Consider the following 114,359-nt stretch of genomic DNA (forward strand, 5'->3'; position numbering starts at 1 on the left):
CGACGCGGACCACGTCGTCACGGAACTCGCTCGGGTACGGCTTGGGCACAGCAACATCCTTCCAGGCCTACCCCTCGGGCAAGCCAGATCAGATGTCACCTACTCGTGCAGCAGTCCCATCGAAACGATCAGGGCGATGATGCCGAGGTTCTTCGCCTTGCCCGGCAAGAACAGTGAAACGAGCGCGAGGATGAAGCCGATCGGCAGCAGGATCCATCCGAGGATCAGTGCGCCGGGGATGCAGGCGAAGATGAAGCCGATACCAGCAACAATCAGCGCGATCAGGCCGAGGATGTTGCGAGGCTTCTTCTCGGCCGGCGGCTGCGGACCTTGCGGGGCTGGTGCGCCCGGCGCGGTGTACACCGGCGGTTGAGTGTGCTGTGGCGCGGGTGCCGCAAGCCCGGGCGCGGGTGCTGCGTATGCGGGCTGCTGAACGGGCTGCTGCGACGGGGCAGGCGGAACCGGCTGACCGGACTCCGGAGCCGCCCCCAGGGGCTCTTGTGTCATAGCCGGATTATGGCAGTGAGGGTCAGACAATCCTTCGCGATGCGGCGAGCGGTTACCAAGTTGTGGCTCAAGGTCTGCTTGCAGCGGCCGCCCGACAGTAGCGACCCTCGTCCGCGCTCGCCGCGTCAGCGGACGCTTCGTCAGCACCGCGCCGACGGCGACGCCCTGACTCCAGCGGGTTCTTCTGGATAGGGTCACAGCATGACAGCGCAGCCCGTTGCAGAGACGGACCCGACGGTGAAGCGACCCCGACGGATCGGTCGTGGCACCGTCCTCTTGCTCGGCGTCATCCTGATTCCCATGGTGCTGAATGTCGTGTTCAACAGCTACGGCGCGCTCACAGTCGACGGCGCGCTTCGCATGGCGTTCGCAACCGTTGCCGGCCAGACCCTCGCCATCCTTAGCGCGGTCACAGCTCTTGTCCTCACTGTGAAGCGCAGATACGCCTGGCCGGCCATCGTGGCGTTCACGATCATCACCGCAGTGGTCGCTGCCTGGGCATTTGGCAACATTGCGGCGGCCGGCGACTCCTTGCTCATCCGCCTCGACGTAATCGCCGAGGTAAATGAGCTCAACACCTGACGTCATCACCCTCCAGGGGGCCCGCATCAGGACGGGCTCCCGGACGACGGTGATCCGCGATTCAGCCAAAGCGGCTCGCTTCCGGCAGACCTCGCGGGCATGAGTCACGGATCGAGGTGGCGACGATCGCAATACTCTGGGGCCATGATCCTCGCCGCCTTCCGCCGTCGGCTCCGTGAAGGTGCGACCTTCGACGACTTCATCACTGCGTGGGGGGCCGACAAAGGGTTCGGCGTGCCTGCCCGAGTGTTCAACGCCGTCTCCCTCGACGATCCTCGCGAGGTGCTGTCAGTGGGCTTCGTCGACGTCGCCGCAGGGGATCTCGGGTCTGCCATCGTCGAGGTCAGCGATCAAGAGGCGGTGCGGCATTCACGGATCGACGAGGTCATTGAAAGCACGATCTTGCATTCGTATTACGACCTACGCGCTGAGCACGACTTCTCGTCCGACCCGCGTAGCGTCGAGATCGGCTCACTCACGAGCATGCTGACCGTCCTCGGGATGCCACCGACCAGCGACAACGCCTGACGGGTCCGCACCCGGTCAGGGGCCCGATCAGGCCCGGTCAAGGGCCCCAGCCGCGGGAGGATCGACGCCAACTCGTTGGTACAGGAACCCAAAGGCGGTCCGGCGAGGGAGTGAGATGTGGCGAGGCCGCGAGTCGACGCTGGAGTGAGCATCCAGATGAGGCTTCCGCTCTTGCAGCTCTCATCGACCGCACGTTGCAAGCCCAGGCATCGGAATGGAATGCACGCCAACGCCCCTCATTCGTTCGATGCGCGCAAGGGGATCCAAACGAACCTGAGGACTTCCCGCGATGGACCCTTCGTGGAGCTGAGGTTTGGGGCTTTCGTCGCGAGGTGTGATGCGGGAAGGATGGGGGCGTGGCAACCGACGAGCTGGACACGAACTTGCTGACCGAGTCGTGTCTGTACGGGTTCCCTCTCGTGTTCAACCTGGAGCAGGTGATCAGGATGACCACGACAGGGATCGGATCTACTCCGCCGGCGGCGTTCAATTCGTTCAGTCATGGACGTGCTCTTGCAGGACCGGCGGACACGTTCGTGTCGATCAACAACGACACGGTGTACTCGATGGCCACGGTCGATCTGAGCGTAGGTCCGGTGGCGCTTCATGTGCCCGAGACCGGTGGGCGATACTACGTTCTGCAGTTTGTCGACGCGTGGACGAACAACTTCGCGTACGTCGGACACCGCGCGACGGGCACCGGCGAGGGCGACTTCCTGCTCGTCGCTCCCGGTTGGGAGGGGGAGGCCGCCGATGGAGTCACGGTGATCCGGTTCCCGACGACGATCGCCGCGATCGTGGGCCGGTGGGCGGTGGGCTCGGCCGACGAGCTGCCGGCGGTGCACGCGCTGCAGGATGCGACGACCCTGACGCAGATGGATGCGGAGGCGATCCCGGCTGGACTAGACGCGCCGGATCCGACGGTTCCGGAAGCGCTCGGCTTCCTGGAGAAGCTGCGGGTGTGGTCGCAGCAGTTCCCCCCGGCTCCGCGCGATCGCGCCCTGCAGGAGTCCCTCGCTCCGCTCGGTATCGGCGAGAGCGGATCGTCTCCGTTCGTCGACCTGCCCGAGGAGACTGTCGCCTCGCTGGCGGCGGGTCTTGCCACCGGCAGGTCGACGCTGGAGAACGTGTTGAAGTCGGGGTTGAGCACTCAGGTCAACGGTTGGACGCTGGGCTATCACGTGTTCGACTACAACCTCGACTACTTCGAGGTCGGCACCGTCGACGATGACGAGTTCAAGATCTCCGATCCGAAGGCCCGTATCGCAGCGCGCGCGGGTGCCGCGCTCGGTGGGCTGTGGGGCAACCATGCCTACGAAGCGGCCTACGTCATGACGTACGTCGACGACCGCGGCGAGCAGCTCACCGGGGAGCACACGTACACGCTGCGATTCGATCCGCTTCCGCCGGTGAACGCGTTCTGGTCGGTGACGATGTACTCCCTCCCCGACTTCTTCCTCGTCGACAACCCGATCGACCGCTACTCCATCGGAGACCGCACCCCCGGGATCGTGCTCGCCGATGATGGGTCGCTGACCGTCACGATCAGCCATGAACGGCCACGATCCGACGTGGAGGCGGCCAACTGGCTCCCTGCGCCTGCGGGAGAGTTCCGACCGGTGTTGCGCATGTACGAGCCGGGCAACGCCGTGCTCGACGGCACCTACACCGTCCCCCCGATCATCCGTGCGCCCCAAACATGACCCGGAATCCCCTCGCGGGCGACGCCGTCCCGAAGGGAGCGTCGCTGGACTACGTCCCCGGCGCTTGAGTTCCGAACCGCACCCCCATGGGCACGCCTGGGGTCCGCGTGCGTGCACTGCCCGGATGGGGATCCCTCGAGCCGATAGGGATTGGGTCAGAACGGGGCTGCGTGGCCGGATCAGCCCGCTAGTCCCGGGTGGCATGCGGGCTCGTACACGCGGCCTCCGAAGAGCTGTTCCCATTCCTGCGCGTCGAGTGCCCGCCCGGCAAGCTCACATGCCCGTCGCTCCCAGGCGGTGGGCTCGGCCGTGATGACGCGGGTGACCCGGTGACTGTCTTCTTGGACGACGGTGCGCACGTCCTGCGCGACCTGATCGCTGTGCCGAACGGAGCTCGTCATACCGAGGTCCGTCCACCAGTCGTGAAGGTTCCAGGTGAGGATCGCGCCGTCAACCGCGGAGGTGACGAGCTCTCCGGTGGGGGCGAAGTCGACGGTTGTGACCGTGTCGTCATGCTCCCGCAGCGTTTGGGTCACCTCACCCGATTCGACTTCGGCGACGACGACGTCGGTGCCGGTGGCGATTGCGAGCTGATGGCCGTCAGGACTGAAGGTGGCGTCCGTTGCGACCAGCGACAACGGAACCGTAGCGGACGCCTCCAGCGCAGACAGGTCGACGATGCGTACCGACAGTAGGCCGTCGCGCACCGCGATCCGGTGACCGTCGGGACTGACGGCGAGCAGCCCCCGTCCGTCCACGCGACCGATTTCCGCTCCTGACGCCGTGTCGAGCACCACTGTGGGGCCGAATCCCCCCACATACAGCCGTGAGCCGTCGGGTGAGAATCCGAGTCTCGGCTGCCCGACCAAGCTGCCAGGATCGGCCATGGGGTCGACGACGCTCACATCCACGATCATGGGGCTGCCAGGGCTGGCGGCGGCGACTTTCCAGACAGCGACGGCGGCCGCTGAACGGACGTCGGTCCTCGGCGCGACCGCGGCCAGCAGTGATCCGTCGGCCGAGTACTCGATGTCGGTGGGCGCTGTCGCCAACCCGTCGTAGGTGACCACGCCGGAGCGGCTGCCGTCGAGCGAGATCGTTCCGATCCGCGTCCCCTCACAGTTGACCCCGGCGCAGCGCCCTGTGCCCTCGCTGAAAGCGACATCTCCCGACGCGGGATCCAGAGCGGAGGCCAGCATGGTGCCGCCGAATGGGCTGTACTCGCCCAGTTGTGATCGGTCTTGGAGATCGAACAGCCGCAGGTCCGCGTCCACATCGATCACGGAAGCGCGCACCCCATCTGCCCCGAGCGACATGCTGATCGGGGCGGGTTCATCTGTTCTGAAGATGCTGACCACACGTGGTGCGCGGGAGAGCACTCTCACGAGGTTGACGCGGGTTTCGGGGCTGTCCCAGAGCTGTATGGCCTCCACGGCGGTCAGCAATGCTCGATCCAGTTCCGGTTCGTTCAGCGCCAGAGCAGCGACTCTGCGCGCCTCGGCAACCGTCCCGCGTTTCGCTGCGTTATCCGCCTGCCACCCGGCTATGAGTCCAGCTCCGATGACCGCGATTGCCAGACCGGCGGCGCCTGCCGATAACCAGGAGAGCCGTCGCACCATGCGCCGCTCCTTGCGCAGTTGACGCTGGGCGGCCCGTAGCGTCGCGTCCTCGTTCGCTACGCCGTGGTCGAGGAAGTCCCGCTCAACCGCGCTCAGCGCGGGGTCGGCGGACTCACGCCATCGCCGCGCTATCGACAGTCGGGGGCCACGGTACAGCTCGCTCTCGGGCCGACCCATTCCGTCCCACGCCGTAGCGGCGGAGGCGAGGTGCCGCATGATGCGCTGGCCCTCGAAATCGTCTTGCAGCCATTCCTTCAACCTGGGCCACTCGCGAGCGAGCGCCTCGTGCGACACTTGCACCGATTCCTCGTCGGCGGTGAGCAGGCGGGCATTCACAAGTCGATCGACGATCATCGCGTGGCCGTCGTCGGGTGCGACCAGACCCCGCTCGACGCGGCGAGAGATCAGTGCGCCGTCCGGGGATGCCTCCACCAGGCGCAGCAGGATGTGGCGCAGCATCCGCTCCTCATCGGCGGAGAGTGAGGCGAACACGTCTTCCGCGGTCTTCGCGATTGCTCCCCCGATCGATCCGGACAGCTGATACCCCTCGACGGTCATGACCCGCCCCTCACGGCGGGACCAGACCTGCCGCAACACGTGAGACAGCAGGGGGAGCGCGCGGCCGTCGGCATCGCGAACGAGGATCTCGACCAGGCCTGGCTCGAGGATGAGGCCGGCTTGATCCGCAGGCTTCTCGATGACGGCTCTCGCGCCCGCTGGACCGAGCGGGGTGAGCATGAGCAGGTGCGACTGGACGAGTTCAGCGAATCCGGCATGATCGGCCAGGTCGCCCAGGCGATCCGCGCGGATCGCGACGACGACCATCCCCCGGAACACCATCGTGGAGAGTGTTTCGAAGAACTCACGGATCTCGGCAGGATCCTCCGCGGCGAAAACCTCCTCGCACTGATCAACGATGAGCAGCGAGTCCCCGGCCGTGAGCGGCACGTCGTGAATGGACTCGATCGGATGCTGACCCGGCGTGACGATCGCGACCTCCCGTCCGCGAGCAATAACGTCGGCACCGATCCCTGCCCGCACGAAGGATGACTTGCCGACACCGGATGACCCGGAGACCAGGAGCACGCCGTCCTCCTCCAGCACGCGTAGGGCTCGAGCCAGCTCCTGTTCACGGCCGAAGTAGCGGTCGGCGTCGGCAAGGCCTGCCGGGGGCAGCCCGAAATACGGGCACTCCGGACTCGCCACCCGGAACACCCGCTCGGAGAGCAGCGAGGCATCCTGCCGGAGGATCGCCTGCTCGAGCTCGGCGAGTTCCGTTCCCGGGTCGAGCCCGAGCTCCGCGTTGAGCAGACCTCGCGCCCGTCGGACGGTCGAGAGCGCATCCGCCTGACGACCCTGGCGGTACTGCGCGAGGGCGAGCACCACCCAGCGTCGCTCGCGCAGCGGTGCTTCGGCCACCCGCGCTCGTGCCATGGCCGCGACCTCCTGCACATCCCCCGCCTGCAGCCGTGCCTCAAGCAGCTGTTCCTCCACGGCGTCACGCATCTCCTGCAGTCGATCTGCTGCGATCCGAGCCGGCGGCCAATCAACGAGCTCCGGCAAAGGATCACCCCGCCACATCGCCAGTGCTTCGGTGAAGGTGTGTGCGGCACGGTCTGGGTCGCCGAGCTCGAGCTGCTGTGCGCCACGGGCCACCAGCTTCTCGAACTGCTCCGCATCGACTTCGAGATGACCCGGAAGGAGGCGATATCCCACGGCGGTGGTTTCCACCACTGCCGGCGCGATGGCCCGCCGCAGCCGCATCACACAGCCGGGAATGACCTTCGACCACGACGCCGGCAGGTGATCCCCCCACAGCGCCGTCGCGAGAGACTCGACAGAGACCGATGCGCCGAGGCGGACCGTGAGTGCAGCCAGCACCGCTCGATCACGCGGAGCCAGTCGGATCCTGCCCTCGTCGAGCACCAGCGCACCCAGGACGCGCACCTCCATGACCCCACTGTCCGCCCGCCGCCGACATCCGTCAAGGTGGGTGATACCAGGCTGTTATCGCTTGCTCGCGCGCCGGTATCGTGCTGATATCGACGAGTCCTCTACTGGTCGGTGCAGCACCCGCTGCACAGACTGAAGGGAACTCCCATGTGGACTTCACAGGTTCAAACCAGCGCCGCTCGAAGGCGCCGCCGGCAGGCGATCGGCGCCGCCCTCTCGTTGCTTGCCTCCGTGGCTCTCGTGGCCTGCACGGCAAGCGATACAGCCCCCACGGCAGCGCCCGGAGACACGGAGGAAGTTGCTCCGCTCCCCGACTCCGGTGACATGCAAAGCCTGGAGGCGGGCACATACCTGGTGACCGGCTTCAACGTCCCATTCGAGATCACGGTCCCCGACGGCTGGGAATCCTTCGGGTGGGGTGTTCTCAAGGAGGTGGACGATACGTGGCAGGTGTTCGTGAACTTCCTACCTCCCACGTCAGTACCCACAGAAGCGTGCAAGTGGCAGGGCACCTTCGTCGAGACCCCCTCCGTGCAGAATTACGTGGACGCCATGGCAGCCCAGACGTCGACCCAAACGACCGCACCAGTCGAGATCACCATGGGCGACTACTCTGGCCTGGAGTTCGAGTACACCGTCGAGGACGACGTCGATTTCACAGAGTGCGACGAGGACCGTCTCTGCCTCTTCGCCGACTCGGGTGCCAGCACCTGCACCCGCACATACGGCGACGCAGCCCATCGCGAAACAGAACGAGTTCTCGACCTCAACGGTGAGCTCGCAATGATCGCCGTAGGTCAGTTCAAGGAGGTCGACCCGACGCTCACCGCCGAGGCACGCGCCGTATTCGACTCGATCGCATTCGATACACCGGCCCGTTGAACCACCGCGGTCTCTGCTCGCGAATTCTGCGGCACCTCGACCGGTTGAGGTTGATCGAGCACGACATACCCGATGCGCGCTGACGCCCCCTCACCGTTCGCCGCACGCTAGGGGATCCCCAAACGGGCAGTGCCCGTGAGTGGGGCTTCCGCGTTCACCCCTCGAAGGTTGCCCAGCCGATCACGCGTCCTCTGCAACCTGCAAGCCGCGCTGCCGGATTGTGTCGTAGCCAGCAGCGTGGAGGATCCCGAGCTCTCGGGGATCACGGCCAGCTACGCGGTTGAGAGTGAACTCCTCGGGGAACTTTTCAAGCAGCAGTCGCTCGTGCTCGAAAGGGACGCCGGTGCGAGCAGCGTAGATGCGAGTAGTGTCCAGAGCCCGAAAGCTGTCGATCGACAGGATGGAGGTGGTCACCGTCCCGAAGATTAGGCGGTCCAGCGGCTTGCTGTTCGTCCAATGCTGGCGGATGCGTTTCATCACCCCGACCTGCGGGCTGGTCGTGCCGACGTACACCTGTTTGTAGTCGTCGAGCACCATCACGTAGACGCCCGGAACCGCGTCCCACTTAGTCAGATCGGTCACCTCCCGCACGCCAGCGATACCTCGTACCGCGGCCTGCAGCGCGTCCTCGAATTCGGCCATGTCGAGGCGCGCGGAGTATGCCATGTTCAGGTCGAAGTTCTCCAGCGCCAGCGCCCGCCTCCGAGCGCACCAATCGTCGGAATAGGTGCGGTGATCCTCGTCGGCGAAGTCGTCCATCCGGGCGTCCCACATTCTCGGGGAGAACTCCCGCGGGACCCAGAGCGAGTTGCGAGTGCTCACCAGCGTGTAGGTGTCCCGTGACAGCCGTAGCCCATGTACGGATCCCTGCTGCACGCGGACACCGAAATGCGTCTCCGCCACTAGTCGCGCGACATGACCCTCACAGGCATTCCGGTCATGGCCGGAGTGCGCGGACCAGTCGCAGTACTCGACCGTGATCGTCCCCATCCGGCCAGCGTACGCACCGGAGTTCGCTGGCATGGTGATGTCGTCGCCCGTCGCGGATCACCGAATCCCTCAACGCGCACGCGCTCTGCAGAGTCGGGGGCAGTGGTCGGGCGCGGTCCCCAGGACCTCGAGGCAACGCACATGGTGAGCTTCAATGAACGCCGATGTCGGGGGCGACTCGTAGCGTTAGCCCTGGGAGCCATTAATTCGCGCGTGGGCACAGCCCGCCACACGCAAGGGGAGCATCGTTGAAAAGCCCGAGTGATACGCGGTCGGTCTTCGTAGTACATGGACGCAATGAGTTGCTGCGCAAGGCCATGTTTGACTTTCTTCGTAGCATCAACTTGTCCCCAATGGAGTGGACGACTGCGGTCGAGCTGACCGGGGAAGGTTCGCCGTACATCGGGCAGGTGCTCGACGCCGCATTCGAGCATGCGACCGCCGTCGTGGTGCTTATGACACCAGACGAGATCGCCTATCTGCAGCCGCGCTATGCGAACGGCGAGGGTGATATCGAGACTCAGCCCGCGGCGCAGGCTCGGCCAAACGTGCTCTTTGAAGCAGGAATGGCCCTCGGTCGTGATGCGAAACGGACTGTGCTGGTCGAGGTAGGCGAGGTGCGGCCTTTCAGCGATGTTGCCGGTCGTCACGCCATCCGGCTGACCAACTCTTCGACGAGCCGCCAGGCGCTCGCAACCAGACTCAGGACCGCAGGCTGTGATGTCGATCTGACAGGGACGGACTGGCACACTACGGGCGACTTCACACCTCCGCCACCACCCGGCGACGGACTTGCGCTCGGTCGACGCTTACCGAGCGCGAGCGCGATCCGTAAGCCAATCGACTTCGACCTCAAGTACTTCAACAAGGGCGGCAGCCGTATCGACAAGCTCCAGGTGATCAACCGCGGTACGGAGACCGCGTACGACGTCACGCTCACCGTGCCGGAAAAGGCGGGTATTGACCTGCGCTCGACCGGACTCCCCGTTATTCCCAAGATTCCCGGCGGCGGACGTTCGGTGACCATTGACGTGATGACCTCGCGCATGGTCTTCGGCGGTGCGGGGATGGATGACGCTTTCGACGTCACGATCACTGCGCGCAGCGATAGCGGCGAGCAACATCGCCAGGACGTGTTTCTCGACATGAACGGATGACGACCGTGGACGAAGAGATTCGAGTATCCGTGAGCCTTCCTCTCGACGGCGACGGCTTCCTTCGCCGCGAGTGCCCCACGTGTGAGCGAGAGTTCAAGTGGTTCAACCATGACGAAGGCGATCCGAACGCCGAGCCGGCGACCCAGTACTACTGCCCGCGGTGCGGCGAGCCCTCCGGTCTTGACTCTTGGTGGACGCCGGCTCAGCTTGAGTACGGCTACGGCAGCGCTGGTGGGGCGATCGAACAGGTCGTCCAGGACACGATGGCCGAGATGTTCAAGGGCATAAAGGGGTTCACCTACAAGCCCAATCCATCGTTCAGCCTGGACATTGAAACGCCTGATCCGCTCATCGAACCGGACGACATGGTGATTGTCGAGCCGCCGTGCCACCCCAATGAGCCGCTCAAGGTGCCTGACGAAGCTACCGAACGGGTCTTCTGCCTTGTTTGCGGTACTGAGTTCGCCGCGTAACGCAGCGGAATTCTTACCCGTCAGGATCCCCATTCGGGCAACGCACGTAAGCGGGACGACACGACGGTCTTCGGGACGTTCGATCGGCATCCTCTTGCGGCCCGGTAGCGGGCATCGGGAAAGGACGTCCAGGAGTGAGCAGGTGGTCGTGTGACATCGGGGGCCGAAAGCGACCTCTCGTCCATTCGCTGGCGGTGCCCTGACGCCGGCCGCTCATCGCGCTGCGGTTCACTCCGTCGCTATCCAGGGGACTGAGCACCCTGAGGGTCCCATTAGGACCGAATCGCACCAGGGCGGCTGCGCAGTCTTGGGTAGTCGCGCCATCACTTTAAGGCCGGGATTCGGGGGAACGGCCCTGTCCACCGGCGGGTTGTGCGAGCAGCCGCAACTTGAGAAGGAGTCGGCGCGTGCATGCGCGAGCCGCTCCAGCTGGTCGAGTTGCCGATGATCCCAACGCTGGCCCCAGACTCAAGGCCCCGAAGCTGGTCGGCCTCGTCGTGCATCTCGATCAGGATCGACAAGTCAGGATTGAAGTGCTTCACCTACCAATTGTGCAAATGCTCCAGCGGGCGTGCCGCGAAGCCGAGCTTGATACCCAGCTTGCCTGCGGCGGCGCCCGCGGGGCGATCGGGACAGTGCCTCCATGGCGAAGGTCGCTGTCGTCTCGAGCGCGCTGCTAGCAGCCCCGACCCAGGACGGCGCGCCGCCGAGCGCCATGGTGACGTACTCCCGCAGGTATGGCCCCTTGCGCCCGCGCCAGTCCTCTCGATCCTCGCGGAACTTCGCCGCACCGGTTCGAACTGCTCGCGAAGCTCTGCCACCTGGGGCCAGTAGTCGTCCGCTGAGGTCGATCTCTTCACGGCTACGGCGCTCGCCTTCAATCGCAGGATTCGAGCTGGGAGGCGCGAAGCTCGTCGGCAAATCGTTAAGGGCGTTTCCGTCGTGGCTTACCGGGGAACCGTTCACGCCACAATCGGCGGGCGGAAATGGTGTAGGCAATCGCGAGCCCTGCAACGCTCAGTAGCGCGAGAAGCAGCAGCCCGGCGGTTAGGAACTGATCGAACCAGTTGATTGCCGGGTGGAGCCAGGGCCATAACTGCGCCCATTCGTCAGCCCCGAATCGGATTGCCATCAGTATCGCTGTCGCGCCCGCGGCGAGCACCCAGATCGATGGGCTTCGGAGGCTCCGTGCGAAACGCGATGCGCGCCTTCCGGCGACGATGAGCCAGTACCCGATGACGACCAACACCGCCCCGTACGCGAGGAGGCCGAGGTAGGCGTTCTGACCCGGAACGCTATAGAACGGGTTGCCGCTTGCGCCCGCGTTCGCCGACACCAGGACTAGGACTGCCGCGGTGGCGTACAGGGTGAAGCCGATCAGACGGCCGCGATCCGGGCGAGCGAGGTAATGCCCCGCGAGCGCGACCAAAGCCAGGACGTACGTCACGACAGGGATCTGGAGAAGGTTCCGGTCCGGCAGCAGGGTAGCTAGCAGGACCGAGATGACGCTCACGCCGATCAAGATCGCGGCGGTCCACGCCGCGATCGCTGATAGTCGGATCCTCGAAGCTGACGGGGGCGGCGGGTGTAGCGCGCGCATTCCAGCGATCCATCGACTTCGTCGTCGCCACCCCGGCCTGGTTCTGGTACCGGAATGCGTGGCGCCAGCGACGCTGCGTGCTGCGAGCGCTCCTCCCGCTGCTTGGTTCGTGGCGCGGGCCCGGTCGAACATCAGCTCAATGAGGAGAGATGCCGCGACACCGAGGAACGCACCGGAAAGGAGAAGGCTCAAGTTCGAAACAGTGCGCCCGACGGGGTCCGTCCAAGTTGCGTATCCGGGCCTGAGCCCGTCAACGCTTGTTGCCTGCCAAACCACCGAGGTCGCCCAAGGTTCAGCCGATGAATAGTGCCGGTGATTCACCGTCGGGAGTGTGTACGTTGAAAGGCCGCGTGGCTCAGAGTCCGAGAGCGACTCCGTTGCTGTGGCGTTCAATTCGACTGTGAAGGTCGACCGGCCATCCAGTGCCTCGAGTTGAACATCCTGCGCGCCTGGGGCGGACCGGGGTCCTTGGCTGACGATCTCAGGTGTGCGTGCGACTCGGACTCCCGCTGACGAGTCCACCCAGCGAGCGACCGGCGTGCCGCGGAACTGGGCAGGTACAGGACGCCCGACGCCCTCAAGCTGGAACCCGCCGTCGCGGAAGGGGAGCCTGACAAACTGCGTGATGCCGTCGGGTCGTTCCACGCCCTCATAGCCCTCAGAGCAAGGCGAGATGGTCTCGAAGCTACCGGTCTCATACATCGGACCGCGTTCGGCGTCGGGGTAGTGGAGGCCCGAAAGTCGCGCGTCGCATGTCAGAAACACATAGACGTTGAAGGAATCCGTGGAGGGCACGTCCGACGAATTCGACTCCGCGTCCGACGAGATCGCCACCGTCACTTCGCCTGTGGCGCCCACAGACCAACGCAGATTCACTTGGACGCCGGGCTTGTCGGCCAGCACCTCGACTCTGTCATTGAAGCCGTCGGCGAGCCCCCCCGATGGCGATGCCGCTTGCACACCCAGACTGATGCCGAGCGCTGCAAGAACAATCGCGGCCACGACGACCGACCCGGCGAACCTGGACCGCTGAGTCACACGTTGGACCACTAGCCACCTCCATCGGTTCTTGCAAGAAAAGCAGTCCAACGGTGTGCGATTGATCGGAACCAACGCCAACCTGGCGGGACCACGTGATGAAACTGTGCAGGCACGATGCGGGTGGTGCCATCATCCTCCAACGTGATGGCGGGCAACACCCTGATCAGTGAGAGTATTCAATGCGGCTCTCGGGGGGGTGAAGCTCAGATTGCAGCCGTTGCTTCGATCGGGGTCGGTAGGGCCACTGCGACACCTGAGGAGGGCGGACTCGACGAGGACTCTGAGCGCTACCGACATGTCAATAGCCCGGTCGAGCCGGTTGACGGCGCATACCAGGCGATCAGGGTCACAACTGCTTCAGACGGTGGTCCCCTGGACGGCGACTGGCGCTGGCATGCGAGTCGCACGGACACCGCAGATCTCGATGGGTGCCAAGGTGCTCGGTGGTCCGCCTCCGTTCGACGAGGATCTGATCGCCCCCTCCGGCCCCGGGTCCCTTGTGTACGCGGCACCTAGTTTGGAACAGGAGAATCCACTTCGTTCTCTGGCCCCCCCGACTCAGGAAGCAGCGAGCTCGTAGCCGGGTGTTCGATCACCGCCAACACCCCCGGACGCAACCCAGCTGTGTATTGGCGGTCGGAGTCGAACGACCCCGACCTCTCAACCGGGAAGCGCGATGGACCGACGCCACTGGAACTGCGATCGCTCATGCTCAGCTGCTCGTCGCCGGCGTGCTGTGGGGGGTCGCCGCGTCGGTTATCGTCGAGTTCGCGCTGGATGCGCTTCGCGAGCGGAGCCGACGAGATTTCTAAGACCGCCACGCTATGGAAACCCGAGCCTCGGGTGTCGTCCTGGCTTGCCGGGCTAATCTGCGCGTGGACCGTGTTAGAAAGAGCATCACCTCGCTGCACGAAGTTCGTCGTCTGGCTCTGGCCCCGCACACTGGTCGGCGCTGTGGCGGGCTGCGCCGTATCCGCGCTCCGGCTTGGGCGCGTGAGAGGTGGTCGTCTTGACAGGCTCAGCGGGCCCGGAGGAGACTCGCGCCGGAGGGTGAGTCCACACGAGGATGCTCCTCGTGGGCAACTCTGCCACGATTCGGTGGGGCGCGATGAGCACGGCAGTTCTCGAGATCGCCAAGCACGACGGTTCGGTCGAACAGGTCCGAATCGACGCCGGATCGACGTTGGTGATCGGTCGCGGGGCGGATGCTGACATCAGGGTCGATGACCCGCACGTCTCATCTACGCACGCCGTCGTGACCAGCCGCGGCGGGCAGGTGACGATCGACGACCGCAAGTCGGCGAACGGTACGTCGGTGAACGGACGCCGGATCGATGGAGGCTGCGTGCTGCATGACGGTGACATCCTCGAGTTCGGCTCCACGCGGGCCGTCATCCGATTCGGAGCGACCGCGGGAGACGACGGGGTTCCGACGCCGGCTGCTGCCTCCCCGGGCGGGCAGGACCACCTCCCGTTCGAGCAGCCGATCGGGCATCCGCCCGCGATGGTCGCTGCGCCGCCCGACCAGCCGCTCCTCTCGCCCAACGCGACGCCGAGGTACGTCGAGCGCGTCGACGCCGAACTCGAGCGCGAGAAGCCGGCCGACGAGCGCTCGGCAGGCCCCGACGCGCGCGCCTCAGGTCGAGGGGGAGACGTCGAGGGGGTCGTCACCCGCGTGCGGATTCCCGAAGCGAACGGCAACGCGGTCTTCTCCATGGAGCTGCGCACGCCCGCCGGCGACTCGGTCGACGTGCGCCGCGTCTTCGCGTTCCCGTTCGGCGTCCCCTACGTGGCGGAGGGACACCAAGTCGTGGTCCGGGGGCGGCGGAGGCCCGCCGGGCAGGTCGTCCCGACCTGGATCGAGAACCGGACAACCGGGGTCGTCTGGCGGTCCCACCGGCTCCTCTGGTCGCTCGTGCTCTCGGTGGTGATCGCGGTCATCCTCTACATGGTGCTCCTCGGCCAGCGGGCGAACGCGTTCCCAGCAGCCACGCTCGGCGAGACCGGATGCTCGACGTCGGTCTCGGCGCCCGCGAACCGGCTGGACGGGCGGCTCGGCCCGTGAACCAGCTCAACCTGTCCAAGCGGGTCGCTGGGCGGATCGCCTACCTGCAGGGGGCGGCGAGGAGCGAACGGCTCGTCGACGACGCGGCTGGCGAACTCTTCGTCCCCGGGACCCGGTACGAATTCGAGGTGGGTGGCATCGGCCGCGACGACAAAGAGCCGGCTCCGCCGCCGACTGACCCGGCGACGTGGCGCATCCCGTTTGAAGGATTCCTCGCCGGCGCCTACGCGTACCGCATCCCGGTGGCCTTCCGCGTCGGCACCGACGACGTGGGCGGCGGCATCCGGGTGCACCTGGGAACGTGGTCCAGCTCGCCGGGCGCCGACGAGCGGTGCCGCCGCCGGCTCGAGGTGTTCATGTCGATGCTGCGCGGACTCTACCCCCGCGTCGACCTGGGGCCAGCGCGGGCCGTATCCGCGGAGGCCGATGCGTCCTCGGGCGCTCGGGGCCTGCAGCTCGTGACCGGGTTCCCCACCCCGCGTGCGCCGATCGGCGGCGACAACACGTTCCCGATCGATCGCCTGGTGCGCGCGATGGGACCGGCGCGGTGGAGCGCCACGATCCTCGCCGCGCCGGAGCCCGAGTCGGTTCCCCGATCCGTCCGCGAGGCGCTCACGGCCGAGATCGACCTGGCGCTCGGCGAGCAGCGGGCCGCCGGCATCGAATCGCCCATTGTCGAGCAGTGGAAGGAGCTCGCGAAGCCCTTCTTCGACGATCTCGTCGAGGCCGCCTCCAACGGCGCGTGGCGAACCGCGGTCTTCCTCCGCGCCGACCCGGGCCTGCTGCCGGTGCTCGCCGCCGTCTGGCGGAGCGTGCACACCGGCGGCCGCCCGATCGCGGACGGCATCCGCGCGATGCCGGTGGACTCACCGCGGCTCGCGCAGGAGGTCACCCGGTCGTGGACCTTCCCGCTGGGTCGCCCGCGGGCCGAAGGCGGCCCCTACGCCTACCCGTACGAGTATCAGAGCCTGCTGAGCTCGCGCGCGCTCTCCGCGTACGTCCACCTGCCGACCCGGGAGGTCCCAGGATTCCATGTGGACGTGGTGCCCCGCTTCGACGCGGTCCCGGTCGCGTCCGACGGCGCCGGGTCCATCCCCCTCGGACGGGTCATCGCCGGCCCTGCGGGACGGACCGGACCGCGCGATGCCGCCGTGGACACGCTCGGCGATCCGGTCACCGTCAGCACCGAGGCGCTGAACCGGCACCTCTTCATCGCCGGAGTCACGGGCTCCGGGAAGACGACGACGAGCGTCAACCTGCTCCGCCGGCTCGACGAGCAGCGAGTCCCGTTCCTGGTCATCGAGCCGGTCAAGCGCGAGTACCGGCAGCTGGCCGTCGAACTCGAGGGGGATGCCTCGTCGGCGACGCTCGCGCGCGCGGTGACCATCCTCACCGTCGGCGGGGAGGACGGCGTACCGCTGAGCATCAACCCGTTCGAGGTCGGCCCGGGCACGACAGTGGGCGAGCACATCGACCTACTGCGCAGCGTGTTCGCGGCCAGCTTCGGGGACATGTGGACCCCGCTGCCGCAGGTGCTCGAACTCTGCATGCTGAAGGTGTACCGCGACCGCGGATGGGACCTCCCCACCGGCCGCAACGCGCGCCTCGGACCCAAGGACGACCCCGCCCTCGCCTTCCCGACGCTGGCCGACCTCACCGGAGCGATCGACCCGATCATCGACGAGTTCGGGTTCGACCCCGAGGCGCGCGGCCGGGTGCACGGCTCCCTCCGGAGCCGGATCGACGGGCTCCGCGCGGGCAGCAAGCGCGCCATCTTCGAGACACGCTCGCCCTTCCCCGTGGATCGCCTCCTGTCCGGGCCGGCGGTCGTCGAGCTGGAACGATTGGCGGATGCCTCGGACAAGGCGTTTCTTATCGGTCTGCTGCTCATCCGGATGACCGAGGCGTTCCGTGCGTCGATGCGGGCCGGCTCGGCCGCGGTGAGGCCCGGGACGCTCCGCCACGTACTGGTCATCGAGGAGGCGCACCGGCTGCTCGCCAAGGCGACGGACACGACAGGGCAGGGTGAAGCCCGGAGGAAGGCCGTCGAATCGTTCTCAGACCTCCTCGCCGAGGTGCGCGCCTACGGGCAGGGCATCGTCGTGATCGACCAGGTTCCCACGAAGCTCGCACCCGACGTCCTGAAGAACACCGGGACGAAGATCGCGCATCGAACGGTCGATCGGGAGGATCGGGAGGCGCTCGCGGGGGCGATGGCGATGACCGACGCGCAGACGCTCGCACTTGCCACGCTCGGCCGGGGCGAGGCCGCCGTGTTCGGCGACGGCGACGACGCGCCGGTCCTCGCACGGATCGATCCGCCACGGTCCGGCACCCCGGTGGCCACGCCGGCAGAGCCCACGGCCAGGGCCTTCGAGCCCACGCACTGGGCGTGCGCCCGAACCGACGGGGGCGCGGGCCAGCGCGAGTGCACCGCCGCGTCCGACCTCAGCGAATCCGCGGAGCTGCGCCGCGGCGTCTCGCGTATCGCCACGGCCGCGACCCGTGCGCCGGATCTCGCGGCGCTGGACGGCGAAGAACTGCGGCAGCGACTGCAGCGCGAGGTGCCCGCGGGGCTCGACGGGCACGTGCTCGTCGGATGTCTGGCGGCGCGCACCGCCGAGCGGCTCGCGGAGGACTGGGGCACCCGCCGAGGGTGGACCTTCGGGGACACGAGAGCCTTCGCCGAGACGCTGCTGCCCGTCATTCTCACCGCGCTCCAACCCGGACATGCCGAGCAGGACGGATGGCTCGCCCGATACCAGACCATGACCGCCACGCTAATGCGGCGGATCGTCGACCCGTACCCGCACTGCAGCCGGATCTGCACAGGTGACCTGGCCGGGCTGTGCCTGTTCCGGTCCGCGTCGGAGGCGGCCATCGAGCACGAGGAACTGCAGAGCGCCTGGCTGGAGGCTCGCAACCGCGACGCCGGGGAGAGCGCCGGATACCGCCACACGTGGAGCGTGGCCAAGTACACGCTCGCCGGCGAGGTCGTCGGACGCGGTCCGGCCGACGACACCGTGCGCGCGGCGGCTCGATGCGTCGCGCAGATCGCGCTCGAATCGGAACGGCCCGCCTGGCCGCCCTGGCTCCGGAGCGAGTTCATGGACCAGCTGATCCTGACCGGCGACGCGCCGGCGACGCCCGACCCGATCGCGCCGGCGTCCGCCGTGGCCGAGGGGCCGGCAACGGCGGAGGAGGCGGCACCGTGAGCTCACCCGGAATGGGCGGCGTGAATCCGCCCCCACCCCCGCCGCCCCCACCCCCGCCACCTCCACCACCTCCACCACCACCTCCACCACCACCGCCACCGCCCCCTCCCGCGGGCGCGGCATCGAAGCCTGGTCAGCCGGGTGCCTTCGGCCCGGGCCCGGCTGCCGCGAAGGAGGCGTCGTCGCGTCGCCCCGATGCTTCGAAGGAGGAAACCCTCGAGCGACAGCGCATCAGCACGAGGGGCCGCGAGGAACGGCTGCCGGTCGTCGGCTTCCCATTCGGTCTGGCCTCGATCGCGCCGGACCAAGGCGAGCAGCTCATCGCCAACCTCGAAGCGATCTACGGCCAGAATCTCTACGATCCGAAGGCGATCATCAGCGTCGAGGCCCACGCGAGCCGCCCTGGCTCGCAGGAGCGCAATCAACAGCTCACCGAACGCCGTGCCGATGCAGTCGTGCAGCTTCTGCGTCAGGCCGGCGTCCAGGGACGAGTCGAGGTCCAAGCGTCAGGGGAGGAAGCGGCACGCACGGGCGAGACGCGGATGGCGCTCGATCGGACCACCCAGCAGCCAAGCGACCGAGAGCCTCGCGACGATTTCGACAACGCCGAGTATCGGGTGGCCACCGTGAGGGTCGACTTCGACCCTCAGGAGACCGACGTGGTCTTCGAGGAATCAGATGATCTGACCGGGAATCTCCGCGATGGTGCACGCCTGACGGATGAGCTTCTTCGGCCCGAAGCCGAGCGCATTCGGGAGAAATACCCACTGGAAACGAATCCCTTCGGCGAGGACCCGTCATCGGATCCCAAAGTTTTCCTCCGACAGGTCGGCAAGGTGGTAAAGCGGGCGGTTCGAGCAGCGAGAAACCCCGCGAAGCTCTTGGCCGCACAGAGCGTGGGTCTCGGATACGAGGCTCTCGTCCGTACCCGGCAACGGCAAGAAGTCCGCGACCGACGCCAACCGCTTCATCAAGCGCAGGCTGACGGGCTCGCTGCCGGCCTCGCTCCAGGCAGCGCACCTCCACCCCCCGCTGATCCCGCCGCGCGACAGATCTACGAGCGGGTGCGCGATCAGGCGGCGCAACTCAGCGAAGCCGAGAAGCACAAGGTGGCGATGTACCTCAACGAGCACTATCGCCTCGGCGATATCAGCCGGAAATTCGACGCCCCATCCTATGAAGCCATCGAAGACGACGAACTCGACGGTGGCTCGCTCGCAGGCAAGGCGGCCTCCTTCATCGAGGCCAACCGACGGTGGACTCGCGAGTGAGCCTCGGGAGCGGCAGGCCGTAGATGTCGGACTCGGGTGGTGGCGGCGACGGCGGAGGATCCGGCGGCGACGGAGGCGGATTCGGCGACGGAGGCGGATTCGGCGACGGCTCGTTCGGAGCGGAGGTGGACGTTGCCCCTCCTCCGCCGCCCGGGATCGCGCACGGTGCACCGGGCGCAACCGGACCACCGCCGCCCATGCCGCCGCTGCCCCCTAGTCCGGGCGCCGGGGGCGGGCTCCAGGAGCCGAAGACCTCAGAGGCTCCGCCACTCCTGTTGCTGCGACCCTGGGCGCCCGGTGCGCCCGGCGGCACACCACCCGCGGCTCCGTCGCCCCCGTCGGGCTCTCAGACGAACGCCCCGGAGCGGGGCGCGGACCTCCAGCAGGGCGAGCAGGATCGCGGCAGTTGGTTCGTGATTCTCTTCCTCGACAATGTCATGCCCGAATACATGGTCGATTTCGATGCGCCCCAGAAGAAGCGGCGGAAGCCGTGGCGCTTCGGTTGAGACGAAGGGCCCCCTGAGTCGGTCTGCAAGGCTCGTCCCGTGTTCGACGACTTTCAGACCGCGACGATCGAGACCGGTGACGCGAGCATCTTCGTCCGGTGCGCGGGTGCCTGTCCGAGAATCGGGACTCGATCTCGAGCGCTCGACCGGCGGCTGGCTGACCCAGCGAAGCCGCTCATCGGACTTGATCGTGCATGCTTGTTCAACGCTATTGGAATCGAAAGGGTCGAGGCGAGCCGAGACGTTCGCACACGCTGGGGTGGGTCGAATGCACGACCGGCAAGAAACGACTGGTCAGGACGAGTTGAGTCGAGGTTTCGTTCCCTCGCGCGAGGCGTGGGGGCTGACTGAGCGGCATCCATCGGATTAGGAGTCAGCCACTGCTCGGACGTTTCGTTGGAGTCTCTCTCGCTGCCCGCATGCCGGTCCTCCAGCGGGCAGACCTCGCCGGGGTCGGACCCTCGTTGCCTCATATGCGCGTGTTGCACGAATAGCCCGCACGGTGAAGGTGCTCGCGTGGGTGCCTTTAACGCGCGACCTCAAAGGCGGCGCCGGCCGCGCTCGATCGGCGAGGAACGCCGAAGGCGACGGAGGCCGCGGGAGCGGCATCCGTCGCCTTCGAATCAGTGACGGGTCAGTGGTCGCGGCCGGAATCGTCGTGCGGGTAATCCTGGTGGGAGTGGTCCGGGTCTGCGTCGGTGACACCGGGCACCTCGGCGTCCGCCTCAGCGGCAGCAGACTCATCAGACACCGGTGAGGACTCGTCGGCTGCGGTGGTCGTCGGCGACTCGACGAACCCGTCGCCCGAATCGACCCAAGGAGACTCTTCCGAGGTCGGCTGGGGCTCGTCGACTGGTTCGCCCGAGGCGGCCTCCTCGCTCGCCTGGTCCGCCTCGTAGCTTTCCGCGCCGTCGTCCGCCGTGTCGAGGTCGGGTTCAGCCGTCCTCGAGCTCTCGTCGTGCGACGCACCCTCGGGCGCGGGAGCACTCGACGGCACGGAATCGATGATCGTCGGCGGCGCGGCAGCGGGCTCGGCGGGTGCCGACTCCCCCGGCTCGCCTGACTCCGGCACCTGCACCTCGTCGATCTCCGGCGCCGAGCCGGTCTCGTGCTGAGGGCTCACAGAAGCGACCTCGCCACCCTCGGAAGCACGGGCCTCGGCACCGTCGGTCTGCTCATACTGGGCGCCGTTGGCCGCCTCGGGCTCGTCGACCAGCGGCTCGGGCGCGTCCGGGGCGCCAGCCTCGGCGTCGTTCGACCCCTCCGGCTCGTCGATCTGCGGCTCATCCGCCGACGACGCACTCGACTCCGTCGCTGGCGCCTCGGCCGCCTCCGCGGAGCGCTCCGGGTCCACCTCGTCCGCACCAGCGACGTCAGCCACCGGCTCCGCCCCACCCACGACCTCGTCAGTCTGCTCCTCCGCCGCAGCAGCAGCCTCGGCCGGCGCCGGCGTGGAGTCCGACACCTCGATGTCGGGGCCTTCCTCGATCTCGGGCACGGCGATGCCGGCGGTGTCGGCAGCGACCACGCCGCCGGCCCCACGCTGACGCCGCTGGCGGCGCGTCTCGAACGCCATTGCACCCGCCGCACCCGTCGCACCGGCAACCGCGGCACCGGACGCACCGGCATCGCCGGCGACCCCGTCCCCGCCAACGCCACCCGACGCGCCATCACCAGAACCAGAACCAGAACCAGAGCCGTCACCAGAACCAGCACCAGCACCACCGGCAGCGCCGACCCCGGCGCCCACGAGCACGCCCGCTGTCGCGGCATCCGTCCCGCCTTCAGGTCCCTCGCCCACGGGCGCCGGGCCATCGCCGCCACCATCGCCGTCAAGGCCACGGCGGCGCGCAACGCGACGCTCGCGTGCACCCTCGACGAGGTTGTACAGCGTGGGCAGCACGAGCAGCGTCAGCACGGTCGACGACACGAGACCGCCGATCACGACGATCGCGAGGGGCTGCGAGATGAACCCGCCCTGGCCGGTGATGCCGAGTCCCATCGGGATGAGGGCGAAGATCGTCGCGAGCGCCGTCATGAGGATCGGGCGAAGACGGCGCGAGCCTCCGGCGATCGTCGCGTCGTGCGCCGAGAGACCCTTCTCGCGGTACTGGTTGATGAGGTCCACGAGCACGATCGCGTTCGTCACCACGATGCCGATGAGCATCAGCACGCCGATGAGCGACGCGACGCCCAGGGGCACGCCCGTGATGATCTGCAGCAGGATCGCGCCGGTCGCCGCGAACGGCACCGAGATGAGCAGCAGCAGCGGCTGACGCAGCGACTTGAACGTCGCCACCATCACGATGTAGACGATGAGGATCGCGGCGAGCAGGGCGAGGCCGAGCTGTGAGAACGCGTCCTGCTGCTGGGTCACGACTCCGCCGAGCGAGGCATCGGCCGACGACGGCAGGTCGGCGTCTTCGAGCGCGGTGGTCACCGAGGCCGAAGCGGTCGCGAGGTCGTCGGTCGACGGGGTCACCGTCACCGTCGAGGTGCGCTGACCGCCCTGCGTCGTGATCGAGGTGGGGCCTTCGCTCTCTTCGACGGTCGCGACGTCCGACAGCGGGATCGGACCGGTCGCGCTCGGCACGGGCAGCTGGCGCAGCTCGTCGAGCGAGGCCGGAGTCTCCGATGCGGCGAGGTACACCGTGAGCGCGGTGTCGTCGATCTCGACCGAGCCGATCGACTGCGGCTGCATCGTGTTCGACACCAGCGCGCCGACGGCGACCTCCGAGAGGCCGAGCTGCGCCGCCTTGTCGCGGTCGACCGTCACGGCGATGTACGGCAGCGAGGCCGAGAGGTTGCTCGTGACCTGGCCGACGCCGTCGGTGTCTTCGACGGCCGCGATGACGGCATCCGTCGCCGTCTGCAGCGTCTCGGAATCGGGCGCCGTGACGTCGATCTCGATGTCGCTGGAGCCGAAGCCGCCGCCCGCGGCGGAGATCGTGATCTCGCCGGCGTCGTCGAGGTCGGCGACCGCGCTCTGCACCTCTTCCCGGAGGGCAACCTGGTCGGCGCCAGGATCGGTCGTGATCGAGTAGGTGATCCCGCTGCCGCCGCCCGAGAAGGCGTCGCGCAGGGCGGAGCCGCTCGATCCGATCGACACCTGCACGGTCTCGATGCCGTCGATGTCGAGGAGCACCGCCTCGACCTGCTCGGCGGCCGCGCTCTCGGCCTCGAGCGACGGCGCGGGGCCGATGTCCTGCGTCATCGTGAAGGTGTTCTGACCGGAGTCGCCGAGGAAGTTCGTCTTCATGAACGGCGCCGCGGCGATCGTGCCGGCGAGCACCAGCACCGCGAGGCCGAGCGTCACCCACGAGTGCTTGAGCGTCCAGCGGAGGATCGGCAGGTACGACTTCTGCAGACGGCTCGGCGGCGCCGCGGGGTCTTCGGGGTCGATCGCGACGCCGTCCTCGGTCAGGATCGGCTTGCCGGGCTTGAGGAACCAGTAGGCGAGCACCGGCACGATCGTGAGCGCGACGAACAGCGACGCGGTCATCGCGATCGTCACGGTCATCGCGAAGGGCCGGAACAGCTCGCCGGTGACATCGCCCACGAAGGCGATCGGGAGGAAGACCGCGACGGTCGTGATCGTCGAGGCCGTGATCGCCGAAGCGACCTCGCGCACGCCCCGGAGGATCGCGACCTTCTTGTCGGCGTCGCCGACATAGTGCCGTTTGATGTTCTCGATGACGACGATCGAGTCGTCGACGACGCGTCCGATCGCGATCGTGAGCGCACCGAGGGTCAGGATGTTCAGCGAGTACCCGAACGCCTGGATGCCGATGAAGGTGATCAGCACGCTCGTCGGGATCGAGATCGCCGCGACGAGCGTCGAGCGCACCGACAGCAGGAAGACGAAGATCACCAGCACCGCGAAGACGAGGCCGAGCAGGCCCTCCTTCGCGAGGGTGTCGATCGACTCCTGGATGTACGGCGCCTGGTCGAAGACGACCGTGAACTCCGCGCCGTCGAGCGAGTCCTCGAGGTCGGGCAGGATCGCCAGCACGCCGCGCGAGACGTCGACGGTGTTGGCGGCAGGCAGCTTGGTGACGGCGATCGTGAGGGCCGGCTCGCCGTTCACGCGCGACACGGTCGTGACCGGGTCGGCCTCCTCGGCGACGGTCGCGACATCGGCGATCGTCTTCGCCCCCGCGACGAACTGGTCGGCGGTCGAGGGCACCAGCGGCAGCGCCCCGATCTCGTCGACGGACGTGATCTTCGCGCCGGTCTGCACCGTGAGCGTCTCGTCGCCCTCTGTGACCTCGCCGCCGGGGAACAGCACGCCGTTCTGCTCCAGCGCATCGCGGATCGCCTGCTGCGTATAGCCGGCCTCGGTCAGCGCGGTCTGGTCGGGCGTGATGGTGACGCGCTGGCCCACGCCGCCGACGATCTCGGCCGCGTTGACGCCCGGCACATCCTCCAGGTCGGGGATGACGGATGCCTCGAGCTGCGACTGGATCGTCGCCTCGTCGTCGTAGCCGGTCACGGCCAGCTGGATGACGGGGAAGTCGTCGATGCTGGCCGAGATGACGTTCGGCTCGACGCCCTCGGGAAGCTGCGCCTTGATGCGGTTGATCGCCTGCGTCATCTTCTGCTCGGCGGTCGCGAGGTCGGTGCCGTAGGTGAAGGCCGCCTGCACGATGGAGGCATTGGTGGTGCTCGTCGCGGTCGACGACTCCAGCCCGGGAACGCCCTGGATGGCGGTCTCGATCGGCACCGAGACGTCGTTGCTCACGACCTCGGGCGAGGCGCCGGGGTAGGTCGAGACGACGATCAGGGCGGGGAACTCGATCGACGGGATGAGCTCCTGCTTGAGGTTCGTCAGCGCGAGTCCGCCGAAGATGGCGGCGACGATCGTGATGAGCGCGATGAGCGCGCGGTTCTTCAGACTCAGAACGGCGAGGTTCGACACACGGAGGCCTTCGCTGGTGAGGGATGGTGCAGGCGGCGATCTCGATACTCGAGGCGACGTCATCGGCCCCGCACTGCATCCGGCGGGCGACGATCGGCCTGCCGGATACGGAGATGTATCGATTTCAGTATTTCATGCTGTTCTCATATGAGTTTCCTGGGACCGGGTTCCGCTCAGCGGGCGATCCATGCACCGAGAAGGATGCCGAGCCCCGCGGCGAGCGCCGCCACCACGAGCGTGCCGAAGAGGTTGAGTGCGGCATCCCGCCACCGCCCGCGCTGTGCCAGCAGCACCGTCTCGACCGACACCGTGCTGAAGGTCGTGTAGCCGCCGAGCAGGCCGAGTCCCAGCACGAGCGACAGCTCCGGGGCGAGGGCGGTGCCGAGACCCGTGATCACCCCGAGCGCGAACGACCCCGAGACGTTCACCACGAAGATGCCGAGCGGGAAGCGCACGCCGTCCGCGGGGGTGAGCAGGCGGTCGAGCACGTACCGGAGCCCCGCACCGACCCCTCCCGCGAGCGCGGCGACCAGCAGCAGCGGGCTCACTCGGCGTCCTCCGGGAGCTCGATCTCGCCGGGCCGGTCGGCGAGGCGGCGTCCGACGAAGAGCCCCACGATCGCCCCCACCACACCGAGGACGACGGATGCCGCGGCCAGCCCCGCCGCCAGCCACGGCGTCGTGACCCACCCGGCCGTCGCGACGGCGAACGCGCTGTACGTCGTGAAGCCGCCGAGCACCCCCGTGCCGAGGAAGGCGCGCAGGAGCGGGCGGCGGTCGTCGAGCCATCCCACCACGACCCCCAGCAGGAGCGAGCCGACGACGTTGATTCCGAACGTGACCCAGGGCACCGCGTTGGGATCCGTGACGGGCGCGCTGATGAGGCCGCGCCCCAGAACGCCGAGTGCACCGCCCGCCACCACGACCCCGAGCACGCGCGGATCGACGGGCTGGGCCATGGGATCAAGCTACCCCGAGCCCCGGCGCCCGGACGTTGAGCGAGCGAAGCGAGACGAAACGCCCCGACCCCGCGCACACCGCACCCCGACCCCCGGCCCCCCGGACGTTGAGCGAGCGAAGCGAGACGAAACGCCCTGACCCCGCGCACCACCGGGTGCGGCTACTCCTCGAGCTCGACGTCCTCCGGAAACTCGGGCTCGCCCCCGCGCCGCGCGGGGCGCAGCAGCAGCGCGCGGATCGCCGACTCCCCCGTCTTCGACAGATCGAGGAGGTGGCCGTCGCGGTAGCGCGCGAACACCCGCGGGTCGATGTACGAGCCGCGAGCGACCGACGGCGTGTTCCCCAGCGCCTCGGCGGTCGCGCGCACGGCGAGCACCTCGGCGCGCTTGAGGTCGGTCTTGGTGTCGACGGTGCCGATGCGGGCGAGGGCCTCGGCGGCGAGGATCGTGCCGCGGAGCGTCCGGAAGTCCTTGGCCGTGAAGCGGCCGCCGGTGAGCGCGCGCACGTACGCGTTCACCTCGGCCGGCATGAGCGGCACGCGTCGTCCGCCGCGGTTCCACGCCAGCAGCGGCGAGCGCGGCCGCCCCGGCACGAGCAGCTCGATCGCCGCGGCGAGCTCCTCGTCGTCGATCTCGAGGAACTGCTGCTTGCCGCTCTTGCCCGGAAAGGTCAGCGTGACGACGGATGCCTCGACCGAGGCATCCCGTCTGTGCAATGTCGTGAGACCGCGGCTGCCGTTGGCCGCCAGGTAGCGCTCGGAGCCGATGCGCGGGGCGGCGTTGTCGAGCAGACGGAACGCGACCGCCAGCACCCGCTCGCGGTCGAGTTCGTCGCGCCGGATCGAGGTCGTCACGCGGGCTCGGGCACGCGGCAGCGCCTCGGCCAGCGCGAGCGCGCGGGCGAACTTGCCGCGGTCGCGGCCGGCCGTCCAGGCCGGGTGGTAGATGTACTGCCGCCTGCCGGCGTCGTCGGTGCCGACCGCCTGGATGTGGCCGTCCGGGCGCACGGTGATCCACACGTCCTGCCAGGCGGGTGGGATCACCAGCGCCTGGATGCGGGCGAGGTGGCGCGGGCCGGGCTTGCGGCCACGGGCGTCCATATACCGGAAGCCCGTTCCCGCACGCGCCCGGCGGAAGCCGGGGTCGACGAGGGGCCGCACGCGGACGAGCTTCGGCATCAGCTCACGCTACCCGGGACGGCGGGCCCGGTACCCGGGCGACGCGGCACCCCACAGACACCGAGCCCGGCTCACGGCCCGAGCCCGGCTCCCGGCCGGAGACCGGCTCTCGGCCGGGAACCGGGGTCCGCATCAGTGGTTGCGGATCATCGAGATGAGCTCGGACTTCTTCTTGCCCGAGTAGCCCTTCAGGCCCAGCTCCTTCGCGCGCTTGCGCAGCTCGGGAACCGTGCGGTCGTCGTAGTCCTTCGCGTTGCCGCCGCGCTTGCCCATGGTCTTGCGGCCCTGGTTGGCGGCCGCGTTGGAGATGCGCGCGGCCTTCTCCTTCGAGGCGCCGTCCTTGCGCAGCTCCTCGTACATGTCGCGGTCCTTGAGGTTCGATCCGCGTCCTTTCGGCATGGCTTCCTCCTTCCTTCACCGCATCCGCTCGAGCGGGTGCGGACGTCACAGGCCCTTGCCTCCGGTCACCGGCAGGATGGCGCCCGACGTGTACGAAGACTCGCCGCTCGCGAGATAGACGTACGCGCCGGCGAGCTCGGCCGGCTGCCCCGCTCGCCCGAGCGGCGTGTCCTGTCCGAAGGTCTCGAGTCGCTCGGCGTCCCAGCCGGTCGCGGGAATCAGCGGTGTCCAGATCGGCCCGGGCGCGACGCCGTTCACGCGGATGCCCTTCTCACCGAGCTCCTGGGCGAGCGCCTTGACGAACACGACCTGCGCGGCCTTGGTCATCGCGTAGTCGATGAGCCCCGGCGACGGGTTGAACGCCTGGATCGACGTCGTCACGATGATCGAGGCGCCCGGCTTCAGGTGAGGGATGGCGGCGCGGGCGGTGAAGATCTGCGCGAACAGGTTGGTGCGGAACACGCGCTCCATCTCGGAGGTCTCGAGCTTGTCGAGCCCCTCGCGGTCCTTCTGATACGCCGCGTTGAGCACCAGGATGTCGAGGCCGCCGAACTCGCCGACGGCGCGCTCGACGATCTCGGCGCAGAAGCCCTCCTCGCGCAGGTCGCCTACCAGCGGCAGCGCTCGCGCGCCCGCCTCGGTGATCCACCGCGCGGTGTCGTCGGCATCCTCCTGCTCCTCGGGCATGTGGGTGAGCGCGACGTCGGCGCCCTCGCGTGCGAAGGCGATCGCCACCGCGCGCCCGATTCCGGAGTCGCCTCCGGTGATGAGGGCGCGTCGGCCCTGCAGGCGCTGCGCGCCGCGATACGACTCTTCGCCGTGGTCCGGCTCGGGACGCGTCTCGTCGGTCAGCCCCGGCTGCTCCTGCTCCTGCGCGGGAAAGCCGTCGTCGTGGTGTGCGGTCGTCGGATCGGTGTGCGCGGGCGTGCTCATACCCGCGACGGTACGGGTGGGCCGGGCGCCGCTCAGGGGGCTTGACTTCCAGATCGGGGGCCCGTACGCCGCCCCGCGCTCCGCGGGATTCCGCGGTATTCCGCGCGTGGACGGGTTAGCACTGGCGCCGAGTCGCCGTCAACCCCCTACGGACCGCCCGCCGCTGGTGCCACTGTGTAACCGTGCCCACGAGGCATCCGATGCATTCCGTGCACCGAGAGACGCAGAAGGAGAACCTCCCATGAACCTCGCCCTGATCATCATCATCGTCGTCGCGATCATTCTCGCGATCGTCGGCGGCCTCAACTCGGCGCTGAACTGGCTCCTTTGGGTTGCCATCATCGTCGGCGTGATCGCGCTGATCGTCTGGTTGTTCCGAGTGATCAGCGGGAACCGTACGCGCTGACCTGCACCACCCCGGATCGAAGACAGCGGATGCCGCGGCCAGAGCTGGCCGCGGCATCCGTCTGTCTTCACGGGGTCGGCGTCGCCTACAGGTTGGCCTCCGCGTAGACGCGGAGCGCGTCGCGCACGAACTCGGCGCCCTGCGTGCCGCCCTGGCTCGTCGCGTAGTTCGCTCCGAAGCGCGGGTCGGCGACGTACATCTCACCGAGTCCGAGGACGTAGCCCTTGACGTCGCCTCCTCCGTTCGCTGCGCCCGCCGAAGCGGCGGGCGTCCCGGGGATGCCGGTGAGCCAGTCCACGTGGCGCTTCGCGAGCGCCTGCGCCTCGTCGCTGTCGGGGGCGATGCCCGCCTCCGCCGCCGCGATCCAGTCGCGACCGAGGTCGGAGACCCGCTGCTGCCACGCCGCCTTCTCGTCGGCGCTCATCGAGCGCCACCAGCGGTCGCTGTCGGCGTAGGCCTTCCTGCCCCAGCGCTCCTCGACCTCCTCCTTGTACTGGGTGTGGTCGAAGCCGTCGAACATGTTCTCTGCCATCAGTCGTTCACCTCCTCTCACGGCGTTGATGGTGGTCTCCACCGACGCGATCTGTCGCGCCAGGCGGTCCTGCTCCTGCCGGAGCCACGACAGGTGCGCCTCGAGGGCGGCCACCTCGCCCGTCTCGCGCTGCATCACCTCGGCGATCTGCGGCAGGCCGAGGCCGAGCTCGCGCAGCAGCAGGATGCGCTGCAGCCGTACGAGCGCGGCCTGGTCGTAGTAGCGGTAGCCGTTGTGGCCGACGCTCGACGGCGCGAGCAGCCCGATGTCGTCGTAGTGACGCAGCGTGCGGCTGGTGGTGCCGGCGAGCTTGGCGATCTGCTGGATCGACCACTCCTCATCTGTCGCCATGACGACCTCCTCTCTCTCGTTCGTCGTCGATGACCACGCTAAATGTTGACGTTGCGTCAAGGTCAAGCCCGCGGCATCCGTCCCTTCCGGAAAACCCGACCTCGTATTGACACATTCGCGATATATCGTGTTACTCTGCCTGTACGCGATATATCGCGAGATGGATCACCCCGTAAACAGAACCGCAGGAGAAGCAGTCATGACCCTGGAGAAGTGGATCATCCACCCGGGCGAGACACGCGTCATCGACATCGAGACCGTGCGAACGCTCAAGATCGGCCTGGTCGGCGGTCAGGTCGACGTCATCGCCCACGACGAGCCCGGCATCCGCATCGAGGTGCACGAGGTCACCGTCAAGGACCTCCGCATCGAGGTCTCCGACGACCACGTCGAGATCGACCACCCGCAGCTGCGCTGGGACAACTTCCTCGAGGTGTTCCGCAACTTCGGCGCCGGCGGCCCCAAGGCCGAGATCAGCGTCGCGGTCCCCCGCGAGATCGCCCTCACCCTCGGCGTGGTCAGCGCGAGCGGACTCGTCTCGGGCCTCCGCGGCGACGCCTCGCTGAACACCGTGTCGGGCGACATCATCGTCGACGGCATCACCGGCGACCTCTCGGTCAACGCGGTGTCGGGCGACGTGCAGGTGCGCGAGCTCGTCGGCGGGCTCAACGCGAACAGCGTCTCGGGCGACGTCGCGGCCACCGGCTCGCTTCGCAAGGCCACGATCGACACCGTGTCGGGCGCCCTCCTCGTGGACTCGACCGGCGACATCCTCTCGGTCGGGCTCAACACGGTCAGCGGCAACTCGACGATCCGCCTCGACGAGGGCTACCCGGCCAACTACGTCATCCGCAGCGTCAGCGGCCGCGTCCAGATCGACGGCGTCGTGCGCTCGGGCACCGGCACGGGACCCACCACGAACTACTCGGGATCGGTCGGCGAGCTCAGCGGCAGCTTCGCCGACGTGCGCGCCCACAGCGTCTCGGGCGACATCACGGTGCTGCGTCGCGCGGCCGGATCGGTGACGGATGCCGCACACCCGGCAGCCGTGGATCAGCCGGCGCCCGCGCAGGCCGCGGTGGACCAGCCGGCCCCCGCCCAGGCCTCCGCCGAGCAGCCGGCATCCACCCAGGCCGGCGCCGACCAGGCGCCCGGTGCGGAGTGGTCCGGCCGCGACGAGCCCGCTGCCGGTGAGTCCTCGACCGGCTTCGACCGAGGGGAGCTGTGATGATGGCCCCGGTCTTCTCCCACGGCGACCTGCGCCTGTATCTGCTGAACCTGCTCGATGAGGGGCCGCGCCACGGCTACGACATCATGCAGGCCCTGTCGGACCGCACCGGGGGCACCTACACCCCCAGCGCCGGCACCATCTATCCGCGTCTGGCGAAGCTCGAAGAGGAGGGTCTCGTGACCAAGACCGTGGACGGCCGCAAGACCGTCTACTCGATCACCGAGACCGGTCACGCCGAGGTGCAGTCCCGCGCCGGCGAGCTCGAGGGCATCGAGGCGGGACTCGCCGACTCGGTCCGGCTCATCGCCGACGAGGTGCGCGGAAGCGTCCGCGAGGCGATGAAGAGCCTGCGCGCCGACCTCGCGGCCGCCTCCCGCGAAGAGCGCGAGGCCACGCCCCAGAGCACGCACGAGAGCGACGCACGAGTGCTCGCCCGCGAGCAGCTGCAGCGTGCCGACGCCGCCGTCAACGAGTTCCGCGCCCGCGTGCGCGCCGACCTGCGCACCCACGTCGCGCGCGGCGGCGACCTCGGCGCCTCGCTCGTGGACCAGCTGGCGTCCGAGCTCGACCGCGTCGCCCGCGACGTGACACGCGCGCTGCGCGGCTGAGCCGCGGCATCCGCTCCGCATCCCCCGGAAGGCGAAGGGTGGATCCCCGCAGAAGCGGGGGTCCACCCTTTCGTCGTTCCCGGCGCCGTCCCGTCGTCGGCTGGGGTCAGCAGCCGAGTCAGCAGCCGAGTCGGCGTCGGGCGAAAGCCACCGCCACCGGCCCGCCGTCGACGCCGGCCACCCGCACGACCGGTCTCTCACCCTCGGCCTGCACCACGACATCGCCGGACAGCCACGCGCCGGCGCCCGCGTCGATGCGCGGCGGATCAGGCCGGCCAGATCTCCTCGTCGTCGGGCACGGGCTCGCCGAGCGGCACCACCAGGATGGGGCGGTGCTGGCGGTGGGCCAGGCGGGCGCCGACCGAGCCGGTGAAGAACTCGCGCACCGATTCGCCGAAGCCGCGCTTGCGCGTGCCGACGACCAGCAGGCGCGCGTCCACCTGGTCCGCGAAGTGCTTGATCGCCATCGCCGGGTCACCCACGAGCTGGCGCACGGTCCAGTCGACACCGGAGTCGGCGAGGACGGATGCCGCGGCATCCTGCACGCTCGTCAGCTCGCCCTCGCCCGCCGCGATGTTCAGGTCGATGGGGGCGGAGTGCACGTAGCCGTCGGGGTCTTCGTACGTGACGAACCGCGTGACATCGACATGCACGACCACGAGCGGCGCCTGGAAGAGCTTCGCATAGCGGGCGGCCTCTTTGAGGACCCGGGGCGACTGGTCGGGGATGACACCCACGATCACGCCACCGTGAAGGCTCTTGTCGCTCGTCGCGTCGCCTTCCACCTCGGATGCCTCGTCGGTCATATGTCCGCACTCCTCCCGCACCGGTGGGCTCGGAACCGCCGGGTTATGAGGGCTCCGTGTTATCCTGAATGCTACTCTTACCGGTCCGAAGCCGGATTCGTGAATGCCCGGGTTTGCGCGCCAGAGAGCCGCAGAAAGCCCGCGATCCTAAATGAGGGGGTCTCGCATGGGGCGTGGCCGTCAGAAGGCGAAGCACACCAAGATCGCCCGAGAGCTGAAGTACGACACGTACAGCGTGAACTACTCGGCGCTCGAGCGCGAGCTCGGTCACCACAGTGAAGACGAGTACGTCGACAAGTGGGCCGACCAGTACAACGACGAAGACGAGGACGAGACGTCGCCGCTCTCGTCGTCGCAGGCGTCGCAGGCGTAAGCACTCCCGCACCGGCCGTCGTGTCGACGGCCTGAGCTGCAGGCCGTGCTCAGGCGCGTTCGGCGTTCGCCGAGCGTGCCGCGCGACGTGCCCGCCACCAGGTCCAGAACCGGTCGAGCATGCGCTTGAGCCAGTCCGCGACGCGGCGCGCCCAGCGGAACTCCGTTCCGAGCACGGCAAGGCCAAGGAACACGACGAGCCAGCCGGGTCCGGGCAACGGCACGAGCAGCAGTCCGCCGACCGCGAGCACGCCGCCGACCGTGCCCACGCACGCGCGGTAGACGCGGTTGAGACGCGGGTGCGCGTCGATCCACGCGCGCGCCCGGCCAAGCAGTCGGCGGATCGGGCGATCGGGGCGCTCCGCCTCGGCGATCTCTGCGCGCACGGTGGTCTCGAGGGTCTCGGGCGTCGTCATGCCGGGCACGCTAACACGATATATCGCGAACAGGCTGTGAAGAGCGGATGCCTCACCACGCGCCGTGGCGACGCTCCCAGTCGTCCTCGACGGTGTGCGGCCGCGCGGCGACCACACCCGCGGGGATCGCTGCCGCGACGACGCACGCGAGCACGATGAGCGGACCGGTCCACGAGTCGGTGGCGTCGTGCAGCAGGCCGATGCCGAGCGGGAACAGCGCGGCGATGGCGTATCCGCCGCTCTGCGCGAAGCCGCTCAGAGCGACGGACCCCTCGTGCGTGCGCGTGCGCAGCCCGAGGAGCACGAGGATCATCGGGAAGAGCAGCGGCGCGAGCCCCAACAGCACGACCCACAGCCACGGAGCGGCGGTCGGCACGAAGAGGAACCCGGCGATGCCCGCGAACCCGCAGGCGACCGCGACGCCGAACAGCAGGCGCGTGGCGTTCCAGCGCGTCACCAGCAGCGGCACCACGAGGGACGCCGGCAACCCCATGAAGCCGAAGAGCGAGAGCAGGGCGCCGGCTGTGGCGGGCGACACCCCCGCGATGTCGACGAGGAGCTTGGGCAGCCACGCGAACGACGTATAGGCGATCGTGCTCGACACCGCGAACGCCACCAGGAGCGCCCACGCGAGCGGGATCCGCCACATGCGGCCGAATGCGCGCGGGCTCGGTGCCTCGAACTCTTCGTCGTCCTCCTTCGCCGCTTCTGCGGCGCGATGGCGCATCGCCAGCCCGATCCACGGGATCGTCGCCACCAGGGCGAAGACGGCCCACAGCCCCAGCGAGAAGTGCCAGTCCGCGGCATCCGCCACCGGCACGGCGATGAGCGGAGGCAGGAACGTCGAGACGGCCATCGTGGTCGAGAACACCGTCGTCATGAGCCCGATGCGGTCGGGGAAGTACCGCTTCACCAGCGGCGGCAGCAGGATGTTCCCGGTGCCGACCGCGGCGAAAACGAGCGCGGTGCCGGCCAGCAGCAGCGCGGAGTTCGGCGCCAGGCTGCGGGCGACGAGTCCGACCGCGACGACCGCCATCGCCGCCACGGCCAGACGCTCGAGGCCGAACCTGCGCTCGAGCGCGGGGGTCAGCAGTCCGAACACCGCGAAGCACACCGGCGGCGCGGTGCCGATGAGGCCGATGACCGCGGCCGGCAGCTCGAAGTCCGCGGAGATGTGGTCGAACAGCGGCGACAGCGAGGCCACGGCCGAGCGCAGCGAGAACGCGAACAGCACGATGCCGACGAGCGCGAGGGTCCTCCCCTGCCAGAGCGGACGGGCAGGAGACGACTTCACCTATCCACCCTACGGGCGCCGGCGGATGCCCCGGCCCGCGATGTCACTGCGTGGGACTCGGGCCCGAAGCGTGGGCACGACGGGCGGGAGCTCAGGACTCCTGCGAGCCCTCGACCCAGGCGAGGTACTCGTCGGTGACGGTGCCGGTGATGTAGCGGCCGTCGAAGCAGCTCATGTCGAGATCCTCGACGTCGGAGCCCTCGAGGATCGCGGCCTTGAGGTCTTCGACCTCCTGATACACGACGAAGTCGGCGCCGAGCTCCTCGGCGATCTGCGGGATCGTCCGGCCGTGCGCGACGAGCTCCTGCCGCGAGGGCATGTTGATGCCGTACACGTGCGGGTAGCGCACGGGCGGCGCGGCCGAGGCGAACGTGACGCTCCTGGCCCCGGCATCCCTCGCCATCTGGATGATCTCCTTCGACGTCGTGCCGCGCACGATGGAGTCGTCGATCAGGAGCACGTTCTTGCCCTTGAACTCGCTCGACATGGCGTTGAGCTTCTGGCGCACGCTCTTCTTGCGCACCGCCTGGCCCGGCATGATGAACGTCCGGCCGACGTAGCGGTTCTTGTAGAAGCCCTCGCGGTACTCCACGCCCAGCTTGCGCGCCACCTGCATGGCGGCGGGGCGCGACGAGTCGGGGATCGGCATGACCACGTCGATGGCCTCGCGCGGCGTGTACTTCGCGATGGTGTCGGCCAGGCGATCGCCCATGCGCAGGCGCGCCTCGTACACCGAGATGCCGTTCATCACCGAGTCGGGACGCGCGAGGTACACGTACTCGAACGAGCACGGCACGAGCTGCGGGTCGATCGCGCACTGGCGCGTGTGCAGCTTGCCCTCGAGGTCGACGAACACGGCCTCGCCGGGCTCCACGTCGCGCACGACCTCGAACTCGCCGTTCTCGAGCACGAGGGACTCGCTCGTGACGACCCACTCGTAGTGGCCGTCCTCGTGCTTGCGCGTGCCGAGGATGAGCGGACGGATGCCGAACGGGTCGCGGAACGCCAGCAGACCGTAGCCGGCGATCAGGGCGATCGCGGCGTACGACCCCTCGACGCGCTCGTGCACGCGCGTGACCGCCTGGAACACCTGCTCGGGGTCGAGCTCGAGCCCTGAGATGGAGGACTGCAGCTCGTTGGCGAGCACGTTGACCAGCAGCTCCGTGTCGGAGCTGGTGTTGAGGTGGCGGCGGTCCTTGTGGAAGAGCTCTTCGGTGAGCTCGCGCGTGTTGGTGAGGTTGCCGTTGTGCACGAGAACGATGCCGTAGGGCGCGTTCACGTAGAACGGCTGGGCCTCTTCCTCGTTCGACGCGGTGCCCTTGGTCGCGTAGCGGACGTGGCCGAGCCCGATCTCGCCGAGGAGCGCCCGCATGTCGCGGGTGCGAAACGACTCGCGCACCTGGCCGCGGGTCTTGTGCTGGTGCACGACCCCGTTGCGCTCCGCGGTGGCGATGCCGGTGGAATCCTGACCCCGATGCTGGAGGAGGAGAAGGGAGTCGTAGATCTCCTGGTTGACGGACTCGCGGCCCACCATCCCGACGATTCCGCACATGGGTGTTGCTAGCTCTCTCGGTCGTTCTGCGGCTCAGCGAGCCGCGTGGTCTGCGAATGCCCCGACGAGGCGCACCGCGCCCCCGTCGACGCCCTTGGCGCCCTGCTCCCAGTGGTCGCCGTCGGGGCGGTCGCCGGCGCGAACGACACCGACCTGCCACGTGGCGATGCCCTCGCGGGAGAGAGCGGATGCCGCGGCCTCGGCCTTCTCGGGCGACACGACGGCGAGGAACCCGACGCCGAGGTTCCAGGTGCCCTCGGTCGCCTCGAGCTCGAGACCGCCGAGGTCGGCGAGTACGCGGAAGACCGGGGAGGGCGACCACGTCGAGCGGTCGACCTCGACCCACGTGCCCTGCGGGAGCACGCGCGCGAGGTTGGCGGCGATGCCGCCGCCCGTGACGTGGCTGAGGGAGTGCACCGCGTCGCCGGTCTCGGTGATGAGGCGCAGCAGCGGCAGCGTGTAGAGGCGCGTGGGCTCGAGGAGGGCCTCGCCCCACGTCGTGCCGAAGTCGGCGGCGTTGTCGCCGTAGTGGATGCCCGAGCCCGCGACGATGTGGCGGACCAACGAGTAGCCGTTCGAGTGAAGTCCCGAGCTCGCGAGCGCCAGGACGACGTCGCCCTCCCGCACGCGCTCGGCGCCCAGCACCCGCGAGGCCTCGACGACGCCGGTCGCGGCGCCCGCGACGTCGTAGTCGTTGACGCCCAGCAACCCCGGGTGCTCGGCCGTCTCGCCGCCGACGAGGGCGGTGCCGGTCGCCGCGCAACCGTCGGCGATGCCGCGGACGATGTCGGCGATGCGCTCGGGGAAGACCTTGCCGCACGCGATGTAGTCGGTCATGAACAGCGGCTTCGCGCCGACCACGACGATGTCGTCGACGACCATGCCGACGAGGTCCTGCCCGATGGTGTCGTGCTTGTCGATGGCCTGCGCGATGGCGACCTTGGTGCCGACGCCGTCGGTGCTGGTGGCCAGCAGCGGCTTGTCGTACGCCTTGAAGGTCGTGGCGTCGAAGAGCCCGGCGAAGCCGCCGACGCCCCCGAGCACCTCGGGGCCGTGCGTGCGGCGCACCGCGGACTTCATGAGCTCGACGGCGAGGTCGCCGGCGGCGGTGTCGACGCCCGCAGCCTGGTAGGGATTCACAGGCTGTTCGGGGCGGGAGGGGGCATCGCGTTCGGATGAGGCCACGGCTACCAGCCTACCGGCGGCGCGCCTGAGCGGATGCCGGGGGCCGGGCTCCGTTACGCCGCGGAAACGCGGCCTGCGAGGCGCAGCCGATCGGGGCCGTCGCGTTGCGCTTCCGCGGGCCGTGCGTCGGAACCCGGATCTAGAATGGGCCGCATGGGCGGCGCCGGTGCTCCGGAGTGGCTGATCCGCGAAGACGCCGGTCAGCCGGTCCTTCTCGCCCTCTATCTTCGGCAGGTGCTCGGCATCCGCTCGCCGGAAGAGCTGCCGCATCTGCGAGGCATCCCGCCGCGCGTCAACGACCGGTCTGAGACGGCGCAGGCGATGCTCGAGCGCCAGTGGCGCGAGTTCTGGGCGATGACCGTCGAGCCGCAGGCGCACCCCTCCCCCGTGCCGCTGGATCTGGTGGACGGTTTCGACACCGTGCTCGCCCTGCCCGTCGAGGGCTGCGACGAGCTCCGCGCCGCCTTCGTCCCGCACGCCGCCGACGCCCTCGCCTACGCCCGCGAGGCGCACGCCCGCTACCGCAAGGAGGTCTCGCACAGCACCGGAACCGCGTATCGCGCCTATGCGGGCGCGATCGCGGAGCACGAGCGGCAGGTGGGTCGTCGCGCGCACTCGTTCGAGCTCAACGTGCAGGTGCTGCCGCTGAATCAGCGCGGGGTGTGGTGGATCGGCTCCCTCACGATCGCCGTCACCGATGGACTGCGCGGGGATGTGGCGGCATTCGACGCCGCCATCCACCCGATCATCGCCGAACTGGCGTAGGGCGCGGGGCGTACGCCAGGGGTCGCGGGTCAGCGAGCCGGGCCGGCTCCGTCCGCGCCGCGCTCGGGGTCGACCTGCACGGACTCGTGGTCGACCGCGACCTCGCGCGTGTGGCGGCGCGAGCGACGGTCGAGGACCAGCGCGACGATGCCGCCCAGCGCGAGCCCGATGGGCGCGCAGATGAGAGTGAGGAAGCCGAACACCTGACCCTGCGAGTACACGACGCCGGTGTTGGGGCTGATCTCCGCGGTGCCGTTGAAGGCGAAGGTGAGGATCATCGCGACCAGCACGCCGAGCGCCGCGCCGAGGATGAGGAACACCGAGATCTTCGGCGCGCGTCGGACGCGCACGGTCTCGATGTGGTCCTGGCTGTGCTCGGGCATGTCTCCATTATCCCTTCGGTCGACGGCGCTCCGGGCCGTCGGGCTCCTCGGCGTCCAGGCCCTCGGCGTCCCGCACCCACTGCGGCACCTCGTCGGTCATCGGCGAGACGAGGTCGTCGGTGAGGGTCGTCGCGTGCTCGGCGATCGCGGGACGCTCCCGGCGTGCGCCGCGGCGGTCCAGGACGATCACGATCAGGCCGGCGACGAGCAGGCCGAATCCGACGCAGATGACGGCGAACACCCCGAAGACCCGCAGGTAGCCCGACGCTCCCGTCGACAGCGGACCGCCCGGCTGCTCGTTGAACGCGGCGGTCACGGTGAGGATCAGCGCAGCCGCGAGCCCCAGGCCGATGCCGGCGCCCATGATGTGGCCGATGCGCGGGGCGCGCCGCACTCCCACGGATTCCCATTCCTCGTGGATGACGTGTTCGTCGTGATCGTCGTCGCCGGCCGTGCCGGCGCGCGCGCGGGCCATGAGGCCATTGTCCCACCGCGGTCGGCGGACGGGTCGGTCAGGGGCGCAGCGGCAGCAGATCCGAGATGTCGGCGCGTGTGCCCGAGGCGACGATGCGACCGGCGGTCGCGGCATCCGTCCAGTGCTCGGCACCGGTGGCGATCGCGATCCAGGTCGCGGGATCGGTCTCGACGACGTTCGGCGGCGTGCCGCGCGTGTGCCGCGGGCCCTCGACCACCTGGACGGCACCGAACGGCGGCACGCGCACCTCGACGGAGTTGCCGGGTGCCTTCTCGGCGAGCAGCTGGAGCAGGTAGCGCACGGCCGTCGCGTTGTCGGTGCGGGCGGGCGGGACGGATGCCGCCACCGCCCGCGCGACCGCGTCCAGGGCCGCGCGGCCGTCGTCGGTCGAGATCTTGCGAGCCACGCTCCGAGGCTACGCGTGAAAACTCCGGGCGGGATCAGCCCGCCGGGTCGCGTGTGAGCGCTCCGGCGAGGACGATCCCGCCCGGGATCTTCACGCGCGGCCCGCCCAAGCCTGTTCGGAGCGCTGTCGAAGACTCAGGAGACGCGCGGCCCGGAGACCTTGCGGGCGCCTGCCCTCGGCATGTCTCCGGAATCCTCGACGCCCGAAACGCCGCGGAGGCCCGCCGGTAGGCTGGAACGCGTGAAGATCCTGGTCCTCGGCTCGGGCGCGCGAGAGCACGCCATCATCCTCGCCCTGCGGTCGGAGGAGGTCGAGCACGAGATCTTCGCGGCTCCGGGCAACGCCGGCATCGGCCAGGATGCGCAGCTCGTGGCACTCGACCAGAACGACCCCGTGGCGGTCAGCCAGTTCGCGATCGACAACGACATCGCCCTCGTCATCATCGGCCCCGAGGCCCCGCTGGTCGCGGGCGTCGCCGATGCGGTGCGCAAGCGTGGCATCCCCGCGTTCGGGCCCGGCCAGGAGGCCGCGCAGCTCGAGGGCTCCAAGACGTTCGCCAAGCGGATCATGGACGCCGCGGGCGTTCCGACCGGCCGCGCGAAGCGCGCGCACACGCGCGCCGAGGTCGAGGCGGCGTTCGACGAGCTCGGTGCGCCGCACGTCGTCAAGGCCGACGGACTGGCTGCGGGCAAGGGCGTCATCGTCACGTCCGACCGCGCCGCGGCCCTCGCCCACGCCGACGAGTACCTGCCGTCGGGCGCCGTGCTCGTCGAGGAGTTCCTCTCGGGTCCCGAGGTCTCGCTCTTCTTCCTCAGCGACGGCGACCACGTGCTGCCCCTGAGCCCCGCGCAGGACTACAAGCGCCTGCTCGACGGCGACGAGGGCCCCAACACCGGCGGCATGGGGGCCTACTCGCCGCTGCCGTGGCTGGACGGCCGCTTCGGCAGCGAGCGCGAGTTCGTCGAGCTCGTGACGCGCGACATCGCCGAGCCGGTCATCCGGCAGCTCGACGCCGAGGGCACGCCCTTCATCGGCCTCCTCTACGCCGGGCTCATCCTCACCGACGACGGCGTGAAGGTGATCGAGTTCAACGCCCGCTTCGGCGATCCCGAGACCCAGGTGGTGCTCCCCCGGCTCGTCGACCCGCTGTCGGAGCTGCTGCTGGCCGCGGCATCCGGTCATCTCGAAGACCACGCCGTGCCCGCGTTCGCCAACGACGTGGCCGTGACCGTGGTGCTCGCGAGCGAGGGTTATCCGGCGTCGCCCGTGACGGGCCGCGCCCTGACGGACCTGCGCGAGGCCGAGGCGGTCGAGGGCGTGCACCTCGCCCACGCGGCGACGGCCGAGACCGACGGCGGCCTCGTGGCCACCGGCGGCCGCGTGCTCAACGTGGTCGGCGTCGCCACCACCTTCGCCGAGGCGCGCGACCGTGCCTATCGCGCGCTCGGCGCGATCGGCTTCGAGGGCGGTCAGCACCGCACCGACATCGCCGCCCGGGTCGCCGAAGGGCTCTGAGTCGTGCGGCGCCGAACGGTCCCCTTCCTCGCGATGGCGGCTCTCGCGGCGGCGGCGATCACGGGCTGCGCGGGCGTGGACGTCGACGCGCCGGGCCAGGAGCTGATGGACCAGGCGCACCGCGTCGCGAACGAGGCGCTCGTGGCCGCCGCGACGACCGCGCTCGAGGCGCTCCAGGCGACCGGCGCCGTCACCGAGGACGCGGTGCGCGACGCGCTCGAGGCCGCCGGTGCGGCCGACGTCGAGACGCGCGTCGTCGGCGACGGCCTGCTGTTCGGCGCCGGGGTCTCGGGCGGGTGCGTCTACGGCTCGATCGACACGTCGGGCGGCGTGACGATCGACCTCGGCGGCGTGAACGCCGACGGCGGGTGCCTGCGCGAGGAGTGATTCAAAGGAATATGTGAAGGTGGGGATCCGGTGACAGCGGGCGCGACGCGACGGACGGGAGTCGTCGGCGGCGGCATCGTGGGCGTTGCCCTGGCCCGTGCCCTGAGCGCGCGGGGCGATGAGGTCACGGTGCTCGAGAAGGAGAGCCGGCTGTCGCAGCACCAGACCGGGCACAACTCCGGCGTCGTGCACGCAGGCCTGTACTACAAGCCGGGGTCGCTGAAGGCGACGCTGTGCGCGGCCGGGCGGGTGTCGATCCGGGAGTTCTGCGAAGAGAAAGGGCTGCCGTACCGGGAGGTCGGCAAGCTCGTGGTCGCGGTGGACGAGTCCGAACTCGACGCGCTGGCCGAGATCGAGCGGCGCTCGCTCGAGAACGGCGTGCCCGATCTGACCCGCATCGACGACGTCGAGCGGCTGCGCGAGATCGAGCCGCACGTCGCGGGTGTCGCGGCGGTGCACTCGCCGCGCACCGCGGTGGTGGACTACGCCAGCATCACCGAGGCGATGGCGCAGGACGTCCGCGCCGCGGGCGGCGAGGTGCGCCTCGGCCACGAGGTCACCGCGATGACGCTCGAGAACGGCCGGGTGCGAGTCGTCACGCCGGTGTCGGAGGACGTGTTCGACCGGGTCATCGTGTGCGCGGGGCTGCAGTCCGACGTGGTCGCGCGATTCGTCGGCGCCGATCCGTCGCCGAAGATCCTGCCGTTCCGCGGCGAGTACTGGGAGCTCTCACCGTCGCGGACCGACCTGGTCAAGGGCATGATCTACCCGGTGCCCGACCCCCGGTTCCCGTTCCTGGGCGTGCACTTCACGCGCGGCGTCTACGACAACGTGCACGTCGGCCCGAACGCGGTGCCGGCGCTCGCGCGCGAGGGGTACAACTGGCTGCAGTGGTCGGTGAAGGACACGTTCGAGTCCCTCCGCTGGCCGGGCGCGTGGCCGCTCGCAAAGCAGCACTGGAAGATGGGCGTCGACGAGATCTCCGGGTCGCTGATCAAGCCGCTGTACTTCCAGAAGGCGCGCCGGTTCATCCCCGAGCTGCGCTCGTCCGATCTCACCCACAAGCACGGCGCCGGCGTCCGCGCGCAGGCCTGGGGCCGCGCCGGCGAGCTCCTCGACGACTTCGCCGTCGACCAGGTCGGTCCCGTCACGCTGCTGCGCAACGCGCCGTCGCCCGCCGCGACCAGCTCGATCGCGATCGCCGAGTACGTCATCGACCACTACCTCCACGCGCCGCGCACGACTGCGCCGGCCGCCAGGAAACCGGACAGAACGGATGCGGCATCCCCGTCCGCGCCGATCGCGAAGGCGCCGAAGGCGGCGAAGCACGCAGGCTGAGGCATCCGTCATGCCCATCGCCGCCCGGCACGCCGGCGAACGCTGAGGAGTCCAGAACGCGACGTTCGACTCACCCGATCGGACGAGGCGGTTCGGACCGCGCGGCCGATGCGGCGAGGCATCCGTCCTCGCGAGCATGGCGGCATGACAACCCCGACCCGCCCGCCGAAGACTCGGCGGCGCCCCGAATGGCTCGTGCCCGCCGGCCTCATCGCTCTGAGCCTCGTGCCGATCGTGGCGGGCTCGGCCCGCCTCACCCAGCTCACGACGGGGGCCGCCGTCACCGCCGAGAACGCGCGCTTCTTCGACTCGCCGGTGCCCGTCGTGACGCACATCGTCGGTTCGAGCGTCTTCCTCGTCCTCGGCGCGCTGCAGTTCGCGCCGTCCTTGCGGCGCAGGCGCTGGCACCGCCTCGCCGGACGCATCGTAGCACCGGCCGGACTGCTCTCAGCGCTCTCGGCCCTCTGGATGACGGCGTTCTACGACATCCCCACGGCCGTCTCGGGCCCCGGGCTGGCCGCGGTGCGCCTGGTGCTCGGCACCACGATGGCCGCCGCCATCGTCGTCGCTTTCATCGCCATCCGGCGGGGAGACGTGCGCACCCACGGCGCCTGGATGACGCGCGCCTACGCGATCGGCCTGGCCGCGGGCACGCAGGTCTTCGTCTTCCTCCCGTACACGCTCCTGGCAGGCACCCCCTCGCCGGTCGTGTACACGCTGCTCATGACCGCGGGCTGGGCGGTCAACCTGGTCGTCGCCGAGGTCGTCATCCGGCGGCGTGCCCGCGCCCCGCGCCGGCGCACCGGAACCACGGTGACGGCAGCCGGCGCCCGCCTATCATGAGGGCATGACGAGCCCGGTCCGCGCGCTCTGGGACGCGCCCGCGGCGGTTCCGTCGCCGCCCCTGCGGGTGTGGCGCGACTGGGTGCTCGTCGCCGCGATCCCGGCGCTGGCGGTGGTCGAGGCATCCGTCCGTCCCGACGTGCCGTGGCGCTGGCTGTGGGCGGTCGTGCTCACCGTACTCGCGCCCACGCTGCTGTGGCGCCGCACACGACCGTTCACGATGCTCGCGATCGCGTTCGCCATCGGCACCGGCGTGGGCCTCGCGACCGCGGGTGACCCGCAGCTGTACACGACGGCGTACTTCCTGATCCTGCTCTACGCGGTGTTCCGGTGGGGCTCGGGGCGGGCGCTGATCGCGGGCGGTGCCCTCGTCGTGATCGGGATGCTGCTGACCTTCGTCGCCTCGCCGCCCGAGGTCGCCGACATCGTGGGCGGCGTCGCCGTGGCGGTGACCGTCGCGACGCTGGGCCTCGCCGTGCGCTGGCGGCGGCGCGCCCGCAGCCGCGAGCTCGAGCAGGTGCGCCTGCTCGAGCGCGAGCAGCTCGCCCGCGACCTGCACGACACCGTCGCGCACCACGTCTCGGCGATCGCGATCCAGGCGCAGGCCGGCACCGCCGTCGCCGCGACGGATCCCGGCGCGACCGCGCAGGTGCTGCAGGCGATCGAGGCCGAGGCGTCGCGGACGCTGCGCGAGATGCGCGCGATGGTGGGCGTGCTGCGCGCTCCCGACGACGCGCTCGCCCCCACGCCGGGGCTCGCCGACATCGTGGCGCTCGGGACGACGGATGCCGGCGGCCCGACAGTGGCGGTGCGGCTCGAGGGCGACGTCGACAGCGTTCCGGCGGCGGTCGCCGCCGCGGTGTTCCGGATCGCGCAGGAGGCCGTGACCAACGCCCGCCGTCATGCCCGCGCGGCGACGCGGATCGACGTGCACGTCGCCGTCGACCCCGGCGGCGTGCGTCTCGAGGTCCGCGACGACGGCGGCGGCACCGCCACCGCCCCTGCCGGCTACGGGATCACCGGCATGGGCGAGCGGGCGGCGCTGCTCGGCGGAACGTGCGAGGCGGGTCCGGCGCCCGACGGCAGCGGCTGGGCGGTCGTCGCGGCCATCCCGCGGGCAGGATGGACGGCATGACCGTGCGCGTGGTGGTCGCCGACGACCAGGACCTGGTGCGCACCGGGCTGCGCATGATCCTCGACGCCCAGCCCGACATCGACGTGATCGGCGAGGCCGCCGACGGCGCGGAGGCCGTCGCGCTGGCACGCAGCCTGCGCCCCGACGTGTGCCTGCTCGACATCCGCATGCCCGTGATGGACGGGCTCGCGGCGACCCGCGCCCTCGCCGGCGCAGACGTCGTCGATCCGATCGCCGTCGTGGTGATCACGACCGTCGACCTCGACGAGTACGTGTACGAGGCGCTGCGGTCGGGCGCGCGCGGGTTCCTGCTGAAGGATGCCGGTGCCGTGCTGCTCGCGGAGGCGGTGCGCGCGGCCGCACGGGGAGATGCGCTCATCGACCCGAACGTCACGGTGCGGCTGATCGAGGCCTTCGCCGGCGCGACGCCGGAACCGCCCGTGCCGCCGTCGAGCCCGCTCACCGAGCGCGAGGAGGCGGTACTCGCCGGCGTTGCACGCGGGCTCGGCAACAGCGAGATCGGCGACGAGCTGCACGTCTCGCTGAGCACGGTGAAGACGCATCTTGCGAGCATCATGGCCAAGCTCGGCGCCCGTAACCGCGTGGAGCTCGCGATCTGGGCTCACGAGCGCGGCCGCGGTCGGCGCTGAGCGGCGAACGGGCGGCTTCGCAACCGAGCCGAGCGTCGAACCGCGGTATCGCTCGCCGCGCAGGTCGATGTGTCGAGATGGCACTCTCCCGGCGCGCGCGGAGCGGGATCCCGCGCCCACACAGAAAGGACGCCGGCGCCGCATGCTGGGGGACATGCGGGGCCGGCGTCCCGGCGACACCTGGAGTCCCGAGGACTCTGCGGGCGTCCGAAGACCCGAGCTGGGGGACTCAGGTCTGACGACGGATGAAGCGCATCAGCCAGGCGATCACGGCGATGACGATGATCACGAGGCCGATCCACAGCAGGAACTTCGCCGCCTCGATGAAGACACCGAGGAGCAGCAAGACGATTCCGACGATGAGCAGGATCACTGCAAGTCCGGTCATGCAACCATGGTCGGCGGCATCCGGAACTGCAGCCAACCTCTTGACAACCCCCGTGCACGGGAGTAGCGGCGCGCGTCGGTGCGCCGACGCCGTGGGGCGTCGGTGCGCCGAGGCCGTGAGGTCAGTCGCCTGCCGCCACGGCCTCGTTCGCGGCCTGCCACTCCTCGGTCGAGGTGGCCGTCGGGCGGCGGAGGAACAGCACCGCGACGACCCCGATGAGCAGCACCGCTGCCGACAGCAGCACCGACTGGGCCATCGCCGTCGCGAACGGCTCGGCCACGGCCTCCGGCAGCGCGCCGGAGCCGAAGCTGCCGCCGGGTGCCTCGGCAGCGCCCGGGATGTTCGCCTCGATGCGGCTCTGCATGAACACGGCGATCGCGGCCGAGCCCAGCACCGAGCCGATCGTGCGGGTCGTGTTGTAGATGCCGGCGCCGGCCCCGGCCTGCCGCGGCGCGAGGTTGCGGGTCGCGGTGGTCGCCAGCGGGCCCCACATGCCGGCGTTGCCGACCCCCAGGATGAACGCCGGGATGAGGAACGCCCAGACGGGGGTGTCGAGGTTCATCAGCACCGAGTAGAGCACCAGCGCGCCCGCGACCAGGAGCAGGCCCGGCACCAGCAGCACCCGCGGGTCGGTGCGGTCGAGCCATCTGCCGGCCAGCGGCGACAGCACGCCGGCGGCGACCGCGGTGGGGATCAGCAGCAGCGCCGACTCGGTGGGAGTGAGGCCGCGGGCCAGCTGCAGGAAGAACATCAGCGGCAGCGACATGCTCGTCACGGTGAAGCCGACGGTCGCGATGCCGATGTTCGCGACCGAGAAGTTGCGGTCGCGGAAGAGCTCCAGCGGCACCAGCGGCTCGCTCGTGGTCTTCGCCTGCTGCCAGATGAACAGCGCCATGACGATGACCCCGGCGAGGATGAGGCCCCACACCGTGATCGGCCCCCAGATGACGCCCCAGTCGTAGGTCTCGCCCTCCTGCAGGCCGAACACGATGAGGAAGAGGGCGGCGGCGCTGAGGAACACGCCGACGAGATCGAACTTGTGCGGGTGGGTCTCGAGCTTGGGCACGAGGATCCACGCCAGCACGAAGCCCACGATGCCGACCGGGATGTTGACGAAGAAGATCCACTCCCAGCCCAGGCCGTCCACGAGCAGGCCGCCGGCGAGCGGGCCGACGAGCATGGCGACGCCGGATGTCGCACCCCACAGCCCCATCGCCGCGCCCCGCTGGTTCGGCGGGAAGGTGCGCGTGATGATCGCCATCGTCTGCGGTGTCATGAGTGCCGCGCCGAGACCCTGCACGGCACGGAACGCGATCAGGGCGCCCAGCGTCGGCGACAGGCCGCAGCCGAGGGAGGCGAGCGTGAAGATCGCGAGACCCCCGAGATACATGTACTTCGGCCCGAACCGGTCGCCCAGGCGCCCGGTGATCAGGAGCGGCACCGCGTACGCCAGCAGGTAGGCCGACGTCACCCACACCACGTTGTCGAGGTTGTTGGTGTCGGGGTCGAGCGCCGCCTTGATGGCCGGGTTGGCCACCGACACGATCGTTGTGTCGACGAGGATCATGAAGAACCCGATGACCAGCGCCCACAGCGCTGGCCACGGGCTGCGCGGCTTGTGCCCCTCGGCGTAGACGCCGGTGGGCGGGTGCGCGGACGCCGTGCGCGGGGAGGCTGCTGTGTTCCCGTTCGCCGGGCCGGCGCCCCCGGTCGCTGAGCTCGTGCCCCCGGTCGCCGAGCGCGTGCCCCCGGTCGCTGAGCTTGTCGAAGCGTCGTTCACTGTCGCGCTGCCTCTCTCTGGGCGATGTAACGGTCCGAGGGCTCCGGGTCGGAGCCCCACGGGAAGTCGGGGTCGTCGATGCGGACGATCAGACGGTCGAGCCACTCGAGCTCGGCGCGGTCGAGCGCCTCGGCGCGGTCGATCTCGAGCAGGTACTGCAGCGGCACGCCCTTGGCCCGTGCGCCGGCGTGACCCTCGGCGACGACCCGGTGCGCCTCGGCGAGCGCGACCCGGCGCTCGCGCAGCAGCGCGGTGGCCTCTGCACGCTCCAGGTTGTGCGCCTCGGCGAGCGCGACGCGGAACTCGGCCGGCCGGTCCACCCGGGGCAGCTCGCGACGCACCCATTCGAGGACCGCCGCTGCTCCGGCATCCGTCCGCATGTACGTGGTGCGCTCGGGACGGTTGCCCTCGCGGTCGACGCCGAGCTCGGCGAGCAGCCCCACCCGTTCGAGCCGGGCGACCGTGTGGTACACCGTGCCGTTCGTGATCGCGACGAGCCGGTCGTCGCGGCGGAAGCGCATGAGCCGGATCATCTCGTACGGGTGCATGTCGCCCTCGCCGAGCAGCGCGAGCACCATCAGGCCGAGCGGCGTGAGGCGATCGACGGCGTCCTTCATGAGCACTCCAGGTTGATTAGTCCACGTGGACTATACGCCTTCTTCGGGCGACCCGCACGCGAGGCACCACCCTGGCGCGGTGTCGGCGGCCGGCCGTACGGTGAGGTCATGGCAGACAAGGGCGCGGCCCGTCGGCAGAAGTTCCCGGAGTCGTACGCGATCTTCGACCCGATCGCGGCCGAGTGGACGACGCGCCCCGACGTCTCGATCGGCGCGATGTTCGGCTCAGAAGGCCTGAACGTCCGCGGCAAGGTGTTCGCCTGCGTGACGTTCGACGGTGAGCTGATGGTGAAGCTGCCCGAGAGCCGCGTCGGCGAGCTGGCCGAGGCGGGCGAGGCGCAGCCGGTCGTCATGCGCGGCAAGCCGATGCGCGAATGGGCGACGGTGGGAACGGATGCCGCAGCCCGCTGGCCCGCGATCATCGCCGAGGCCTACGCGCACGTCGACGCGATCACCCCCTGAACGCCCGCCTGCGCACCTCACCCGAAACGCGTTCGCACCAGCCGGGATAATGGACGGGTGACGGCTACCCCCACCCCCACGACCGAGCTCCCCGGCTGGCGCCACGTCTACTCCGGCAAGGTGCGCGACCTGTATGTCCCCGAGGCGACGCCGGAGGGTGCGACTCCGGAGCGGATGCTCGTCGTGGCGAGCGACCGCGTCAGCGCGTTCGACCACGTGCTGTCGCCGGGCATCCCGGGCAAGGGCGAGCTGCTCACGACCCTCAGCCTCTGGTGGTTCGACCGGCTCGCCGGCGCGGACGGCGGCCGCGGCATCCCGAACCATCTCGCGGCCTCGCACACGCTCACGCGCGGGGCCGACGGCGTGGCCAATACCGCCGACGACCTGCAGCGCCTGATCCCCGACGAGGTCATCGGTCGCGCGATGGTCGTGAAGAGTCTCGACATGCTGCCGATCGAGTGCGTCGTGCGCGGATACCTGACCGGCTCCGGGTGGGCCGAGTACCGCGAGAGCGGCACCGTGTGCGGCATCGCGCTGCCCGAGGGGCTGTCCAACGGCGACCGCCTGCCCGAGCCGATCTACACCCCCGCCTACAAGGCGCCGATGGGCGAGCACGACGAGAACATCTCGTACGAGCGCACCGTGGAGCTGGTCGGCGCCGAGCGCGCGGCCGGGCTGCGCGATCTCTCGCTCGAGATCTACGCGCGCGCCGCGGCGACCGCCGAGGCGCACGGCGTGATCCTCGCCGACACCAAGTTCGAGTTCGGTCTCGACGAGAACGGCGTGCTCACGCTCGCCGACGAGGTGCTCACGAGCGACTCGTCACGATACTGGGATGCCGCAGCCTGGGCCTCGGGCACCACTCCCGAAGAGCGCATGGCGAGCTTCGACAAGCAGATCGTCCGCAACTGGCTCGCGGCCAACTGGCCGGCACCGCGCGAGGGCGAGCCCCCCGCACTGCCCGCCGAGGTCATCGAGCGCACCGCCGATCGCTACCGCGAGCTGCTCGAGCGCCTCACCTCCGCCTGACACCGCGCCGCGGCATCCGCTCCCCCGCCGAAACCGGGGCGTTCTCACCGAAACTGAGCAGATCGCCCTCGGTCTCGACGCGAGTCCCCTGGCTCGCGGCGAGCGCCGGGCGTGCCGGGGCCAGCCGGTCAGGCGTTCTTCATCGCCTTCAGTCGGGCGAGCAGGACGGGTCCGGTGCTGTCGAGCATCCGGCCGCCGATCAGGATGCCCGCGACGAGCACCGCGACGCCGAGCACGATGCCGACCGCGAGGGCGACCCAGCTGAGGGCGGAGTTCTGGGTGAAGTAGGCGATGAACCCGACGATCACGGCGGGAGCCGACAGCGCGAGCGCCACCAGCCAGATGCCGAAGAACGCGAGGCCCTGGAGGAACGTCGTGCCGGGCACGCGCTTGAAGGGGTTGTCGCCCGAGCCCGCCACCGGCACCACGAGCTGAGCCGACGTCACCGCGCAGACGCCGTAGCAGGTGAAGAGTATCCCGAGCGCCATGCCGAGCACGCCGGGGAACTGCGTCCAGTCCCCCGCGAAGGCGAACGGCAGGATCGCCGCCAGCACGACCAGCGGCACCGCGAGGGCCGCTGCGGCCAGGATCCGGCCCAGCCGGTCGGCGCGGCCCCGCGCGCCGGTGGCGAGCTCGGTACCGAAGGCCGTGCCGTCGTACGAGATGTCGGCGTAGACGACGATGCCGATGATGAAGGCGATGATCGGGGCGGAGAACGCCAGCGCCACGAGCGGGTCGCCCTCTCGGGCGTAGAACCAGAGGAGCACCGGCACGAGGGGCACCGCGATGAGCTGGCGGAGGTACCGGGGATCGCGCGTCCAGTAGGTCACGGCGCGGGCGAAGATCGCGCCGGTGGCTCCGGTCGGCACAGGACCGAACCAGCCGAGCGCTCCGGGTCGCACCGCGGCGGCCGAGGTGTGCCGCGGACGGACCAGCGAGCGGGCGAGCGCCGCACGCCACAGCAGCCACAGCGCCGCGAGCGTGACGAGCGCGATCAGCAGCTTCGCCGCGGCCGCGCCGAGGTCGCCGGTCGCCGCGTCGGCGGGCACCGCCCACGCCGCGCCGAGCGGGGTCCAGCCCAGGAGCGGCACCACTTCGGCGAGCGTCGCGGCGTTGACCGCGACGCCGGAGGCGAGGCCGACGATGATCGGCCCGGCGAGGATGAGCGGGATGAAGATGAGGATGCCGGCCACCTCGCGGAAGCGTCGCCCGCTGCCCACACCGGAGGCGACCGTCGACACCGCCCGCGAGGCGACGACCGCGGTGAGCACCGCCACCGGTGTGCTCACCAGCCAGGCCCCGACCGCGGCCGGCCAGTGCGCCCACGTCGCGACGGTGGCGAGCGCGGCCGCCGAGGTGATCATTCCGGGGATGCCGCACATCGCGACGACGGTGAGCGCGACCATCATCCGCGTCGTGGACATCGGGAAGACCACGAGCCGCTCCGGATCGAGCGTCGTGTCGACGCCGAACGCCACGAGCGGGATGAGCGCCCACCCCAGCGTCACGAGCGACCCCGCGCCGACGATGACCGTGCCCGCGAGACCGACGTCGCCGAACCCGAGCAGCACGAGCGCCGCCACGATGCCCACGAGGACCAGGACTCCGTACAGCGCGCCGAAGATGAATCCGACGAGCTGCCACGGACTGCGCGCGAGCTGATTGCCGAGGACGCGGAACCGCAGCCTCAGGAGCGTCGCAACCATTCGGGGCCTTCCGTGTGGCGGCGGCCGCCGACGAGCTCAACGAAGCGGTCCTGCAGCGATCGGCCCGCGCGCACGTCGTCGACGGTGCCCGCGACGAGGAGGCGCCCCGCCGCGACGATCGCGACGTGGTCGCACATGCGCTGGACGAGATCCATCGAGTGGCTGGAGACGATAACAGTGCCGCCGCCGGCGACGTAGCCGGCAAGGATGTCCTCGATGTTGGCGGCCGAGACGGGGTCCACCGACTCGAACGGCTCGTCCAGCACGAGCAGCCGCGGCGCGTGCACCAAGGCGCACGCGAGTGCGATCTTCTTGGTCATGCCCGCCGAGTAGTCGACGACCATCGTGCCCGCGGCATCCGTCATGTCCATGAGGGAGAGGAGGTCCGCCGTGCGCTGGGCGATCTCATCGTGCGGCAGGCCGTACAGCAGCCCGTTGTAGGTGACGAGCTGCTCGCCGGTGAGCCGGTCGAACAGCTTCACGCCGTCGGCGAGGTTGCCGACCATCGCCTTCGCCCGCACGGGCTCGCGCCACATGTCGACGCCGTGCACGAGCGCCTGGCCGGCGCCGGGCGCGAGCAGCCCCGTCGCCATCGACAGCGTCGTGGTCTTGCCGGCGCCGTTGGGTCCGACGAGCCCGTAGAACGACCAGACCGGCACGCGCAGGCTGAGGTCGACCACGGCCGCCTTCTGGCCGAAGCGCTTGTGGAGGCCTCGGAGGTCGAGCGCTGCGACGTCGTCCACGCCGTCGGCCGCGGACGGATCGGGCGCGGCGGACGGCGCGGACCGATCGGGCGCGGCCGAGGGCGCGCCGGCGGGCGGCGCGGAGGGCGCTGGCGCTGGCGCGGCGGAGGGCATCGGTGGGATCGCTGGGTCGTTCACATCTCTCCGTCGGATCGGCGCAAAAGCCCAGGGTGCAAGCCGGGCTCCGCCCAGCCTCCCGGATGCGGCGCGGCCCGGGCAACTCGCGCGCGCCGGGTCGCGGCATCCGTCTCCCGTCCTCGCCCGCTCGCGAGACCGAGGATTCGCGCCGAGACCGCGGGCGGCGTCCCCGGTCTCGTCGCGAATGCCGGGGCTCGCCGCGCCAGTAGGGTGATGCTCGCACCATCTCCCGAGCGCAAGGAGCGCGCATGCCCCTGTGGACCCTGCACGGCAACGGCCGGACCGTCGAACCCGGCAAGGTGGTGAAGCCCGATGAGCGCCTCAACTGGCCGGCCACCATCGCGATCGGCGCGCAGCACGTCATCGCCATGTTCGGCGCGACGTTCCTCGTGCCGGTGCTCACCGGCTTCCCGGTCTCGACGACGCTCCTGTTCTCGGGTGTGGGAACGCTGCTGTTCCTGCTGATCACCAAGAACCGCCTCCCCAGCTACCTCGGCTCGTCGTTCGCGTTCATCGCGCCGGTCACGGCGGCGACGGCGTCGCAGGGCGTCGGCTCGGCGCTCGCCGGCATCGTCGCGGTCGGCGTGCTGCTGGCCGCCGTCGGCTTCCTCGTGCAGTTCGCGGGCCTCGGCTGGATCGAGAAGCTCATGCCGCCCGTCGTCGCGGGCGCGATCGTGGCCCTCATCGGCTTCAACCTCGCGCCTGTCGCGTGGCAGAGCTACCAGCAGGCGCCGGTCACGGCCACCATCACGCTCGTCGCGGTGATCCTCTTCAGCGTGCTGTTCCGCGGCTTCCTCGGCCGGATCTCGATCTTCCTCGGCGTGATCGTCGGCTACATCGTGGCCCTGCTGTTCGGCGAGGTCGACTTCACCGCCGTGAACGAGCTCGTGGCCGAAGGCCAGTGGATCGGCCTGCCGACCTTCCAGTTCCCGACCTTCGGCGACCCGGGCACGTGGAGCGTCATCGCGATGTTCCTGCCGGTCGTGCTCGTGCTCATCGCCGAGAACGTCGGGCACGTGCGCGGCGTCGCGACCATGACCGAGGCATCCGTCAACCAGTACACCGGCCGCGCGCTCATCGCCGACGGCGCAGCCACCGTGCTCGCCGGAACCTTCGGCGGCTCGGGCACCACGACGTACGGCGAGAACATCGGCGTGATGGCGGCCACCCGCGTGTACTCGACGGCGGCCTACTGGGTCGCGGGCCTCTTCGCGATCCTGCTCTCGCTCTCGCCCGTGGTCGGCGCGGTGTTCAACTCGATCCCCGCCGGGGTGCTGGGCGGCGTGACGACGGCGCTGTACGGGCTCATCGGCATCATCGGCATCAAGATCTGGGTCGACAACCGCGTGGACTTCTCGCGCCCGGTGAACCAGTACACCGCCGCGGTCGCGCTCGTCATCGCCATCGCGGGCTTCACCATGGTGTGGGGCGACTTCCAGCTCGGTGCCATCGTGATCGGCGCCGCCGCGGCCCTGCTGATCTACCACCTGGGCAACGCCATCGCGCGCTGGCGCAAGACCGGCGCCGACGACGGCGGCCCGATCCCCGCCGTCGGGCAGCTCGGGGGCGACCCGCAGGACGCCGGCCCCCGCTGACTCACGCCCCGCCGCCCCCTCGTCCGCGCATTGCGAGCGGATGATGGGGCGGCGAGGGAAGAGATGCGGATGCCGCGGCGTTGTGTATTCGTATGCATGAAGCAGTTGCGGCCTCGGATCGCCTGTCCGCCGACACCTCGATGGGTCCGGTGACGCTGCTCGTCGGCGACCTCGACGGCATGACGGCGTTCTACCGCGACGTGATCACGCTGCAGGTGCTGTCGGCCGAGGGCGCTCAGGCCGTGCTCGGCCGTGCCGGGCGGCCCGTCGTCGTGCTGAAGCACGAGCCGGCGCTGCGGCACGCGACGCCGGGGGCCGCCGGGCTGTTCCACACCGCGATCCTCTTCGAGACGCAGGAGGCCCTCGCTGCTGCGCTCTACAGCGTCGCGCAGCGCGCACCGCAGACGTTCACCGGGTCGGCCGACCATCTGGTCAGCCAGGCCTTCTACCTCACCGATCCCGAGGGCAACGGCGTCGAGCTCTACTGGGATCGCGCGCGCACCGAGTGGTCGTGGACCCACGGCAGCGTGGAGATGGCGACGCTCTATCTCGACCCGAACGCCTTCCTCCGCGAGCATCTGACCGAGCGGGCCGCGAGCGGCGCGACCGGGAAGGACGCGGCATCCGTCGGCCACGTGCACCTCTCGGTGGGCGATGTCGCGAGCGCCCGCGCGTTCTACGTCGACGCGCTCGGATTCGACCAGACCGCGGCGCTGGGCGACCAGGCGCTGTTCGTCAGCGCCGGCGGGTACCACCATCACATGGCGATGAACGTGTGGAACTCGCGCGGCGCCGGCCCGCGGATGCCCGCTCTGGGCCTCGGCCGTGTGGACCTGTCGCTGCCCGATGCCGACGCGCTCGGCGAGCTGTCGGAGCGGCTGCGCCACCACGGCCTCGAGGTCCGCGACGACGGCCGCACGGTGTCGTTCGACGACCCGTGGCGCAACCTGCTGCACGCCACGGCTCCCGGCCGCGGCTGACGGGTCATGCCGCGGCCCCCGGCCGCTCGGCGTCTTATCGGCCGCGAGCCCGAGCGCTGCAGTTTCCTGCGACCGCGGTGTCTAGCGGCGTAGCGGTCGCAGGAAAGTGCAGCGCTCGCGAGGCGGGAGCGCGGACGGCCCACGCAGGTGCACCGGCGAGATGACCGAGCGCTCCGGCTCAGACGGACTCGCGGACGATGAGCTCCGTCTCGAGGATCGTGACGTGCCGCGGATGCCGCCCCGCGAGGAGGTCGAGCAGCACCGTCGCCATGCGCTCCCCCTGTGCGAAGGAGGGCTGGCGCACCGTCGTCAGCTGCGGGAACACCGAGGTGGCCACGGGCGAGTCGTCGAAGCCGATGACCGCGACGTCCTCGGGGACGCGCAACCCCTCGGCGGCCAGCACGGTCAGCGCACCGCGCGCCATCAGGTCGCTGGCGACGAAGACGGCGTCGGGCCTCGCGCCGGAGGCGAGCACCCGGCGCATCGCCTCGGCTCCGCCGTCGGCGGTGAAGTTGCCGTCCTCCACCGCGATCTCGTCCAGCTCCCATGCGGAGAGTGCGTCGCGGTAGCCCTGCAGCCGGTCGACGCCGGCGGGCATGTCGCGCGGACCCGTGATCGAGGCGATGCGACGACGCCCGCTCTCGATGAGGTAGACCGTCGCGTCGTACGCTCCGCGGACGTTGTCGACGTCGACGTAGTAGTCGCGGTCGCGCTCGCGCACCGGGCGGCCGCCGTAGACCACCGGCACCACGCTCGCGATGCGGTCGATGAAGGTGTCGCTCGTGTGGTGCGAGACCACGATCGCGCCGTCGACGGCTCCGCTGCGCACGTAGCTCGTGGTCTTGTCGCCCGGGTCGTCGCTGGCGATGAAGAGGTTGAGCACGTAGTCCGAACGGCTCAGCCGCGAATTGATGCCCGACACGATCGCCGCGAAGAACGGGTCGCCGAAGAACCGCGTGGTGTCCTCGGGGACGATGAGGGCGATCGCGTGCGTCTTCTGGCTCGCGAGCGACCGGGCGGCGCGGTTGGGCACGTAGTTGAGCTCGGCGATCGCCCGCTTCACGGACTCCAGCGCCTCCGGGCTCACGGCCGTCGAGCCGTTCACGACCCGCGAGACCGTCGACCGCGAGACACCGGCCGCGGCGGCGACCTCCTCGATCGTCACGGTCTGAGCCGCGCCAGGCTTCCGCTGGCTCTGGCGCACCTCGTCGGTGCTCATCCTGTCCTCCTCCCCCGGGCGCTGCGACCGGGGCGCTACGACCCTACGACGACGCCTCGCGCAGACTCGAGGTCGAGCGCGCGAGCCTCGATGATGCGGCGGTATTCGAGGGCACTGTCCTTCGGTGTGCGCTCCTGCGTGTCGTAGTCGACGCGCACGATGCCGAACCGCTTCTCGTACCCCCACGCCCACTCGAAGTTGTCGAGGAGCGACCAGTAGAAGTATCCCCGCACATCGACGCCGGCCTCGGCCGCGTCGAGGATCGCGCCGAGGTGACCGCGCAGGAACTCGACACGGTCGGCGTCGTGGACGCGCTTCTCGCCGGCCTCGACCACGAGCTCGTCGTCATAGGCGGCGCCGTTCTCGGTGACGAAAAGCGCGGTGCCCGCGGGCTGCGCGTATTCGTCCCACACGCGGCGCAGCAGGGTGGTCAGACCCTCCGGCTGCACCTCCCACTGCATCGGCGTGCGCGGGAGTCCGCGCTCGTGCCAGAAGATACCCTCGTGCGACGGGTACGGCGACTGGGCGCGACGGTCGGTCGGGGCGTCGCCGCCGATGGGCGGGTTCGCCGGCTCGTGACCGCCCACGTATTCGCCGTGGTAGTAGTTCACGCCCAGTGTGTCGATGGGCGTCGCGATCGCCTGGAGGTCACCCGGACGCACGGCGGTCTCCCACGCGGCGACGGCTGCGGCATCCACCTTCCGGATGTCCTCGACGATGTCGGCCGGGTACTGCGCGCGGAAGATCGGGTCGAGGAACCAGCGGTTGAACTGGCCGTCGATCCGTCGTGCCGCGTCGGCGTCGGCGGGGTCGTCCTCGTCTACCGGCTCGGCGACGGTGAGGTTGAGCGTGATGCCGAGCTCGAGCGACGCGTCGCGCGCGCGCAGCTCGCGGACCGCCTGGCCGTGGCCGAGCATCAGGTGGTGCGCGGCGAGCATGCCCTCCTCGACGCTGTAGTGCCCCGGCGCGTGGATTCCCGCCGTGTAGCTGAGGAACGACGAGCACCACGGCTCGTTGAGCGTCGTCCACACGTTCACGCGGTCGCCGAGTGCGTCGTGCATCGTCAGCGCGTACTCGGTGAACAGGTCGGCCGTGTCGCGGTTCGCCCAGCCGCCCTTCTCCTGCAGCGCCTGCGGCAGATCCCAGTGGTACAGCGTCAGCCACGGGAGGATGCCGGCACCGAGCAGCTCGTCGACCAGCCGCTTGTAGAAGTCGACGCCCTGCGCGTTTACCGCGCCGCCGTCGGGCCGCACGCGCGACCACGACGTCGAGAAGCGGTACGTCTGCAGGCCCAGGTCCTTCATCAGCGCCACGTCGTCGCGGTAGCGGTGATAGTGGTCGCACGCCACATCGCCGTTGTCGGCGTTGATGACGGCGCCCGGCACCCGGCTGAACGCGTCCCAGATGGAGTCGCGGCGGCCGTCCTCGTGGGCGGCGCCCTCGATCTGGAAGGCGGCGGTGGCTGCACCGAACAGGAAGCCCTGGGGGAAGGCGCGCGGGATCGGGGTCGTCATGAGGGGAGGGTCCTCTCTAAGCGTGTGAATTCAGGATGTCTCAGCCGTGGCGGGGTACGGAACCCTAGCCCTTGACGGCGCCCGCCATGATTCCGCTGACCAGCTGCCGGCCGGTGAAGGCGAAGACGATCAGGAGCGGGATCGTGGCCAGGAGCACGCCGGCGAGCACGACGGAGTAGTCGACGAAGTAGTTCGACTGCAGGAGCGAGAGCGCCACCGGGAGCGTCGGGCTCTGGCGGTCGAGCACGATGAACGGCCAGAAGAACTGGTTCCACGCGCCGACGAAGGTGAAGAGGAAGAGCATCGCCGCGGCGGGACGCGCTGCGGGCACGCCGACGGTCCAGAACGTGCGGAGCATGTTGGCGCCGTCCACGCGCGCCGCCTCGATCAGCTCGTCCGGCACGGTCTGCGACAGGTACTGCGTCATCCAGAACACCCCGAACGCGCTGGTGAGCGCGGGGATGATGATGGCGCCGATCTGCCCGGTCCAGCCGAGGTCGGAGAACAGCAGATAGAGGGGCACGACGCCGAGCTGCATCGGCACCGCCATGGTCGCGACGACGAAGGCCAGCAGCCACTTGCCGCCCGGGAAGCGGAGCTTCGCGAACGCCCAGCCGGCGAGGGTCGAGAACAGGACGACGGATGCCGCGATCACTGTGGAGCTGAAGATCGAATTCCACAGCGCCAGCCAGAAGTTGACCGCCGGCTCGTTGATGACCTTGAGCGCGTTGTCGATGAAGTTGCCGCCGGGCAGCCACGACATGTCCGGGTCGTTGATCGTCGTCTCGTCGCCCGAGCCGATCAGGAACGACCAGTAGTAGGGGAAGATCGCCGAGACGACGACGACTCCGAGGCCCACGTAGACCCAGAACCCGGCGCGCACACCGCGGATCTTGGTGGTGCGGCCGCTGCGACGGCGGCCGGATTCGGGCAGGTTCTCCTCGACGACGGCGAGGGGCGGGGTGCTGATGGCGCTCACTGCTGGGCTCCCTTCCGGCCGCGGCGTCGTCGCTGGATGACTCCGCGACCGCCTTCGTCGCGCACGAGGCGACGCGTGATGGCGAGGTTGATGAGGCCGATCGCCAGGATGATGATGAACAGGATCCACGCGAGTGCGGCTGCCCGGCCGAAGTTGAACTCGCCCCAGCCGATGTTGTAGAGGTACAGCGTGATCGTCAGCCACTGGTTGGCGGCGCCGCCGCGGCCGAAGGTGTCGAACATCCGCGGCTCGTCGAAGATCTGCAGACCCCCGATGGTCGAGGTGATGATCACGAAGATCAGCGTCGGCTTCAGCGACGGGAGCGTGATGCTCCAGAACTGCCGGAAGGCGCCGGCGCCGTCGACGGTGGCCGCCTCGTAGTACTCGCGCGGGACGGCCTGCATCGCGGCGAGCAGGATCAGCGCGTTATAGCCGGTCCAGCGGAAGTTGACCATCGTCGCGATCGCGATGTGGCTCCAGAACGGGTCCTTGTGCCAGGCGATGGGGTCGAGGCCGATGCTCGTGAGGATGTTGTTCACGAGGCCGTGGTTGTCGCCGAACATGTTGCTGAAGATGAGCGCGACGGCCACCGGGGCCATGACGTACGGGAGCAGGACGCTCATCCGCCAGAACGTCTTGGCTCGGATGTTGCGGTCGAGCATGGCGGCGATGAACATCGCGAGGATGAGCTGCGGCACCGAGGAGAGCAGGAAGATGCTGAAGGTGTTGCGCAGGGCCGTCCAGAAGTCCGCCTGCGACAGGATCCAGATGTACTGGTCGAAGCCGACGAAGGTGCCGGAGTTGCGGATCAGGTCCCATTCCTGGAACGAGATCACCGCGGTGTAGACGATCGGGAAGAGTCCCGTGATCGCGAACAGGATGAAGAACGGCGAGATGTAGAGGTAGGGCGAGACCTTCAGGTCCCACCGGCTGAGCCTGTGGGAGAAGGACAGCACGCGCGGCTGGCGTTCGGCCTGCGGCCGGTCGGCCGGCCCGGATGCCGTGGGGCGGGTTTCGGTCGAGGTCACCGGTCGCTCCGATTCGGGTGTCGAGGTGTGGTGGGGTGAGCGGAGCGCGCACGGGCCGGGGGGAGACCCGCGCGCGCTCCGCTGCTCAGTGAGACCACGTCCCGGCGAGAGGACGTGACCGTCAGTGTCGGCCTAGAAGGCCTCGACCTCGGCGACGAACGTGTTCCACGACGTCTCCGCGTCCTCGACACCGTCGAAGACTCGGGTGATGGCGTCCTGGAGCGCGGTGTTGTACTTGAAGTAGTCCGCGCTCTTGAACGGGGTGACCTCGATCGCCTCGGACCGCTCGGCGAAGATCTGACCCGTCGGGGCGTTGTTGAAGAACTCGTTGGTCGCATCGACGATGGACGGCGCGCTCTGCGCGTCGACCGCGCTGGGGAAGGCGCCGACGTTGACGAACGTCTTCTCCTGCTGCTCGGGAGCGGTCAGCCAGTCGGCCAGCTTGAGCGCCTCATCGACGTTCTTGCCGTTGGCCGGGACGGTCAGGTACGAGCCGCCCCAGTTGCCGCCGCCGTTGGGGAACGCGTTGGCGATCTCCCAGCCGGTGACCTCGGGCGCGTTGCCCGAGATGATGCCGAGCATCCACGGCGGGCACAGCATCGCGGCGAACTCACCGTTGGCCATCGACGCGTTCCAGTCGTCGGACCACTGGCCCGAGTAGGCCGAGTTCGGGATGCCGCGCTCGACGACGAGGTTGTACGCAGCCTCGATCTCGGGGTTGGTCGTGGCGACGACGGTGCCGTCCGGCTCGTCGTACGGGAACTCGATCTGGTTGACGATGCCCTGGAACGTCGAGTTCGCGGAGTCGATCATCGGCTTGCCGGTGGCGGTGCGGTACTGGTCGGCCAGGTCGAAGAAGGTGTCCCAGTCGCCGTCGATCGCCGCGGCGACGTCTTCCGGCGTCGACGGGAGGCCGGCGGCCGAGAACAGGTCGGCGCGGTAGCAGACGGCCTGCGGGCCGATGTCGGTGCCGAAGCCGACGAGGCGGCCGTCAGCGTCGGTCGCAGCCTCTTCCTTCCACTCGACCCAGCGGCCCTTGGCACTGTCGGGCACCTCGGCGAGAAGGTCGGAGTACTGCATGGCCTCGGCGAACCAGTCGACCTCGACCGCTTCGATGTCGGCGAGGCCCTCCTTGCCGAGCTTCGAGAAGAAGTTCGCGCGGGCGTCGTCGGTGATCGCGGCCTTGTTGTGGACGATCTTGATATTCGGGTTCTCGTCCATGTACTCCTGCAGGAGCTCATCGTCGTACCCGAAGTCGTTGAACGTGGCGAGGGTCAGCGTGATCTCGCCGTCTTCGCCGCCGGCGTCGTTGTTGTCGCCGCCACCGGCACAGCCGGCGAGGACGATGGCCGAAGCCGAGAATGCGGCGATTGCCACAGCGCTTCTGCGGAAGGCGCGTGCGTTCACTGTCACTCCTTTGTGTTGTCAGGGTCGTGTGTGTGTTGCAGGACCGGCGCGGACGGGTGCCGTGCCGTGGCGTTCGTGGGAGCGTTCCCACCGAACGAGACGCAACGCTATGGGATCGCTCCCACGATGTCAAGGGAGCGCTCCCACGGTTCGGTCACAGTTGCGTCACAGTGCTTTCGCATCGCGCACTCGGTCGTGAATCCGGCCTAACGGCTGCGAAGTGCGCGACTCGAAACGACCAGCGGACGGGTCAGCGGGAGCGGGGAAACGCCGGATGCGGGGGCCGTAGACTGGAGGGGACCCCTGCCCGCGACATCCGGCGTTCCGACTCCTCGCTGCGCTCGTCGCTCAACGACCGATCAGCTGCGGCCTCCGGCCGCCAGGAGGATCCTGATGCCCACCATCGTCGTCGACGTCATGCCCAAGGCCGAGCTTCTGGACCCCCAGGGGAAGGCCGTCTCCGGCGCGTTCGCCCGTCTCGGGGTCGCGGACTTCAGCTCCGTGCGCATCGGAAAGCGGTTCGAGCTCACCGTCGAGGGCGAGGTCACCGACGAGGTCCTCGCCGAGGCGAAGCGCGTCGCCGACGAGATCCTCTCGAACTCGGTGATCGAGGACGTCGTCGGCGTCGAGGTGGTGGAATGACCGCCCGCATCGGGGTCATCACCTTCCCCGGCTCGCTCGACGACCGCGACGCGCAGCGCGCGATCCGCATCGCCGGCGCGGAGCCCGTCGCCCTCTGGCACGGTTCGCACGACCTCGACGGCGTCGACGCGCTCGTCCTGCCCGGCGGCTTCAGCTACGGCGACTACCTGCGCGCGGGCGCGATCGCGGCGCTGGCGCCCATCATGTCGGAAGTGAAGGATGCCGCGGCCAAGGGCATGCCCATCCTCGGCATCTGCAACGGCTTCCAGATGCTCGTCGAGGCGCACCTGCTGCCTGGCGGCCTGATCCGCAACGCGCACCAGCAGTTCGTGCGCCGCGACCAGAAGCTGCGCGTCGAGAACAACGACACCGCGTGGACCAGCGATTTCGCCTCCGGCCAGGAGATCGTCATCCCCCTGAAGAACGCGGACGGCGGCTACATCGCCTCCGAGTCCGAGCTCGACCGCCTCGAGGGCGAGGGCCTGGTGGCCTTCCGCTACCTCGGCGTGAACCCGAACGGGTCGCTGCGCGACATCGCGGGCATCGCCAACGAGCGCGGCAACGTCGTCGGCCTGATGCCGCACCCCGAGCACGCCGTCGAGCCGGGCTTCGGCCCCGACACCACCGCCGCGATGCGGTCGGGCGTCGACGGCCTGTCGTTCTTCACGGCGGCGATCGCCGCCGTGGTGGGCGCGGCCGCCTGACGCGTTTCGTCTCGCTTCGCTTGCTCAACGATCGCAACCCCGGTCGCTGCGCCTGTCGAAGCGCGCGGGGCTCAGACCGTGCCGGCAGGCGGCCAGACGCCGATGATGAGCGCCATCACCAGGATGGTGACGAGCTCGTGCGCGATGTTCAGGACGGTCAGCGACGACGGGCGTCCCTCGAACGCGTCGTGCGTGATGAACCGCGCCGCGGTGAAGCCCGCCCACAGGATGAGCCCCGTCAGCACCGCCGCCCACAGGTAGCTGCCGCCGTAGAAGTGCCATGCAATCGACGAGGCGCCGGCCAGCACCCACGCGGTCACGAAGCTCACGATGACGGTCACCACGATCGGCACGACGGCGCTGGCACCGGGCCGGTCCATGTCGACATTCGCGAGCTTCGCCCAGCGCGTGCCGAACACCTTCGGCGTGTACCAGATCGAGCCGACGACCATGCTCGACGCGGTCGCGATCAGTACGGCCCAGTAGTTGATCTCGGGAACCATCTCCGCCTCTCCGGCGCCGCCCGCGGTTGATCTCGTGCTGCCTCCTCGGTGGGATGCCGATCGGGCCGCGGCGCCCGTTCGACGCGAGCGTAGCGCCGGGCGGCGGCCCCGGTCACGCACCCCGCCGGTAGCGTGGACAGCGTGAGCAGTGGCATCCGGAATCTCGTCGTCAGCGTCCCCACCGAAGAACTCGCCGCGGATCTCGGAGAAGTCCCCGCCGGAGTGGAGCTGGTGGTGTGGCCGATGGATGCCGCGGCCCCGCGTGATCGCTTCGACATCGTCGTGCCGCCCTACATGTCGATGGCGAAGGTGCTCGAGCGCCTCGAGGGCATCGAGGTGGGCCTGGTGCAGGGCCAGTCAATCGGGTTCGACGGCGTCGCCGACATCCTGCCCGAGGGCCTCACGTTCGCCAACGCCGCCTCGGTGCACGAGACGTCGACGGCCGAGCTCGCCGTCGGTCTCGCCATCGCCGCGCAGCGCCACCTCGACGACTTCGCACGCGACACCGCGGCCGGGCGCTGGGCGCCCGTCTTCGCGCAGAGCCTCGCGGACCGCCGCGTGCTGCTGCTCGGCTACGGCGGGGTGGGCAAGGCGGTGGCCGCCCGCCTGGCGCCGTTCGAGGTGGAGCTGACCCCGGTCGCCTCCCGGGCGCGCGAGGAGGACGGCATGGCGGTCCACGGCGTCGACGAGCTCCCCGACCTCCTCCCCCACGCCGAGATCGTGATCGTGACCCTCCCCGGCGGCGAATCCACCCAGGGCCTCGTCGACGACGCGTTCCTGTCGGCGCTGCCCGACGGCGCTCTGCTCGTCAACGTCGGCCGTGGCACGATCGTCGACACCGACGCCCTCGTCGACCACGTGCGCCGCGGGCGCATCCGCGCGGCGCTGGACGTCACCGACCCCGAGCCGCTGCCCGAAGGGCACGAGCTCTGGGGCCTGCCCGGCGTCCTCATCGCGCCGCACGTCGGCGGGGCGTCCAGCGCGATGCGCCCGCGGGTGGCGAAGCTGGTGCGCACGCAGATCGAGCGGCTGGCGGCAGGCGAGCCTCCGCTCAACGTCGTGCTCGGCGGCTGAGCCCGATCAGCCGTCGGCCCCGATCAGCCGCCGGTCCGCCGCCGCGCCCGTCGCCCCCCTTCAGATCTGCGCCGCTGTGGGGTAGACCCGAAGGGACGGAAGGTGGTGCGATGAAGGACTCGCCGGCAGCGGACCGGACACCAGGAGTGGAGCGGCTCTCGACTTCGACGTGCTGGGAATACGTGCAGGAGGCCCAGCTCGGCCGCCTTGCGGTGATCAACGCCGACGGCGCGCCGGACATCTTTCCGGTGAACCACCTCGCTCATGGGGGCGCGCTGTTCATCCGCACGGCGCGGGACCCGAAGCTGATGCACATCGCCCACCACCCGATGGTGGCGTTCGAGGTGGACGGCCGGCGCGACGATTTCTACTGGAGCGTCGTGATCAGGGGCAACGCGGAGCGGGCGACCCGTGAGGACGAGCTCCGCGACAGCGGCGTTCGCAACCTGGCGTCGTGGAGCCCGACCATGAAGCTCTTCGCGATCAAGATCATCGCGCACTCGGTCACGGGCCGGAGGTTCCCCGCCGACCTCGCCCACGCCGACCGGCTCATCGCGTTCGAGGGCGACGCCGCGCCGAGCGCGCCGCAGGAGCCTTCATCGCGCATCCGCGGCGAGCGGCCCGCTCCGATCCCGCACTTCGTGCCCCGCACGGGTGCGAATCCGGTGCTCCCCGACGCAGAGCCCGAGCGCTGACCGGCGCCGGTGTCCACTCGGGCTGGTCAGGCGGTGAACACCGTGTGCACGTCGCCGACGATCTCGCCGCCGAGCGCGGTCAGTTCCATGAGCACGGCGGTTCCGACGACGACGCCGCCCAGCGAGGCGACGAGCTCGTGCGCGGCGACGAGCGTGCCGCCGGTCGCGAGCACGTCGTCGACCAGCAGCACCCGCGTCCCTTCGGCGATGTCGTCGTGCGCCTCGATCGTGGCGGTGCCGTACTCCAGCGCGTAGGTGACGGATGCCGCGGGCAGGGGCAGCTTGCCGGCCTTGCGGATCGGCACCAGGCCGACGCCGGCCTCCATCGCGACGGCGCCCGCGAGCAGGAACCCGCGTGCCTCGACCCCCGCGACGACGTCGAACGACCCCTCGAATGGGGCGATCATCGCGTGGATGACGGTGCGGAGGGCGCGCGCGTCTGCCAGCAGAGGCGTGATGTCGCGGAACAGGACCCCCGGCTCGGGGTAGTCGGGGATCGTCCGGATGAGCGATTCGGCGCGAGTGAGGGCTTCGGACAGCACCCGCCCACCCTACGCCGGTCCTCGAATGAGGATGGTTGCCGAGATGGGGAGCGGATCCGCGCCCGCGCTCCGCAATCGGGCCCAGCTCCTCAGTTGAGGACGGGACGTCGTGGGTGCGCAACGAGACTGTAAGCGCTTGCAGTACACTGACGGGATGACTTCCGCAGACACCGTCGAGCGCACGGACGCGTTCCTTGCCTCCATCGGCGGCGAATGGTGGCGCACCGCCGTCATCTACCAGATCTACCCCCGTTCCTTCGCGGATGCCTCGGGCGACGGCATCGGCGACCTCCCCGGCATCACCGCGCACCTCGATGACCTCGAGAGCCTCGGCATCGACGCGATCTGGCTGAGCCCCTTCCAGCGCTCGCCCCAGAAGGACGCCGGCTACGACGTCAGCGACTACTGCGATGTCGACCCGCTCTTCGGCACCCTGGCCGACTTCGACACGATGCTGGCCGCGGCGCACGAGCGCGGCATCCGTGTGATCGTCGATCTCGTCCCGAACCACTCCTCCGACCAGCACGAGTGGTTCCAGCAGGCCCTCGCTTCCGCCCCCCACAGCGCGGAGCGCGCGCGGTACATGTTCCGCGACGGCAAGGGCGAGCACGGCGAGCTGCCGCCGAACAACTGGGAGTCCGTCTTCGGCGGCCCGGCGTGGACGCGCGTGGTCGAGGCCGACGGCACCCTCGGGCAGTGGTACCTGCACCTCTTCGACTCGTCGCAGCCCGACTTCGACTGGTCGAACGAGGAGGTCCGCGAGGAGTTCCGCCGCGTGCTGCGCTTCTGGCTCGACCGCGGTGTGGACGGCTTCCGCGTCGACGTCGCCCACGGCCTCGTCAAGGCCGAGGGCCTTCCCGACTACATCCCCGACCCCGAGGCCGGCTCGATGGGCGGCGAAGAGGAGAACGTCCCCTACTGGGGCCAGGACGCCGTGCACGAGGTGTACCGCGACTGGCGCAAGATCATGGAGGAGTACCAGGGCGACCGCGCCCTGGCCGCCGAGGCGTGGCTGCCCACCGCTGAGCGCACCGCGCAGTGGGTGCGTGCCGACGAGATGCACCAGGCCTTCAACTTCCCGTACCTGTCGACCGAGTGGAACGCCGCCGACCTCCGCGAGGTCATCGACGTGTCGCTGCGCGCGTTCCCGGGTGTCGGCGCCCCCAGCACGTGGGTGCTCTCGAACCACGACGTCGTGCGCCACGCCTCGCGCCTGGCGCTGACCGCCGAGAACCCGCAGGGGCACGGCATCGGGCCGGAGTCGCCCGGCCAGCCCATCCCCGAGGTCGGCCTCGCCCGCGCCCGTGCGGCCACGACGCTGATGCTCGCCCTCCCCGGCTCGGCCTACCTCTACCAGGGTGAGGAGCTCGGCCTTCCCGAGGTCATCGACATCCCCGGTGAGGCGCGGCAGGATCCCACCTGGTTCCGCACGAACGGCGAGCGCTACGGCCGCGACGGCTGCCGCGTTCCGATCCCGTGGACCGCCGATGCCCCCGCCTACGGCTTCAACAGCACCGGCGCCTCGTGGCTGCCCCAGCCCGCCGAGTGGGCGACGCTCGCCCGTGACGCGCAGGCGGGCGTGGAGGGCTCCACCCTCGAGCTCTATCGCACGCTCCTCGCCGAGCGTCGCGCCCGCGCCCTCGGCGCGGGGTCGCTGGAGTGGATCGCCGGCTTCGGCGACGACGTCGTGGCATTCCGCAACGGGGATGTCTCGGTCATCGCGAACACCGGTTCCACGCCCGTGACGCTGCCGGACGGTATCGTGATCGCGTCGAGCGGTCCTCTCACCGGTGGGCGGGTGCCGGGCGACACGACGGTGTGGCTCGAGACCGCCTGAGCTGCGGCATCCGTCCAGCCAATGGACCCCGCCCCTCTCCGTCGAGTCGGCGTACCTGCACGCGACACGCCACGCGTGTCGTACAGCTACGCCGACTCGACTGCGGGGAACGAGAAGAAGGTACGGTGACGACGTGGTCAGCATCGACGAGGTCGCCCGCGCGGCGGGCGTGTCGACGGCGACCGTCTCGCGAGCACTGAGCGGGCGCGGCCACGTCTCCGTCGCGGCCAAGGCCAAGGTCGAGGCCGCCGCGAAGAGCCTCGGCTACGTCGTCTCGGCGTCGGCGTCGAGCCTCGCGTCGGGGCGCACGCGCAACATCGGCGTGCTGGTGCCGTTCCTCGACCGCTGGTTCTTCTCGACGGTGCTGAGCGGCATCGCCTCGGCCCTGATGCGGCGCGGCTACGACATCACGCTCTACAGCCTCACGGCCGACCGCGCCGAGCGCCACGACATCTTCGACACCTTCCTGCGGCGCCAGCGCGTGGACGGGGTCATCGCGATCTCGCTCGAGCTCGGCGAGGAGGAGACCGAGCGCCTCGTCGAGCTGGACCTGCCGGTGATCGCGATCGGCGGGCCGAACCCGCACCTGACCACCCTGACGGTCGACGACGTCGCGGTGGCGCGCCTGGCGACCGAGCACCTGCTCGCGCTCGGCCACCGCGAGATCGCCCACATCGGCGCGAGTCCCGAGTTCGACATCGACTTCCACATCCCGACGCGCCGGCGGCAGGGATTCGAGCAGGCGCTGGCGGATGCCGGAATCCCGGTCCGTCCGTCGCTCTTCGAGCCGGCCGACTTCACGATCGAGGGCGGCTTCCGCGCGGCCAAGCAGCTGCTCGGCCAGCCGGGCGGGCGGCCCACGGCGATCTTCGCGGCATCCGACGAGATGGCGATCGGGGCGCTGCTGGCCGCGCGCGACCTGGGCTACCGCGTGCCCGAGGATCTCTCGGTGATCGGGATCGACGGGCACGAGCTCGGCGAGTTCTTCCGTCTGACGACGGTCGACCAGTTCCCGCTCGGTCAGGGCGAGCGCGCCGCCGATGCGATCCTCGAGGCGCTGGAGGCGCCCGACTCCGAGAGCCCGACGCACCGCCCGGGCGAGCTGCCGTACGAGCTGATCGTCCGCGGGTCCACCGCCCGTCTGGCGCAGTGATCAGGCGCCGGAGAATCCAGAGGTGACCGCCCCCGATGCCCTTGCGCGTGCGACCGCTGCGCGCAACGGGGTGGCGGTCCTCTTCATCGCGAACGCGCTCGTGTTCGCCACGATCGTCACGCGCTACCCGGAGCTCAAGGACCGGTTCGGCCTCACGGAGCTGACCTTCGGCCTGATGGTCGCGTGCGGTCCAGTCGGGTCCGTGGTGGGCAGCGTGATCGCGGGCCGGCTGGTGGCCAGGCTCGGCGCGGTGCCGGTCGCCGTGACGTCTTCCGCGATCCTGGGCGGACTGCTGGTGACGGCCGGCTTCGCCGGCACGCCGATCCTCTTCGCCATGGTGCTGTTCGTCATCGGGTTCGCAGACGCCACCGGCGATGTCGGCAACAACGCACAGGGACTGGCCATCCAGCGGATGATGGGCCGATCGATCATCAACGGCCTGCACGGCGCGTGGAGCGCCGGGGCGATCGCCGGTGCGCTGCTCGGCGCGCTGGCGCTGCAGCTCGGGATGCCCATCTACGTCCACCTGCCCGTCATGGGGTTCGTCATCATCGTCGGCAGTCTCGGTGCCTTGCCGTTCGTGCGACTGCGCACGACGCCGGCACCGCCCTCGGCCACGTCGAACGCCCATCGGCCCGGCCGCCTCAGCGCGCTTCTGGTCGCCGCGTGCGCCATCGCCGCGATCGGCGCCTTCCTCGAGGACGTCGGCTCGACCTGGGGCGGGGTGTACGTGGTCTCCGAGCTCGGCGCCGGTGTCGCCGAAGCGGCGATCCCGTTCGCCGCCCTGATGGGCGCGCTCACGCTGGGCAGATTCGCCTCCGATGCGCTCGTCGACCGGATCGGCGCCGTCGCCACGCTCCGCCTCGGCGCCGTGGCCGCCCTCGTCGGGCTGATCGCCGTCGTCGTCGCTCCGCAGACCTGGGTGGTCGCTTTCGGCCTGGGCCTGCTGGGGCTCGGCATCGCCCCGATGATCCCGCTCGCGATGGACGCCGCCGACCGCGCGCCCGGCCTCGAGCCGGGAACGGGCCTCGCCGCGGCGGCGACGGTGATGCGGGTGGGTCTGCTCGCCGCGCCGCTCGTGGTCGGCGCCGTCGCGGAGTGGACGGGGCTGCGGATCGCGATCGCCGCCTGTTTGCTGGTACCCGTGGCGGCATTCCTCCTCGCGGGGCGACTGCGCACTCGGGAACCACTCGTCGTCGCTGACATGGCCGACCTCGATCGCTGATCCGAGGGGCCCCGGCTGAGCGGCGATCGCCCACGGCGCCACCGTCGACCGGCGGTGCGGAAGAAAGCCGCGGGGATATTGTCGTATCCGAGCCTCGCCGTTCGTGGACTTGGTACGCGGCCCCGTCCGGGAGTCGCAGCGGAGGAGCCACGCTCGTCCGGATGAGAGGAGACGACATGCCGAACTATCTGATCGCATTCAACGACGAGTGGGTGCCGCTGCACACCGCCGAACAGCTGCGCAGCAAGAGTGAAGCCTCGCAGGCACTGCTGGAGGAGATGAAGGACGCCGGCGTCTTCCTCTTCGCCGAGGGCGGGATCGATGCCTCGACCGCGGTCTGCAGCGTCGTCAGCGAGAACGGCAAGCCCGTCTTCACCGATGGGCCGTACGTCGAGACGAAGGAGCACCTCGGCGGGTTCACCGTCGTGAACGTGGCCGACGACGACGCCGCCCGCTACTGGGCCGGACGGCTGGCCGTCGCCCTGGACTGGCCCCAGGAGGTGCATCGCTTCCCCTCGGACATGGCCGAGATCGAGGAGCGGCACGCGTCCGTGGGCTGAGCGACATGGTCCTCCACCCGGTCCATGATCGACCCCGCGAAGGGGCCCCTGCGCATCGCACGCACCTCGCGGTGGACGCGGCTTCGATCGGGCGCTGCGGGAGTCGTGACCGGATCCGCCGCTGACGAGGCGATCGCCCGCGCCCACCGCGAAGAGTGGGCGCGGGTGGTCGCCGGCCTCGCCCGCCGCTTCGGCGACCTCGACCTCGCCGAGGACGCGGCTGCCGAGGCGTTCGTGGCCGCCGTGGAGCGGTGGCCGCAGGACGGGGTGCCCCCGAACCCCGGCGCGTGGCTGACCACGACCGCGGCGCGCAAGGCGATCGACCGGCTGCGGCGTGAGTCGCGTCGCGACGACAAGCACAGGGCGGCGCAGATGCTGGTGGACGACACTCCCCCAAGGCCGACGGGACCGGTGGACGACGACCGGCTTCGGCTGGTCTTCACCTGCTGTCATCCTGCACTGGCCATGGAGGCTCGGGTGGCACTCACCCTTCGGCTGCTGGGCGGACTCACGGTCGGCGAGATCGCCCATGCCTTCTTCGTGCCCGAGACCACCATGGCTCGGCGGATCACCCGCGCGAAGGCCAAGATCGCGGCGACGCGCATCCCCTACCGGGTGCCCTCGGCAGCCGACATCCGCGATCGGATCGCCGGTGTGCTCGGGGTGGTCTACCTGATCTTCAACGAGGGCTATCTGGCGACCACCGGCGACGACCCGCTGCGGGTGGACCTGACCGACGAGGCGATCCGCCTCGGCCGGCTCCTGCGCACCCTCCTTCCCGACGAGGGCGAGGCGACGGGCCTGCTCGCACTGATGCTGCTGATCGACGCGCGGCGCAGTGCGCGCGTGTCGCACTCCGGCGAACTGGTCACGTTGGAGGAGCAGGACCGCGGCGCGTGGAACCGTGAGCTGATCGACGAGGGTCACACCCTGGTGCGGGAACGGATAGCCGCAGTCGCCGCCGGCGCGCAGCCACCGGGGCGGTACCAGCTGCTCGCCGCGATCAACGCCGTGCACACCGATGCTCCGTCCGCCCGCGACACCGACTGGTCGCAGATCGTGGCGCTCTACGACCGTCTGGTGGGCATCGATCCGTCGAGCATCGTGCGACTCAATCGCGCCATCGCGGTCGCCGAGCTGGATGGACCGGACGTCGCCCTCGCGGAGATCGACCGACTCGGCGAGACGCTGGACGGCTACCACGCGTTCCATGCCGCGCGCGCCGACCTGCTCCGCCGGCTCGGCCGCAGCGACGCGTCGCGGTCGGCGTACGACAGAGCCATCCAGCTCGCCGGCAACCCCGCCGAGCGGGCGTACCTCGTCAGGCGCCGCGACCAGCTGGTCTGGTGACCCGGCCTCCGCCGGAGCGCCGCAGTCCGTCCTGTCGCACGTCGACGAGGACGGACGGCGGCCGCCGGACCCCACGGATAGGCTCGACCCCATGACCCTCGACCTCGAAGCGATCTACGTCGATCTGCACCGGCATCCGGAGCTGTCCTTCCAGGAGACCCGGACGGCAGGGGTGATCGCGCAGCACCTGACAGCGCTCGGCATCGAGTTCGAGGAGGGGATCGGCAAGACCGGCATCGCCGCGCGGATCTCCAACGGTGACGGGCCGGTCGTGTGGCTGCGCGCCGACATGGATGCGCTGCCGGTGCCCGAGCAGACCGGCCTCGAATACGCGAGCACCGCGCGCGGCACCGACCCCGCCGGCAACGACGTGCCGGTGATGCACGCGTGCGGCCACGACATGCATGTCACCGCGCTGCTCGGCGCGCTCGAGCGTCTCGTCGCCGCCAAGGACGAATGGTCCGGCACGATCGTCGCCGTCTTCCAGCCCGCCGAGGAGTACGGCGCGGGGTCGCAGGCGATGATCGCCGACGGCGTGCTCGACCGCTTCCCGAAGCCCGACATCGTGCTCGGCCAGCACGTCACCCCGCTGCCCGCGGGCACCATCGGCGTGCGCAGCGGCACCCAGATGGCGGCATCCGACGGCCTGACCGTCACGCTGCTCGGCCGCGGCGGACACGGCTCGCGCCCGCAGGCGACGATCGACCCCGTGGTGATGGCCGCCGCCACCGTCATGCGCCTCCAGACGATCGTCTCGCGCGAGGTCGACCCCCGCGACGTCGCCGTCGTCACCGTCGGCTCGATCCACGCGGGTCTGAAGAACAACATCATCCCCGCCGAGGCCAGGCTCGAGCTCAGCCTGCGCTACCCCGACGACGAGGCCCGCAACCGCGTGCTCGAGAAGGTCGAGCGGATCGTGCGGGCCGAGGCCCAGGCATCCGGAGCCGAGCAGCCGCCCGTGATCGCCGTCGACCACTCGCTCCCTCCCACCATCAACGACGTCGACGCCACCGCGCGCCTGACCACCGCCTTCGACGCGGCCTTCGGCGAAGGCACCGTCATCGACCCCGGCATGTTCACCGGCAGCGAAGACGTGTCGTGGTTCGCCCGCGAGGCGGGCGCGCCGCTGGTGTTCTGGTTCTGGGGCGGCGTCGACCCGGCGAAGTTCGCCGAGGCGCTGGCCGCGGGAACCGTCGAGCGCGACATCCCGACGAACCACTCGCCGTTCTTCGCGCCGGTCCTCCAGCCCACGCTCGGCCGCGGGGTCGACGCGCTCGTGGTCGCCGCACGCGAGTTCCTGGGCGCTCCCACGGCCTGACAGGGGACGGATGCCGCGACCCGCGGCGCGCGGCCGACCCGCGGCGCGCGGCCGGCCCGCGGCGCGCGGCCGGCCCGCGGCTCGTAGCCGGCCCGCGGCTCGCAGCCGGCCGCGGCCCCGGCCGCCGGAAGCCTAGGGCTCGGTCGGATGCCGCGAACACGCGGCATCCGGCTCCTCCCGTTCGCGGGCGTCCGCGTGGCGCTGGCCGGAGACGAGCCCCGGGAGCCCCCGGTGGCCGTCGGTCGTGAACACCAGCACGATCGAGACCACAGCGAACACGCCCGCTACGAAACCCCACGCACCGGGCATGGAGCTGAGTACGAGGTAGCCGCCGATGCCGCCGGCCCAGCGGAGGAAGCGGGCGAGGCCGGTCGGAAGGGGTCCGCCGGCGAAGCGCAGCTGCACCGCGTGGTCGCCGATCGTCGCGCCGGTGGCGAGCGTGACGGCGAGCCACACCACGACGGTCACCATCCCGCCGACCAGACTCGCGGCCGAGCCGTCGCGCACCGCGGCGTCGGCGCCGAACAGGTACAGAAGGAGCTGCACTCCGACCACGACCGACATGGTGAGCACCCACGCGGCGAGCGCATCGCACAGCATGCCGAGGAGGCGGCGGCCGCGGGTGACCGGCTGCGGCAGATCGGCGTCGGGCAGCCGCGGCGATCCCCGGTGGCGGCGCGGTACGAGCAGGCCCAGCAGCGAGCCGAGCACCGCGCCCAGCGTGTTGGTGAGCAGGTCGTCGACGTCGAACACCCGGTAGGCGCACGGGTAGAGGCCCCAGACGCCGGTGTACTGGGTGAGCTCGACGAAGCCCGACAGCACGACGCCGGCGACCACGGCGGTGATGATGCCGCGGCCGCCGAGCACGCGGAGGAATAAGCCGAGCGGCACGAACAGCAGCACGTTCAGCAGCAGCTGGAGCACCGCGGGGTCGGTCGCCGCCGCCGTCCCGCGGCGTGCGATCGCGCCGCGGATGTCGTCGGCGATCGCCGTGACGTCGAAGTTGACGCCGGCGCAGCGGATCGAGTCGGGGTCGGGCAGCGGCAGGAGCGTGTAGGTCCAGACCGCCATCACGTAGATCAGGGCGGCGCCCCACAGCACGAACCTGCCGAAGCCGAAACCGCCGCGCCGACGGTAGCTGAGGGCGACGAAGGGCACGAACAGCAGCACGCCGACGACCACGCCGAGGGTGATCGCGAGCACGCCGAGGATGATCTGCTCGTCCACGCTTCGAGTGTCCCAGAGGAGGGCCGCATGGATTTCGTGAGGATGCTCGTCCGGAGGGGTCCTCACGAACTCCTCACGAGTAACCTGGCCCGCCGTGACGAACGAAACCCGGGAGCCGTCGGTCGACGAGGCGCCGATGGCCAAGCGCCTGATCCTCGGCGACCCCCTCGCGTCCACCGACTCCGAGGAGCACCTGCTGCCGAAGAAGCGGGCGCTGCCGATCTTCGCCTCCGACGCGCTGTCGTCGGTCGCCTACGCGCCGCAGGAGCTCCTGCTCATCCTGCTGACCGGAGGCCTCGCCTTCCTGGCATTCGCCCCGTGGGTCGCCGCGGCCGTCGTCGTGCTCCTCATCGTCGTCGTGGTCAGCTACCGGCAGCTCATCAAGGCGTACCCGTCGGGCGGCGGCGACTACGAGGTCGCGCGCAAGAACCTCGGCGAGGTCCCCGGCGTGATCGTCGCATCGGCGCTGCTCGTGGACTACGTCCTGACCGTCTCGGTGTCGGTCGCCTCAGGCGTCGACAACATCATCTCGGCGCTGCCGGGCCTCAACCCCTTCCGCGTCGAGCTCGCCGTCGGCTTCGTGATCCTCATCGTCGTCATCAACCTCCGCGGAGTGCGCGAGGCGTCGCGGGCGTTCGCCATTCCGACATACGTCTTCATCGGGTCGGTGGCCGTCATGATCGTCGTCGGGCTCTTCCAGACGTTCACCGGCAACACGCCCGTGGCCTCCAGCGCCCAGTACGCCGTCGAGGCGCAGAGCGTCACGCAGGCCGCCGTCATCCTGCTGATCCTGCGCGCGTTCTCGAGCGGCTGCTCCGCCCTCACCGGCGTCGAGGCGGTCTCGAACGGCGTGCAGGCGTTCCGGCAGCCGAAGGTGCGCAACGCGCAGACGACGCTCGCCCTGATGGGCGGCATCGCCATCCTGCTGTTCGCGGGCCTGACCGCGCTCGCTCTCGTGTCGGGCGTGCACTACGCCGAGAACCCGTGCGACCTCATCGGGTTCGACTGCGCGAACAACCCGCAGCCGAGCCTCATGGCGCAGGTGTCGTCGGCCGTCTTCGGCATGAACTCGATCCCGTTCTTCATCGTCCAGGCCGCCACCGCGGTGGTCCTGCTGCTGGCGGCCAACACCGCCTTCAACGGCTTCCCCCTGCTGGGCTCGGTGCTCGCCCGCGACGGGTACGCGCCGAAGGCCCTCAACACCCGCGGCGACCGGCTCGTGTACTCCAACGGCATGATCGTCCTCGGCCTCGTCGCCATCGGCGTGCTGATCGTCTACCAGGCGAACCTCACGAACCTCATCCAGCTCTACATCATCGGAGTGTTCACGTCCTTCACGCTCGGCCAGATCGGCATGATCCGGCACTGGCGCCGGGGACTGCGCGAGCTCGGGGCACGGCCGGCCGACCAGAAGGGCGGCAAGGCCTTCCGCGACGAGCTCTTCAGCTATCGCAAGGGACTCGTCATCAACTCGCTCGGCGCCATGATGACGGCATCCGTCCTGATCATCGTCACGATCACGAAGTTCACGCACGGCGCCTGGCTCGTCTTCCTGGCGATCCCGGTGCTGTCGTTCCTCATGATCGGCGTGCACCGCTACTACCGCGACGTCGAGCACGAGATCGAGATGGACGACAAGACCCACTTCGGGTCGTCGGGGGACGTCGCCCTCATCCTCGTCAACAAGCTGCAGAAGCCGGTCGTCAAGGCGGTCGACTACGCGCTGGCGGCGAAGCACGACAAGACGTTCGCGGTGCACGTCTCGGTGACGAAGGAGGACGCGGCCGCTCTCGAGCAGGAATGGCGCGAGCACCGGATGCCGATCCCGCTGAAGATCATCGAGTCGCCGTACCGCACCTACGCGAGCCCGATCGCCGAGTTCGTCAAGAGGTACCGCGAGCAGCACGGGTCCTCCGTGGTCACCGTCTACCTGCCGCAGTACATCGTCGGCCACTGGTGGGAGTCGCTCCTGCACAACCGGCGCGCGCGTCGCATCGCGCAGCAGCTCATGCTCGTGCACGGGGTCTCGATCACGCTCGTGCCGTGGCTGCTGGACTCGTCCGAGCTGATCTACGGGCGACGGTCCCGTACCCTCCCCGGCGACGATCGCGCCGGCCGCGGCGCGGCGCCCGAGGTGCACCGCGTGGGCAGGCGTGCGATGCGGCCGGCGGGTCCGCCGGTGACCGAGGTCGCGGCATCCGAGTCCCCGAAGGCCTGATCGCCGCCGCCTGATCGCCGCCGCCTGATCGCCTGGTCACCGCTCCGCTGAAGTGTCACGACACGCGGCGACCCGCCCCGCGATCCCGCAGTTCGTGACACCCGAGGGCGGCCGCTGCGGGAGAAGTGTCACGACGCGCGGCGACCCGCCCCGCGATCCCGCAGTTCGTGACACCGGAGAGGGCGCCGCCGCCGTGCAGGCATCCAGGCCCCGGGCGGCGGCATCCCGCATACCCTTGAAGGGTGACCGTTCCCGCCTCTGCCGCCTCCCCGGCCGCCCTCCTCGACGCCGATGCGCTGCGCGCGGACTTCCCGCTGCTCGGCCAGAAGGTCAACGGCGAGCGCCTGGTCTACCTCGACTCGGGGGCGACGAGCCAGAAGCCGCGGGCGGTCATCGACGCCGAGGTCGACTTCCTCACGCGTGCGAACTCCGCCGTGCACCGCGGGGCGCACACGCTCGCGGCCGAGGCGACCGAGCTCTTCGAGGACGCCCGCGCGACGGTGGCCGGCTTCGTGGGCGCGCGGCCGGAGCAGCTCGTCTGGACGAGCGGCGCGACGGCCGGACTCAACCTCGTCGCCTACGCGATCGGCAATGCCTCGATCGGCCGGGGCGCCCCCGCGAGCGCGCGCTTCGCCCTGCGCCCGGGCGACGAGATCGTGGTCACCGAGAGCGAGCACCACGCGAACCTCATCCCCTGGCAGGAGCTGGCGGCGCGCACCGGTGCGGTGCTGCGGCACGTCCCCGTCCGCGAGGACGGGACGCTGGACACGGATGCCGCGGCCGCCGTCATCTGCGAGCGCACGCGCGTCGTCGCCTTCACGCATGTCTCCAACGTGCTCGGCATCGTGAACCCGGTCGATCGGCTGGTGGCTCTCGCGCAGGCGGTCGGAGCCGTCACCGTGCTCGATGCGTGCCAGTCCGCCCCGCACCTGCCGCTGGACCTGCCCGCCCTGGGCGTGGACCTCGCCGTGTTCTCGGGCCACAAGATGCTCGGCCCGTACGGCGTCGGCGGGCTCTACGGCCGCGCGGACGTGCTCGCGGCGCTCCCGCCCTTCCTCACCGGCGGCTCGATGATCACGACGGTCACGCTCGATGAGGCGTCGTATCTTCCGCCCCCGCAGCGGTTCGAAGCGGGCACGCAGCCGGTGTCGCAGGCGATCGGCCTCGCCGCCGCTGTGCGCTACCTCGACCGCGTCGGCATGGATGCCGTCCACGCGCACGAGAAGGCGCTCGAAGCCCGGATGGGCGAGGGCCTGCGGTCCATCCCCGGCGTGCGGCTGCTCGGCGACCCTTCGACAAGCTCAGGGACCGGGGCCGGAAGCTCAGGGACCGGCGTGGTCGAGCGCGTCGGGCTCTGGTCGTTCGACGTGGAGGGCGTGCACGCGCACGATGTCGGCCAGTTCCTCGACGCCCGCGGCGTCGCCGTGCGCGTCGGCCACCACTGCGCGCAGCCGCTCCACCGCCGCTTCGGGCTGACCGCCTCGGTGCGCGCCTCGACCGCTCTGTACAACACCGACCACGACGTGGACGTGTTCCTCGACGCGCTCTCCGGCGTCCGCTCGTTCTTCGGAGCCGGCGCATGAACGGCCTCGAGTCGCTGTACCAGGAGCTGATCCTCGACCACTCCAAGCGCCCGCACGGCAAGGGGCTCGCCCCCGAAGCCGCCGCAGACGCTGCTCACAGCCAGCGGGTCGCGACGTCCTTCCAGCGCAACCCGATCTGCGGCGACGAGATCACCCTCCGCGTGCGCCTGTCCGACGACGGCACGATCGTCGAGGAGGTCACGTGGGACGGCGCCGGCTGCTCGATCTCGCAGGCGTCGGCGTCGATGCTCGCCGCGCTGATCGAGGAGGAGGAGCGGATGCCGCGGGCCGAGGCATCCGTCCTCGTCGAAGGCTTCCGCGAGGCGCTGCGCTCCCGCGGCGAGATCGCGCTGGACGAAGAGGTCTTCGGCGACGCCGCCGCCCTGTCGGGCGTCTCGAAGTTCACCGCCCGCGTGAAGTGCGCGATGCTCGCGTGGGTCGCGTTCGAGGACGCCGTCGCCCGCGCCTGAGACCGCGCCGGATCTCTTGATCCGACCCACAAGTGGTGAGGCGACCCGAGGACCTGGCGGCGCCCGCGCCCTGGTGCAAGACTTCGCACACCACCTGTGCGCCAGCACGCCCGGGGCGGTGGCTTGGACGGGAGGAAGTCCATGCGCAGGCAACTCATCATGGGAGCAGTGGCGGGCCTCGTCGCGGCGCTCGCGTTCGCGGGCGTGGCACAGGCCGACGACGGGGGCAGGCCGTTCACGGTCACCCTGACGGGTGCGGCCGAGGTGCCCGGTCCCGGCGATCCGGATGCGAGCGGCACGGCGTCGCTGCGGCTGAATCCGGGGCAGGGCGAGATCTGCCTCGACATCGAATGGGCGGACATCGACGGAATGGTGACGGCCGGTCACATCCACGCGGGTGAGGCCACGGTCGCAGGGCCCGTCGTGGTGCCCCTGTTCGCGGGCGGGCTCGACGGAACCGACAGCGTCAGCGGCTGCGTTGCCGCCGACCGCGGGCTCATCCTCGACATCATCCGCGACCCGGACGGCTACTACGTCAACGTCCACAGCTCGGTGTTCCCCGCCGGCGCGATCCGGGGGCAGCTGGGCTAGCGACTCTCCCTCAGGCAGCTGGGCTCGCGTCGACGAGCTCAGAGTTCTCGTGTGCCCGCGAGCAGGCACCGGAGCGAGGTCGTCTCCCGCGCGAAGCGAGACGCCGCGCGCGAGCCCTGCGCGCGAGCCTGCGCGCGTCAGGGCCGCGTGAGGGTGAGCACGGCGGGCGTTCGGATTCCGTGAGGACCGCACTGGCGGGATCGGCCTCCCGGTTGCATCGGATGCACGCCCGCGACTCGCGGGCGGACGCACGGCGCGTGTCGTGCGGCAGCACCCACCGGGAGTTCCTGTGCTCGATGTCATCTACCTCGCCACGACGATCGCGCTGTTCGCGCTCGTCGGTCTGATCGCGAAGGGAGCGGGAAGACTCGTCGCGAACGCCACCGGTCCCGCGAACCGCGGCGCGCAGCGCGGGGAGGATCGGTCATGATCTTCTTCTCGCTCCTGGCCGCGGCGCTCGGGATCGCCGCGATCGCGTACCTCGTCGTCGCCCTCGTCAAGCCCGAGCGCTTCTGATGGACGCCTCGACAGGCTCCGCGAGCGGGGTGGTGTGGACCGGCATCCTGCAGATCGCCACCGTCCTGCTCATCCTCGGACTGCTCTACCGCCCGCTCGGCGACTGGATCGCCCGCACCTACACCGCCGGCAAGGACTGGCGCATCGAGCGGGGGATGTACCGCCTGGTCCGCGTCGATCCCGCGTCCGAGCAGACCTGGCAGGCGTACGCGCGCGGCGTGCTCGCGTTCTCGCTCGTCGGCGTGCTGTTCGTCTACGCGCTGCAGCGCCTCCAGGCCGTGCTGCCGTATTCGCTCGGCCTGCCGGCCGTGCCGGAGGGGCTGGCGTTCAACACGGCGGTGTCGTTCGTCACGAATACGAACTGGCAGTCGTACTCGCCCGAACTCACGTTGGGCTACACCGTGCAGCTCGCCGGGCTCGCGGTGCAGAACTTCGTCTCGGCCGCCGTCGGAATCGCCGTGGCCATCGCCCTCGTCCGCGGGTTCGCGCGGCGCGGTGCGGCGACGATCGGCAACTTCTGGGTCGACCTGACGCGCGGGATCACGAGGCTGCTGCTGCCGCTCGCGCTGGTCTCGGCGCTGGCGCTCGTCGCCGCCGGTGTGGTGCAGAACTTCGCCGGGTTCGTCGACGTCGGCACCGTCGCCGGGGGCACCCAGTCGCTCCCCGGCGGGCCGGTCGCGTCGCAGGAGGCCATCAAGCTCCTCGGCACCAACGGCGGCGGGTTCTTCAACGCGAACTCCGCCCACCCGTTCGAGAACCCCACACCGTGGTCGAACGTGCTCGAGATCCTGCTGCTGCTGGCCATACCGGTCGCCATGCCGCGTGCGTTCGGCCGGATGGTCGGAGACGATCGCCAGGGGCTCGCGATCCTCAGCGTGATGGCGGGGATCGCGATCGTCTCGATCGCCGCGGTGACGTGGCTCGAGTCGCTCGGCCTCGGCACCGCACCGCAGCTGGCCGGCGGCGCGATGGAGGGCAAGGAGGTCCGCTACGGCATCTGGGGCTCGACCCTGTTCGCCGGCGCGACCACCCTCACCTCCACGGGCGCCGTCAACTCGATGCACGACTCCTACACCGCCCTGGGCGGCATGATCCCGATGATCAACATGATGCTCGGCGAGATCGCCCCCGGCGGGGTCGGCTCAGGGCTCTACGGCATGCTCGTGCTCGCCATCATCGCGGTGTTCGTCGGCGGCCTGCTGGTCGGGCGCACCCCGGAGTATCTCGGCAAGAAGATCGGCCCGGCCCAGATCAAGCTCGCGAGCCTCTACATCCTCGTGACGCCGGCACTCGTGCTCACGGGCACCGCGCTGAGCTTCGGCATCCCGGCCGTCCGTGCCGACCTCGAGGCCACGTCGATCTGGAACCCGGGCGTGCACGGCCTCGGCGAAGTGCTCTACGCCTTCACCTCGGCTGCGAACAACAACGGCTCGGCCTTCGCGGGACTCACCGCGAACACCCCGTGGCTCAACACGGCGCTCGGCGTCGCGATGCTGCTCGGCCGCTTCGTGCCGATGGTGCTCGTACTGGCCCTGGCCGGGTCGCTCGCGGCACAGCGCACGGTGCCCTCCACCACGGGCACGCTGCCCACGCACCGGCCGCAGTTCGTCGGCCTGCTCGGCGTCGTCGCGGTCGTGATCACCGCACTCACCTACTTCCCCGTTCTCACGCTGGGTCCCCTGGCTGAAGGGCTCGTCTGACACATGTCCACCTCCACGCTCGTTCCCGAGCCCACCCACCGCCCCGTCTCCGGCTCGAAGACTGCCGGCTCCCCCAAGGCGCCCGCGCGCGCGTTCAGCGGGGCGCAGCTCCTCCAGGCCCTCCCCGGTGCGCTGCGCAAGCTGAATCCCGCGGCGCTGTGGCGCAACCCCGTCATGTTCCTCGTCTGGGTGGGCGCCGCCCTCACCACCGTGATCGCGATCGCCGAGCCCTTCCTCGGCGGCGCCGAGGAGTCGGGCGGAACCGTCGTCCCGTCCGGCTTCACGTGGGGCATCGCCCTCTGGCTGTGGCTGACCGTGCTCTTCGCCAACCTCGCCGAGTCGGTCGCCGAGGGGCGCGGCAAGGCTCAGGCCGCGACGCTCCGCCAGACCCGCACGTCGACGATGGCGCGCCGCGTCGCCTCCTACGGTGCGGGGACGGATGCCGCGGCCCTCGACGCCGAGACGGTCGAGGTCGCATCGTCCGACCTCGCGCTCGGCGATGTCGTGATCGTGGCCGCCGGCGAGCTGATCCCCGGCGACGGCGACATCGTCCAGGGCATCGCGACGGTCGACGAGTCCGCCATCACGGGCGAGTCGGCCCCCGTCGTGCGCGAATCGGGCGGTGACCGCTCCGCGGTCACCGGCGGCACCCGGGTCCTCTCGGACCGGATCGTCGTGCGCATCACCTCCAAGCCCGGTGAGACCTTCGTCGACCGCATGATCGCGCTCGTCGAAGGGGCGAGCCGTCAGAAGACGCCCAACGAGATCGCGCTGGGCATCCTGCTGGCAAGCCTCTCGATCGTCTTCGTGATCGTCGTGCTGACGCTCAACCCCATCGCCTCGTACGCCGCGGCGCCGGTGAGCATCCCCGTGCTGATCGCACTGCTGGTGTGCCTCATCCCGACCACGATCGGCGCTCTGCTGTCGGCGATCGGCATCGCCGGCATGGACCGGCTCGTTCAGCGCAACGTGCTGGCGATGTCGGGCCGCGCGGTCGAGGCGGCGGGCGACGTGACGACGCTGCTGCTGGACAAGACCGGCACGATCACCTACGGCAACCGCCGCGCCGCGGACTTCGTCGCGCTGCCCGGGGTCGGGGAGGACGAGCTCGCGCGCGCGGCCGCCCTCTCGTCGCTGGCCGACCCGACTCCCGAGGGCGTCTCCGTCGTCGAGCTCGCCGCGCTCCGCGGCATCCGGGTCACCGAGCCCGCGGGCTCGGTGGTGGTGCCCTTCACAGCGCAGACCCGCATGAGCGGCGTCGACCTCGCCGACGGCACCCAGGTGCGCAAGGGCGCCGGCTCGGCGGTGCTCGCGTGGCTCGAGGCATCCGCCTTCGCCGTGCCGGCATCGCTGCGCGCTCAGCTCGCGAGCGAGACGGATGCGATCGCGCAGTCCGGCGGCACGCCGCTCGTGGTCGCGACCCTTCGACAGGCTCAGGGACCGGATGAGGTCGGCGAGGCACAGGTCGCCGAGCCTGTCGAAGCGCGGCTGCTCGGCGTCGTCCACCTCAAGGACATCGTCAAGGACGGCCTGCGCGAGCGGTTCGAGGAGCTGCGCGCCATGGGCATCCGCACCGTCATGATCACCGGCGACAACCCCCTCACCGCCGCGGCGATCGCGAAGGAGGCCGGCGTCGACGACTACCTCGCCGAGGCCACGCCCGAAGACAAGCTCGCGCTCATCCGGCGCGAGCAGCAGGGCGGTGCGCTCGTCGCGATGACCGGCGACGGCACCAACGACGCGCCCGCGCTCGCGCAGGCCGACGTCGGCGTCGCGATGAACACCGGCACCTCGGCCGCGAAGGAGGCCGGCAACATGGTCGACCTCGACAGCGACCCGACGAAGCTCATCGACATCGTGCGCATCGGCAAGCAGCTGCTGATCACGCGCGGGGCGCTGACCACGTTCTCGCTGGCCAACGACATCGCGAAGTACTTCGCGATCATCCCCGCGATGTTCATGGGCGTCTTCCCCGGGCTCGCCGCGCTGAACGTCATGCAGCTGAGCTCGCCGGCCTCGGCGGTGACGAGCGCGATCATCTTCAACGCCGTGGTCATCGTGTTCCTCATCCCCCTCGCATTGCGCGGCGTGACCTACCGCCCGGCGAGCGCGTCGCAGATCCTCAGCCGCAACCTGCTCGTCTACGGCTTGGGCGGCGTGATCGCCCCCTTCATCGGCATCAAGCTCATCGACCTCGTCGTGAGCCTCATCCCGGGCTTCTGAGCCCGCTCGTCAGGAGACGCACGTGTCCACTTCCACCCGCACCACCGTCCGCACCGCCGGCGTCGCCGTCCGCGCGATGCTCGTGCTCACCCTCGTGCTCGGCGTCGGCTACACCGCCCTGGTCACCGTCATCGGCCAGCTCGCCCTTCCCTGGCAGGCGAACGGGTCCGTCGTCCACGACGCCGCCGGCGAGACCGTCGGGTCGTCCCTCATCGGGCAGTCCTTCACGGATGCCTCGGGCGCGGCGTTGCCGGAGTACTTCCAGTCGCGGCCCTCTGCCGCCGGCGACGGGTACGACGCCGGCGCGTCGAGCGGATCCAACCTCGGCCCGGAGAACGCCGACCTCGTCACCGCGATCGAGCAGCGCCTTGCGGCGATGGCAGAGCTCGAGGGCGTCGCCCCGTCGGAGATCCCCGCCGATGCGGTGACCGCGTCGGGGTCCGGCCTCGATCCGCACATCAGCCCCGCGTACGCGCTGCTGCAGGTGCCGCGCGTCGCCGAAGCCCGCGGACTCGATGAGGCGGCGGTCCAGGCACTGGTCGAGACGCACGTCCAGCAGCGCGACCTCGGCTACCTCGGGGAGCCCCGGGTGAACGTGGTCGAGCTCAACCTCGCGCTCGATGCGCTGAGGTGATGATCGTGCGCGGGGTCGCAGCATCCGTCCGCCCTTCCCGGTTCGGGGCGCACGCCGAACGCCCGGGGCGCACGCGACGCGCCCGGAGCGTTCGCACCGCCCCCGGAACCGGCGCGCACGGAAGAAATAGGGTGAGCACGTGAAGCGCGGCAAGCTGCGGGTGCTGCTCGGTGCGGCGCCCGGCGTCGGCAAGACGTACGAGATGCTCGAAGAGGGCCGCCGCCTCGCCGACGACGGGCGAGACGTCGTCGTCGCGGTCGTCGAGACGCACGGGCGCGCCGCGACGGCGGCACTCACCGAGGGCATGACCGTCCTGCCGCGCACCGTGGTGTCGCACCGCGGGGTCGAGCTCACCGAGATGGACCTCGAGGGCGTGCTCGAGAGGCATCCCGAGATCGCGCTCGTCGACGAACTCGCACACACCAATGCCCCGGGCCTTCGCCACGCGAAGCGGTGGCAGGACGTCGACGACCTCCTCGACGCCGGCATCGACGTCATCACGACGGTCAACGTGCAGCACATCGAGTCGCTCGGCGACGTGGTCGAGCAGATCACGGGCGTCGCGCAGCGCGAGACGGTTCCGGATGCCGTCGTCCGAGGCGCCGACCAGGTCGAGGTGATCGACCTCTCGCCCCAGTCGCTGCGCGACCGGCTCTCGGCCGGCCAGGTCTACCCGGCGGAGCGCATCGATGCCGCGCTGTCGAACTACTTCCGGCTCGGCAACCTGACGGCGCTGCGCGAACTGGCGCTGCTGTGGCTGGCCGACGAGGTCGACAGCGCGCTGAAGAGCTATCGCGCCGAGCACGGCATCGAGGGCACCTGGCAGGCCCGCGAGCGCGTCGTCGTCGCCCTCACCGGCGGCCCGGAGGGCGAGACGCTGGTGCGACGGGGCGCACGGATCGCGGCCCGGTCGGCCGGCGGCGAGCTGCTCGCCGTCCACGTGTCGGGTCAGGACGGTCTGCGCGCGGGGGATCCCGGCGCATTGGCGGCTCAGCGGGCGCTGGTCGAGTCGCTCGGCGGCACCTACCACCAGATCGTCGGCGACGACATCCCGCGGGCGCTGGTCGAATTCGCCCGCTCCGCGAACGCGACCCAGCTCGTGATCGGCGCGAGCCGCCGCGGCAGGTTCGCCGCCGCGCTCACCGGCCCGGGCATCGGCGCGACCGTCGTGCGCGAGTCCGGTGACATCGACGTGCACATCGTGACCCATGCGGCCGCGGGCGGGCGCTTCGCGCTCCCTCGTGTCAGCGGCGGCGCGCTGAGCGTGAAGCGACGGCTTCTCGGCTTCGCGCTGGCCCTGGTCGGCGGCCCGCTCCTGACCTGGTTCCTGGTCGCGATCCGCAACGAGGACACGATCACGAGCGATGTGCTGGCCTACCAGCTGCTCGTCGTGCTGGTCGCCCTCGTCGGCGGCATCTGGCCCGCCGTGTTCGCGGCGGTCATGTCGGGCTTCACCCTGAACTACTTCTTCGTCGCGCCGTACTACACGGTCTCGGTCGCCGACCCGCGGAACGTCTGGGCGCTCATCCTCTACGTCGTGATCGCGGTGCTGGTGAGCTTCATCGTCGACCGCGCGGCCCGTGCCGCGCGCGCCGCCCGGCGCTCCGAGGCCGAGGCGGAGCTGCTGGCGAACGTCGCGGGCAGCGTGCTGCGCGGCGAGTCCGCGGTGCCGGCGCTCGTCAGCCGCACGCGCGAGTCGCTCGGGCTCGCCGGCGTGCGGCTCGTCGACGCCGACGGCACGATCCTCGCCACCGACGGCGAGCCGGTGCGCGACGGCCGCTTCGACGCGGTGACCGTGAGCCGCCGCAACGGCGGGCCGCCGGCGATGCTCGAGCTGCACGGGCACGGGCTGGATGCGTCGGAGCGGCGTCTCGTCGACGCCGTGGCGGCCCAGCTCGCCGCGGCCCTGGAGCACACCGATCTCACCGAGACGGCGCGAGAGGCGGGCGTGCTCGCCGAGACGGATCAGGTGCGCAGCGCGCTGCTGTCCGCGGTCAGCCACGACCTTCGCCGCCCGCTCGCGGCCGCGGTCGCCGCGATCGGCGGCATCCGCGCCGCCGGATCCCACCTGTCGGCCGAGGACCGCGCCGAGCTGCTGGCCACGGCCGACGAGTCACTTGCGACGCTGTCGGCGCTCGTCACCGACCTGCTCGACGTCAGCCGCGTCGAGGCGGGAGTGCTGGCGGTGTCGCTGCAGCCCGTCGACAGCGCCGGCGTCGTGCTCGCCGCACTGGAGGAGCTCGGCGGCGGACCCGACCGGTTCGAGCTCGCGCTCGATCCCGACCTTCCCCTCGTGCGCGCCGACGCGGTGCTGCTGCAGCGGGTGCTCGTGAACGTGCTCGCGAACGCCTCGCGTCACTCCCCGGCCGATGCGCAGGTGCGGGTGTCGACGAGCCGCCTCGCCGGGACCGCCGAGATCCGCGTGGTCGACCACGGCGCCGGCGTCGCGTCCGAACGCCTCGACGACATGTTCACGCCCTTCCAGCGCCTCGGCGACACCGACAACACCACCGGCCTCGGCCTGGGGCTCGCGCTGTCGAAGGGATTCACCGAGGGAATGGGCGGTACGCTCACCCCCGAGCACACTCCCGGAGGAGGCCTCACCATGGTCATCGCGCTGCCCGTCGTGGATGCCGACGACGAGGCGGTGGTCCCGCGGTGAAGGTGCTCATCGCCGACGACGACCCCCAGCTCGTCCGCGCCCTGCGGATCACGCTGGCCGCTCACGGCTACGAGGTGGTCGCCGCGCCCGACGGTGCCGCCGCCATCGCCCTCGCGGCGAAGGAGCACCCCGACGTCGTCATGCTGGACCTCGGGATGCCGCGCCTGGACGGCGTCCAGGTCATCCAGGCGCTGCGCGGCTGGACCACCGTGCCGATCATCGTGGTGTCCGGCCGGACGGGCTCCGGCGACAAGGTGGAGGCGCTGGATGCCGGAGCCGACGACTACGTCACCAAGCCGTTCCAGATCGACGAGCTGCTGGCGCGGCTGCGCGCGCTGTCGCGGCGTGCGGTCGCGGCATCCGGCGCACCCGTCGTCTCTTTCGGCGACGTCGTCGTCGACCTCTCGACCAAGACGGTGACGCGCGCCGGTGAGCGCGTGCACCTGACGCCGACGGAGTGGCGCATCCTCGAGTTCCTGGCGCGCAATCCGGGTTCGCTCGTGACGCGCCAGGCGCTGCTCAAGGACATCTGGGGCACCGAGCAGGTCGCCGACACCGGCTACCTGCGGCTGTACATGTCGCAGCTGCGCAAGAAGCTCGAGGCCGACCCGGGGCACCCCGCGCACCTCCTCACCGAGTCCGGCATGGGATATCGGCTCATCGCCGACACCGCGGGCTGACGCGGCGCGCTGCGCTGTCAACCCGGCGCGGCAACCGCTGCACGTTCCTGCGACCGCTGCGTCGATTCGCGCAGCGCCTGCAGGAGAGTGCAGCACTCGCGACTCCACGCGGGACCGTCCCGGTGGTCGCGCCGGCCATGCCGTCGAAGGCTGGCCGGTGCCCGCCGCCTGTCGGCGCCGGACCGCAGGACACCACCGCTGCAGCTTCCTGCGACGGCTGCGTCGATCTGAACAGCAGTCGCAGGAGAGTGCAGCGTTCGCGCCTCCTCCCCAACCCGGCGCCGTCCAGGAGATCTCCACGGAGGTGGCAGGTGCCCCCGCACGACGCCCGCGAACAAGCCATCGTCGAGACATGTGGATGCACGCGCCACCCCTCACCACGGTGTTCCGGCGTCGAGAGAACGACGGCGAGCCGGTCAACGACCGCCGGCTGAGCGCGCGCGTCGCGCACGGCGACATCGTTCGCATCGCGCCGGGATCGTTCGTGCCCCGAAGCGACTGGGACGGTCTCACCCCGATGGCGAAGCACGCCCAGCGTGTGTGGGAGGCGTCCGCGCGTGCCCGGTCGCGGTTGATCGTCTCTCATCACGCGGCGGCGGCATTGCACGGCATCGACCGCATCGGCGAGTGGCCGACCGAGGTCGACGTGAGTACCGAGCCCGCGTCGGGCGGCCGCTCCAGCGGCTCGATCCGACGTCACGGCCGACGCCTCGACGGCGTGGAGACCCTGCCGTGGCTGGGGCATCTCGTCACGACACCTCTCCAGACCGCCATCGACCTGACCGCGTCGACGCGATTCCTCGAACGCGTCGTGGCCGCCGATCAGGCGCTGTGGGCTCGGCGGCCCGGCGGACCGCTGGTCGAGGCATCCGCTCTCATCGACGGTGCGCACAGCGTCGTGGGGCGAGGATCGGCGCGCGCGGCGCGTGCGGCCGACTTCGCGACGAGCCTGGCCGACAGCGTGCGTGAATCGCAGAGCCGGGTGCTGATGTCGGTGATGGGCTTCCCTCCTCCGACGCTTCAGGCGCGGTTCACCCTCTCTGACGGCAGCGATGCCTTCACGGACTTCTTCTGGCGCGAACATCGCCACATCGGAGAGTTCGACGGCGCAGGCAAGTATCGCGATCCCGCCCTGCTGCGCGCTCGCACGCCCGAGCAGGTCCTGCTCTTGGAGAAGGACAGAGAGGACGACCTGCGTCGCCAGGTCGCCGCCTTCTCACGTTGGCGGATGCCGGCGCTGCGGTCACCGCGCTCGCTCTACGACATCCTGCTCGGGGCGGGCCTGCCCACCTCCCGACCACGCCCCGCTCGCTGACCTCCGGCCGTCCGCGGCCTGCCGCCCGCTGCAGTTCCCTGCGACCGCGGCGCCGATCGGCACAGCGGTCGCAGGAAAGTGCAGCACTCGTCGCCAACGCCTCAGACCGTCGCGGCCCCGGCGCGTGCGTCGATCAGCCGAGGACCTCCCGGAGGCGGGCGGCGAAGCCCGCGGGGTCCCCCGGGTATCCCGGCTGGTCCATGAACCCACCGTGGTGGCTGGGGAACTCCGTGACCGGCCGGCCGACCGCGGCGGCGACCGTGCGGGCTCCGCGGGCGGCGAGGGAGCCGCCCGATTCGACGCCCACCGCGATCACGAGGCGGTCGCCCGGCTCCCGCAGCGCCGCGACGTCGATCTCGTAGGTGTTGAGCGCCGGCATGTTGCGCAGCAGCGGGTTCGTCCGCGAGCCGTCGTCGTCGCCCGACATCCCGAACATGGCCGGGTCGGGGGCGGGCCGCTCGAGGTAGTCGTCGGGGACGGGCCCGTCGAGCGTGACGAGCGCGATGAACTTGGCCATCGCTGCGCCGTCGCCCTGTGCGGCATAGGTGCGTTTCAGATCGGCGAGCACGTCGAGGACGGTGTCCCGATCAGGCAGCCCCGGAGCGAGGGGCGGTTCGTGCGCGACCGCTGTCCGCACGTCCTCGGGGTGAGCCGCCAGGAGCCGCAGCAGGGTCACGGCGCCGCCGCTCGTTCCGAAGGCGTCCACGGGGCCGACGCCGAGCGCCGAGATCACCCGGTGCAGATCCTCCGCGTGCTGCTCGACGCTGAGATCATCCGTGCCCACGGGGTTGCGCCCCGCGCCACGGGGGTCGTACGTGATCACGGGCCGGTCGGCCAGCTCACCGGCGAGCTGCAGGAAGCCGCTCGCATCCATCGGCGCACCGAAGACGAACAGGGCGGGCCGGTCATCCGTCGCCTCGTCGAGGCTCCCGTGCACGTCGTACGTGATCGCGTCCTCACCGTCGCCCACGACGTGGGTGGCGATGGCGCGTTCCGCGGTGTTCTCGCTCATCTCGTCCTCCGCTCCCACCGGATCAGACCCCGGCGAGCACGCCCTCCAGTCGCGCGTAGCTCGCCTCCATGCCGTCGGTCATGCCGGTGGCCAGGACGATGTCGCGCGTCTGCATGTCGGGGTACTCGATGAGGAGCGTGATCAGCGTGGCGCCGTCCTCCTCCTCGAGGTTCAGGTCGTTGAGCGTGGACGGGTAGTCGGTGCCGGTCATGTGCTCGGTGGTGACGGCGCGGCGGGGCGCCTCCGAGAGCACGGTCTCACCGTCGAAACCGAACTTCTCGCCCTCGGTGCCGTCGGTCGGCTCCCACTCGTAGCGGTACCTGCCGCCGACGGACGGGTCGACCTCGCACACCGACATCCGCCAGCCGTCGGGGCCGAGCATCCACTTCTCGAGCAGCTCGGGCTCCTGGTGGGCGCGCCACACCAGATCGCGCGGCCCCTCGATGAGGCGCGTGATCCGCACGTGCGTGTCGTCCAGGATCTCGGTCTGCGTGCCCTTGCCCTGCGCGTACTCGCGCAGGCCCGCGAGCACACGATCGAGCTGGTTGATCGCCATGGTCGAGCCCTCGACGGCGCCGAACGCGACGACCTGCTCGAGCGCCTCGGCCGAGGCGAAGTGCGAGACGTTGACCATGCGCGAGCCGGTCTCGGTCGGCTCGAACGTGAACACGACGCGCATCGTGGGCATGCCCTCGAGCGGGGCACCGTCCTCGTTGGCGAAGTTGTCGAGCACGGTGAAGCCGCGCGGTGCGTCGATCTCGAGGAACTCCCACGAGCCGTACGACTTCTCGCCCTGCGGGCTGGTCATGAAGTACACGGCTCGGCCGCCGACGGCGAAATCGAACGTCGGGAACGACGCGGGCCAGCCGGGAGGGCCCCAGAAGCGCTCCAGCTGGCTCGGGTCGGTGAAGGCCTGCCACAAGCGCTCGACGGGCGCCGCGAACTCGGCCTCGAGCGTCATCGTGAGCGCTTCGGCATCGGTGGTGACATCGGTGACGGGCATCGTCATTCTCCTTGCGTGTCGGTCCTGCGTGGGTCGTTCCTACGTGTGTCGGTCGTGCGTGCGTCGGTGCTGCCGGGAGCGGGTCGCTCGGTCGGATCGACGGATGCCGCGCCCTCCGGCACCGCCAGCAGCGCGTCGAGGCGGTCGATCCGAGCCCTCCACAGCTCCTCGTAGCGCGCGAGCAGCGCGCGGGCCCGGGCGATCATGGCCGGATCCGCTCGGACGAGCCGCTCACGGCCCTCTGCGCGCTTGACGATGAGGCCGGCCTCCTCGAGGACGGCGACGTGCTTCTGCACCGCGGCGAACGACATGTCGTATTCGCGAGCGAGGGCCGACACCGAGTGCTCGTCCTCGATCGCCCGGCGCAGGATGTCGCGCCGGGTCGCGGCCGCGAGCGCATGGAACACGCGGTCGATCTGTTCATCACTGAGATCCGTTCGTACAACCATTTGATTGTAGGTTAGGCCCGGGTCGTGGCATCCGTCAACCCCTTCTTCTCGATCCGCTGCGACGAGACCGGGGGATCCGCCCGAAACCGAGGACGAGGCGCTCGGGTCCGCCGGGGAATCCCCGGTCTCGTCGCGGGCGACGCACGAGACGAGCGGATGCCGCGGCCGAACTAGACTGGACCGGTCCGGCATCCCCGAATTTCTGGAGCTGAGCCGCGTGACCACCCCCTCCCAGACCGCCGTCGCCGACACCGTCGAGAACGCCGCCGCCACGCCCGAGAAGGAGCAGCCGTACGCGGCGCTCGGCCTCAAGCCCGACGAGTACGACCGGATCCGCGAGATCCTCGGCCGCCGGCCCACGTCGGGCGAGCTGGCGATGTACTCCGTCATGTGGTCGGAGCACTGCTCCTACAAGTCCTCGAAGATCTACCTCCGCAAGTTCGGCGAGAAGGTCTCGGACGAGATGAAGGAACGGCTCATGGTCGGCATGGGCCAGAACGCCGGCGTCGTCGACATCGGCGAGGGCTGGGCCGTCACCTTCAAGGTCGAGTCGCACAACCACCCGAGCTACATCGAGCCGTTCCAGGGCGCCGCGACCGGTGTCGGCGGCATCGTGCGCGACATCATCTCGATGGGCGCGCGTCCGGTCGCCGTCATGGACCAGCTGCGCTTCGGCGCCATCGACAACCCCGACACGGCGCGCGTCGTGCACGGCGTGGTCAGCGGCATCTCGTTCTACGGCAACTGCCTGGGCCTTCCGAACATCGGCGGCGAGACCGTGTTCGACGCGGTGTACCAGGGCAACCCCCTCGTCAACGCCCTCGCGGTGGGCGTCCTCCGCCACGAGGACCTCAAGCTCGCCAACGCCACCGGCGCCGGCAACAAGGTCGTGCTGTTCGGCGCCCGCACCGGCGGCGACGGCATCGGCGGGGCATCCATCCTCGCCTCCGACACGTTCGCCGACGGCGGCCCGACCAAGCGCCCCGCGGTGCAGGTCGGCGACCCGTTCGCCGAGAAGGTTCTCATCGAGTGCTGCCTGGAGCTGTACCGCGGCGAGCTCGTCGAGGCCATCCAGGACCTCGGCGCCGCCGGCATCTCGTGCGCGACGAGCGAGCTCGCCGCCAACGGCGGATCGGGCATGCGCGTCGACCTCGAGAAGGTGCTGCTGCGCGATCCCACGCTCACGCCGGAGGAGATCCTCATGAGCGAGAGCCAGGAGCGCATGATGGCGATCGTCGCGCCCGAGAAGCTCGACGCGTTCCTCGAGGTCGTCGGCAAGTGGGATGTCGAGACCTCCGTGCTCGGCGAGGTGACCGGCGACGGGCGCCTGCAGATCTTCTGGCACGGCGAGCAGATCGTCGACGTCGACCCCTCGACCGTCGCGGTCGACGGCCCCGTCTACGAGCGGCCGGTGGCCTACCCCACCTGGATCGACGCGCTGCGCGAGGACTCGGCATCCGCCCTCCCCCGCCCGACCGACGCCGAGACGCTGCGCGAGCAGTTCACCCGGCTTGTGGCGAGCCCGAACCTCGCCGACACGTCGTGGATCACGAACCAGTACGACTACTACGTCATGGGCAACACGGCACTGTCGTTCCCCGACGACGCCGGCATGATCCGCGTCGACGAGCACTCGGGTCTCGGGTTCGCGATCGCCACCGACTGCAACGGCCGCTACTGCCAGCTCGACCCGTACCAGGGCGCGAAGCTGGCCCTCGCCGAGGCGTACCGCAACGTCGCCGTCACGGGCGCCGAACCGACGGCTGTCACCGACTGCCTCAACTTCGGCTCGCCCGAGAACCCCGAGGTGATGTGGCAGTTCTCGCAGACCGTCGACGGCCTGTCGGACGCCTGCCTGGAGCTCGGCGTGCCCGTCACCGGCGGCAACGTCTCGTTCTACAACCAGACCGGCGACCAGCCGATCTTCCCGACGCCGGTCGTCGGCGTGCTCGGCATCATCGACGACGTCGCGCGCCGCATCCCGTCGGGCTGGCAGGACGCAGGCGAGAACATCTACCTCCTCGGCGTCACCTCCACGGAGCTGTCGGGTTCGCAGTGGGCGGGCACGATCCACGACCACCTCGGCGGACGCCCGCCGGCGGTCGACCTCGCGCAGGAGAAGAAGCTCGCCGAGCTGATCCACGCCGCCTCGCAGCAGTCGCTCGTCTCGTCGGCGCACGACCTGTCGTCGGGCGGTCTCGCCCAGGCGCTCGCAGAGGCGGTCATGCGCTTCGGCGTCGGCGCGCGCGTGTGGCTCAACGAGATCCAGGAGCGGGACGGGGTGGATGCCGCCACCGCCCTCTTCTCGGAGTCCACGGGCCGTGTCATCGTCACGGTGCCGCGCGAGGACGACGTCAAGTTCCGCGGGCTGTGCGAGGGCCGGGGGTACCCGGTGCTGCGCATCGGCGTGACGGATTCGGCTGCCGACGGCGACGAGCCGGCGCTCGAGGTGCAGAGCCTGTTCACGGTGCCCCTCGCCGAGCTGCGCGGCCTGTCGACGTCGACCCTCCCCGACGCCTTCGGCCCGATTATCACCGAGCACGCCGCCTGACGCGCTTCGTCTCGCTTCGCTCGCTCGACGACCGGAGGCCCGGTCGTCGAGCGGGGAACGAGCGAGGCTCGGTCGTTGAGCGAGCGAGTAACGAGCGAGACGAAACGGCGCGGACCCTAGACTGGTCGCATGGCGGCGGACGACGACGAGTACAGCGGTTTCAACGACACCCGGCAGCGCCGCGTCAAGATCATCGCGTGGGTGACGATCGTCGCCCTGATCCTCGTCGGCGGCGGCGCGACCGTCTTCGCGCTGCTGTTCGGCTGACGCCCACGGCGGGCGCGAGGTGAGGGTGTCAGCAGACTCCCGGCGACAACCGCGCTATATCGCGATTACCATGGCACCGTGGAGCCGATCCTCCTGATCGTGTCGAGCTGGTGGTGGATCGCTCCGGCCGCCGCGGGCGCCGGAGCGGCGACCTATGCCGGCCTGACGACGCGCAGCCGCCGCGCACGGCGGCTCGAACTCGACGCCGCTCGCGCCGAGGAGTCCCGCGCGTACCGCGAGCTGGTCGCGGCCAAGGCGCGCGTGCGCACGGCGCACGCCGACATGCTCGCGACGAAGTCGCGCACGACGGCGCCGCCCAGCCAGGCGGCGGCCGCACGCCGCGAGCTCCAGGAGGCGAAGCAGCTCGAGAAGACCGCGTCGCTCGAGCTGCGTGCCAGCCGTTCGCGCGTGAAGGCCGGCTACGAGCAGTACCGTGCGGCGACCGCGCAGGACCCGCTGCCGATCGACCGCCTCTGCGCCGCGCACGACGCCGTCAACACCCGCTGGCTCGCGTACGAGACCGACGTCGACAAGGCGCTGGCGTATCCGCAGATGACCGACCCGCGGCATCCGGCCACCATCGTCTTCCTGCGCGCGCAGCGCGAGGCGCTCGCGATGCGGCCGACGCTCCGCGACCGCGTGACGCCGCAGCAGTTCCTCGAGTACCGGATCGCCGTCCGTCATCTCGAGGCGACGTTCGCCGAGGCCGAGCGGCAGGCAGGCGTCCCCGGCGCCGCGCGCCCGACGTCGGCCGGCGCCACGGCCGCTGCGGGGCTGACGGCGGCCGCCGCGGTGCTCGCCGAGATCGCCGACCGGCTGCCGGCGCTGATCGCGCGGATCCCCCCGCCTCGGACGGGCGAACCACCCGCTGGCAGGGTGCCCTGAGCCCGACACAGCGGTGCGGGCGGCCGTTAGCATGACAGAGTGGAACAGTTCTGGGAGTTCGCGCGCGACTTCTGGTGGCTCGTCTTCCCTTTGATGGGCGTGCTCGGCATGGTCGGCAACGCCTGGGAACGAGGAGTGCGCCTGCGCCATAAGCGGCGCCTGGAAGTCATGCACGCGAAGGCGGAGCTGAAGGCCGCGCAGGCCGCTGCGCGGGGCAAGGCCGTGGCGGCGGCATCCCTCCCTCCGATCACCGCGCCGACGGCGACCGCTCCCGCGCAGGCCGGATCGGGATCGCGCGAGACGCAGGTGACGCAGCTCGAGCGCCTCTTCGCGACCCACGACGCGGTGACGGCGCGCTGGCTCGAGTACGAGCTCGACGTCGCGAAGATCATCGCCTTCCCTGCCATGAGCGACGGGCGCCAGCCGCTCACCGCGGCGTTCCTGCGCGCCAAGCGCATCGCCGACGGACTCCGCCCCGCGTCGGCGAAGGCCCGCCTGTCGAAGGAGCAGCTCGCCGAGTACCGCAACGCCGTCGCCGACTTCGAGGTCGCCTTCGACGTGGCCGAGCGCGACGCGCGGCGGCTGCGCGACTCGAGCTTCACCGAGGTCGAGCGCAAGCGCCTCGAGACGGCGAAGAAGCTGCTGACTGTGGCCATCGACGAGGCGGCGACGCCCGCCGAGCGCCAGCTCGCCTACCGTCGCGTCCGCGAGGAGCTCGACGGGCTCATCTCGATCTCGGACGAAGCCATCGAGGTGCTCGAGAAGAAGGTGATGCTCGAGCTCGGGCCGGTCGCCTCTGCGACGACGGCGACGGATGCCGCGACCCCGCCTCGTGCGGAGGCTCCCGCCGCGTCGGGTGCGGCGCCGGCCGCCGCGCCCATGGCACCCGAGCCGGAGCCGCTGCCCGCGCCCACGCCCACGCCGAAGCGCCCCAGCACCTCGCCGCCGACGGCGACGTGGCCGGTGCCGTCCCGGGGCAACCCGGATTCCCCCGGTAGGGTGACCCACCCGAAGCCTCACCGCTGACCACAGCCGGGCCCCCGGTTCGGGTTCGGGTTCGCTCCTCGCTACTCGATCGGCGAGGTCTCCCGAGCCGACCGTCTGGTCACCGGGCGGTCGAGCGCGGCATGGGCGTCGATCCACGCGTCGATGCGGGCGAACCAGTCGAAGAGCCACGCGGCGCGGCCGTCGAGATCGTTCGGGATCTCGGAGCGCGGCACCCGCCACGCGCGCATCGTGAGCTCCTTGTCCATCGGCAGCTCGCGCCACACGTCGCGCAGCGTGGCGAGGCGGTCGAGGCCGGTGTGGGCGATGAAGACGACGTCGGCGTCGGGCGCGGCCTCCAGCGCGGCGTGCATGCCGCCGGGCTGGGGGGCCATCACGTGCGTCATCGCCTCGGCACGTTCGGCCATCTCCTCCCTGCCGGCGTCGCGCAGCCGCTTGATGCGGGCGCGACGACGCGACGGGCTGACCTGGCCGCCCTCGGGGAAGATCACGAACGCGTCATCGGCATCGAGCCCGACGGCGAGGTCGGCGAGCGCCTCCTCCACGCGGGCGCCGCCCCCGGCGCGGCCCTTCCCGAAGCCGGACGGCACGATGAAACGCGCCGGGATCCGGTGGAGCAGGATGTCGATCGCGGGATCCCACTGCAGCGTGTACTTGAGCACGATGCGCGGCTCGCGGCCGACCTCATTGAGGAGCGTGTCGATGAGGATGAACGAGTCGCCGGGCCCTCCGTGGCGGCTCGCGACCACGAGCGGCGTGCCGGGGGCGAACAGGGCCTCGAACGCCTCGCGGCCGAACGCCCGGTTGTCGTCGTCCGACCCGGTGGTCGTGATCGTGATCCGCAGCACGCCGCCGAGCACCCAGAAGAGCAGCCCCAGCGCCCAGGCGCCCAGGCGGTAATGCGCCGCGACGAAGCTCGGGCGGCGTAGGGCGTATCCGAACCCCGACCCGATCCACATCCCGAACAGCGCGATCACGAGCATCGCGTCCCACAGCAGGTAGACCGTCACCAGCCACAGCAGGCGGGGCAACCGGAATCGGCCCGGCACGAGCGAGGTCAGGGCGAGGGCGACCAGCAGCCATACCGGCGTCAGCTCCAGCATGACCAGCGCCGCCACGATCACCAGCGGGGCGAGCACGATGCGGCGCAGCCAGGTGGGCGGCATCCACATCAGGGTTGCTCGCCGTCCCGGCGCGCGTCGTCGCTGTCGCTGCCTGTCCGCTCGACGAGCGCGCCCGTGGCCAGCCCGCGCTCGGCGAGGAACGCGGTGGTCGCCTCGTACGCCTGGTCGATGCGCCGCCGCACGGTGCTCATCCGGCGGTACGACATGAGGGAGTCGTCGCCCTCGAGCCCGCCCCCGCTCGGCAGCACGTGCAGGGCGACGCCCTCGGGGAGCGTCGCGACGTCGCGCGCATACCGGTGACGCCGGGCGATCTCGAACGCGACTCGGGCGGTGTCCACGGCCGAACGCGGGGCGACGAGCGGGGTCTCGACGCGGCCCACCTGCAGCACGAACACCGTCGTGGCCCCGGCCTCGACGGCCTGCTCGATGGGGATGGAGTTGACGATCCCGCCGTCGATGAAGTGCTCGTCGCCGATCCGGGTAGGCGGAAGCAGGCCCGGCACCGAGGCTGACGCGAGGATCGCATCGATCAGCGGCCCCGACTCGAACACGTGCTCGGCGGCGCGCTCGATGCTCGCGGCCACGACGCGCAGGCGCACCGGCAGGTCTTCGAACCGGGTGTCGGCGCCGAGCGCGCGCTCGAGCAGGTGCCGCAGCGGCAGGGGCGAGTTGAGGTGCGTCTTCGTCTTGACGAGCCGTGTGAACTGGGTGAACAGCGAGTCGCCGTACACGGCGTTCGCCTCGGGCGATGTCCACGCCTTCAGAAGCGCATCGATCACCGACGGCGTCGGGTCGCTCGCCACCAGCGCGCCGTTGATCGCGCCGATCGACGTGCCGACGACGAGATCGGGACGGATGCCGGACTCCAGCAGCGCCTGGAGCATGCCGATCTCGACCGCCCCGCGCACGCCACCACCGCCCAGGACGAATGCGACCGTCATGCCCACACCCTATTGCCGGACCGACCCGGACGGCGGGGCGTATCCGCCCGCCGCCGTCCGGCGGTGGCTGCGCATCCACCCTCCCCGACCCGCGAGTCCGGACAACACAGCATCCCCGCCCCCGAGCCCGCGAAGTCCGGACATCGCAGGGACAGAGCCCGGGTCAGCGCAGGCCGCGGACTCAGCGGGTGAGGGTGTCGACCCAGTCGCGGTTCTCCTCGATCCAGTCCGCGACCACGGGTGCGTAGTCGTCGCCGTCGTAGGCGCCGAACATCGCGTCCTCGAGCGAGTACAGCAGCTCGTTGTCCATGCGGAACGCCTCGAGCCACTCCGCCACCTCCGGGAAGTCCTCCGCGAAAGCGGTCGACGTCACGGTGTGGATGCCCTCGGCCTCCCCGAGCAGACCCTGCGGGTCCTCGAGGTCCTTCAGCGGGAACGCGTTGTAGGCCCAGTGCGGGCGCCAGAGGGTGACGGCGACGTCGCGTCCGGCATCCGTCGCCGCCTGCAGCTCGGTGAGCATCGCGGGCGTCGACGAGGTGAGGAACTCCATGCCCTCGAGGCCGTAGCCGGGGATGACGGCCTCCTGCGTCACCGTCACGAGGCCCGACCCCGCCTCGATGCCGACGAGCCGGTTGCCGAACACGTCGGCGTTCGCGGCGAGCTCGTCGAGCGAGTCGATGGGCGCGTCCTCGTTCACGGCGATCGTGAGCTTGGCCTCGTCGTTCCAGGCGCCGAGGTCGACGAGGTCGTCGCCGTACGTCTCCATGTAGTCGGCGTGCGTGAGCGGCAGCCAGGTGTCGAGCGTCAGGTCGTAGTCGCCGTTCGCGATGCCGGTGTACGCCGCCGCGGGGTCGGCATAGGCCAGCTCGACGGTGTACCCCTCGTCCTCGAGCACGGCCTTCCACAGCTCCGACGCGGCGATGCCCTCGTCCCAGCCGTTGAAGACCGCGATCCGCAGGTGGCCTTTGTCGTCGCCGCCGACGCCGCCCTGCACGAGAGCACCGTTCACGAGCAGCGCGGCGGTTCCGGCGAGCGCCAGCCCGCCGGCGATGATGCGTGCCTTGGTCATGTCGGATCCTCTCCGGTCGTTCAGGCGTGGACGGGCTCGGGCCGCTCGGCCGGGGCGTCGGGAGCGGATGCCGCGCCCTCGGCGTCGGCCGACGCGCGGGGCGCCGCAGGCTCCGGGGTCGCCGCGGGGGTCGCGGCATCCGTCTCCCCGCTCTTCGGCGAAGGCCGCGCGGTGCGCGTGCGCGGCTGCGAGAAGCCCGAGGTGATGCGGTCGAGGATCATCGCGAGGATGACGACCGACAGGCCCGCCTCGACGCCGAGGCCGATGTCGATGCGGCTGAGGCTCTGCACGACGGCGCCACCGAGGCCGCCGGCGCCGACCATGCCGGCGATGACGACCATAGACAGGCTCAGCATGATGACCTGGTTGACACCGGCCATGATGCTGGGGAGCGCCAGCGGAAGCTGGATCTGGCGCAGGATGCGGGCGGGCGAGGCGCCGAAGGCGTGCCCGGCCTCGACGATCTCGGGATCGACGCCGCGGATGCCGAGCTCGGTGAGGCGCACGCCCGGGGCGAGCGCGAACGCGATCGTCGCGACCATGCCGGGCACCGGACCCACGCCGAAGATCAGCATCGCCGGGATCAGGTAGACGAAGGCGGGCATCGTCTGCAGGAAGTCGAGCACCGGCCGCAGCACCGCCGAGACGCGGTCGCTGCGCGCGGCCCAGATGCCCAATGGCACGGCGATCGCGATCGCCACGACCGCGGCGAGGATCACCAGGGCCAGCGAGTCCATGGCGTTGGACCATTGGCCGACCGCGACGATCACCAGGAGGCCCGCGGCGCTGCCGAGGGCGAGCACCAGCCCCTTCGACCAGTATGCGAACGCGGCGATCACGAGGATGACCGCCCAGAACGGCGGGGTGGACAGCGACGCGTCCAGCCAGTCGTAGAGGCCGCGGAAGATCACCGACACGACGTCGAAGAAGGCGCCGAACACATCGATCACCCAGCGGACCGCGGTCTCGACGACGTCGCCGAGCGGGAGGCGGAAGAGGTCGTTCATCGGGAGGCTCCTTCCATCGCGCGCGGTCCCTCGGGGGCGAGGCGGCTGGGCGGCGCCGCGCGGCCGGCCGGCCCGGTGGCCGCACCCGGCTCCTCGACGACGGCGAGCGTCTGCGCGATCTCGCTCGCCGGCACCGAGGCCGGCAGGTCGATGACGGGGTTCTCGCGGGTGACCGGCGGCACGTCGCCGAGCGCCGCGAGCAGCGTCACGCGCGGGATCGTGCCGACCAGGCGCCCCGCGTCGTCCACGACGGCGACCGGCAGCGGGCTCTCGACCGCGCGCTCGACCACGCCGGTGAGCGGGTCGTCGACGTGCACCGCGGGCCGGCCGGACCGCACCAGAGACCGCAGGTCGGTGCGGCTGTCCTTGACCGCGCGGATGACGGCGCGATCGGTGACCGTCCCGAGGAAGCGGCGGTTCTCGATGACCGACACCGCGCCCACCTGGAGGTCGCGCATCACGCGGAGGGCGCCGCGCACGCCGGCGCTCACCGGCGTCGTGGCGGCGGGCGGAGCCATCACCGAGCCGGCGGTGAGCACGCGCGCGCGGTCGACGTCCTGCACGAACTGCGCCACGTAGTCGTTGGCGGGGTCGGTGAGGATCTCCTCCGGTGTGCCGTTCTGCACGATCCGGCCGTCGCGCATCACCGCGATGCGGTCGCCGAGGAACATGGCCTCGTTGAGGTCGTGCGTGATGAACACGATGGTGCGGCCGAGCTCGCGCTGCAGCTCGACCAGCTGCTCCTGCATCTCGCGACGGATGAGCGGGTCGAGGGCCGAGAACGCCTCGTCCATCAGCAGGATGTCGGTGCCCGCGGTCAGCGCGCGGGCCAGGCCGACGCGCTGGCGCATGCCGCCGGACAGCTCGTCGGGCATGGCGTCGGCGCGGTCGCCGAGACCCACCCGGTCGAGGATCTCGCGGGCGCGCGCACGGCGCTCGTCGCGACCGACGCCCTGGATCTCCAGCGCGTAGGCGGCGTTGTCGAGCACCGACAGGTGCGGCAGCAGCGCGAAGTGCTGGAACACCATCGAGATGGAGCGCTGACGGATGCCGCGCAGCTCCTTCGCGGACGCCTTGACGACGCTCGTGCCCTGAACGAGCACGTCGCCCGCCGTGGGCGGGAGCAGTCCGTTGAGCATGCGGATGACGGTGGACTTGCCCGAGCCCGAGAGACCCATGATGACGAAGATCTCGCCGGGCTGGACCGTGAAGCTCGCGTCGATGACGGCGGCAGAGCCCGCGTCGGCGACCTCGGCGCGCGTCGCGCCGGCGCGGAGGCGCCGCATCGCGTCGCGGGGATGGCGTCCGTAGACCTTGAAGAGGTTCTTCGCCTCGATGGCGGGAGGAAGCGTCACTGTGCACCTCGGCAGCGTCCGTGCAGGAGCTGCAGCGGTTGCGCCCGGGTCGCGGCCGCACCCGCAGCGGATGTCCGATCCGCGCCGCGGCCGCCGACCGTACGCTCGCCGGTCTGACGCCCCAGGGACGACACCCGCGACCGCGGACTGGTCGGGATGGCCCCCTCGAGGGCCTGATCCACCGTTTCACGGGGCAGCGGACCGGGCAAATTCGACAGCCACGGGTCACTTCGGTAGGTCGCGCACGCGTGATAACACGGCTCGGCGCGCCGAGGGCCGTCACGAGACCGGCCGGCAATAACGGGGGTTGACGTCGACGAAGTTCCATGGTTACTTAGTCAAGTAACTAACCAATACACGGGGGTGGCTGTGATCGAAGAAGGCAGGGCGCTGTTCCTCCAGATCGCCGAGAGCGTGGAGGACGCGATCATCGACGGCTCCTTGGCCGAGGAGTCTCAGGCTCCATCGACGAACGAGCTCGCCGCCTTCTACCGGATCAACCCCGCCACCGCTGCGAAGGGAGTCGCGATGCTCACCGACAAGGGCGTGCTGTACAAGCGCCGTGGCATCGGGATGTTCGTGGCGCCCGGCGCGCGCGAGCGCCTCATGAGCGAGCGCCGCACCGCCTTCGCCGACCGCTTCGTCGAGCCGCTGCTCGCCGAGGCCCGCAAGCTCGGGCTCGGGCCCGATGACCTGGCAGTGCTCATCCGCGACCGCGCCACGGCGCAGGCCGCCACCACAGAAGGGAACGCACGATGACGACCGGGACGCACGTCATCGAGGTGGAGAACCTCACCAAGCGCTACCGCGACGTCGTCGCGGTGGACGACGTGAGCTTCACGATCGAGAAGGACACCATCTACGGCCTGCTCGGCCGCAACGGAGCCGGCAAGACGACCGTCATGTCGATCCTCACCGCACAGAACTTCGCCACCAGCGGCGACGTGCGCGTGTACGGCATGCATCCGTACGAGAACGCCAAGGTGCTCTCACGCATGTGCTTCGTGCGCGAGAGCCAGAAATACCCCGACGACGCGCTGCCCAAGCACGCGTTCGGCACGGCGAAGCTGTTCTTCCCGAACTGGGACGACGAGCTGGCCACCCAGCTCATCGAGGACTTCCAGCTGCCGATGAAGACGCGCATCAAGAAGCTGTCGCGCGGTCAGCTGTCGGCGGTCGGCGTGATCATCGGCATCGCCTCGCGCGCCGAGATCACGTTCTTCGACGAGCCGTACCTGGGCCTGGACGCCGTCGCACGCCAGATCTTCTACGACCGGCTGCTCGAGGACTACGTCGCCCACCCGCGCACGATCATCCTCTCGAGCCATCTGATCGACGAGGTGTCGAACCTGATCGAGCGGGTGCTCGTCATCGACCGCGGGCGCATCCTGATCGACGAGACCACGGACGCCCTCCGCGACCGGGCGGCCAACATCGTGGGCGATGTGGCGGCGGTCGACGCATTCGTCGCCGGCCGCGAGGTGATCCATCGCGAATCGCTCGGGCGGGTCGCATCCGTCACCGTACTGGGCAGCCTCACGTCGGCCGACCGCGCACGGCTCGCCGAGGCGGGCCTGGATGTCGCCCCGGTCTCGCTGCAGCAGCTGATCGTCCGCACGACGCAGCACGCGGCATCCGATTCCCCCTCCTCGGGCGCCGCCGTCCGGGAGTCCGCCGCCTCCGAGGAAGGAGCACTGCGATGAACCGCACCGTCAACGTCGTGCGCATGCAGCTGATCAACAAGCAGACGTTCGTCTGGGTGCCGCTGATCGTGCTCGGCGCCTCGTTCGCGATGTCGATCGCGATCTATGCCATCCTCAAGAGCTCCGGGCTCGAGGGTCCGTTCTACGGCGGCGGCTCCCAGGCCCCGCTGTGGGTGCTGCTGTTCGTCGGCATCTCGTCGCTGACGCTCACCTTCCCGTTCTCCCAGGCGATGAGCGTCACGCGCCGGGAGTTCTTCCTCGGCACGATGCTCGCCGCGGCCATGTGCGCCGTGCTGCTGGCCGCGGTCTTCGCCATCGGGGGCATGATCGAGGACTGGACGAACGGCTGGGGCATCAACGGGTACTTCTTCGCGCTGGACTGGGTCGTCCAGGACGGGGCGCTGGGCGCCGCCTTCTTCTACTTCGTGATGGCGATGCTCATCTTCATGCTCGGGTTCTGGTCGGCGACGGTCTACAAGCGGTTCGGAGCCGTGCTGCTGACGAGCATCTGGATCGGCGTCGGCGTGCTGCTGCTCGTCGCCATCTGGGCGATCACCCGCTTCGAGTGGTGGCCCGAGGTGGTCACGGCGCTGGTCGACCTCGGCGCCGTGGGTCTTGCGGCGTGGGGCCTGGTGCTGACCCTCGTGCTCGGCGTGATCTCGTACCTCACGCTCCGGAGGGCGGTGCCCTGACCGAAGGTCCCGGGGTCAGGCTTCGGCTCCGGAAGAGCGGATGCCTCGACCCGGCGATCGCGCCGGGCCGAGGCATCCGTGTGTCTATGGCCTCAGGGTCAGCGTTCTGAGGCCCCGTTGCTCTCGCGCAGCACCTCGTGGTGGCGGATGACCTCGGCGACGACGAAGTTGAACCACTTCTCGGCGAACGCGGGGTCGAGGTCGGCCTGCTCGGCGAGGCTGCGCAGGCGCGCGACCTGCTGCTCCTCGCGGGCGGGGTCGGAGGGCGGCATGCCGTGCTCGGCCTTGAGGTGACCGACCTGCTTCGTCGCCTTGAAGCGCTCGGCGAGCAGGTACATCAGCGCGGCGTCGATGTTGTCGATGCTGCTGCGCAGCCGCGTCAGCGTCGTCGTGGGGTCTTCGGTCATGGCTCCTCCTCGCCCCTCGACGATACCCGAGCAGCCCCGGGCCCCCGGCGGCTGTGACGCCCCGCCCGCCCGCCGGTGCCCGCGTCCTCCGGCCGCAGCGCGCGGGCCACCACACCTCTGGGCCCGCCCCCGGCGCCGGCCCTAGAGTGTGACCCATGACCGACACCTCGCCCTCGCTCGGCGCCACCGCAGCCGAGACGGCCGAACCCCTCTCCGCGCCCGCGACGGCCGGCACCGACAGTCAGCCGGTGGCCCGCGACGCCGACGCCTCGAGCGGACCCGCGGCGAGCGCGGCGACGCCGGTGAGCGGGGCGGAGGCGGCACCCGTGTTCACGGGCGAGGCGCCCGCGGGCAAGACGTTCTGGGCGAACCTCAACAGCCCGTTCCGGCTGGGGCTGGTGCTGACGCTCGGCGGTCTCGCGGCGATCGCGCTGGGCTTGGCGTTCTGGAACCTGTCGACCATCATCATCTACGTCGTCTTCGCGCTGTTCGCCGCCCTCGGGCTCGACCCGGTGGTGCGGTGGTTCGGACGCCACAGCGTCTCGCGGCCGTGGGCGATCGTGATCGTGTACACCGCGTTCGCCCTGGTCTTCACGGGTGTCATGCTGCTGGTGGTGCCGGTCCTCGTGAAGCAGATCACCGCCTTCTTCAGCGACCTGCCGACCACCGTCGACGAGTTCCAGTCCTCCGACTTCTACGCGTGGCTCAGCTCGACCTTCGGCAGCCAGGTCGGCGCCATCACCGACCAGGTCGAGAAGTTCCTGACCAACCCGGCGAACATCGCGGCCATCGGGGGCGGCGTCGTGAACTTCGCGATCAACGTCGGCACCACGATCTCGGGCCTGATCATCGTGCTCGTGCTGAGCCTGTACTTCCTGGCGGGGCTGCCCGCGATGAAGGTCGCCTTCAACCGCTTCGTCGCCGCGCGCAACCGCAAGAAGGCCGCCGCGATGACCGACCAGATCACGGACTCCATCGGCGCGTACCTCATGGGCATGGTGGTGCTCGCGTTCTGCAACTCCGTCGTCGCCTTCCTGCTGCACCTCTTCTTGGGGCTGCCGTTCCCGGCGCTCATGGGCGTGCTGGCGTTCCTCATCACGCTGATCCCGCTCATCGGATCGGTGCTCTACTGGCTCACCGCGACGACGCTCGCCCTCTTCACCGGCTGGGTGCCCGCGCTGATCTTCGCGGTGATCTACCTGATCTACATGCAGCTCGAGGCGTACGTGCTGACGCCGAAGGTGATGAACAAGGCCATCTCGGTGCCGGGCGCCCTCGTCGTGATCGGCGCGATGGTCGGCGGCACGCTGCTGGGGCTCCTCGGCGCCCTGGTGGCGATCCCGGTCACCGCGTCGATCCTGCTGATCATCAAGCAGGTCTTCATCCCCAAGCAGGATGCCAAGATCTGACGGGCCTCGCGGCGAGGTGACGGAGGGAAGACGGATGCCTCGGGGCGAGGCATCCGTCTGCGCTCAGTAGTCGACGCGGCGGCCGAAGCGCCGCTCGCCCCGCGGCCGCGGGGAGCAGATGGCGACCGGGCGCAGCCGCACGATCTCGTGGGGCTGGAGGCCGACGGTCTCGCCGAAGTCCTCGACCGAGGTGAAGCCGCCCTGCGCGTCGCGCTCCTTGACGGCGCGGCGGGCGCGCGAGCGCGTCATGCCCGGCAGCTTCTCGAGCTCGGCGGCGGGGGCGGTGTTGACGTCGATCGGCTCGGTCGCCGCCTCGGCCGCGACGAGGTCGTCGCTGGACGCGCCGACCGCATCCGCGAGCGCGTCGGCATTCGCGGACGCGGCGGCACCGGCAGCCTTAGCCTTCGCCGCTTCGTCGGCGGCCGATGCGCGCTGGGCAGCCGCCGCGGCGGCGGCTGCGTTGCGCTGCCGGCGGGATCGGCGTGCGGGCTTCTTCGCCGGGGCGGCTTCGCCGGTGCCTGAGGCTTTCGCACCGGATGCCCGGTGCCACGTCGCCTCGCGTGTGCGGGAGGCCGCCGACGCCTGACCGGTGCGCTCGAGACGGCGCTGCCACATCGTCCGCAGCCACCCCGGGTTCACGGCGAGCGCGACGACCATGCCGGCGAGATACACGATCGCGCGCACCAGCGGCTGCCACTGCCCCCACAGCTCGAAGCTCGCCAGGAGCGCGGCGGCACCCCACACCACCCCGAGGATGATGAGCCGGCGGCTGCGCGAGGCGACGCCGATGATCGCGAACCCGAGCCACGTGAGGATCGGCCCGGGGATGACGGTGAGCAGCATCCACGAGCTCATCCCGAGGAGCCACCCGATGCTCGGGGCGTCGGTCGCGGCGGCGGCCCGTGCGGAGCTCGTCATGCGTAGTCCTTCACATCGAGCACCATCGTGACGGTGTCCTGGTCGTCGCGCGTCTCCGAGACGAGCTCGAAGCCGGCGGATGCCGCGCGCTCGCGGATCCGCGCCGCCACGGTCTGCTGCACGCGCAGCGCGTAAGCCGCGTCGAGGCGCTCGACGAGGGCTGCGGCATCTGTCTCGGCCAGTTCCCGCCCGTCGGCCCGGCGGAAGTGCGCCGCCCACACGCCCTCGTCGGAGCGCGCCATCTCGAGCTCGACGCCGTCGATCACCGCGGTGAGCCGGTCGCCGCCGAGCGCGACCTCGCTCGCGCCGATGTCGCGGAGCGCGTCGCCGAGGAGGTCGGGATCCTTCATGCGGGTGCGCACCGAGATCGGGCGCGCACCTCCGTCGTCGACGGCGCCGGTCTCGGCGCGGTCGTCCTCGCTCGCGCCGCCGAGCTGCGTGAGGGCGCCGATGCCGCCCGCCGCCGAGATCGCGGTGACGGCGGCCAGCGCCGCGGGGATCAGGATCAGCGACACGCTCATCGCGCGGCCTCCGCTCTCGTTCGTGCGTCCGCGGCCACCTGTGCGGGGCTGTCGGCACGCGGGCCCAGGTCGTCCAGCAGGGCGGCGATCGCGGCATCCGTCGCCCATCCGTTCACCGCGACGACGCCATCGCGGTCGATCCGCACCTCGAGCCGGTCGCCTGCGCCCCGCGCGGCGATGTCGCGCACCTCCGCCGCGTACCGCCCGCTCAGCGCGCGGATGCCCTGGTTGCGCGAGCCCACCCACGGGCGGCGCGCGTCGGGGAGGTGGCGCAGGTACGGCCCGTCGCACAGCAGGTCGGTGGCCTCCAGCAGCGCCGCGATGTCGTCGCGGCCGGCGGCGGCCCAGGCTAGGAGCCGATCGAGCGGGTACCCGGTGAACGTCATGACGCCCAGGCCCGCCTCGCGGAAGACGCGGGCGACGGATGCCGCGGCCCCGGCCTGATCGAACGGCTCGCCGCCGAGCAGCGTGAGGCCCTCGGCCCCCGCCGCCGTCGCCTGCTCGAGCCACTCGGCCGCCGTCGCGGTCACCTCGGTGAGGCGCCCGCCCCGCTCCGCCCACAGCTGCGGGTTGAAGCACTCGGGGCAGCGCACCGCGCACCCCTGCAGCCACACGGCCGCCCTCCTGCCCGGGCCTTCGGCCTCGGTCGCCGGGAGGAACCGCGACCAGCGCACGTCAGCGGCATCCGGGCGCGCGGGCGCCACGGTGCCGAGGAGCGAGTCCCCGCCCCCGCGCCCCGGCGCCTGCGCGACGACGACCGTCACCGCAGGCCGTCCGACTGCTCGGTCTCGATCGCCGTCGTGCTCTGCACGGACGCGGTGGTGTAGTCCTCGGTGAAGCGCGACGAGACCGTCTCGGCGTCCAGGAGGGCCTCCAGCGCCTCGATGTGGTCGAGGCACTCCGGTCCGTGCATGCCGATGGTCTCGGCGTCGACGGTGCCGTCGGCGCGAAGCCTCACCACGAGCTGCTTGGCCATGATCCGCCCTTCCTTCCGTCCCGTTCCGCACCGGCGCTCAGTAGTCGACCGTGCGGCCGCCGCGACGCGACGAGAGCGCACCCTCGGTGACGGCGCCGCTCAGCTCGGCCGTGTCGAAGTCCTCGGTGCCGGTGGCGCGCACCGCGCGCTCCGTCGCCCAGGCGCGGATGCGCTGCACCTCTTCGGCCTGGGTCACCGCGAGCGGGATCATCGTATCCACGACCTGCCGCACGGTGTCGGCGGTCACCTCGCCCCCGGCGCTGAACCCCTCGTACAGGGCCGACACGACCGACTGCTCGATCTCTGCGCCGGAGTGGTTCTCGCTCGCGGCGACGAGCGCGGCGACCGCCGAGTCGTCCGAGACCACCGTGTCGAGCCCGTTGGCCGAGGTGGCGCGGGAGGCCAGCTGGATGCGCCAGATCGCCTCGCGCTCATGTGCGGTGGGCAGGTCGACGAAGAAGATCTCGTCGAAGCGCCCCTTGCGCAGGAACTCCGGCGGCAGGGCGTCGATGTTGTTCGCGGTCGCCACGACGAAGACGGGGTGCCGCTTCTCCTGCATCCAGGTGAGGAACGTGCCGAAGACGCGGGCGGTGGTGCCCGAGTCGCCCTGCCCGGTCGTGTTGGAGAAGCCCTTCTCGATCTCGTCGACCCACAGCACGCACGGCGCGACGGCCTCGGCGGTCGCGATCGCCGTGCGGAGATTCTGCTCGCTCGAGCCGACGAGTCCCGAGAAGATGCGGCCGATGTCCAGGCGCAGGAGGGGAAGGCCCCACGACGCGGCGGTGGCCTTCGCCGTCAGGGACTTGCCGCAGCCGGGGATGCCGGTGATGAGGACGCCCTTGGGCGCCGGCAGGCCGTACTCGCGGGCGCTGCCCAGCCACGAGCCGTCGCGGCGCGACAGCCAGCGCTTGAGGTTGTTGAGTCCACCGACGTCGTCGAGGTCGATCTCGGAAGGCACGAACTCGAGCACCCCCGACTTGCGCACCACCTGGCGCTTCTCGTCGAGCACGATCGGCACGTCCTGCGCCGACAGGCGGCCGTCGTTGACCATCGCCCGCGCGAACGCGTTCTCGGCCTCGGCCATCGACAGGCCGAGCGCGGCGTGGACGAGCTGGTCGCGAGCCTTGTCGTCGGCATCCACGCGGATCCGGCCGCCGCCGGAGGCGTTGTTGTCGATCATCGTCTCGAGGAGCTCGCGGATCTCGGCGGCCGTGGGCAGCGGGAAGTCCAGGAGGTGCGTGACCTCGTCGAGCTCGGGCGGGATCACCCGCACGGGGGCCGTCACCACGAGCGTGCGCGACACGTCGCCGTGGCGGAACTCCAGGGCCGTCTCGCGCACGGTGCGCACCAGGGCGGGGTCGCCCGCGCGGTGCTCGCCGCCGAAGTACGCGTGCAGGTCGCAGAAGACGAACACGCTCGGGGTGTCCACGCCGGCGACGTGCTGCAGCGCCCGGGCCGGGTTCGCCGTGTTGCCGACCGACTTGCCGTCGGGGCCGACGAGACCGAGCGCCGCCGTCCACGTCCACAGCGCCCGGGGGTGCCGCTGCGACTCGGCGGCGTCCGAGATCGCCCCGATCGCGCGGACCTCCTCATCGGTCTCGATGTACAGCAGCGGCAGGCGCGCCTTGAACGCCTCGGTGAGAGTGTCGGCGAACGTCACGTCAGCTCCTTCTCGAACGGATGCCGCGTCATTGCGTCGGCGTGGGGGTCGGGGTGGTCGTCGGGGCGGGGTCGCCCGCGGGCGTGTCGAGGGTGATGGTCCACGTGCCGTCGCCGGTGGCGTCGACCTGGAAGACGACGCGGTCGGTCGGCTCCCACGACGCGCGCACGTCGACCTCGTCGAACTCGTTGACCAGCGAGTCCCATCCGCCGACCGTGACGGCGGCGACGAGGAACAGCCCGGAGCCGGTGTGCTGGAACCGGCCGCTGAGCGCGTCGCCCTCGTACATCAGCACCGCGTTGCCCTGGCCCGAAGCGGTCTCGCCCATGGGCACGACCTCCGGCTTCGTGACGGTGGCGGTCCAGTCGGTCAGCGACTCTCCGAACCAGACCAGGCCGTCCTCAGCGGCAGGGAGCACGAGCACGTCGCCGTCCGGGTAGAGCGAGCCGAGGTACCCCGGGGGCTCCCATTCGTCGGACTCGACGTCGAACTCGACCCCGGTCTGCTGGTACACCGACACCCAGTCGGCCTCGGCGCTCTCGGGGTTGGTGAACATGAGCATGTCGGAGTTCGCGTCCAGGCGCAGGAAGCCGCCCTCGGGGGTGCCGCGCAGCTCGCCGTCGACGACCTCGTACTCCTGCGGATCGTCGGCGAGCCACGGATAGTCACCGTCTGCAGGGGCGGCGTCGTCCACGTAGACGTCGCCGGTCAGCGGGTTCACGGCGACCTGGGGCAGCACGAAGAACGCGATGACCGAGACGACGATCGTCCCGAGGATCCACGTCGCGACCGAGAACCGCCGGATGCGCTCGGCACCCCCGGTCACGGACCGGCCTCCGTCTGCGTCGGCGTCGGCTCGCCGGGCGTCGGGGTCGGGGCGCTCGGGGTCGGAGCGGTCGTCGGGGCCACCGGCTCTGTGAAGGTGATCGTCCAGCCGGCCTCGTCCCACGCGTCGATGGCGAACAGCACGAGGTCGCCGTCCTCCCACGCGATCGAGCGGTCGGTCGGGTCGTACTCGCTGAAGATCTCGGTGACGCCGGCGGTGGTGACCGTCTCGATGGTCACGCGGCCCTCGCCGCGGCTGCTCACGCGTGCCGTGGTGGCGCCGCCCTCGACCAGGAACGCCGTGGAGCCGAAGCCGCTGACGGTGCCGGAGCGGGTCTCGACGGGCGGCGTCGTGATCTGCAGCCGCCACCGCTCGTCGCGGAAGCCGTCGATCCACAGCTCGACGTCGGGCTGCGGCACGAGCACCCACAGTCCTTCGGTGGCCGCGTACGTCTCGAATTCGGCGGGATCGCCGTACGGGCCCTCGACGAGGGTCTCACCGCCGGGTCCCGTGACCGCGACCCGCCCGACATACGTGTCGTCGAGCTCGGTGATGAGCAGCGGCTGGGCGGGATCGAGTCCCTCGAGCCGGATCATGGCGCCGTCGACACCGCTGTACACGCGGTCGCCCTCGTCTTCGGCGACGGGCGGGTCGGGGTTCTGCCACGGCTCCAGGGCGTAGTCGTCGTTCGAGGTCGCCTCGTCTCCCGCCTCCGCGAGAGTGGCGCCGCCGATCAGGGCGACCATGACGAGCCCGATGGTCCACACGAAGGCGTTGAAGGTGAGCAGCCGGCTGCGCGCGGCGCCGCTCAGCGTCGTGTTCGAACTCATTGCCGCCTTTCCGACCCCGACCAGGCTATACAACCGGGCAGGGACGCCCGGACGTTGCGCGCATGCGCGGCTAGCGCACGGGCAGGAGGCAGGTGGGGGCCGGCGCGGCGGTGCGATGGCGCACCCGGCCGGGCACGCCGGTGCGCACGTCCAGCGTCAGCGAGGCGACCTCGTCGGAGCGCTGGCCGGCGACCAGCAGGATGTCGCGGACCACCACGTGGTGGCGCGGCCAGTCCACGCCCGCATCGACGAGGGCGACCGGCGCGACGGACTCGCCCGCGCCGCGCACCCGCAGGGTCGCGATCGTGTTGCTGCCGCGCACGCCCGCGTAGAGGAACTCCCCGTCGCGCGAGGCGGCGAGCTCCGCGGCGCTGTCGCCGGGCAGCGTTCCGGCGCCGAGCGGGGTGCCGCCGACGAGCCGCCAGACCTCGGCGCCCGAGCCGCTCGCGGGTGCCGAGGGCGCCAGCACGAACAGCTCGCACGACAGCTCGGTCACGACGTAGAGGTGGCCGCTCGGGTGCCACACCATGTGGCGCGGACCGCTGCCCTTGGGCAGCGCCACCTCCTGCACGAGTCGCAGCCCCCGGCCGCCGTCGCGCCAGAACCGCACCAGATCGAGGCCGAGATCGGTCGTCGCGATGAGCCCGCCCGGCAGGAACACCGCCTGATGCGCGCGGGACGGGCGCGCCTCCTCCTCGGCACTGTCGGTCGGCGCCGGAGCGTCCTGATCGTGGTCGGGCACCAGGTGGGCGAACTCCGTGCCGGCCGCCTCTCGGAGCGCGCGCGCAGCTGCCGCGAGGTCCAGGTCGCCGGCGGCGGATGCGGATGCGGCCGCCTCGGGGCCATAGGGATCGGCCGCCGCGGCGGCGATGGCAGGCGATGAAGGCCGGCCCGCGGCATCCAGGTCCATCCGCACCACCCGGCCGTCGCCCCAGCAGCCGGCCACGAGGAAGCGGCCGTCGGGCGAGACGGCGACGTGGCAGACCGCCTCACCGGCGGGCACCGGGTCGCCGAGCGGGGCGAACGCCGCCTCGCCGGTGCGCCGGAACGCCTGCACCTGCTGCCGCGCCTCGAGCGCCGCGTACACGACGTCGCCCTTCGACAGGCTCGCCGATCCGGGATGCGCCGCGAGCCACGACGGCGAATCGGTCGCCGCGACGTCGCCCGCGAACGCCAGTGCGCCGCCCGCCGAGCCGTCGTCGGCGGCGCCCGCGAGCAGCATCCCGAGTCCGGTCGCGCTGCCGTCCATGTCGGCGGTGTATCCGCCCAGCCAGAACCTCATCGTCCGGTTCCTTCCGGACAGTGGGATTCGCGGTTCCTGCGCTTGCCGAACGACCCCACGTCAGACTTCGACACGCTCAGTCGACGAGGTCGTGGCGCACGATGACGGCGTCGCGCGCGGCGCCGACGCCGATGACCGAGATGCGCGTGCCGCTCATCGCCTCGAGGGCGAGCACGTACTCCTGGGCCTCCAGCGGGAGGTCCTCGAAGGTGCGGGCCGTCGAGATGTCCTGCTTCCAGCCCGGGAAGTACTCGAGGATCGGCTTCGCGTGGTGGAAGTCCGACTGGTTGACCGGGATCTCGTCGAAGCGCTCCCCGTCGACCTCGTACGCGACGCACACCGGGATCTGGTCGAGGCCGGTGAGGATGTCGAGCTTGGTCAGCACGAGGTCGGTGATGCCGTTGATGCGCGTCGCGTAGCGGGTGATGGGCGCGTCGTACCAGCCGACGCGGCGGGGGCGGCCGGTCGTGGTGCCGAACTCGAAGCCGCGCGAGCGGAGGAAGTCGCCGTTCTCATCGAACAGCTCGGTGGGGAACGGGCCCGAGCCGACGCGGGTCGTGTACGCCTTCACGATGCCGACGATGCGGTCGAGGCGGTTGGGGCCGACGCCCGAGCCGGTCGCCGCGCCGCCCGCCGTCGCCGACGACGACGTCACGAAGGGGTAGGTGCCGTGGTCGACATCGAGCATCGTGGCCTGACCGCCCTCGAAGACGACCACGTCGCCCGCGTCGAGCGCGTCGTTTAGAAGGAGCGAGGTGTCGGCGACCATCGGGCGCAGGCGCTCGGCGTACGACAGCAGGTCGTCGACGATCTCGTCGGCGGTGATGGCGCGGCGGTTGAAGATCTTGACCAGGAGGTGGTTCTTCTGGTCGAGGGCGCCCTCGACCTTCTGACGCAGGATGTTCTCGTCGAAGAGGTCCTGCACCCGGATGCCGACGCGGTTGATCTTGTCGGCGTAGGCAGGGCCGATGCCGCGACCGGTGGTGCCGATCTGGCGCTTGCCGAGGAAGCGCTCGGTGACCTTGTCGAGCGTGCGGTGGTACTGCGTGATGATGTGCGCGCTGGCGCTCACCCGCAGGCGCGAGGTGTCGAGGCCGCGTGCGTGCAGTGCCTCGAGCTCGGCGAAGAGCACTTCGAGGTCGATGACGACGCCGTTGCCGATGACCGCGTTCACGCCGGGAGACAGAATGCCGGAGGGCAGCAGGTGCAGCGCGTACTTCTCGTCGCCGATCACGACCGTGTGGCCGGCGTTGTTCCCGCCGTTGAACTTGACCACCCAGTCGGTGCGCTCACCCAGGAGATCGGTGGCCTTGCCCTTGCCCTCGTCTCCCCACTGGACTCCGACGATCACGATGCCTGGCATGGGCTACTCCCCCGTTATCTGACGGTTACACCCCATCCTATCGGGATGCTTCGTTACGCCTTCTGGCGCCGTGAGTCCTCCCGTGTCATCAGAGGTTGGACGGGCTCGCGAGCGCCGGGGGATGGTGAGGTCCGGATCGCCGCACGTGCGGCAGAAGGAGAACCACCGTGACCGAACAGGTGCACCTCGCCCTGGCCCTCGAACGGGCCGGCTGGCACCCCGCCGCGTGGCGCGAGGCCTCGGCCCGGCCGCGTGACCTGACGTCGCCGCGCTACTGGCGCGACCTGCTGCGCACGGCCGACGACGCCGGCCTCGCGCTGGCCACGATCGAAGACGCGCTGTCGCTCACCGACCGGTTCGAGCCGGTCGAGGGTCTGCGGCGCGACCGCGTGCGCGGGCGCCTGGACGCCGTGCTCATCGCGTCCTTCGTCGCGCCGCTGACTCGCCGGATCGGGCTCGTGCCGACGGTGACGACGACACACCCCGAGCCGTTCCACGTGGCCACCGGCATCCAGACGCTCGACTACGCAAGCCGGGGCAGGGCGGGTGTCCGCCTGGTCGCGGGCGCCTCGGCGGCCGAGCGCGCCAACTTCGGGCGGCGCACCGCGGGCGTCGACGCCCTTCCGGCATCGGGCCGCGTCGAGGATGCGCCGGGGATCGTCGCGGCCTTCCGCGAAGCGGGCGAGTTCGCCGACGTGCTCTCGCGCCTGTGGGACTCGTGGCAGGACGACGCCATCATCCGGGATGCCGGGACCGGCCGCTTCCTCGACGCCGACCGCGTGCACGACATCGAGTTCGAAGGCGAGTTCTTCTCGATCCACGGCGCCTCGATCGTGCCGCGATCGCCGCAGGGCCGGCCGCTGCTCACGGTGCTCGCGCACCAGACCGTGCCGTACCGCTTGGCCGCCGAGCACGCCGACCTCGTCTTCGTCACGCCGCACGGAGAGGGTGGGCGCCCGGGCTTCGACC

The 114,359-nt window shown here is 70.5% G+C and carries 103 protein-coding genes and 2 pseudogenes (1 of these 105 running past the window's edge); 55 read left to right on the forward strand and 50 right to left on the reverse strand.

What is annotated here, in order from left to right; translation table 11 throughout:
- Positions 1 to 99: 99 nt before the first annotated feature.
- Complete coding sequence (locus IM767_RS15780; RefSeq protein ID WP_109211944.1) at positions 100 to 363, reverse strand: hypothetical protein; 264 nt, start codon at positions 361 to 363, stop codon at positions 100 to 102.
- A gap of 345 nt (positions 364 to 708) precedes the next feature.
- Here IM767_RS15780 and IM767_RS15785 point away from each other — a divergent pair, with 345 nt between their 5' ends.
- The 3 genes from IM767_RS15785 to IM767_RS15795 all read left to right on the forward strand — a co-directional run bounded on the left by IM767_RS15785 (position 709) and on the right by IM767_RS15795 (position 3,320).
- The gene (locus IM767_RS15785) at positions 709 to 1,089 is read left to right on the forward strand and encodes a hypothetical protein (RefSeq protein ID WP_109211943.1); all 381 of its coding nucleotides are present in this window, start codon (positions 709 to 711) and stop codon (positions 1,087 to 1,089) included.
- A 144-nt stretch (positions 1,090 to 1,233) separates the two neighbouring features.
- Complete coding sequence (locus tag IM767_RS15790) at positions 1,234 to 1,617, forward strand: hypothetical protein (RefSeq protein WP_109211942.1); 384 nt, start codon at positions 1,234 to 1,236, stop codon at positions 1,615 to 1,617.
- Positions 1,618 to 1,973: 356 nt separating this feature from the next.
- Positions 1,974 to 3,320: a DUF1254 domain-containing protein gene (locus tag IM767_RS15795; RefSeq protein WP_239453471.1), complete on the forward strand. Its 1,347-nt coding sequence runs from the start codon at positions 1,974 to 1,976 to the stop codon at positions 3,318 to 3,320.
- 179 nt (positions 3,321 to 3,499) lie between these two features.
- Here the strand turns inward: IM767_RS15795 and IM767_RS15800 are convergent, their stop codons facing one another.
- Positions 3,500 to 6,892, reverse strand: coding sequence for an nSTAND1 domain-containing NTPase (locus IM767_RS15800; protein WP_109211941.1), 3,393 nt, complete (start codon positions 6,890 to 6,892; stop codon positions 3,500 to 3,502).
- A gap of 147 nt (positions 6,893 to 7,039) precedes the next feature.
- On the opposite strand from IM767_RS15800, the gene IM767_RS15805 reads away from it, so the two are divergent.
- Positions 7,040 to 7,774 carry a hypothetical protein gene (locus IM767_RS15805; RefSeq protein WP_239453469.1) on the forward strand — a complete coding sequence of 245 codons (735 nt, stop codon included), beginning with the start codon at positions 7,040 to 7,042 and terminating at the stop codon, positions 7,772 to 7,774.
- 180 nt (positions 7,775 to 7,954) lie between these two features.
- Here IM767_RS15805 and IM767_RS15810 read toward each other — a convergent pair whose 3' ends face one another.
- A complete protein-coding gene (locus IM767_RS15810) occupies positions 7,955 to 8,533 on the reverse strand; it encodes a hypothetical protein (RefSeq protein ID WP_162564395.1) in 579 nt (192 codons plus the stop codon).
- A 479-nt stretch (positions 8,534 to 9,012) separates the two neighbouring features.
- Between IM767_RS15810 and IM767_RS15815 the strand changes: the two genes are divergently transcribed.
- A complete protein-coding gene (locus tag IM767_RS15815; RefSeq protein ID WP_206759222.1) occupies positions 9,013 to 9,921 on the forward strand; it encodes a TIR domain-containing protein in 909 nt (302 codons plus the stop codon).
- Positions 9,918 to 10,394, forward strand: a complete 477-nt coding sequence (locus tag IM767_RS15820; RefSeq protein WP_109211938.1) for a hypothetical protein — start codon at positions 9,918 to 9,920, stop codon at positions 10,392 to 10,394. The genes IM767_RS15815 and IM767_RS15820 overlap by 4 nt, the downstream gene beginning before the upstream one ends.
- Before the next feature lie 925 nt (positions 10,395 to 11,319).
- On the opposite strand, the gene IM767_RS15825 is transcribed toward IM767_RS15820, so the two are convergent.
- On the reverse strand, positions 11,320 to 13,032 hold the full coding sequence (locus tag IM767_RS15825; RefSeq protein WP_162564394.1) for an MFS transporter: 1,713 nt from the start codon (positions 13,030 to 13,032) through the stop codon (positions 11,320 to 11,322).
- A 1,111-nt stretch (positions 13,033 to 14,143) separates the two neighbouring features.
- On the opposite strand from IM767_RS15825, the gene IM767_RS15830 reads away from it, so the two are divergent.
- The 3 genes from IM767_RS15830 to IM767_RS15840 are packed head-to-tail and all read left to right on the forward strand — an operon-like array spanning position 14,144 to position 19,586.
- Entirely contained in the window at positions 14,144 to 15,100 is a 957-nt protein-coding gene (locus IM767_RS15830) for an FHA domain-containing protein (protein WP_162564393.1), read from the forward strand.
- Complete coding sequence (locus tag IM767_RS15835) at positions 15,097 to 18,315, forward strand: ATP-binding protein (RefSeq protein WP_162564392.1); 3,219 nt, start codon at positions 15,097 to 15,099, stop codon at positions 18,313 to 18,315. The genes IM767_RS15830 and IM767_RS15835 overlap by 4 nt, the downstream gene beginning before the upstream one ends.
- Positions 18,312 to 19,586 (forward strand): OmpA family protein, encoded by a 1,275-nt coding sequence (locus tag IM767_RS15840; RefSeq protein WP_162564391.1) that lies wholly within the window; start codon positions 18,312 to 18,314, stop codon positions 19,584 to 19,586. Before IM767_RS15835 ends, IM767_RS15840 begins: the two co-directional genes overlap by 4 nt.
- Before the next feature lie 2,301 nt (positions 19,587 to 21,887).
- Here the strand turns inward: IM767_RS15840 and IM767_RS15845 are convergent.
- From IM767_RS15845 to IM767_RS15870, 6 genes and pseudogenes are all read right to left on the reverse strand, one after another.
- A pseudogene (locus tag IM767_RS15845) lies at positions 21,888 to 25,010 on the reverse strand (efflux RND transporter permease subunit); the annotation flags it as partial.
- Positions 25,011 to 25,183: 173 nt separating this feature from the next.
- On the reverse strand, positions 25,184 to 25,558 hold the full coding sequence (gene crcB, locus IM767_RS15850) for a fluoride efflux transporter CrcB (RefSeq protein ID WP_109211932.1): 375 nt from the start codon (positions 25,556 to 25,558) through the stop codon (positions 25,184 to 25,186).
- Positions 25,555 to 25,968 (reverse strand): fluoride efflux transporter FluC, encoded by a 414-nt coding sequence (locus IM767_RS15855; protein ID WP_109211931.1) that lies wholly within the window; start codon positions 25,966 to 25,968, stop codon positions 25,555 to 25,557. The genes crcB and IM767_RS15855 overlap by 4 nt, the downstream gene beginning before the upstream one ends.
- 161 nt (positions 25,969 to 26,129) lie before the next feature.
- Positions 26,130 to 27,146, reverse strand: a complete 1,017-nt coding sequence (locus IM767_RS15860) for a DNA topoisomerase IB (RefSeq protein WP_109211930.1) — start codon at positions 27,144 to 27,146, stop codon at positions 26,130 to 26,132.
- 132 nt (positions 27,147 to 27,278) lie between these two features.
- On the reverse strand, positions 27,279 to 27,545 hold the full coding sequence (locus tag IM767_RS15865) for a DUF7218 family protein (protein WP_109211929.1): 267 nt from the start codon (positions 27,543 to 27,545) through the stop codon (positions 27,279 to 27,281).
- Between the two features lie 45 nt (positions 27,546 to 27,590).
- Entirely contained in the window at positions 27,591 to 28,478 is an 888-nt protein-coding gene (locus tag IM767_RS15870; RefSeq protein WP_109211928.1) for an SDR family oxidoreductase, read from the reverse strand.
- 241 nt (positions 28,479 to 28,719) lie between these two features.
- On the opposite strand from IM767_RS15870, the gene IM767_RS15875 reads away from it, so the two are divergent.
- Positions 28,720 to 28,884, forward strand: coding sequence for a hypothetical protein (locus IM767_RS15875; RefSeq protein WP_194398908.1), 165 nt, complete (start codon positions 28,720 to 28,722; stop codon positions 28,882 to 28,884).
- Positions 28,885 to 28,969: 85 nt separating this feature from the next.
- Here the strand turns inward: IM767_RS15875 and IM767_RS15880 are convergent, their stop codons facing one another.
- A complete protein-coding gene (locus IM767_RS15880; RefSeq protein ID WP_109211927.1) occupies positions 28,970 to 29,767 on the reverse strand; it encodes a MerR family transcriptional regulator in 798 nt (265 codons plus the stop codon).
- A gap of 199 nt (positions 29,768 to 29,966) precedes the next feature.
- On the opposite strand from IM767_RS15880, the pseudogene IM767_RS15885 reads away from it, so the two are divergent.
- Both IM767_RS15885 and IM767_RS15890 read left to right on the forward strand, forming a co-directional pair.
- Positions 29,967 to 30,803 (forward strand): annotated as a pseudogene (locus tag IM767_RS15885) (DUF4097 family beta strand repeat-containing protein); the annotation flags it as partial.
- A gap of 194 nt (positions 30,804 to 30,997) precedes the next feature.
- Positions 30,998 to 31,606 carry a PadR family transcriptional regulator gene (locus tag IM767_RS15890; RefSeq protein WP_109211947.1) on the forward strand — a complete coding sequence of 203 codons (609 nt, stop codon included), beginning with the start codon at positions 30,998 to 31,000 and terminating at the stop codon, positions 31,604 to 31,606.
- Positions 31,607 to 31,872: 266 nt separating this feature from the next.
- On the opposite strand, the gene IM767_RS15895 is transcribed toward IM767_RS15890, so the two are convergent.
- Positions 31,873 to 32,412, reverse strand: coding sequence for a universal stress protein (locus tag IM767_RS15895; RefSeq protein ID WP_109211925.1), 540 nt, complete (start codon positions 32,410 to 32,412; stop codon positions 31,873 to 31,875).
- A 166-nt stretch (positions 32,413 to 32,578) separates the two neighbouring features.
- On the opposite strand from IM767_RS15895, the gene IM767_RS15900 reads away from it, so the two are divergent.
- Positions 32,579 to 32,785: a DUF3073 domain-containing protein gene (locus IM767_RS15900; RefSeq protein ID WP_109211924.1), complete on the forward strand. Its 207-nt coding sequence runs from the start codon at positions 32,579 to 32,581 to the stop codon at positions 32,783 to 32,785.
- A gap of 49 nt (positions 32,786 to 32,834) precedes the next feature.
- Here the strand turns inward: IM767_RS15900 and IM767_RS15905 are convergent, their stop codons facing one another.
- The 4 genes from IM767_RS15905 to purM form a co-directional block, all read right to left on the reverse strand.
- The gene (locus IM767_RS15905) at positions 32,835 to 33,200 is read right to left on the reverse strand and encodes a TIGR02611 family protein (RefSeq protein WP_109211923.1); all 366 of its coding nucleotides are present in this window, start codon (positions 33,198 to 33,200) and stop codon (positions 32,835 to 32,837) included.
- Between the two features lie 52 nt (positions 33,201 to 33,252).
- Positions 33,253 to 34,494 carry a CynX/NimT family MFS transporter gene (locus IM767_RS15910; protein WP_109211922.1) on the reverse strand — a complete coding sequence of 414 codons (1,242 nt, stop codon included), beginning with the start codon at positions 34,492 to 34,494 and terminating at the stop codon, positions 33,253 to 33,255.
- A gap of 91 nt (positions 34,495 to 34,585) precedes the next feature.
- Entirely contained in the window at positions 34,586 to 36,046 is a 1,461-nt protein-coding gene (gene purF / locus IM767_RS15915; RefSeq protein WP_109211921.1) for an amidophosphoribosyltransferase, read from the reverse strand.
- Between the two features lie 33 nt (positions 36,047 to 36,079).
- Positions 36,080 to 37,231 carry a phosphoribosylformylglycinamidine cyclo-ligase gene (purM, locus tag IM767_RS15920; protein WP_109211920.1) on the reverse strand — a complete coding sequence of 384 codons (1,152 nt, stop codon included), beginning with the start codon at positions 37,229 to 37,231 and terminating at the stop codon, positions 36,080 to 36,082.
- Between the two features lie 153 nt (positions 37,232 to 37,384).
- Here purM and IM767_RS15925 point away from each other — a divergent pair, with 153 nt between their 5' ends.
- Positions 37,385 to 37,996, forward strand: a complete 612-nt coding sequence (locus IM767_RS15925) for a zinc-binding alcohol dehydrogenase (RefSeq protein ID WP_109211919.1) — start codon at positions 37,385 to 37,387, stop codon at positions 37,994 to 37,996.
- Positions 37,997 to 38,025: 29 nt separating this feature from the next.
- On the opposite strand, the gene IM767_RS15930 is transcribed toward IM767_RS15925, so the two are convergent.
- The 3 genes from IM767_RS15930 to IM767_RS15940 are packed head-to-tail and all read right to left on the reverse strand — an operon-like array spanning position 38,026 to position 39,260.
- The gene (locus IM767_RS15930) at positions 38,026 to 38,379 is read right to left on the reverse strand and encodes a potassium transporter Trk (protein ID WP_109211918.1); all 354 of its coding nucleotides are present in this window, start codon (positions 38,377 to 38,379) and stop codon (positions 38,026 to 38,028) included.
- A gap of 7 nt (positions 38,380 to 38,386) precedes the next feature.
- On the reverse strand, positions 38,387 to 38,854 hold the full coding sequence (locus tag IM767_RS15935) for a hypothetical protein (protein WP_109211917.1): 468 nt from the start codon (positions 38,852 to 38,854) through the stop codon (positions 38,387 to 38,389).
- Positions 38,855 to 38,891: 37 nt separating this feature from the next.
- A complete protein-coding gene (locus IM767_RS15940) occupies positions 38,892 to 39,260 on the reverse strand; it encodes a sterol carrier family protein (protein WP_109211916.1) in 369 nt (122 codons plus the stop codon).
- Between the two features lie 240 nt (positions 39,261 to 39,500).
- On the opposite strand from IM767_RS15940, the gene purD reads away from it, so the two are divergent.
- From purD to IM767_RS15970, 6 genes are all read left to right on the forward strand, one after another.
- The gene (gene purD, locus IM767_RS15945) at positions 39,501 to 40,775 is read left to right on the forward strand and encodes a phosphoribosylamine--glycine ligase (protein WP_109211915.1); all 1,275 of its coding nucleotides are present in this window, start codon (positions 39,501 to 39,503) and stop codon (positions 40,773 to 40,775) included.
- Between the two features lie 3 nt (positions 40,776 to 40,778).
- Positions 40,779 to 41,162, forward strand: coding sequence for a hypothetical protein (locus IM767_RS15950; RefSeq protein WP_162564390.1), 384 nt, complete (start codon positions 40,779 to 40,781; stop codon positions 41,160 to 41,162).
- A 30-nt stretch (positions 41,163 to 41,192) separates the two neighbouring features.
- On the forward strand, positions 41,193 to 42,500 hold the full coding sequence (gene lhgO, locus IM767_RS15955) for an L-2-hydroxyglutarate oxidase (RefSeq protein ID WP_109211913.1): 1,308 nt from the start codon (positions 41,193 to 41,195) through the stop codon (positions 42,498 to 42,500).
- Between the two features lie 144 nt (positions 42,501 to 42,644).
- On the forward strand, positions 42,645 to 43,343 hold the full coding sequence (locus IM767_RS15960; RefSeq protein ID WP_239453468.1) for a DUF2306 domain-containing protein: 699 nt from the start codon (positions 42,645 to 42,647) through the stop codon (positions 43,341 to 43,343).
- Between the two features lie 4 nt (positions 43,344 to 43,347).
- Entirely contained in the window at positions 43,348 to 44,478 is a 1,131-nt protein-coding gene (locus IM767_RS15965; protein WP_109211911.1) for a sensor histidine kinase, read from the forward strand.
- Positions 44,475 to 45,128, forward strand: coding sequence for a response regulator (locus tag IM767_RS15970; protein ID WP_109211910.1), 654 nt, complete (start codon positions 44,475 to 44,477; stop codon positions 45,126 to 45,128). Before IM767_RS15965 ends, IM767_RS15970 begins: the two co-directional genes overlap by 4 nt.
- Positions 45,129 to 45,357: 229 nt before the next feature.
- On the opposite strand, the gene IM767_RS15975 is transcribed toward IM767_RS15970, so the two are convergent.
- From IM767_RS15975 to IM767_RS15985, 3 genes are all read right to left on the reverse strand, one after another.
- Positions 45,358 to 45,516, reverse strand: a complete 159-nt coding sequence (locus IM767_RS15975) for a hypothetical protein (RefSeq protein ID WP_169583593.1) — start codon at positions 45,514 to 45,516, stop codon at positions 45,358 to 45,360.
- A 121-nt stretch (positions 45,517 to 45,637) separates the two neighbouring features.
- Positions 45,638 to 47,110: a DHA2 family efflux MFS transporter permease subunit gene (locus IM767_RS15980; protein ID WP_198426043.1), complete on the reverse strand. Its 1,473-nt coding sequence runs from the start codon at positions 47,108 to 47,110 to the stop codon at positions 45,638 to 45,640.
- A gap of 182 nt (positions 47,111 to 47,292) precedes the next feature.
- A complete protein-coding gene (locus IM767_RS15985) occupies positions 47,293 to 47,913 on the reverse strand; it encodes a PadR family transcriptional regulator (protein WP_109211946.1) in 621 nt (206 codons plus the stop codon).
- 108 nt (positions 47,914 to 48,021) lie between these two features.
- On the opposite strand from IM767_RS15985, the gene IM767_RS15990 reads away from it, so the two are divergent.
- Both IM767_RS15990 and IM767_RS15995 read left to right on the forward strand, forming a co-directional pair.
- Positions 48,022 to 48,375, forward strand: coding sequence for a TfoX/Sxy family protein (locus IM767_RS15990; protein WP_109211908.1), 354 nt, complete (start codon positions 48,022 to 48,024; stop codon positions 48,373 to 48,375).
- Between the two features lie 57 nt (positions 48,376 to 48,432).
- A complete protein-coding gene (locus IM767_RS15995) occupies positions 48,433 to 49,404 on the forward strand; it encodes a phosphoribosylaminoimidazolesuccinocarboxamide synthase (protein ID WP_109211907.1) in 972 nt (323 codons plus the stop codon).
- 128 nt (positions 49,405 to 49,532) lie between these two features.
- Here the strand turns inward: IM767_RS15995 and IM767_RS16000 are convergent, their stop codons facing one another.
- Positions 49,533 to 51,110 (reverse strand): hypothetical protein, encoded by a 1,578-nt coding sequence (locus tag IM767_RS16000; RefSeq protein WP_109211906.1) that lies wholly within the window; start codon positions 51,108 to 51,110, stop codon positions 49,533 to 49,535.
- Entirely contained in the window at positions 51,092 to 51,967 is an 876-nt protein-coding gene (locus IM767_RS16005; protein ID WP_109211905.1) for an ABC transporter ATP-binding protein, read from the reverse strand. The genes IM767_RS16000 and IM767_RS16005 overlap by 19 nt, the downstream gene beginning before the upstream one ends.
- 272 nt (positions 51,968 to 52,239) lie before the next feature.
- Here IM767_RS16005 and IM767_RS16010 point away from each other — a divergent pair, with 272 nt between their 5' ends.
- Positions 52,240 to 53,586, forward strand: a complete 1,347-nt coding sequence (locus tag IM767_RS16010; RefSeq protein ID WP_109211904.1) for a uracil-xanthine permease family protein — start codon at positions 52,240 to 52,242, stop codon at positions 53,584 to 53,586.
- A gap of 92 nt (positions 53,587 to 53,678) precedes the next feature.
- On the forward strand, positions 53,679 to 54,566 hold the full coding sequence (locus IM767_RS16015) for a VOC family protein (RefSeq protein WP_109211903.1): 888 nt from the start codon (positions 53,679 to 53,681) through the stop codon (positions 54,564 to 54,566).
- Positions 54,567 to 54,744: 178 nt separating this feature from the next.
- Here IM767_RS16015 and IM767_RS16020 read toward each other — a convergent pair whose 3' ends face one another.
- The 5 genes from IM767_RS16020 to IM767_RS16040 form a co-directional block, all read right to left on the reverse strand.
- Positions 54,745 to 55,785, reverse strand: coding sequence for a LacI family DNA-binding transcriptional regulator (locus IM767_RS16020; protein ID WP_109211902.1), 1,041 nt, complete (start codon positions 55,783 to 55,785; stop codon positions 54,745 to 54,747).
- A gap of 35 nt (positions 55,786 to 55,820) precedes the next feature.
- Positions 55,821 to 57,299: a GH1 family beta-glucosidase gene (locus tag IM767_RS16025; RefSeq protein ID WP_109211901.1), complete on the reverse strand. Its 1,479-nt coding sequence runs from the start codon at positions 57,297 to 57,299 to the stop codon at positions 55,821 to 55,823.
- Positions 57,300 to 57,363: 64 nt separating this feature from the next.
- Positions 57,364 to 58,278, reverse strand: coding sequence for a carbohydrate ABC transporter permease (locus tag IM767_RS16030; protein ID WP_109211900.1), 915 nt, complete (start codon positions 58,276 to 58,278; stop codon positions 57,364 to 57,366).
- A complete protein-coding gene (locus IM767_RS16035; protein ID WP_109211899.1) occupies positions 58,275 to 59,306 on the reverse strand; it encodes a carbohydrate ABC transporter permease in 1,032 nt (343 codons plus the stop codon). Before IM767_RS16035 ends, IM767_RS16030 begins: the two co-directional genes overlap by 4 nt.
- Before the next feature lie 132 nt (positions 59,307 to 59,438).
- Complete coding sequence (locus IM767_RS16040; RefSeq protein WP_109211898.1) at positions 59,439 to 60,713, reverse strand: ABC transporter substrate-binding protein; 1,275 nt, start codon at positions 60,711 to 60,713, stop codon at positions 59,439 to 59,441.
- A 393-nt stretch (positions 60,714 to 61,106) separates the two neighbouring features.
- Between IM767_RS16040 and purS the strand changes: the two genes are divergently transcribed.
- Both purS and purQ read left to right on the forward strand, forming a co-directional pair.
- Complete coding sequence (purS, locus tag IM767_RS16045) at positions 61,107 to 61,355, forward strand: phosphoribosylformylglycinamidine synthase subunit PurS (RefSeq protein WP_109211897.1); 249 nt, start codon at positions 61,107 to 61,109, stop codon at positions 61,353 to 61,355.
- Positions 61,352 to 62,059: a phosphoribosylformylglycinamidine synthase subunit PurQ gene (purQ, locus tag IM767_RS16050; protein ID WP_109211896.1), complete on the forward strand. Its 708-nt coding sequence runs from the start codon at positions 61,352 to 61,354 to the stop codon at positions 62,057 to 62,059. The genes purS and purQ overlap by 4 nt, the downstream gene beginning before the upstream one ends.
- A gap of 71 nt (positions 62,060 to 62,130) precedes the next feature.
- On the opposite strand, the gene IM767_RS16055 is transcribed toward purQ, so the two are convergent.
- Positions 62,131 to 62,562, reverse strand: coding sequence for a DUF1761 domain-containing protein (locus IM767_RS16055; RefSeq protein ID WP_109211895.1), 432 nt, complete (start codon positions 62,560 to 62,562; stop codon positions 62,131 to 62,133).
- A 141-nt stretch (positions 62,563 to 62,703) separates the two neighbouring features.
- Between IM767_RS16055 and IM767_RS16060 the strand changes: the two genes are divergently transcribed.
- Together IM767_RS16060 and IM767_RS16065 are read left to right on the forward strand one after the other, a co-directional pair.
- A complete protein-coding gene (locus IM767_RS16060; protein WP_194398910.1) occupies positions 62,704 to 63,636 on the forward strand; it encodes a 2-hydroxyacid dehydrogenase in 933 nt (310 codons plus the stop codon).
- Positions 63,637 to 63,746: 110 nt separating this feature from the next.
- On the forward strand, positions 63,747 to 64,331 hold the full coding sequence (locus IM767_RS16065) for a pyridoxamine 5'-phosphate oxidase family protein (protein ID WP_109211894.1): 585 nt from the start codon (positions 63,747 to 63,749) through the stop codon (positions 64,329 to 64,331).
- Positions 64,332 to 64,357: 26 nt separating this feature from the next.
- Here the strand turns inward: IM767_RS16065 and IM767_RS16070 are convergent, their stop codons facing one another.
- Entirely contained in the window at positions 64,358 to 64,873 is a 516-nt protein-coding gene (locus IM767_RS16070; RefSeq protein ID WP_109211893.1) for an adenine phosphoribosyltransferase, read from the reverse strand.
- A gap of 154 nt (positions 64,874 to 65,027) precedes the next feature.
- On the opposite strand from IM767_RS16070, the gene IM767_RS16075 reads away from it, so the two are divergent.
- The 6 genes from IM767_RS16075 (at position 65,028) to IM767_RS16100 (ending at position 72,316) form a co-directional block, all read left to right on the forward strand.
- Positions 65,028 to 66,710, forward strand: coding sequence for a glycoside hydrolase family 13 protein (locus tag IM767_RS16075; RefSeq protein ID WP_109211892.1), 1,683 nt, complete (start codon positions 65,028 to 65,030; stop codon positions 66,708 to 66,710).
- Between the two features lie 133 nt (positions 66,711 to 66,843).
- Complete coding sequence (locus tag IM767_RS16080; protein ID WP_109211891.1) at positions 66,844 to 67,863, forward strand: LacI family DNA-binding transcriptional regulator; 1,020 nt, start codon at positions 66,844 to 66,846, stop codon at positions 67,861 to 67,863.
- A 22-nt stretch (positions 67,864 to 67,885) separates the two neighbouring features.
- Positions 67,886 to 69,088 carry an MFS transporter gene (locus IM767_RS16085; RefSeq protein WP_109211890.1) on the forward strand — a complete coding sequence of 401 codons (1,203 nt, stop codon included), beginning with the start codon at positions 67,886 to 67,888 and terminating at the stop codon, positions 69,086 to 69,088.
- 176 nt (positions 69,089 to 69,264) lie between these two features.
- Positions 69,265 to 69,648: a YciI family protein gene (locus tag IM767_RS16090; protein ID WP_109211889.1), complete on the forward strand. Its 384-nt coding sequence runs from the start codon at positions 69,265 to 69,267 to the stop codon at positions 69,646 to 69,648.
- Between the two features lie 105 nt (positions 69,649 to 69,753).
- Complete coding sequence (locus tag IM767_RS16095) at positions 69,754 to 70,998, forward strand: RNA polymerase sigma factor (protein WP_239453467.1); 1,245 nt, start codon at positions 69,754 to 69,756, stop codon at positions 70,996 to 70,998.
- A 91-nt stretch (positions 70,999 to 71,089) separates the two neighbouring features.
- Entirely contained in the window at positions 71,090 to 72,316 is a 1,227-nt protein-coding gene (locus IM767_RS16100; RefSeq protein ID WP_109211887.1) for an amidohydrolase, read from the forward strand.
- A gap of 132 nt (positions 72,317 to 72,448) precedes the next feature.
- On the opposite strand, the gene IM767_RS16105 is transcribed toward IM767_RS16100, so the two are convergent.
- Positions 72,449 to 73,543, reverse strand: coding sequence for a VanZ family protein (locus tag IM767_RS16105; protein ID WP_109208827.1), 1,095 nt, complete (start codon positions 73,541 to 73,543; stop codon positions 72,449 to 72,451).
- 136 nt (positions 73,544 to 73,679) lie between these two features.
- Here IM767_RS16105 and IM767_RS16110 point away from each other — a divergent pair, with 136 nt between their 5' ends.
- The 12 genes from IM767_RS16110 to IM767_RS16165 all read left to right on the forward strand — a co-directional run bounded on the left by IM767_RS16110 (position 73,680) and on the right by IM767_RS16165 (position 88,135).
- Complete coding sequence (locus IM767_RS16110; RefSeq protein ID WP_109208859.1) at positions 73,680 to 75,761, forward strand: APC family permease; 2,082 nt, start codon at positions 73,680 to 73,682, stop codon at positions 75,759 to 75,761.
- A 242-nt stretch (positions 75,762 to 76,003) separates the two neighbouring features.
- Positions 76,004 to 77,344, forward strand: a complete 1,341-nt coding sequence (locus IM767_RS16115) for a SufS family cysteine desulfurase (protein ID WP_109208826.1) — start codon at positions 76,004 to 76,006, stop codon at positions 77,342 to 77,344.
- Complete coding sequence (gene sufU / locus IM767_RS16120; RefSeq protein WP_109208825.1) at positions 77,341 to 77,814, forward strand: Fe-S cluster assembly sulfur transfer protein SufU; 474 nt, start codon at positions 77,341 to 77,343, stop codon at positions 77,812 to 77,814. The genes IM767_RS16115 and sufU overlap by 4 nt, the downstream gene beginning before the upstream one ends.
- 141 nt (positions 77,815 to 77,955) lie before the next feature.
- Complete coding sequence (locus IM767_RS16125) at positions 77,956 to 78,405, forward strand: CHRD domain-containing protein (RefSeq protein ID WP_109208824.1); 450 nt, start codon at positions 77,956 to 77,958, stop codon at positions 78,403 to 78,405.
- 289 nt (positions 78,406 to 78,694) lie between these two features.
- On the forward strand, positions 78,695 to 78,835 hold the full coding sequence (locus IM767_RS16130; protein ID WP_162564196.1) for a hypothetical protein: 141 nt from the start codon (positions 78,695 to 78,697) through the stop codon (positions 78,833 to 78,835).
- Complete coding sequence (locus IM767_RS16135; RefSeq protein WP_109208823.1) at positions 78,832 to 78,921, forward strand: potassium-transporting ATPase subunit F; 90 nt, start codon at positions 78,832 to 78,834, stop codon at positions 78,919 to 78,921. Before IM767_RS16130 ends, IM767_RS16135 begins: the two co-directional genes overlap by 4 nt.
- Positions 78,921 to 80,621, forward strand: coding sequence for a potassium-transporting ATPase subunit KdpA (gene kdpA, locus IM767_RS16140; RefSeq protein ID WP_109208822.1), 1,701 nt, complete (start codon positions 78,921 to 78,923; stop codon positions 80,619 to 80,621). Before IM767_RS16135 ends, kdpA begins: the two co-directional genes overlap by 1 nt.
- A gap of 3 nt (positions 80,622 to 80,624) precedes the next feature.
- Complete coding sequence (gene kdpB, locus IM767_RS16145) at positions 80,625 to 82,844, forward strand: potassium-transporting ATPase subunit KdpB (protein WP_109208821.1); 2,220 nt, start codon at positions 80,625 to 80,627, stop codon at positions 82,842 to 82,844.
- A 22-nt stretch (positions 82,845 to 82,866) separates the two neighbouring features.
- Positions 82,867 to 83,478 (forward strand): potassium-transporting ATPase subunit KdpC, encoded by a 612-nt coding sequence (gene kdpC, locus IM767_RS16150; protein WP_239453108.1) that lies wholly within the window; start codon positions 82,867 to 82,869, stop codon positions 83,476 to 83,478.
- Between the two features lie 139 nt (positions 83,479 to 83,617).
- Positions 83,618 to 86,140, forward strand: a complete 2,523-nt coding sequence (locus tag IM767_RS16155) for a DUF4118 domain-containing protein (protein ID WP_109208820.1) — start codon at positions 83,618 to 83,620, stop codon at positions 86,138 to 86,140.
- Positions 86,137 to 86,820 (forward strand): response regulator, encoded by a 684-nt coding sequence (locus tag IM767_RS16160; RefSeq protein ID WP_109208819.1) that lies wholly within the window; start codon positions 86,137 to 86,139, stop codon positions 86,818 to 86,820. The genes IM767_RS16155 and IM767_RS16160 overlap by 4 nt, the downstream gene beginning before the upstream one ends.
- 352 nt (positions 86,821 to 87,172) lie before the next feature.
- Positions 87,173 to 88,135 (forward strand): hypothetical protein, encoded by a 963-nt coding sequence (locus tag IM767_RS16165; RefSeq protein WP_109208818.1) that lies wholly within the window; start codon positions 87,173 to 87,175, stop codon positions 88,133 to 88,135.
- Positions 88,136 to 88,268: 133 nt separating this feature from the next.
- Here IM767_RS16165 and IM767_RS16170 read toward each other — a convergent pair whose 3' ends face one another.
- From IM767_RS16170 to IM767_RS16180, 3 genes are read right to left on the reverse strand one after another with little or no spacing between them, the layout of a single operon-like run.
- Positions 88,269 to 89,147, reverse strand: a complete 879-nt coding sequence (locus tag IM767_RS16170; RefSeq protein ID WP_109208817.1) for an alpha/beta fold hydrolase — start codon at positions 89,145 to 89,147, stop codon at positions 88,269 to 88,271.
- A gap of 22 nt (positions 89,148 to 89,169) precedes the next feature.
- The gene (locus tag IM767_RS16175; protein WP_109208816.1) at positions 89,170 to 90,150 is read right to left on the reverse strand and encodes an SRPBCC family protein; all 981 of its coding nucleotides are present in this window, start codon (positions 90,148 to 90,150) and stop codon (positions 89,170 to 89,172) included.
- 2 nt (positions 90,151 to 90,152) lie between these two features.
- Positions 90,153 to 90,599: an ArsR/SmtB family transcription factor gene (locus IM767_RS16180; protein WP_109208815.1), complete on the reverse strand. Its 447-nt coding sequence runs from the start codon at positions 90,597 to 90,599 to the stop codon at positions 90,153 to 90,155.
- Positions 90,600 to 90,816: 217 nt separating this feature from the next.
- On the opposite strand from IM767_RS16180, the gene purL reads away from it, so the two are divergent.
- From purL to IM767_RS16200, 4 genes are all read left to right on the forward strand, one after another.
- Positions 90,817 to 93,150, forward strand: coding sequence for a phosphoribosylformylglycinamidine synthase subunit PurL (purL, locus tag IM767_RS16185; RefSeq protein ID WP_109208814.1), 2,334 nt, complete (start codon positions 90,817 to 90,819; stop codon positions 93,148 to 93,150).
- Positions 93,151 to 93,279: 129 nt separating this feature from the next.
- On the forward strand, positions 93,280 to 93,417 hold the full coding sequence (locus tag IM767_RS16190; RefSeq protein WP_192633022.1) for a hypothetical protein: 138 nt from the start codon (positions 93,280 to 93,282) through the stop codon (positions 93,415 to 93,417).
- A gap of 78 nt (positions 93,418 to 93,495) precedes the next feature.
- The gene (locus IM767_RS16195; RefSeq protein WP_109208813.1) at positions 93,496 to 94,302 is read left to right on the forward strand and encodes a hypothetical protein; all 807 of its coding nucleotides are present in this window, start codon (positions 93,496 to 93,498) and stop codon (positions 94,300 to 94,302) included.
- A gap of 39 nt (positions 94,303 to 94,341) precedes the next feature.
- A complete protein-coding gene (locus IM767_RS16200) occupies positions 94,342 to 95,328 on the forward strand; it encodes a hypothetical protein (protein ID WP_109208812.1) in 987 nt (328 codons plus the stop codon).
- Between the two features lie 41 nt (positions 95,329 to 95,369).
- On the opposite strand, the gene IM767_RS16205 is transcribed toward IM767_RS16200, so the two are convergent.
- The 5 genes from IM767_RS16205 to IM767_RS16225 all read right to left on the reverse strand — a co-directional run bounded on the left by IM767_RS16205 (position 95,370) and on the right by IM767_RS16225 (position 100,803).
- Positions 95,370 to 96,473: a 1-acyl-sn-glycerol-3-phosphate acyltransferase gene (locus tag IM767_RS16205; RefSeq protein WP_239453107.1), complete on the reverse strand. Its 1,104-nt coding sequence runs from the start codon at positions 96,471 to 96,473 to the stop codon at positions 95,370 to 95,372.
- A gap of 5 nt (positions 96,474 to 96,478) precedes the next feature.
- Complete coding sequence (locus IM767_RS16210) at positions 96,479 to 97,372, reverse strand: patatin-like phospholipase family protein (protein ID WP_109208810.1); 894 nt, start codon at positions 97,370 to 97,372, stop codon at positions 96,479 to 96,481.
- A gap of 181 nt (positions 97,373 to 97,553) precedes the next feature.
- Positions 97,554 to 98,441, reverse strand: a complete 888-nt coding sequence (locus tag IM767_RS16215; RefSeq protein ID WP_109208809.1) for a glycine betaine ABC transporter substrate-binding protein — start codon at positions 98,439 to 98,441, stop codon at positions 97,554 to 97,556.
- A 20-nt stretch (positions 98,442 to 98,461) separates the two neighbouring features.
- Positions 98,462 to 99,448 (reverse strand): ABC transporter permease, encoded by a 987-nt coding sequence (locus tag IM767_RS16220; RefSeq protein WP_109208808.1) that lies wholly within the window; start codon positions 99,446 to 99,448, stop codon positions 98,462 to 98,464.
- The gene (locus IM767_RS16225; protein WP_109208807.1) at positions 99,445 to 100,803 is read right to left on the reverse strand and encodes a quaternary amine ABC transporter ATP-binding protein; all 1,359 of its coding nucleotides are present in this window, start codon (positions 100,801 to 100,803) and stop codon (positions 99,445 to 99,447) included. The genes IM767_RS16220 and IM767_RS16225 overlap by 4 nt, the downstream gene beginning before the upstream one ends.
- Positions 100,804 to 101,172: 369 nt before the next feature.
- Between IM767_RS16225 and IM767_RS16230 the strand changes: the two genes are divergently transcribed.
- The 3 genes from IM767_RS16230 to IM767_RS16240 are packed head-to-tail and all read left to right on the forward strand — an operon-like array spanning position 101,173 to position 103,198.
- Complete coding sequence (locus IM767_RS16230; RefSeq protein WP_109208857.1) at positions 101,173 to 101,562, forward strand: GntR family transcriptional regulator; 390 nt, start codon at positions 101,173 to 101,175, stop codon at positions 101,560 to 101,562.
- The gene (locus tag IM767_RS16235) at positions 101,559 to 102,506 is read left to right on the forward strand and encodes an ABC transporter ATP-binding protein (protein WP_109208806.1); all 948 of its coding nucleotides are present in this window, start codon (positions 101,559 to 101,561) and stop codon (positions 102,504 to 102,506) included. The genes IM767_RS16230 and IM767_RS16235 overlap by 4 nt, the downstream gene beginning before the upstream one ends.
- A complete protein-coding gene (locus IM767_RS16240) occupies positions 102,503 to 103,198 on the forward strand; it encodes a hypothetical protein (RefSeq protein ID WP_109208805.1) in 696 nt (231 codons plus the stop codon). The genes IM767_RS16235 and IM767_RS16240 overlap by 4 nt, the downstream gene beginning before the upstream one ends.
- A 98-nt stretch (positions 103,199 to 103,296) precedes the next feature.
- Here the strand turns inward: IM767_RS16240 and IM767_RS16245 are convergent, their stop codons facing one another.
- Positions 103,297 to 103,605: a chorismate mutase gene (locus IM767_RS16245; protein ID WP_109208804.1), complete on the reverse strand. Its 309-nt coding sequence runs from the start codon at positions 103,603 to 103,605 to the stop codon at positions 103,297 to 103,299.
- 155 nt (positions 103,606 to 103,760) lie between these two features.
- Here IM767_RS16245 and IM767_RS16250 point away from each other — a divergent pair, with 155 nt between their 5' ends.
- Positions 103,761 to 105,014 carry an AI-2E family transporter gene (locus IM767_RS16250; RefSeq protein WP_109208803.1) on the forward strand — a complete coding sequence of 418 codons (1,254 nt, stop codon included), beginning with the start codon at positions 103,761 to 103,763 and terminating at the stop codon, positions 105,012 to 105,014.
- A 63-nt stretch (positions 105,015 to 105,077) separates the two neighbouring features.
- On the opposite strand, the gene IM767_RS16255 is transcribed toward IM767_RS16250, so the two are convergent.
- The 9 genes from IM767_RS16255 to IM767_RS16295 all read right to left on the reverse strand — a co-directional run bounded on the left by IM767_RS16255 (position 105,078) and on the right by IM767_RS16295 (position 113,390).
- Complete coding sequence (locus IM767_RS16255) at positions 105,078 to 105,932, reverse strand: ComEA family DNA-binding protein (RefSeq protein WP_109208802.1); 855 nt, start codon at positions 105,930 to 105,932, stop codon at positions 105,078 to 105,080.
- Positions 105,929 to 106,453 (reverse strand): hypothetical protein, encoded by a 525-nt coding sequence (locus tag IM767_RS16260; protein WP_109208801.1) that lies wholly within the window; start codon positions 106,451 to 106,453, stop codon positions 105,929 to 105,931. The genes IM767_RS16255 and IM767_RS16260 overlap by 4 nt, the downstream gene beginning before the upstream one ends.
- Positions 106,450 to 107,217, reverse strand: coding sequence for a 4Fe-4S single cluster domain-containing protein (locus tag IM767_RS16265; RefSeq protein ID WP_109208800.1), 768 nt, complete (start codon positions 107,215 to 107,217; stop codon positions 106,450 to 106,452). Before IM767_RS16265 ends, IM767_RS16260 begins: the two co-directional genes overlap by 4 nt.
- Positions 107,214 to 107,429, reverse strand: a complete 216-nt coding sequence (locus IM767_RS16270; RefSeq protein WP_109208799.1) for a DUF2997 domain-containing protein — start codon at positions 107,427 to 107,429, stop codon at positions 107,214 to 107,216. Before IM767_RS16270 ends, IM767_RS16265 begins: the two co-directional genes overlap by 4 nt.
- A 37-nt stretch (positions 107,430 to 107,466) precedes the next feature.
- Entirely contained in the window at positions 107,467 to 109,089 is a 1,623-nt protein-coding gene (locus IM767_RS16275) for an AAA family ATPase (protein ID WP_109208798.1), read from the reverse strand.
- Between the two features lie 28 nt (positions 109,090 to 109,117).
- Positions 109,118 to 109,915 (reverse strand): hypothetical protein, encoded by a 798-nt coding sequence (locus IM767_RS16280; RefSeq protein WP_109208797.1) that lies wholly within the window; start codon positions 109,913 to 109,915, stop codon positions 109,118 to 109,120.
- The gene (locus IM767_RS16285) at positions 109,912 to 110,745 is read right to left on the reverse strand and encodes a hypothetical protein (protein WP_109208796.1); all 834 of its coding nucleotides are present in this window, start codon (positions 110,743 to 110,745) and stop codon (positions 109,912 to 109,914) included. The genes IM767_RS16280 and IM767_RS16285 overlap by 4 nt, the downstream gene beginning before the upstream one ends.
- Positions 110,746 to 110,815: 70 nt before the next feature.
- On the reverse strand, positions 110,816 to 112,027 hold the full coding sequence (locus tag IM767_RS16290) for a lactonase family protein (protein ID WP_109208795.1): 1,212 nt from the start codon (positions 112,025 to 112,027) through the stop codon (positions 110,816 to 110,818).
- A 76-nt stretch (positions 112,028 to 112,103) separates the two neighbouring features.
- Positions 112,104 to 113,390 carry an adenylosuccinate synthase gene (locus tag IM767_RS16295; protein WP_109208794.1) on the reverse strand — a complete coding sequence of 429 codons (1,287 nt, stop codon included), beginning with the start codon at positions 113,388 to 113,390 and terminating at the stop codon, positions 112,104 to 112,106.
- A 167-nt stretch (positions 113,391 to 113,557) separates the two neighbouring features.
- Here IM767_RS16295 and IM767_RS16300 point away from each other — a divergent pair, with 167 nt between their 5' ends.
- Positions 113,558 to 114,359 carry the 5' portion of an LLM class flavin-dependent oxidoreductase gene (locus tag IM767_RS16300; protein ID WP_109208793.1) on the forward strand. 422 nt of this gene lie beyond the right edge of the window, so 802 of the gene's 1,224 nt are visible here — the first part of the coding sequence; it begins with the start codon at positions 113,558 to 113,560; its stop codon lies off the right edge, out of view.

Origin of the sequence: Microbacterium ureisolvens, from assembly GCF_015278315.1 — a bacterium.
Lineage (GTDB): Bacteria > Actinomycetota > Actinomycetes > Actinomycetales > Microbacteriaceae > Microbacterium > Microbacterium ureisolvens.

Excerpts from the sequence above, each read along its gene's own strand:
- IM767_RS16100 (WP_109211887.1), top strand. The coding sequence starts at position 71,090 with ATGACCCTCGACCTCGAAGCGATCTACGTCGATCTGCACCGGCATCCG.
- IM767_RS16220 (WP_109208808.1), bottom strand. The coding sequence starts at position 99,448 with ATGAACGACCTCTTCCGCCTCCCGCTCGGCGACGTCGTCGAGACCGCG.
- IM767_RS15990 (WP_109211908.1), top strand. The coding sequence starts at position 48,022 with ATGGCAGACAAGGGCGCGGCCCGTCGGCAGAAGTTCCCGGAGTCGTAC.
- IM767_RS15960 (WP_239453468.1), top strand. The coding sequence starts at position 42,645 with ATGACAACCCCGACCCGCCCGCCGAAGACTCGGCGGCGCCCCGAATGG.
- IM767_RS15820 (WP_109211938.1), top strand. The coding sequence starts at position 9,918 with ATGACGACCGTGGACGAAGAGATTCGAGTATCCGTGAGCCTTCCTCTC.
- kdpB (WP_109208821.1), top strand. The coding sequence starts at position 80,625 with ATGTCCACCTCCACGCTCGTTCCCGAGCCCACCCACCGCCCCGTCTCC.
- IM767_RS15890 (WP_109211947.1), top strand. The coding sequence starts at position 30,998 with ATGGCCCCGGTCTTCTCCCACGGCGACCTGCGCCTGTATCTGCTGAAC.
- purS (WP_109211897.1), top strand. The coding sequence starts at position 61,107 with ATGCCCACCATCGTCGTCGACGTCATGCCCAAGGCCGAGCTTCTGGAC.
- IM767_RS15810 (WP_162564395.1), bottom strand. The coding sequence starts at position 8,533 with ATGGACGACTTCGCCGACGAGGATCACCGCACCTATTCCGACGATTGG.
- IM767_RS16215 (WP_109208809.1), bottom strand. The coding sequence starts at position 98,441 with ATGACCAAGGCACGCATCATCGCCGGCGGGCTGGCGCTCGCCGGAACC.
- IM767_RS16020 (WP_109211902.1), bottom strand. The coding sequence starts at position 55,785 with ATGAGCACCGACGAGGTGCGCCAGAGCCAGCGGAAGCCTGGCGCGGCT.
- IM767_RS15790 (WP_109211942.1), top strand. The coding sequence starts at position 1,234 with ATGATCCTCGCCGCCTTCCGCCGTCGGCTCCGTGAAGGTGCGACCTTC.
- IM767_RS15975 (WP_169583593.1), bottom strand. The coding sequence starts at position 45,516 with ATGACCGGACTTGCAGTGATCCTGCTCATCGTCGGAATCGTCTTGCTG.
- IM767_RS15925 (WP_109211919.1), top strand. The coding sequence starts at position 37,385 with ATGGGCGGCGCCGGTGCTCCGGAGTGGCTGATCCGCGAAGACGCCGGT.
- sufU (WP_109208825.1), top strand. The coding sequence starts at position 77,341 with ATGAACGGCCTCGAGTCGCTGTACCAGGAGCTGATCCTCGACCACTCC.
- IM767_RS16290 (WP_109208795.1), bottom strand. The coding sequence starts at position 112,027 with ATGAGGTTCTGGCTGGGCGGATACACCGCCGACATGGACGGCAGCGCG.
- IM767_RS15830 (WP_162564393.1), top strand. The coding sequence starts at position 14,144 with ATGAGCACGGCAGTTCTCGAGATCGCCAAGCACGACGGTTCGGTCGAA.
- IM767_RS16205 (WP_239453107.1), bottom strand. The coding sequence starts at position 96,473 with ATGCCGCCCACCTGGCTGCGCCGCATCGTGCTCGCCCCGCTGGTGATC.
- IM767_RS15800 (WP_109211941.1), bottom strand. The coding sequence starts at position 6,892 with ATGGAGGTGCGCGTCCTGGGTGCGCTGGTGCTCGACGAGGGCAGGATC.
- IM767_RS15905 (WP_109211923.1), bottom strand. The coding sequence starts at position 33,200 with ATGACGACGCCCGAGACCCTCGAGACCACCGTGCGCGCAGAGATCGCC.
- IM767_RS16235 (WP_109208806.1), top strand. The coding sequence starts at position 101,559 with ATGACGACCGGGACGCACGTCATCGAGGTGGAGAACCTCACCAAGCGC.
- IM767_RS16000 (WP_109211906.1), bottom strand. The coding sequence starts at position 51,110 with ATGGTTGCGACGCTCCTGAGGCTGCGGTTCCGCGTCCTCGGCAATCAG.
- IM767_RS16170 (WP_109208817.1), bottom strand. The coding sequence starts at position 89,147 with ATGAGCGAGAACACCGCGGAACGCGCCATCGCCACCCACGTCGTGGGC.
- IM767_RS16015 (WP_109211903.1), top strand. The coding sequence starts at position 53,679 with ATGCATGAAGCAGTTGCGGCCTCGGATCGCCTGTCCGCCGACACCTCG.
- IM767_RS16125 (WP_109208824.1), top strand. The coding sequence starts at position 77,956 with ATGCGCAGGCAACTCATCATGGGAGCAGTGGCGGGCCTCGTCGCGGCG.
- IM767_RS16175 (WP_109208816.1), bottom strand. The coding sequence starts at position 90,150 with ATGCCCGTCACCGATGTCACCACCGATGCCGAAGCGCTCACGATGACG.
- IM767_RS15875 (WP_194398908.1), top strand. The coding sequence starts at position 28,720 with ATGAACCTCGCCCTGATCATCATCATCGTCGTCGCGATCATTCTCGCG.
- IM767_RS16090 (WP_109211889.1), top strand. The coding sequence starts at position 69,265 with ATGCCGAACTATCTGATCGCATTCAACGACGAGTGGGTGCCGCTGCAC.
- IM767_RS16180 (WP_109208815.1), bottom strand. The coding sequence starts at position 90,599 with ATGGTTGTACGAACGGATCTCAGTGATGAACAGATCGACCGCGTGTTC.
- IM767_RS15970 (WP_109211910.1), top strand. The coding sequence starts at position 44,475 with ATGACCGTGCGCGTGGTGGTCGCCGACGACCAGGACCTGGTGCGCACC.
- IM767_RS15880 (WP_109211927.1), bottom strand. The coding sequence starts at position 29,767 with ATGGCGACAGATGAGGAGTGGTCGATCCAGCAGATCGCCAAGCTCGCC.
- IM767_RS15860 (WP_109211930.1), bottom strand. The coding sequence starts at position 27,146 with ATGCCGAAGCTCGTCCGCGTGCGGCCCCTCGTCGACCCCGGCTTCCGC.
- IM767_RS16025 (WP_109211901.1), bottom strand. The coding sequence starts at position 57,299 with ATGACGACCCCGATCCCGCGCGCCTTCCCCCAGGGCTTCCTGTTCGGT.
- IM767_RS16270 (WP_109208799.1), bottom strand. The coding sequence starts at position 107,429 with ATGGCCAAGCAGCTCGTGGTGAGGCTTCGCGCCGACGGCACCGTCGAC.
- IM767_RS16285 (WP_109208796.1), bottom strand. The coding sequence starts at position 110,745 with ATGAGTTCGAACACGACGCTGAGCGGCGCCGCGCGCAGCCGGCTGCTC.
- IM767_RS16005 (WP_109211905.1), bottom strand. The coding sequence starts at position 51,967 with ATGCCCTCCGCCGCGCCAGCGCCAGCGCCCTCCGCGCCGCCCGCCGGC.
- IM767_RS16165 (WP_109208818.1), top strand. The coding sequence starts at position 87,173 with ATGTGGATGCACGCGCCACCCCTCACCACGGTGTTCCGGCGTCGAGAG.
- IM767_RS16110 (WP_109208859.1), top strand. The coding sequence starts at position 73,680 with ATGGCCAAGCGCCTGATCCTCGGCGACCCCCTCGCGTCCACCGACTCC.
- purQ (WP_109211896.1), top strand. The coding sequence starts at position 61,352 with ATGACCGCCCGCATCGGGGTCATCACCTTCCCCGGCTCGCTCGACGAC.
- IM767_RS15805 (WP_239453469.1), top strand. The coding sequence starts at position 7,040 with ATGTGGACTTCACAGGTTCAAACCAGCGCCGCTCGAAGGCGCCGCCGG.
- IM767_RS15855 (WP_109211931.1), bottom strand. The coding sequence starts at position 25,968 with ATGGCCCAGCCCGTCGATCCGCGCGTGCTCGGGGTCGTGGTGGCGGGC.
- IM767_RS16055 (WP_109211895.1), bottom strand. The coding sequence starts at position 62,562 with ATGGTTCCCGAGATCAACTACTGGGCCGTACTGATCGCGACCGCGTCG.
- IM767_RS15965 (WP_109211911.1), top strand. The coding sequence starts at position 43,348 with ATGACGAGCCCGGTCCGCGCGCTCTGGGACGCGCCCGCGGCGGTTCCG.
- IM767_RS15865 (WP_109211929.1), bottom strand. The coding sequence starts at position 27,545 with ATGCCGAAAGGACGCGGATCGAACCTCAAGGACCGCGACATGTACGAG.
- IM767_RS15870 (WP_109211928.1), bottom strand. The coding sequence starts at position 28,478 with ATGAGCACGCCCGCGCACACCGATCCGACGACCGCACACCACGACGAC.
- IM767_RS16240 (WP_109208805.1), top strand. The coding sequence starts at position 102,503 with ATGAACCGCACCGTCAACGTCGTGCGCATGCAGCTGATCAACAAGCAG.
- IM767_RS16010 (WP_109211904.1), top strand. The coding sequence starts at position 52,240 with ATGCCCCTGTGGACCCTGCACGGCAACGGCCGGACCGTCGAACCCGGC.
- IM767_RS15895 (WP_109211925.1), bottom strand. The coding sequence starts at position 32,412 with ATGACCGACGAGGCATCCGAGGTGGAAGGCGACGCGACGAGCGACAAG.
- IM767_RS16245 (WP_109208804.1), bottom strand. The coding sequence starts at position 103,605 with ATGACCGAAGACCCCACGACGACGCTGACGCGGCTGCGCAGCAGCATC.
- IM767_RS16255 (WP_109208802.1), bottom strand. The coding sequence starts at position 105,932 with ATGACGAGCTCCGCACGGGCCGCCGCCGCGACCGACGCCCCGAGCATC.
- IM767_RS16210 (WP_109208810.1), bottom strand. The coding sequence starts at position 97,372 with ATGACGGTCGCATTCGTCCTGGGCGGTGGTGGCGTGCGCGGGGCGGTC.
- IM767_RS16135 (WP_109208823.1), top strand. The coding sequence starts at position 78,832 with ATGATCTTCTTCTCGCTCCTGGCCGCGGCGCTCGGGATCGCCGCGATC.
- IM767_RS16295 (WP_109208794.1), bottom strand. The coding sequence starts at position 113,390 with ATGCCAGGCATCGTGATCGTCGGAGTCCAGTGGGGAGACGAGGGCAAG.
- IM767_RS16190 (WP_192633022.1), top strand. The coding sequence starts at position 93,280 with ATGGCGGCGGACGACGACGAGTACAGCGGTTTCAACGACACCCGGCAG.
- IM767_RS15935 (WP_109211917.1), bottom strand. The coding sequence starts at position 38,854 with ATGGCCCGCGCGCGCGCCGGCACGGCCGGCGACGACGATCACGACGAA.
- IM767_RS16065 (WP_109211894.1), top strand. The coding sequence starts at position 63,747 with ATGAAGGACTCGCCGGCAGCGGACCGGACACCAGGAGTGGAGCGGCTC.
- IM767_RS15985 (WP_109211946.1), bottom strand. The coding sequence starts at position 47,913 with ATGAAGGACGCCGTCGATCGCCTCACGCCGCTCGGCCTGATGGTGCTC.
- purF (WP_109211921.1), bottom strand. The coding sequence starts at position 36,046 with ATGTGCGGAATCGTCGGGATGGTGGGCCGCGAGTCCGTCAACCAGGAG.
- IM767_RS16075 (WP_109211892.1), top strand. The coding sequence starts at position 65,028 with ATGACTTCCGCAGACACCGTCGAGCGCACGGACGCGTTCCTTGCCTCC.
- kdpA (WP_109208822.1), top strand. The coding sequence starts at position 78,921 with ATGGACGCCTCGACAGGCTCCGCGAGCGGGGTGGTGTGGACCGGCATC.
- IM767_RS15785 (WP_109211943.1), top strand. The coding sequence starts at position 709 with ATGACAGCGCAGCCCGTTGCAGAGACGGACCCGACGGTGAAGCGACCC.
- IM767_RS16260 (WP_109208801.1), bottom strand. The coding sequence starts at position 106,453 with ATGAGCGTGTCGCTGATCCTGATCCCCGCGGCGCTGGCCGCCGTCACC.
- IM767_RS15900 (WP_109211924.1), top strand. The coding sequence starts at position 32,579 with ATGGGGCGTGGCCGTCAGAAGGCGAAGCACACCAAGATCGCCCGAGAG.
- IM767_RS15930 (WP_109211918.1), bottom strand. The coding sequence starts at position 38,379 with ATGCCCGAGCACAGCCAGGACCACATCGAGACCGTGCGCGTCCGACGC.
- IM767_RS16250 (WP_109208803.1), top strand. The coding sequence starts at position 103,761 with ATGACCGACACCTCGCCCTCGCTCGGCGCCACCGCAGCCGAGACGGCC.